A 115,343-nucleotide genomic window follows, 5' to 3' on the forward strand; every position below is an offset into this window, starting at 1 on the left:
CTGCGAACCGGGCAGCAACGGTCCCGTGTACGCCGTCGCCGCCCCCGTCACCGAGCCCACTTCCAACCGCCGCTCGACGATCGCCACATCGGACTCGACCGGCGACGTGAGCCGGTAAGGACGCGAGGCGAGCAGGCCCGGCCCCAACAGCCTGCGCAGTCGCGCCAGTTCGGCCCGCAACGTCACCGGCGGCACCGACTCGTCCTCGTACAGCGCGCACAGCAGCTCGTCCCCGGTCAGCCCCTCGGGATGCCGGGCCAGCAGCACCAGGATCTCGCTGTGCCGGCGGCTCAGCCTCATCTTGCGCCCGTGGACGCACAGTTGGGCCTCGTCCCGGCCCAGTGCGGTCAGTTCGGGTCCGTCGACGGAGGTCTGCTCCGGGGCCAGCAGCGCCAGTTGGGACTCGGCCGCCCGCGCCACCGCCTGCACGAAGCCCAGGCTGTGCGGATGCGCCAGCCCGTTCCCGCCCGTGATGTCCACGGCGCCGAGCACCCGCCCCGTGCGCGGATCGTGCACCGGAGCCGCCGCGCACGTCCACGGCTGCACCCGCCGGATGAAGTGCTCGGCCGCGAACACCTGCACCGGCCGGTCCACGGCGACCGCCGTACCCGGCGCGTTCGTCCCGACCGCGCTCTCCGACCAGCGCGCACCCGGCACGAAGTTCATCCGGCCCGCCTTCCGCCGGGTCGCCGGATCACCCTCGACCCACAGCAGCCGGCCCTGCGCGTCGCACACCGCCAGCAGATGCTCGCCGTCCGCGGCGAACGTGCCCACCAACTCCCGTATCAGCGGCATCACCCGCGCCAGCGGATGCTCCGCGCGATAGACACCCAGGTCACCGTCCGTCAGCTCCACGCTCGCCGTGCCCTCGGGACCGACGCCGGCCCGCGCGGAACGCCGCCAGGAGTCGGCCACCACCGACCGCACCGGCTGCGGCACCGTGCCCGCCACCGCGAACGTTTCGTGCGCCCGCCGCAGCACCCGCACCCGCTCGGCAGGGTCGGCCCCCGGCTCCAGGGCCACCCATGGATCGGTCAACTCGGCCTCCCCTGAAGTCGATACAAGCGGCGATACTGCGGAGATACGGCGACGACACGGCGCTGACACGACAGCGACACGGCACCGCAACGGATGCGGACATCGTTACTCCGCAGACGGATCCGGACAACCGTTTCGACCAGGGCCGACCCGAACGAACCGCATCGCGCACGCAACAGGCTCGGAACCGACCCGGATCCGCCTCCGCTCAGGCGGAATTGACCATCCTTATGTAACGCCTCCAATCCCAGTTCGGCCCCGGATCGGTGTGGTCGGTGCCCGGCACCTCGTAGTGTCCGATGATGTGCGCCCGGTCCTTGGGGAGCCCGTACTTCGTGCAGATCGCGGCCGTCAGCCTGGCCGACTGCTCGTACAACGCGTCGGTGAACCACGCGGGTTGATCCACCCAGCCCTCGTGCTCGATACCGATGCTGCGCGTGTTGTAGTCCCAGTTCCCCGCGTGCCAGGCGACATCGGCCTCCCGCACACACTGCGCCACATGCCCGTCGGCCGATCGTACGAGGTAGTGCGCGGACACCTTCTTCTTCGGATTCTGGAAGATGGACAGGGTTTTGGGATACGTCTCCTGCGTGACATGGATGATCACGTAGTCGAGGGGATAGGCGCTCGGGCGCTTGGACGCCGTGTAGTTGGACGTGCTCGCCGGCTGCCACTCGGCGGACGGATAGTCGACGGCCTGGGTCTGCGCGCCGGCCTGTGGGTCGGGAAGTAACGCATACGGTACGGCGGCCAGCGCGGCACCCTTGAGGATGCGCCGCCTGCTGGGAAGCGGTCTTGAGCGGTCCACTGCGGGTTGCCTTTCAGGGTGTTCAGGGTGTTCAGGGCGTTGGGGGCAGGGGTGTTCGGGGCGTTTCTGGGGTGAGCGGCGGGCTCACTGCTGGAGTGCCGCCGCGGTCTCACGCAGCCGCGCGTGCAGTCCGCGATGCGTCTCGCGCGCGGGCAGCCATTCCTTCCGGATCTTCGCCACGCAGGTGTAGTTGGTGTCGCACACGTTGGCCAACGGCGATTCGACCGCCTGGGTTGCGAATTGGTAGGCGTCCAGTTCGCTGAACCCGTAGTCGCGCACCAGCCAGCGCACCAGGTCGAGTTGGGAGATCCGGAACGCGTCCTCCAACGGGCGTGCCGAACCCGTCGAGATGATGTGCGTGTCCGACTCGATGCGGGGCCAGGGCGTGGCGACCCCTTTGAGCAGCTCCACGATCACCACGGTGTTCATCGCGCACTCGACGGCGACGCCGCAGGTCTCGCCCTCGCCCTGCCGTGCATGCCCGTCGCCGAGGCTGAGCAGCGCGCCCTCCACGTTCACCCCGAGGTAGCAGGTGACCCCGGCCCGCATCTCGGGCGTGTCCATGTTCCCGCCGTGCGCGTCTGGGACCAGCGCCGAACGCACCTCCAGGTTGGCGGGGGCCACGCCCACCGTGCCGTGCATCGGATCGAGGGGCAGCTCGACCTCGATGTCGCTGTCCCGCGCCCGGAACAACGCCGTACGCCGGGTCCGGTCCAACTGCCAGATCCAGACGGTCTCCGGAAGCGGCGGCTGTAGCGTCGCCGTGGTGTGGGTCGAGGTGAGCGCGCCGAAGAGCGGAACCGTGGTCGAGGCGGCCCAGTCCCGGGCGGGTTCGATGGACACGAAGTGCACGGCGACCGTGTCGCCCGGCTCCGCGCCCTCCACATGGAAGGGCCCGGTCTGCGGGTTGAGGAACGGGAACTCGCACACCTCGGACACCAGGTCCTTCTCGGACCGTACCCGTCCGGCGAAGCAGTCCTCCGTGTACAGGTCGAGGACCGTGCCGGGCGCGATGCGCGCCACGGGCGGGGCGCCGCCGAACGTCCAGGCGTACTCGCCCGGTTCGGGCCGCACCGTCAGGATCCGGGGGTCGTTCATGGCTGTACTGCTCCGTTCTGCGGATGACCGGTCGAGGCGGGTTCGTCGAGATGGACACGGGCGGTTTCGGCTATTCGCTCGGGGTGACGCCGTAGCAGGACGAGCAGGACTACGACCCCTGCCGCCATCCAGACGCCGACGACCGGTCCGGCGTAGGACACGGGCGTGGTCAGTTCGGTCACGAAGTCGAAGACCGGGATGCCTGCCGCGGTGAGGAGGGCGGGGACGAACGCGATGATCCCGAGGAGCGGGACCAGCAGGTGCCGTACCGGTTTGAGCAACTCGCGTCTGCGGCGCAGAAAGTAGCCCGCACAGGCCAGGTTCACGACGATGTAGACGCCGATGACGACGGTGACGATCACCGTGGCCAGGAGGAGGAACGCGGTCACCGGGTCGTAGCCGAAACCGAGGCCCAGTACGGCCCCCACCGCGACGACGGTCTGCACGGCGATGCCGGCGACGGGGGAGCGGTGGCGTGGGTGCAGTGTGGCCAGGACACGGGGGAGTACCCGGATACGGGCCAGGGCGAAGGCGGTGCGTGTCGAGACGGTGGCGCACGCGTTGGCGTTGGCGATCGTCGAGTTGACGACGGCCAGGAACACCAGCACCCAGAACAGTCCGAACGACGCGCGTGCCACCCCTTCCCAGGACGCGGCACCGGAGGCGCCGAATCCGCTGAAGCGGTCGGGCCCGAAGTACACCGTCATGGCGTAGGTCGTCAGCACGTAGAACAGGCCGATCCCGAGGGCCGCGCCGAGCACCGCGCGGTGCATCGTCCGGCGTGGGTCCCGCGTCTCCTCGGCGAGCGGTGCCGCGGCCTCGAACCCGGCGAACGCGAGGACCGTGTAGACCGAGCCGGCGAAGACCCCGCCTAGCCCCGAGTGGTCCTTGCCGGTGTGTGAAGTGCCGAACACCGAGAGCGTGTTGGCGCTGCCGGCCTTGCCGATCAGCCAGACGGCGAACACCAGGAAGACCAGGATCTCGAAGACCCCGAGGACCGTTCCGAAGCGCGCGGAGGCGCGCGCTCCGAACCAGCCCGCCGCCGCGATGATCGCGGCGCCCGCGAGCGCCCACGGCCACCACAGGTCCTCCGGATACGAGGCCCACTCCTGGTGCAGGGTGCCCGCCGTGGTGAACCCGAGTTGGAGGAGCAGCAGCGGTGGGACCAACGCCTCCACGAAGACGTATCCCCAGCCGACCAGGAAGCCGACGGCCGGATGCAGTCCCTGCGCCGCATAGGTGGCAACCGAACCGGCGGCGGGCAGCTCCCGCGCCAGCTCGGCCACGCAGGACGCGGTGAACAGACAGGCCACCAGCGCGATCAGCACGGACAGCGGCAGACTTCCGCCGGCGAAGGCCGCGCCCGACGGGATCGACGCGGCGACCGCGGCGGCCGGCGCCATCGCCGTGACGCTCTGGAAGAGAACCTCGCGCAGACCGACGGCATCCCGCCGCAGCACCCCCGCCCCCGCAGCCGTCTCCGGCCCTCGAACTGTCTCCCCCGACACGTGAATCCCCCCTTGTCCACCCGCATCCACACCCGCACCCGCGCACCGCCGTCACGACATGTCGGCTGTGCCTCGCGTGAATCACGGTACGGCGCTTGCGGGTTGGCCAGTAGGGCGTGCCGGGCTTCCGTGGACGATGGCGGAACTGTGGACAACCCGATCACTCGGACGGGTGAAGTCGGCCGTGTTTCAGGCCTGTTCGGCCAGGTTGTCCCCAGCCCGTTCGGCCACCGCCGCCGGGTCGTCGAGGACGGCCCGGACCACCGAGTGCGCGGCCCCCAGCAGCGGACCCTCGGGTCCCAGCCGCGAGACCGACACCGGACAGGCGGGCCCCGCCGTGCGTCGCGCCAACTCGGCCTCCAGGGACGGCAGTAGCCAGGGCGCGAGACCGGACAGCGCGCCGCCCAGCACCACCAGCTGCGGATCGAGCAGGTTGACCGCGCCGGTCAGCGCGATGCCGAACGCCGTACCGGCGTCGTACAGGGCACGTCGTACCGCCTCGTCGCCGTCGGCGGCGCGCGTCGCGAGCAGACCGACCCGGTCCGCGCCGGGCTCCAGACCGGCGGCGCGCAGCACCGCCTCCTCGCCCGCGTACTGTTCGAGGCAGCCACGCCCGCCGCACGCGCACTCCGGCCCGTCCGGACGTACCGGGACATGCCCCAACTCGCCCGCGAATCCCCGGGTTCCGCGCAGCAGCCCCCCGTCGACCACGACCGCGGCGCCGATGCCGATCTCGGCCGACACATGCAGGAAGTCGCGCGGAGTGGTCTGGCCCAGCCAGAGTTCGGCGAGCCCGCCGAAGTTGGCCTCGTTGTCCACAACCGGTGGGAGTTCGGCGGGCAGCAGGGCGCCGAGATCTATGTCGTGCCAGTCGAGGTTCGGTGCGCGCACGACCGTACGGCCGTCGCGGGCCACCAGACCGGGCACGGCGACCGCGAGCCCGGCCGGCCACAGACCCTCCGCGTCCGCCTCGGCGACGACCTGCCGTACCAGCGCGGTGAGTTCCGCGAGGACAGGCTCGGGGGCGCGGCCGCGGTTCACGCCGTGCCGTACGGCACGGGCCCGTATCTGGCCGCGCAGATCGACCGCGCAGGCCGCGAGATGGTCGACCCCGATCTCCGCGCCGATCCCGGCCGGACCGCGCCCGCTGACGGCGAGCGCCGATCCGGGCCGCCCCACCCGGCCGGGCCGCTCGGGGCCCAGCTCTTCGAGGAGCCCCGACCGGATCAGCTCGTCCACCAGCGTCGACACCGCCGCACGGGTCAGCCCGATGCGTGAGGCCACGCCGGCCCGCGAGAGCGGACCCTCGGCGCTCACCGTGTGCATCACGCGCGCGAGGTTGCGCCGGCGCATGCCCTGCTGGGTGTCGGGCAGGGCACGCCCGGACCCGGCGGGGTGCGCCTCGTGCAGCGGTGCGGTCATGCCTCCGTCAGTCCTCGGTCGGTGTGCGTCAACGGGCGTCCGGCCCCCGTTCGAGCAGCGGAGCCGCGTCGGAGAGTACCCCGGAGATCCTGGCCAGCGTCGCCTCGTCGCGCTCCACGGCTTCCAGCACCGGCCCGGCCGCCGTGTTCCAGCGCCGGGCCACCGCGGCCGGGTCCTCGCCGGTCAGCAGCCCCGCGGCCTGCGCGGCGGCACCGAGCGCGACCAGTTCCTTCGCCTCGGGCACCTGCACCGGACGCCCCGACAACCGCCGCACCGTCTCCTGCCAGGCCGTGCCCCGGGCGCCCCCGCCGATCAGCAGCAGCGGCGTGGTGCGGTCCGCTTCCTCGTCGAGGACCAGGTCGAGCGCGCCCAGCAGAGCGTGTACGGCACCGTCGTAGGCGGCCTGGAGGAGCTGGCCGCCGGTGGTGTCGTGACGCAGGCCGTGCAGCAGGCCGGAAGCGTTGGGGAGGTTCGGGGTGCGCTCGCCGTCCAGGTAGGGCAGCAGCGTGACCGAAGTGCCGGGTTCCACGGCTTCCCGGTCCAGGCCCAGCAGGGCGGCGACCCGGTCCACGGCGAGGGTGCAGTTCAGGGTGCAGGCCAGGGGCAGCCAGTCGCCGTGCGCGTCGGCGAAGCCCGCGACCGTGCCGGACGGGTCGGCGGGGCGGTGCTTCGACACCGCGTATACGGTGCCCGACGTGCCGAGGCTGAGCACGGGGACGCCAGGGCGCAGCCCGAGGCCCAGCGCGGCGGCGGCGTTGTCGCCGGTGCCGGGGGCGACCAGCGTGCCCTTGGAGAACGGCAGGTCGTGGCAGTCACGCACCGTCCCCGCCACCTCACCCGGCCGCACCACCCGGGGCAGCAGCGCCGGGTCGAGCCCGACGTGCCGGAGGATCTCCTCGTCGTACGACTCGGTCCCCGAGGCCCACCAGCCGGTGCCGGAGGCATCGCCCCGGTCGGTCGTGCCCTGCCCGGTGAGCCGCTCGGTGAGGTAGTCGTGGGGGAGACGTACGGCCGCCGTGGCGCGCACCGCATCCGGCTCGTGCTCGGCGAGCCAGGCCCACTTCGTGACCGTGAAGGAGGCGCCGGGCACGCTGCCGGTGCGCTCCGCCCAGGCCTTCGGGCCGCCCAGTTCCTCGATCAGACGGCTGGCCTGCGGCGCCGAACGAACGTCGTTCCACAGCAGCGCCGGGCGTACCGGCTCGCCCTGTGCGTCCAGGGTGACCAGGCCGTGCTGCTGGCCGCCGATCGACACGGCCGCCGCCTCGTGGGCCGCGTCCCCGCACTGGCGCAGGGCCTCGCACAGGGCGTCCCACCACTGGCGCGGATCGCTCTCCCGGCCCACCCCCGAGGAGACGGTGTGCGGCGCCTGGCCACTCGCGACGATCTGTCCGGTGGACACGTCGACGACCAGTGCCTTGGTGGACTGGGTGGACGAGTCCACGCCGACGACGAGCGGACCTTCGGCTGCTGACATCGGGTTTCTCCCTTGTGTGCGGCACGTGTCTCCGCCCGGAGACACATTGTCCCTTCCCAGGGACGCTCCGGCATACTAATTTGTAAAGCGCCATGACGAAATAGTCGCAGCGAAGCAACAAGGAGCCGCGTCATGAACTACCAGCCCACCCCCGAGGACAGGTTCACCTTCGGCCTTTGGACCGTCGGCTGGCAGGGAAGAGACCCGTTCGGCGACGCCACGCGCCGTGCCCTCGACCCCGTCGAGACGGTGCAGCGCCTGTCCGAGCTCGGCGCCCACGGTGTGACCTTCCACGACGACGACCTGATCCCCTTCGGGTCCTCGGACACCGAGCGCGAGGCGCACATCAAGCGCTTCCGCGAGGCCCTCGACGCGACCGGCATGAAGGTGCCGATGGCGACCACCAACCTCTTCACGCACCCCGTCTTCAAGGACGGCGCGTTCACCGCCAACGACCGCGACGTGCGCCGCTACGCCCTGCGCAAGACGATCCGCAACATCGACCTCGCGGTCGAACTGGGCGCCGAGACCTACGTCGCCTGGGGCGGCCGCGAGGGCGCCGAGTCCGGCGCGGCCAAGGACGTGCGCGTCGCTCTCGACCGCATGAAGGAGGCCTTCGACCTCCTCGGCGAGTACGTCACCGACCAGGGCTACAGCATCAAGTTCGCGATCGAGCCCAAGCCGAACGAGCCCCGCGGCGACATCCTCCTCCCCACCGTCGGCCACGCCCTGGCGTTCATCGAGCGCCTGGAGCGCCCGGAGCTCTACGGCGTCAACCCCGAGGTCGGCCACGAGCAGATGGCCGGGCTCAATTTCCCGCACGGCATCGCCCAGGCCCTGTGGGCGGGCAAGCTCTTCCACATCGACCTCAACGGCCAGTCCGGCATCAAGTACGACCAGGACCTGCGCTTCGGCAACGGCGACCTGCGTGCCGCCTTCTGGCTGGTCGACCTCCTGGAGAGCGCCGGTTACGCCGGCCCGAAGCACTTCGACTTCAAGCCGCCGCGCACCGAGGACCTCGACGGAGTGTGGGCGTCGGCGGCCGGCTGCATGCGCAACTACCTGATCCTCAAGGAGCGTTCGGCCGCGTTCCGCGCCGACCCGGTGGTCCAGGAGGCGCTGCGCGCCTCGCGTCTGGACGAACTGGCGCAGCAGACCGCGGCGGACGGCCTCAAGGCGCTGCTCGCGGACCGCTCGGCGTTCGAGGACTTCGACATCGAGGCGGCGGCCCAGCGCGGGATGGCCTTCGAGCAGCTCGACCAGCTCGCCATGGACCACCTCCTGGGAGCACGCGGCTGACCGCACGCACGCGTGCGTCACTCGCGAACGCGTTGACGTTCGTGAGTTCCCGTTCGTGACCGACCCCCGCGCGGAATGCTCCGGAATCATGCGATCCATGGCGTGAGTCCGTATCAACCACCGCGCGGGGGTCGCGCCATGACCTTCGCGCGGCGACTCTTGACGGTATGGCCATGCCGCCCGTACCGCCTCGACCGCCCGGGCCTCCGGGCGCCGCCCCGCCTCCGGGAGGCGGCTTCGGACCGCCTCCCGGGGACTTCGGACACCCGCCGGGAGAGGACTACGGGGACTACGGACCGCCTCCTCCCCGCAGGCGCCCCCGACCGCTGTTCATCCTGCTCGCCGTGATCGTCGCCGTGGGAGCGGTCGCCGTCATCGTGCTGATGGCCACCGGAGGACACGACTCACCGGACAAGAAGACGCCTGCGGAGAGTAGTTCGAGCACGAGCCGCAACCCGTCCCTCACCCTCCCGACGAAACTCCCCACCAGCCTGCCGACCAAGCTCCCGACCGCGCTGCCGTCGAACCTCCCCTCGGAACTGCCGAGCGAGGTTCCCAGCGACATCGAGTCCCTGCTCCCGTCCCTGTTCGGCTAGTTGGCCTTCGGCTGGTTGTCCGAGGAGCCGACGCACGCTCAGATGCCGTGCGGCAGCTTCAGGTACACCACGGTCGTCTCGATACCGCTGTCGACCAACCGTCCCTGCGCGTCGAACGCGCCCGCACCGTCCGTCATCCCGAAGTCGTTGTCATTCACGAGGGCCAGCGTGTCGTGATCCACGCGCGCGATGCCCTCGATCTTCTGCGGCACCCCGGAGACGGTCCCCAGGTCGACGACCAGCTTCTTGGCCAGCACCGGGACACCCGAGGCGGCCGGGTCGTCGAGCTGCTCCAGCGACGGTGACGTCGTGGCATCGTCGTAGCGACCGCCGAGGATGTTCGACTCGCGACCCAGCTGGACCAGTTGGAGGCGGGCCGCCTTGTCGGTGCGCTCTTCGACCAGGAGTCGGTCGTCGCCCACGGCGACCACCGAGGAGATCTTGAGTTCGGAGGTGGCGTCCTCGCTGGGATCGACCACGTTCACCGGGTCGAAGCGGTACGCGTACTCCGCCGTGACAGCCTTCCGCTTCGGCGAGAAACGCAGCAGACGGGTGTTGAGCGACGCGTCCCCGGCATCCCCGTCCGGCAGCGACAGAGGGCTCTGCAGGGCCATCACCAGGTCACCGCCGGGCAGTTGGGCGAGCCCCTCGAAGCCGCGGTTGATCTTCCGGTGCAGCAGGACGGCCGGCAGCGCCTCCACCACCGGGTAGTCGGCCCCCGTCAGATGCAGCCCCTTGGGCACGTACCGCGTCAGCACCTTCCCGCGCGCGGAGACATGCACCAGGGAGGGCCCGTACTCGTCGACGAGCCAGAAGGACCCGTCCCCGGCCCGCACGATGCCCTCCGTGTCCAGCCCGTTCGGGTTGTACGACAGCGCCGTCTGGGCGTTGTAGGAGTACGGCGCCTCGTCGCGTCCCTGCTGGTTCGACAGCCCGGTGACGGCCTTCCCGGAGGACGTGGTGATCGGGAGGGCGTCCAGGACCTTGACCGTGTCCCCGGAGACACGGATCTTCACGATCGCCGGGTCGAAACCGGGCACGGGGAACGTACGGCGCTTCGTCCCGCTCACCTTGATCTGACCGTTGGGCCCACGGTCGGTGATCGTCCAGTACTCGCCCTTGCGGCCGGCCGGATAGATGTCGCTGCCGATGCCGCCGAGGTCCACTCCCCGGTCGTTGTGCACCGTCCCCGGCAACAGTGCGTTGCTGAACGCGCCGAGCGGGATGTCGCCCAGCGTCGCCGTCCGCGTGACATGGGCGGCCTCGGCCTTCGCGGGGGCTCCGACGGCCGTACCGGCGGCCATGAGGGCGACCACCACGGCGAGCGGACCACCCACCGCGACGGGACGACGGACACGGCGCCGGACGAGGTCGTGCGGGGACATCGGGCCTCCTGAGGACAAGTTGGCTGACAGCGGCCAGAGTTGGGCGTCAGGAGGAACGGTGCTCGACGGTGAGATGAATCCGGGGTGTCGTCCGCCGGTCGGGCGGGCGTGGCATCGGGGCGGGTCGGCAGTAGTTCGATCGCGCCCTGTGAGGCTGTCGGTTACACAGGCCCGGTGACGGATCCCTACCCTCTCCGCCCGGACGCCGAGGACGAGTTCGAGGCCTGGGCCCGTATGGTCACTGACACCAGGCCCCTGCTGGCCGTGGCCTGACCCCGCCCAACCCGGCGGGGTCACAGCGCTAGTCGTCGAACTCGAAGCCCGAGGTCTCCGCACGGGCAATGATGTCGCGGACTGCCTCGGGGCTTGTGATGACGGATTCAACGACCGTCTTGAGCCGCTCGAGGTCCCTCGAACTCCCGACCGCGCAGAACATGCCGGCCTCGCTGTCGAAATCGAGGCGTTCGGCGATGTCCGGCCAGGCGAACTGCACGAGACCTTCCCAGAAGTACCCGTTCGGCTCGTGCCCGGCGGCAACTACCGCAGCATCGGCAGCCAGGCCACTGGCTTCCAATGTCAGCGAGTGCTTGCTGCCGAAGTCATGCAGGTTGACGGTCACGGCGCGATCTTTTCACGCCCGGTGCACGAGCTGACCGATCCCTCGAACCGCTCATCCGGGCCCTCACCGTTCCCGACTCCGGTGAACCTGTCCGGTCGCAGCACTAGTGGGCCGCGCCGAACCACTTGGGCAGGCGGCTGAACAGGTCCTCCTGGTCGTCGCCGACCCAGGCCACATGCCCGTCCGGTCGTAGAAGCACCGCGGGTGCGTCCAGTTCCTCGCTGACGTCGACTACGTAGTCGACGCGATCCGCCCAACCCGTAACCGAGAGGCGGCCGGTCTGGTCGAGCAGCAGTCCTCGGCCGGCGTGCATCAACTCGTAGAGGTGCCCTGTTTTCAGCTTCACGTCCCGGAGCCGGCGACCGAGCAGTTCATGTCCCTCGCCGAAGTCGTAGCGGATCCCGACCGCGGTGATCATTTCGGTCACGTACCGGTTCACCTCCTCGAAGTCCATGAGCGTCGAGAACAGTTCCCGTAGTGCGGTCGCACCCGGATCGGTCCCCAGAAGCGTGATCTGCGCGCGCGTGTTGGCGACAACTCGGGCGCCCACGGGGTGTCGTTCGGTGTGGTAGCTGTCCAACAACCCTTCCGGAGCCCAGCCGTTGACCTCCGCGGCCAACTTCCAGCCGAGATTGAACGCGTCCTGCACACCGAGGTTGAGCCCCTGCCCACCGGTCGGCGGATGGATGTGCGCCGCGTCGCCGGCCAGCAGGACCCGGCCGACCCGGTAGTGCTCGGCCTGCCGGGTGGTGTCGCCGAACCGGGACAGCCAGCGCGGCGAGTGCACGCCGAAGTCCGTGCCCGCGACGGCCCGTAGCTGCTGTTTAAAGTCGTCGAGGGTCGGCGCGGTCGCACGGTCCTCGGCAACGCCGTCGGCGGGCACGACGACGCGGTACACCCCGTTCTCGCCGGGGCTGACGCCGAACCGCAGTTGGGTCTTGCGGACTTCCTCGACAACGGCGGCAATGGTCGCCGGATTCTCCGCCACCTCCATCTCACCCAGCAGCGTCTCGACCGTCGCGGGCTCGCCGGGGAAACCGACACCCAGGAGCTTGCGCACCGTGCTGCGGCCGCCGTCGCATCCGACGACATAGCGCGAACGCAACCGCGTGCCGTCCGCCAACTCGACGGTCACCCCGTCCTCGGCCTGACTCAACCCGACCACTTCGCGGCCACGCCGGATCTCGATGCCGAGTTCGACGGCACGCTCGGCGAGCAGCCGCTCAGTGACCGGCTGCGGGGTGGCGACGCCGTACGCGTGAGCCGTGTCCGACCGGTCCGGCCAGGGCTTGACGATGCCCCCGAAGAGACCGCCCGTCCGGAACTTCTCACTGACCGCGAGGAACCGGTCGAGGAGGCCGCGCTGGTCCATGATCTCGACACTGCGCGCGTGCAGACCCTGCCCGCGGGACTCCCCGGTCGGCTCGGTCAACTTCTCCAGCACGACCACGTGTACGCCGTGCAGCCGCAACTCGCAGGCCAGCATCAAGCCGGTCGGCCCGCCGCCGACCACGATCACGTCAATCATCAGAACGCCCATCCAACGAGATTGGTTTCCGGCCTGCCGATCCGTGGACCTGTGCTCGCGACTCGTTCGTTTCCGCAGGTCCCGGCCTCGGTCGGCCATTTTGCGGGACGACCCGGGCCTTGCCGCAAGCCCCCCGCTGCGCTATACCTTGGGTATGGCAAGGAGTGGATGAGCTCCTTGCCATTTCCGTTTTCCGGCTACCTCTCCGCGAGCTCGACTTCCGGGGAACGGGCCGGCCGGGGTGTCGTCAACCCCCCTGTGCAGGCCCGGCTGACCCCCATAGGGACACGGTGGGTGCCGCCATGGTCGCGACCGGTCGCCCATTCGTACGTTTGCTCAGGTCAGCCCGTCACCTGAGAGAGCCGGAGACCGGACATGTCCCAGACCACCGCAGTCATCGGCGTGCATGATCCGAGGGATGCCGTCGCGGCGCCCCCAGGAAGCGAGTTCGCGCCCCTGCTGCGCACGGTCAAGGGCAGAGGCCTACTGGAGCGTCGATATGCCTGGTATGCGCGCTGTATCGCCGCCAACGCCCTCGCGTTGGGCGGCATCGTCACCGGCATCATCCTGATCGGCGACTCCTGGCTGACGCTGCTCCTGGCCCCGCTGCTCGCCGTGTTCGGCGCCCGCACGGCCTTCATAGGCCATGACGCGGGCCACTCCCAGATCGCCGGCGGCAAGGCCGTCAACCGCGTCATCGGCCTGATCCACGGCAACCTGCTCCTGGGGATGAGCTACTCCTGGTGGAACGACAAGCACAACCGCCACCACGCCAACCCCAACCACATCGACAAGGACCCGGACGTCGTCGCCGACGTCCTCGTCTTCACCGGCAAGCAGGCCAAGGACCGCTCAGGCTTCCGACGGTGGCTCACCCGCAACCAGGCGTGGCTGTTCTTCCCCCTCACCCTGCTCGAAGGCGTCGCCCTCAAGGTCCACGGTTTCCAGGATCTACGGCGCCAGCCCCGCCGTGAGCGAGCCGTCGAAGGCGCCCTTCTGGTGACCCATGTCGTGGCCTACGCGACGCTGCTGCTCATATCGATGTCCCCGGGGAAGGCCCTCGCGTTCGCCGCGCTGCACCAGGCCCTGTTCGGCCTGCACCTGGGCCTGGCCTTCGCGCCCAACCACAAGGGCATGGAGATGCCGGACCCGAACGGCGAACGGTGGGGCCATCTCCGGCGCCAGGTCCTCACCTCGCGGAACATCCGCGGCACCGTCCTGACCGACTGGTTCCTCGGCGGCCTCAACTACCAGATCGAACACCACCTCTTCCCGAGCATGCCGCGACCCAATCTGCGGCTCGCACAGCCCCTGGTGCGCGCCCACTGTCAGGATGTGGGTATCCCCTACGTGGAGACCGAGCTCGTCGACTCCTACCGGCAGGCCCTGCGCCACCTCCACGCGGTGGGGGAGCCGCTGCGAATGGAGTGAACGGAGTGACGGAGCAGCCGACGGCCCGGGTACCAGTAGGGGAAGCGCCTCAGGGATGTCTCAGGGTCGCGATCCGGAACTGTGCGGAGCGCGGACCCGTTTTCAGATCAGAGAGCGGCTGCGGCCGCGGAGGAGGCGACATATGTCGAAGAGCGCGAAGATCGCCGTAGGAGGTGTGGCGGTCGGACTGATCCTGTTGATCTGGCTGCCCTGGTGGGTCGCATTCCTGATCGTCGTAGGAGTGCCGACAGCCGCATATCTCACACTGGACCCCTCGCAGCGGCGCCGGCTGCGCCGCGTGGCAGGCAAGGAGATCGGCCGCTGACGCAGGGATCGCCGACTGCGTTCCGGGCCGGTGCACGGGAGCAGCGCAGAGCACTGCACCGTCCGCGGGACTGCCGATAACAGCCCTGTGGACGGTGCTCGGCCGAGCACCGTCCACAGACCGAGAAGGTTGTTGAGCATCGCGCGGTCCCGGGACGGTTACCGGCGGGCTCATGCCTGGCCGTGGACAGCGCACGGCTACGCGTGCGTGACCCGGACCCCGGATGCCCGGGTCCACGCCCAAGAGTTCAACTCGGCCGTACGGCCAGCTTGTCGAGTGCTTCCAGGAGACCGGGCAGCTCGGGGCCCCGGCCCACCGGCAGGACCTCGCCGGGCTCGTCGTCGAGCAGGACGAACGCTATGTCGTCGGTCCGGGCCACCAACGACCAGCCGGGGCCGTCGGCGCGCAGCGTGCGCGCGTCGCCCGGTGCGAAGGACGATCTGACGCGGCCGAGAGGCGGCGGGGTGTCGACGTACGCCCGGACCTCCGTCAGCACCCGACGGACACCGCTGTGGCCCGTCTTGGGGCCATCCTCGGTGCCGTCCGCCGGGGTCCCGTCCGACGCGTTGTCGTCCGACGGCGCTCCGTCCGTCCCGGACGCGGTGCCCGGGTCGGCGTCGTCAGGGTTGGCGTCCGAGGCGGCCTCGTCCGCCTTCGATGCGTCACCCGCCCCGTGCTGCGCCTCCTGAGCCTTCTGCGTCTCCTCCGTCGAGAAGGTCGAGTCGTCGATCTGCTCGCGCCACAGGGCCCATTGCAACGCGATCTCGTCGGCACCCAGCCGTCGCTGTGCCGGACCCCAGGTGGTGGTGTCCGGCGGAGTCAGCGGTGGCCGGTTCACGAGGTCGGGGTCCGGATCGTGCGGCGCGGGCACGTTGGGAGCCGAGACGGCGACCGCGAGCGGCCAGCCCGGCAGGGCGGCGACCACCGTGCGTTCGCTCGGCGACAGGTCGTACTCCATGCCGCAGTCCCAGGACGCGATGGCGACCGCGACCAGTGACACGTCGTCGATGACGACCGTCCACCGCGACCCGTCGCCGTCCTGGCCGAGAACCAGGCCGTACCCGTCGGCGAGCGGCGCCATACCGAGCGCCGCACAGGCCTCCGGGTAGTCGTCGCCCAGCACACTCGGGAACTTCGCAGGCGTCAGCAGCACCGCCGTGAGCACATAGAGCGCATCGTCCTCGGCGGCGACGGCCTCTTCATCCGTGTCGGCCATCCCAGCCTCCCCATCATTCGTCCAACCGCGCGCACCCTAGTGTGCGCGGAAGCCGCTTGTCACGACTCCCAAGTACACCCGGAGCTGCAGTTTTCCGGCTGGACAGGGCGAAATGACCGCCGGTAACCCGAACTGTCAGGCTGCGGGGAGCCCAAGAAGCGCACGAGCCACCGTCCTTGGCGACTCGTCACGCTCCCTCGCGAGCGCGACGACGGCCCGGCACGCCAGCTCGCTCACCCCGAAGGACAGCGCCTCCGGCGACACCCAGCCGGTCGCCTCGTCGATCCGGTCCTGGTCGTCCTCCGCGCGGGCCGCGACATAGACGGCGGCGGCCTCGAAGAGATTGGGCGGGCGTCGTTGCGGGGCGCTGTCGGCGCTGTCGGACTCCGCGCGCGTGGTCTTGAGAAATCTGGCGAAGGTCTTGCGGGGCCTGTCGAACATGCTGACCACCTTCCCCCTGCGTCGTTCTCTGTCGCTGACCGTTCATCTACTGCTACCCAACGTAGAGTTGGAGTTGCGGCGACAGAAGGGGGACGGTGCGGTGAAGCGCATCGGGCGCCCCGCGCGGAGACGGGTCAGTCGTCGAGTGAGTCCAACGTGGCCCGCAGTCACGTCAGTTCGGTCCGGCTCGTGGCCCGGGCGGTGGTGAGGATGCGACCTGGGGCAGCGGCAGCCCGGGGCGTGTGACCCGCGCGCGGGCTCAGCTCTCGCGCACGGCCAGCGCCAGGAAGCGGGTGTCCTCGTCGGCGTACGACGTCATGCGCCACCCCGAACCGGCCAGCAGCGGACGGAGATTGAGCTCCGCGCGCAGGTCGTCCGGCGTGATCTGCCGCCCCTGACGCGCCGCGAGCGCCGCCCGGCCGATCGGGTGGAACAGGGCGAGCATGCCGCTGGGGCGTACCACGCGTGCCAACTCCCGTAGATTCTCATCGGGTTGGGGCAGATGCGCGATCAGGCCGGCGGCGAACACGGCGTCGAGCGACTCCGACCGCAGCGGCAGCGCGGCGATGTCGGCGAGCAGCAGATGCCCGTCACGGCCCCGTCCTGCCCGTACGGCGGCCTCCAGCATGGCCGGGGTGAGATCGGCCCCGACCACCACTCCGGACCGCCCCACGGCCGTACGGAGGGGCGGCAGTGCGCGTCCCGTCCCGCAACCCGCGTCGAGCACCCGGTCCCCCGCGCGCAGCCCGAGTTCGGCGACCGCGGCGGCGTAGGCGGGGCCGTCGTCGGGAAAGCGGCTGTCCCAGTCGGCGGCGCGCGCACCGAAGAACTCCTGGACACGTGTGTGGTCGTCGCTCATGTTCCGCATGATCCCTCACCGACACGGATGACGCTTCGGCGCACACGTTCGAGCGTCACGCGGTCGTTCAGGTACCTCTCTGTGTCAGATTGCGACACCTTTCGAAATGCGCCCCCTTTGTGCACCCGTGCCCCTACTAGCGTCCCCTGGTCATGGGACACCTGGACCACGCCACCTTCGGCTGGCTGACCCCCGTGCTGTCATACGTGATGGCCTGCATGGGCTCCGCACTCGGGCTGCGCTGTACCGTCCGCGCGCTCGGCGCAACCGGCCGGTCGCGCCGCAACTGGCTCATCACCGCGGCCTCCGCGCTCGGCACCGGCATCTGGACCATGCACTTCGTGGCCATGCTCGGCTTCGGCGTCAGCGGCACCGACATCCGCTACGACGTACCACTGACCGTGCTCAGCCTCCTCGTCGCCATGGTCGTCGTCTGCGCGGGCGTCTTCGCGGTCGGCTACGGCCGCGACCGGGGCCGCGCGCTCTTCCTCGGCGGCCTCACCACCGGACTGGGCGTCGCGAGCATGCACTACCTGGGCATGGCGGCGATGCGGTTGCACGGAGGCGTGCACTACGACCCGATGCTCGTCGGGCTCTCCGTGCTCATCGCCGTCGTCGCGGCGACCGCGGCCCTGTGGGCGGCCCTCAACATCAAGTCGCCCGTCGCGGTCACCGCCGCCGCCCTCGTCATGGGAGCGGCCGTCAGCAGCATGCACTACACCGGCATGTTCGCGGTCCGCGTGCACGTCACCCCCTCAGGGGAGGTCCTGCCCGGCGCCACGGCGATGCAGTTCATCTTCCCCCTCGCCGTGGGCCTCGGGTCCTACCTGTTCCTGACCTCGGCGTTCGTCGCACTGTCGCCCACCACGGGAGAACGCGAGGCCACCGCCTCGGCCCAGCGGCCGGTGGAGAGCCTCGCCCGCTAGCCCGGCCCGCGCAGCACGCCCCTGAGAACCACTTCCGAGCGAGGAGGCCATGCGTACCCCCCGTAGGACCCCGAGAGCCGGCGTCGAGACGCCGCCCGTGCGCGGTCGTCGCGCGCATGCCGGACCACCCGCCGACGAACTCTTCGACGAGCCCCTGGACGCCCCGTCGGAGGACATACCCCCGCGCGCGGGACGATGGCGGATGCGACCCCGCACCGTCCGAGCCAAGATCGTCTGCCTCCTGATGGTGCCGGTCGTCTCCCTGCTCGCCCTGTGGGCGTACGCCACCGTCAGCACCGCCCAGGACGTCTCCCGGCTACGGCAGTTGCAGCGCGTGGACTCCGCGGTGCGCAGCCCCGTCGCGGCGGCCGTCGCGGCACTCCAGGCCGAACGGTCGGCCGCCGTACGCTACGCGACCGACCCCGACGCCGAGCAGAGCGGCGACCTGAAGAAGCTGGCGGCCGGCACGGACCGGGCGGTCGCCCGCTTGCGGCTCGGTGACGACAACACCGTCGCCGACGGCGAGGAACTGCCGGCCGGAGTCGCCCGACGCCTGGAGACCTTCGTCACCGGAGCCGAGCAACTGCGCTCACTGCGGGCCGACGTGCTCGGCCACCGCGCGGGATGGGACGAGACCTACGGGCAGTACACGAAGACCATCGCGACGGCCTTCGCCGTGGGCGGGGCGCTCACCGGAATCCAGGACGCCGACCTCGGATCCGACGCGCGCGTGCTCCTCGAGTTCTCCCGGGCCGGCGAATCGCTGTCCCAGGAGGACGTGATGCTCGCCGGCGCCCGTCTCGACGGCAGGCTCGACGGGGAGCGGCTGAGGCTGTTCACCGGCGCCGTCGACACCCGACGCACCCTCACCGACTCCGCCGTCGCGGATCTGAGCGGCTCCGAACGCGCCGCCTGGCAGCACCTCGCCGACACCAGCGCCTACGCCGCGGTCGGCACCGTCGAGGACAAGGTCCTGGCCGCCGCCCCGGGCACCCGGGCGATCGCCGTGGCTCCGGAGACCACCTGGAACAACGCGCACGCACGCGTGCAGGACGGTATGCGCACCATCGAGTCGGACGCGGGCAGCGGGGTCGCGGATCGCGCCGATCCGTTCACCCGCGGGCTGCTCACCTCCGCCGGTGCCGCGGTCCTGCTCGGCCTCGCCGCCGTCATCGCGTCGCTCGTCATCTCGGTGCGCATCGGACGCGGCCTCGTCATCGAACTCGTGAGCCTGCGCAACGACGCCCTCGGGATCGCCCGCCACAAACTCCCCGAGGCCATGCGGAGACTGCGTGCCGGGGAGGAGATCGACATCAGGGCGGAGGCCCCGCCCGGGTCGCCCGCGGAGGACGAGGTCGGACAGGTCGTCGAGGCCCTGAGCACCGTGCACCGCGCCGCCCTGCGGGCCGCCGTCGAACGCGCGGAACTCGCCAGCGGCATCTCCGGGGTCTTCGTCAACCTCGCCCGCCGCAGCCAGGTCCTGGTGCACCGTCAACTCAGCCTGCTGGACAGCATGGAGCGCCGCTCCGAGGACCCGAACGAACTGAGCGACCTGTTCCGCCTCGACCACCTCACCACGCGCATGCGACGGCACGCCGAGAGCCTGATCATCCTCTCCGGAGCGGCACCCGGCCGGGCCTGGCGCCAGCCCGTCTCCCTGACCAACGTCGTCCGTGCCGCCGTCTCCGAGGTCGAGGACTACGCACGCGTGGAGGTACGCCAACTCCCCGAGGCGTCCGTCGTCGGCGCGGCCGTAGCCGACCTCACACACCTGCTCGCCGAGATCGTGGAGAACGCGGCCCAGTTCTCGCCGCCGCACACACGCGTGCGGGTCACCGGCGAACCGGTCGGCAACGGCTACGCCGTAGAGGTCGAGGACCGGGGCCTCGGCATGGGCACGGAGACCCTGGGCGACGCCAACCGCCGCATCGAGCAGTCCGAGGCCCTCGACCTCTTCGACAGCGACCGGCTCGGCCTCTTCGTGGTCAGCAGGCTCGCCGCCCGCCACGGCATCAAGGTGCACCTGCGGACCTCGCCCTACGGCGGAACGACGGCGGTCGTCCTGCTGCCGACTGCACTGCTGCACGGCGGCGCGGCGGAACGTGCCCCGCGCGCGGCGGTCGAGGACGGCGAGCGGGCCGTGGAACGCGAATACGCGCGCGTGCCCACCGCGCCCCGGCACCAGGAGTCCGTCCCGGCCTCGGCCGACCGGCCCGCCCTGGCGGTCTCCGCGCGGGCCGCGGCGGAGCCGGCGAACGACACCCCGCCCCCCGGAGTCACCACCTTGCGACTGCACCGTCCCCCCGTGGACACCGAAGGGACCGACGAGAGCGACGACCTCCCACGCCGCGTACGACAGGCGAACCTCGCCCCCCAACTCCGCGAACAGCCCACCGCGGAACGGGAACAGGCGCCGTCCGCCCCGCGCGACGAGCACCGCACCCCGGAGGCCGTACGGGACCGGATGTCGGCCTACCGCGAAGGCTGGACGCGCGGCGGCGGCAGGCAACCGGGCCGTGGTGCCACCCCAGGCCCCACAACGGGCAGCGACAGCAGCGAAGGAGACCCCGCGTGATCCAGGACCCGAGCATGAGGGCCGCCCAGCGGTCCGGCGAACTCGACTGGCTGCTGGACGACCTGGTGCTGCGCGTGAGCGAAGTACGTCATGTCGTGGTGCTGTCCAACGACGGCCTCGCCGTCGGCGCGTCGACCGACCTCAAGCGCGAGGACGCGGAACACCTCGCCGCGGTCGCCTCCGGATTCCACAGCCTGGCCAAGGGCGCGGGGCGGCACTTCGGAGCCGGCGGAGTACGGCAGACCATGGTCGAGATGGACGACGGATTCCTGTTCGTGGCCGCGGCCGGAGACGGCTCCTGTCTCGCCGTACTCACCGCTGTCACGGCCGACATAGGCCTGGTGGCGTACGAGATGGCACGACTGGTCAAGCGCGTCGGCGAGCACCTCTACACGCCGCCGCGCGTCGGTGCGCGGCCGCCCGCAGCCGGATGAGGCGAGAGGGCGATCCGCTCCGATGACCGAGGACACGACCGGCGCCCAGCGCGAGCCGGGCAGCCAGTGGTACGACCAGGAAGCCGGGCCGCTGGTCCGCCCCTACGCGATGACGGGCGGACGTACCAAATCAGGCCCTACGGGAGTGCGTTTCGACTTGATCGCGCTCGTCACGCTGGACAAGGGAGCGCCCGGTCTCGACGACGACACCGGGCTCGGACCGGAACACCGGGCGCTCATCGACCTGTGCCGTACGGAAACGCAGTCCGTCGCCGAACTCGCCGCAGGAGCGAACCTCCTTCTGGGAGTGGTCCGGGTGCTCCTGGGCGACCTCCTGGAGCTCGGCTGCGTCACCGTCAGTCGCCCGGTGCCGCCCGCGCAGTTGCCCGACGAACGGATTCTGCGCGAGGTGATCGAAGGGCTACGGGCACTGTGACGAAACTTCAGAACCACTCGAACGCGTACGGCACCGCCTTGTGCACCCTTTCGCTCACCGAACGGGTGCGAAGCGGTCGCAACGGGCAAAAAGCGGTCCAACCCCCCAGGGTGAGGCCGCACTTGCCACGATGCACACGTACGGACGTCGAGCGTTGCCGGCACTCCCGAGAGAAGTGATCGATGGTCTCCGAGCACTCCGACGCCGAGGACGGCGAGACGACCGCCCTGGCGTTGAAGATCCTGGTCGCCGGCGGGTTCGGCGTGGGCAAGACCACCATGGTGGGCGCGGTCAGCGAGATCAGGCCGCTGCGCACCGAGGAACTGCTCAGCGAGGCCGGTCAGTTGGTGGACGACACCGGAGGCGTGGACCAGAAGGTCACGACGACCGTCGCCATGGACTTCGGCCGCATCACCATCAGGTCCGGCCTCTCCCTCTACCTGTTCGGCACACCGGGCCAGGACCGCTTCTGGTTCCTGTGGGACGAGCTGTCGCAGGGGGCCCTCGGGGCGGTCGTCCTCGCGGACACCCGGCGACTCGAGGACTGCTTCCCCGCGGTCGACTACTTCGAGCACCGGCACATCCCGTTCGTGGTGGCCGTCAACTGCTTCACGGGCGCCCGCAGTTACGGCGCTCGCGACGTCTCCCGCGCGCTGGACCTCGACCAGGGGACACCCGTCGTCCTCTGTGACGCCCGGGACCGCGACTCGGGGAAGGAGGTGCTGATCCGGCTCGTCGAGTACGCGGGGCGGATGCACACCGCCCGGATGCTCGACTCGGTGGGCTGACGGGGCATCTCACTCCGAAATGCCCTTCTGTGCCAGGACCTTCTCGACCGTGACGCGGACGAGGAGTTCGCCCGGCACCCCGTTGCGGGCGCCGAACTCCTCGGCGCGCTCCTCGCCCATGTACCGGGCCCCGATACGGGCGGCCCAGTACCGGAGCTCGACCGGATCCTCCGACAGGTGGGCGCGCCCCTGCAGCACCACGAAGTCGAACGGCGGGCGATCGTCGTCCACGCACAGGGCGACTCGCCCGTCACGGGCAAGATTGCGCCCTTTTACCGTTTCCTTCGCGGTGTTGAACACCACATCGTCCCCGTCCAGCAGGAACCAGATCGGCGCCACATGAGGGCTCCCATCGGCGCGGACGGTCGACAGCTTGCCGGTGCGCGTGCCGAGCGAGACGAACGCCCGCCACTCCTCGTCGGTCATCTTCTGTGCCATGCCCCTATCCTCCTTGCCCGGGCGACGGAGGTGGGGAAGGCTGACGGGAGATCCTCCGGCCAGGGGGAGAGGCGACACGGGGAGGCCGGAACATGGCGCAGAACCAGGGACTGAGCTGGCTGCTGGACGATCTGACCGAGCGTGTCGAGCACGTACGCCACGCCCTGGTCCTGTCCAACGACGGACTGGTGACGGGCGCGAGTACGGGACTGCGCCGCGAGGACGCCGAACACCTCGCCGCCGTCTCGTCCGGACTGCACAGCCTGGCCAAAGGGTCTGGACGCCACTTCGGCGCGGGCGGGGTGCGCCAGACGATGATCGAGTTCGACGACGCCGTCCTGTTCGTCACCGCCGCGGGCAGCGGCAGCTGTCTGTGCGTCCTCAGCGGCGCGGACGCGGACATCGGCCAGATCGCCTACGAGATGACACTCCTCGTCAACCGGGTCGGCGAGCACCTCGGCGTGGACGCCCGGCAGCCCGAGCGGACCCCCGTCACAGACCTCTGACCTGCTACTTCATCAGCCTTTGGGGAGTTATCCACAGGCTTGCCACGGGATCCGTCGAACCGGTTACGGTTTGTTCATCGCAAGCGCACACAGCGTGAGCATTGGACTCCGCGGGGGAGATCGACCATGGCAGGAAACACCATCACCAAACCGTCCGACCTCTCGTGCACGCCCAGCCGGGCGGCACGTGAACTGGGGCTCAAGCGCGGCGAGTTCGACCTCGCCGTCCATCTCGGACGTATCCGCACCGTGCCCGACGAAGGGGGCCGCGGCCGACGCGTCGCCCGCGCCGAGATCGACCGACTGCGCTCGGCGGACGGATTCCCCGACACCCTCCTGGAAAGCGTCAGGACGGTGGGCACCACGGGCGGCGCGGCCCTCATGGAGGTCACCTCCGCCAGGTTCACCCGCCTCGCCCGGCTGGGACTGGTGGTGCCGGTGAAGTTCTACCTCAACCGCTATCGGGCCGTGGTCTGGCTCTATCTCGCCGAAGAACTACGGCAGTTCGCGGCCGACAAGAACCACACCGCACTGCTGAACGGCCGCACGCCCGAGGGCATGAGGGACCAACTGCAAGAGGGCCTGGATCTACGGCCCCGCAACTGGCGCGGACGGCATCTCGGGTTCCTGCTCCGCCAGGCCGGCGACCCGTGGGAGCACGCCGGCGCCCTGGCCGCGCTGCTGGATACCGTCCAGGTAGCGGAGATCGTCCAGGACCCGTACGAGCGCGCCTACTTGAACCGGTTCTGGCCGGACCCGCCCGCCCACGGGGCTCCGGGCTCGCCCGCCGCCCACCTCGCCGAGCGGATCATGACGGCGGAGGACCCGGACGAGATCAGCTGGCTACGGGCGGATCTGACCCAGGTACTGGTCGAGGCGCGCAGCCACCGCCCCGCACCACGGCCGACAGCCGAACTGACTGCACTACGGCCGACAGCCGAACTGGCCGCACCACGGCCGATCGCTGAACCGGCCGCATCGCGAACGACCGTCCAACCGGTTGGACCACGGCCGATCCCCGAACCCGTCGGTCCACCGCCGTCCCTGAGCGAGCACCCGCCCGAGCAGGCGCCGGATCCCGCGCGGTCACGCGGCATGTTGGGCTGGCTGCGCCGCAGAAGCGCCTGAGCCGCAGCGCGCGTCCGCCGGCTACAGCGCTCTGAACAACCCTTCCTGGACGACCGAGACGAGCAGGCGTCCCTCCAGGTCGTAGATGCGCCCGCGGGCCAGACCGCGGCCGCCCGTCGCGATCGGGGACTCCTGGTCGTACAGGAACCACTCGTCCGCGCGGAACGGCCGGTGGAACCACATGGCGTGATCCAGCGACGCCATGTCGAAGTTCCGCGGTCCCCACAGCGGTTCGACGGGGATACGGACGGCGTCCAGGAGCGTCATGTCGCTGGCGTACGTCAGCGCGCAGGTGTGCACCAGCGGATCGTCGCCGAGCGGCCCGACCGCACGCATCCACACCGCGCTGCGCGGCTCGGCGTCCTTGATCTCCTCGGCACTCCAGCGCAGCCCGTCCGCGTACCGGATGTCGAAGGGCTGACGGCGCGCCATCCGCTCCAACTGCTCGGGCAGCACGCCCAGATGGGCCCGGACCTCCTCCGACACCGTCGGCAGGGACTCCGGGTCCGGGACCTCGCGGGCCGGCAGCTGGTGCTCGAAGGGACCTTGCTCAGGCTTGTGGAAGGAGGCGGTGAGATTGAAGATCGTGCGGCCCTGCTGCACACCGGTGACCCGACGGGTGGTGAACGACCGCCCGTCCCGCACCCGCTCGACCTGGTACACGATCGGCACGCCCGGCCGGCCAGGGCGCAGGAAGTACGCGTGCAGCGAGTGCACGGGCCGGTCGCCCTCCGTGGTGCGCCCCGCGGCGACCAGCGCCTGGCCCGCGACCTGCCCGCCGAATACCCGCTGCAGGGACTCGTGCGGGCTGCGGCCACGGAAGATGTTGACCTCGATCTGCTCCAGGTCGAGCAGGTCGACGAGCCGCTCTGCCGGGTTCGTCATGGGTGGGATTCTCCTGTGCTCACAGCTGGCCGACGTCGGTGACACGGACGACCGCACGGCCCTCCGTGTCGGAGGCCGCGAGATCGATCTCCGCGCTGATGCCCCAGTCATGATCGCCGTTCGGGTCGGCGAAAATCTGCCGAACGCGCCACAGGTTGTGCTGGGGCTCCTCCTCGATGAGCAGGAGCTTGGGCCCGCGCGCGTCGGGGCCGGTGCCGAGGTCCTCGTACTCGTCCCAGTACTTGTCCATCGCCTCGCCCCAGGCGTCCGCGTCCCAGCCGGACTCGGCGTCCAGCTCGCCCAGTTCGCCGACATGGTCGAGGGCGGCGAGTTCGACGCGGCGGAACATCGCGTTGCGCACCAGGACCCGGAAGGCGCGCGCGTTCGCGGTGACGGGTTTGACCTGGTCGGCCTTCTCCTGCGCCTCCTCGGCGGTCATCTCCGCCGGGTTGGCCAGCTGCTCCCACTCGTCCAGCAGGCTGGAGTCGACCTGGCGCACCATCTCGCCGAGCCAGGCGATCAGATCCTCCAGATCCTCGGACTTGAGGTCGTCCGGGACGGTGTGGTCGAGGGCCTTGAAGGCACCGGCGAGGTAGCGCAGCACGATGCCCTCGGTGCGGGCCAGCTCGTAGTACGAGGTCAACTCCGTGAAGGACATGGCCCGTTCGTACATGTCACGGATCACGGACTTCGGCGACAGCGGGTGGTCGCCGACCCACGGGTGGCTCGTGCGGTACGTGTTGTACGCGTGGAAGAGCAACTCCTCCAGCGGCTTGGGGTAACTGACGTCCTGGAGGCGCTCCATGCGGTCCTCGTACTCGACGCCGTCCGCCTTCATCGCCGCCACGGCCTCGCCGCGCGCCTTGTTCTGCTGGGCGGCGAGGATCTGCCGCGGGTCGTCCAGCGTGGACTCGACGACGGACACCATGTCCAGCGCGTACGACGGCGACTCGGGGTCCAGCAGCTCGAAGGCGGCGAGCGCGAAGGTCGACAGCGGCTGGTTGAGGGCGAAGTCCTGCTGCAGGTCGACCGTGAGGCGCACGATGCGGCCTTCGGCGTCCGGGGTGTCGAGCTTCTCGACGATGCCGCCGTCCAGGAGCGAGCGGTAGATGGCGATCGCGCGCCGGATGTGCCGCAACTGCTGCTTGCGCGGCTCGTGGTTGTCCTCCAGGAGATGCCGCATCGCGTCGAAGGCGTTGCCGGGGCGGGCGATCACCGACAGCAGCATCGTGTGCGTGACCCGGAAGCGGGACGTCAACGGCTCCGGCTCGGAGGTGATGAGCTTCTCGAAGGTGGTGTCCGACCAGCCGACGAAGCCCTCGGGTGCCTTCTTGCGGACGACCTTCCGGCGCTTCTTCGGGTCGTCGCCCGCCTTGGCGAGCGCCTTCTCGTTCTCGACGACGTGCTCGGGGGCCTGGGCGACCACGAGACCGGCCGTGTCGAAGCCGGCGCGTCCGGCGCGGCCCGCGATCTGGTGGAACTCACGGGCACGCAGTGTGCGCACCCGGATGCCGTCGTACTTGGCCAGCGCCGTGAACAGCACTGTACGGATGGGCACGTTGACGCCCACCCCGAGCGTGTCCGTACCGCAGATGACCTTCAGCAGACCCGCCTGCGCGAGCTTCTCCACCAGGCGCCGGTACTTGGGCAGCATGCCGGCGTGGTGCACACCGATGCCGTGCCGTACGTAACGGGAGAGATTGCGGCCGAACTTGGTGGTGAAGCGGAAGTTGCCGATCAGCTCGGCGATCTGGTCCTTCTCCTCGCGCGAGCACATGTTGATGCTCATCAGCGCCTGCGCCCGCTCCACGGCCTGCGCCTGGGTGAAGTGCACGATGTAGACCGGCGCCTGCCTGGTCTCCAGCAGTTCGGTCAGGGTCTCGGTGAGCGGGGTCAGCCTGTACTCGTAGGAAAGCGGCACCGGACGGGTCGCCGAGCGGACCACCGAAGTGGGGCGCCCGGTGCGGCGGGTGAGGTCCTTCTCGAACATCGCGACGTCGCCGAGCGTGGCCGACATCAGGATGAACTGCGCCTGCGGCAGCTCCAGGATCGGGATCTGCCAGGCCCAGCCGCGGTCCGCCTCCGCGTAGAAGTGGAACTCGTCCATGACGACCTGGCCGACGTCCGCGTGCTTGCCGTCCCGCAGTGCGATCGACGCGAGGACCTCGGCGGTGCAGCAGATGATCGGGGCGTCGGAGTTGACGGACGCGTCGCCGGTCAGCATGCCGACGTTCTCGGTGCCGAACATCTTGCACAGCTCGAAGAACTTCTCCGAGACCAGCGCCTTGATCGGGGCGGTGTAGAAGGTGACCTCGTCCCGGGCCAGTGCGGCGAAGTGCGCACCGGCAGCGATCATGCTCTTGCCGGACCCGGTGGGCGTCGACACGATCACGTTCGCACCGGAGACCACCTCGATCAGCGCCTCCTCCTGATGGGGGTAGAGCGTGAGACCGCGCTCCTTGGCCCACGACTCGAAGGCTTCGTAGAGGGCGTCGGGATCTGCGGTCGGCGGCAACTGGTCGATGAGGGTCACGACCCCATCTTGCCTGGCGCCGTGGCCGATGGGGGAATCGGCTGCGGAGACGAAGATCGCTACCGCTACGCTGTGTCGCCGACAGAGTGTCAGGGCGCCCGAGCAACTGACCGGCGGCGTAAGAGGAATGGGGCGGGGAACGGCCATGATGGGACCAGCACACTCACTGTCGGGAGCGGCGGCCTGGCTCGGCGTCGGAGCGGCGACCGCCGCGGCCGGGCATCCGATGCCCTGGCCGGTGATCCTGGTAGGCGCCCTGATCTGCGCCGGCGCAGCGCTCGCCCCGGACCTCGATCACAAGGCGGCGACCATCTCCCGGGCCTTCGGACCCGTTTCCCGGACTGTGTGCGAGGTCGTCGACAAGCTCTCGTACGCCGTCTACAAGGGGACCAGGAAGCAGGGCGACCCGCGCCGCTCCGGCGGGCACCGCACGCTCACCCACACCTGGCTCTGGGCGGTCCTGATCGGGGCGGGGAGTGCGGGCGTGGCGATCCTGGGCGGTCGCTGGGGAGTGCTGGCGATCCTCTTCGTGCACATGGTGCTGGCCATCGAGGGCCTGCTGTGGCGGGCGGCCCGCGGCTCCAGCAGCGACATCCTGGTGTGGCTGCTGGCGGCGACCAGCGCGTGGATCCTGGCCGGAGTGCTGGACAAGCCGGGCAACGGTTCGGACTGGCTGTTCACGGACCAGCACCAGTACCTGTGGCTGGGACTGCCGGTCGTGCTGGGCGCGCTGGTGCACGACATCGGGGACGCGCTGACCGTCTCCGGCTGCCCGATCCTGTGGCCGATCCCGTTGGGCCGCAAGCGCTGGTACCCGATCGGCCCGCCGAAGGTGATGCGGTTCCGCGCGGGCAGCTGGATCGAGCTCAAGGTACTGATGCCGGTGTTCATACTGCTCGGGGGAGTCGGCTGCGCGGCGGCGCTCAACGTGATCTGAGGCCCGGCCACGGCTCCGGCGCGGGCAGTGACTCACGCCCCGCCGGAAACCTGGCCCGCCTCGCCGCCGCCGTAGCGCCGCTCGAACTGGGCGATGCGGCCCTCCGTGTCCACCGTCCGCGCCTTGCCGGTGTAGAAGGGGTGGCTCTCCGAGGAGATCTCCACGTCCACGACCGGGTAGGTCTCGCCGTCGTCCCACTCGATGGTCCGGTCGCTGGTCGCGGTGGACCGGGTCAGGAAGGCGTATCCGGCGGCGCGGTCCCGGAAGACCACGGGGTGGTAGTCGGGCTGCTTGTCCTGCTGCATGACTGCTCCTCCTGCGGCGGTGGTGCGGTGGACGGCGAAGGGGCGGCGAGGTCAGCCGTACAGGGAGTCCTCGTCCTCGTCGACGATGTGCATCGCGGCCTCCTCGGCGGAGGCGGCGGCACCGTCGATGCCCACGTCCGTGGCGATCAGGCCGCTCTCCTCGTCCTCGTGCGCTCCTTCGTCGGGTGCCACGAGCCGACCGGAGCGGACGTCGCCGACCTCGATGTCCCGGAGTTCGCCGTCCGTGTCCTCGGAGTCGCCGAGGCCGTCGCCGTCGGACACGGCGAGATCCGGGACTTCCTCGGCGAGGCGCTGATCGAGCGTCTCACCGTGCTCGCGCCCAGCGGCCGTCACATCGTCGCGTTCCACCGCCCAGGGGCGGTCCGGCGGGGACCAACCGCGGTCGAGGGGGTCCTCGACGCCGTCGGCCACCAGGGTGTCCTCCGCGTCCAGCAGACCCGCGTCGTCCTGCACCTCGGATCCGTCGGGCTGGTAGACGTCGTCTCCCCATCCGTCGGCGCTGTTCACGGGTACCTCCAGGTGGTGGGGACCGGCCCGTTCTCACCGCGGTCGGCGGCGGGTCGCCGCTGTGCGGGGCACAGGCGGCGCCCGGCACGAACCACATGGTCCCCGGGCACTTCCCGAACCGGTGCCGCTCCCCAGCCTTCCACCCCTTTTCCCCACCGCGCAACGGCACAGCCTCGGCCGGGGCGGGCACATCCCCAGCCACATCCCTTCTCACCAGCCCCGGCACGCATCCGGTTCCGGCGCGACAGGGCGCCCCGAAAGGGGCGCGAGGCTGTGACATGTGCGGCTCCGCCGCGTGGGCGCGACCAGCCCCCACCGGCCCGCAGGTTCCCACCGGCCCGCAGGCCAGTCACGTCCATCCCCGACCACCGCCCCGCACCCCAGTCACCGCTCGACCGGCGGAGCTACCCGTGCCAGGACCGCCAGAGCGCCGCGTACGCCCCCTCCGCCGCCACCAGCTCGTCGTGGCTGCCCAGCTCGCTGATCCGCCCGTCCTCGACGACGGCGATGACGTCCGCGTCGTGGGCGGTGTGCAGACGGTGCGCGATCGCGACGACCGTGCGGCCGTCGAGGACACGGGCCAGGGACCGTTCGAGGTGCCGGGCCGCGCGCGGGTCGAGGAGCGAGGTCGCCTCGTCCAGGACCAGCGTGTGCGGGTCGGCCAGCACCAGCCGGGCCAGCGCGATCTGCTGGGCCTGGGCCGGGGTGAGCGCCAGCCCGCCCGAGCCGACCTCGGTGTCCAGGCCGTCGTCCAGCGCCCGCGCCCACCCGTCCGCGTCGACCGCGCCCAGCGCCGCCCACAGCTCGGCGTCCCCCGCGTCGGTCCGGGCGAGCAGGAGGTTGTCGCGCAGGGAGCCCACGAAGACGTGGTGCTCCTGGTTGACGAGGGCCACATGGGAGCGGACGTGCTCCGCGGTCATCCGGGACAGTTCGGCGCCGCCGAGGGTGATCCGGCCGTCCCGGGGCGCGTAGATACCGGCGAGCAGCCTGCCCAGGGTGGACTTGCCCGCGCCCGAGGGGCCGACCAGGGCCAGCCGGGTGCCGGGCGCGACCTCCAGGGACACCTTGCGGAGCACGTCGACGCCCTCGCGGTAGCCGAAGTGCACCCGGTCCGCGTGCACGTCCCGGCCCTCGGGGGACAGCGAGGCGTCCCCCGCGTCGGGCTCGATGTCGCGGACGCCGACCAGCCGGGCCAGCGAGACCTGGGCGACCTGGAGCTCGTCGTACCAGCGCAGGATCAGGTTGACCGGGTCGACGAGCATCTGCGCGATGAGGGCGCCCGTCGTCAGTTCGCCCACGTCGATCCAGCCCTGGAGGACGAACACCCCGCCGAGCATCAGGACCGAGCAGAGCACCGTGACATGGGTGACGTTGATGACCGGGAAGAGCACCGACCGCAGCCAGAGCGTGTAGTTCTCCCAGGCGGTCCACTCCTTGACGCGGCGTTCCGAGAGGGCGATGCGCCGGTCGCCGAGGCGGTGGGCCTCGACGGTGCGTCCGGCGTCCACGGTCTCGGCGAGGGCCGCGGCCACGGCGGCGTACCCGGCGGCCTCGGAGCGGTAGCCGGCCGGTGCGCGCTTGAAGTACCAGCGGCAGCCGATCACCAGCACCGGCACCGCGATCAGCACGGCGGGCGCCAGCGGCGGCACGGTGACGACGAGACCGCCGAGCAGCAGCACCGCCCACACCACACCGATCGCCAGTTGCGGCACGGCTTCCCGCATCGCGTTGGCGAGCCGGTCGATGTCGGTGGTGATGCGGGACAGGAGGTCGCCGGTGCCCGCCCGCTCCAGGACACCCGGGGGCAGCCCGACCGACCGTACGAGGAAGTCCTCGCGCAGGTCGGCCAGCATCCGCTCGCCGAGCATCGCGCCCCGCAGCCGCACCTGCCGGATGAACAGGGCCTGGACGGCGAGCGCGACCACGAACACCCCGATGATCAGGCCGAGATGGAGTTCCCGCGCTCCGTCCGACACCCGCTCGACGAGATCACCGAGCAGATAGGGGCCCACCATCGAGGCGACCACGGCGACCGTGTTCACGGCGACGAGAAGGAGGAAGGCACGGCGATGCCGGTGGAACAGTTCGGACACGTAGGCCCGTACGGTCGCGGGGGCGCCGACCGGCAGCGTGTTCGCCGTGGTCGGGGCCGCCGGGTCGTAGGCCGGGGGCGCCACGCCGATCATGCGCTCTCCTCGATTTCTTCCAGTGCGCTCCGCAGAGCGGCTTCGTCGTCCAGGGCACCTCGCAGGGAGGCATCGTCGTCGTCCGCGGCACCCCGGAGGGGACCCTCGTCGTGTTCCGCGGCACCTCGGAGCGGGGCCTCGCGGGATCCCAACTCGCTCCGCGGCACGGCCTGTTCAGCGCGCGACGCGGACTCCTCCTCCGTCTCGCGCGTCACCACGGCCCGGTACCGGGGCTCGCTGCGGAGCAGGTCACGGTGCGTGCCGACCGCCACGACCTCGCCCTCGTGCACCAGCACGACCCGGTCCGCGTGGTCGAGGAGCAGGGGCGAGGAGGTGAACACCACCGTGGTGCGGCCGGTCCTCAACTCCCGTACGCCGTCGGCGATCCGGGCCTCGGTGTGGGAGTCGACGGCGGAGGTCGGCTCGTCCAGGACGAGGACCTCCGGGTCCGTGATCAACGACCGCGCCAGGGCGAGCCGTTGGCGCTGGCCGCCGGAGAGGGAGCGTCCGCGTTCGGTGATGCGGGCGTCCATCGGGTCCTCGGTGTCGAGCGAGCCCTGCGTGAGCGCCACCAGTACGTCCCCGCACTGCGCGGCGGCCAGGGCCTCCTCCGCGCCGACCGCACCCGAGGAGGGCACGTCGAGCAGTTCGCGCAGCGAACCGGAGAGCAGCACCGGGTCCTTGTCCTGGACGAGGACGGCGGTGCGCGCCGAGTCCAGGGGGAGGTCGTCGAGCGGTACGCCGTCCAGGAGCACGGAGGTGCCCGCCTCGGCGGGGTGTCCACCGAGGCGCTCCGCCAGTCGCCCGGCCGCGTCGGGGTCGCCGCACACCACGGCGGTGAGCCGGCCGGAGGGCGCGAGCAGACCGGTGTCCGGGTCGTACAGATCCCCGGCGGGCACCTCGGCCGCGCGCGTCCCCCCGGTGTCGGTGACCCGCTCCAGGGACAGCACGCGTGCGGCGCGTTTGGCCGAGGGCCGGGAGAAGGAGTACGCCATGGCGATCTCCTCGAAGTGCCGCAGCGGGTAGGACATGATCATCACCGCGCTGTAGACGGTGACCAGTTCGCCGACGGTGATCCGGCCCTGGCGGGCCAGCTGCACGCCGTGCCAGACGATCGCGATCAGCAGCAGACCCGGCATCAGCACCTGGATCGCGGAGATGACCGCCCACATCCGGGCACTGCGCACGGCCGCGTGGCGGACCTCCTGGGAGGCGCGGCGGTAGCGGTCGAGGAACAGTTCCTCGCCGCCGATGCCGCGCAGCACCCGCAGTCCTGCGACGGTGTCGGAGGCGAGTTCGGTGGCGCGGCCCGCCTTCTCGCGCTGCACGTCGGCCCGCCGGGTGGCACGGGGCAGCAGCGGCAGCACGGAGACCGCCAGCACGGGCACACCCACGGCGACGACGACACCGAGCGCGGGCTCGTACACGAACAGCCCGACGCACGCGATGACGATCGTCAGCGCGGCGGCCAGGAAGCGCGACAGCGCCTCCACGAACCAGCCGATCTTCTCGACGTCACCGGTCGACACGGCCACGACCTCACCTGCCGCGACCCGCCGGGTCAGCGCCGAGCCGAGGTGGGCGGCCTGGCGGGCCAGCAGTTGCTGGACGCGCGCGGCGGCCGTGATCCAGTTGGTGACGGCGGCCCGGTGCAGGAAGGTGTCGCCCACGGCGATGCCCGCCCCGCACAGCACCAGCAGCCCGCCGGTCTGGGCCAGCCGGCTCCCGGAGCGGTCGACCACGGCCTGCACGGCGAACCCGACACAGAACGGCAGCGCGGAGACGGACACGAAGTGCAGCAGTCCCCAGGCCAGGGACTTGAGCTGGCCACCGAGCTGATTCCGGCCGAGCCACCACAGGAATCGGGGCCCCGAGCGCGCGTCGGGCACACCCGGGTCGGGATACGGAAGGTCTTGAATCTGCATGACGTCCCAGTGGCTCTTGTCAGACGGGAAAGGGGAGGGATGAAGCGCGGAGCGCGGCAGCACACCGCGAGCGGAGTACGGCAACAAACCGTGAAAGGTTCGCGTCGCAGCGTGGTCCGGAGCAAGCGGTTTTCCCTGCCAGGGGTCAGAACCGGCGTTCACCCATCAGGGGCGAGATGTCCGTGACCTCACACAATGCCACCGAATGCGATGTGACCATGGCCCGATGCAGAGTGGCGGCACACGACGTGCGACGGTCGCGATGGCGACTCTCGGTTCCCTCCTGGCGATGACGACCCTGTCCGCGTGCGGCAGCGCGCACACCGGACACCCCGGCGGCCGGGAAGGAAGACCCGGCGCACAGGCGACCCACCCGGAACCCGCCGTCGCCACCCCGGACCCGACCCGCATCCCGGACGTCGGCGACCGGCTCCAGCACGCCATCCCCACCGACACGAGCCAGGTCCTGACGGTCTACGGCGACGGCAAGGACTCCCCGAACTCGACCGCCGTCCTGTTCACCAAGAACGGCTCCACCTGGGACCGGGCCGCCAGTTGGCCCGCGCACAACGGCAAGCTGGGCTGGACCACCGACCACCACCTCGACGACAAGCGCAGCCCCATCGGCGTGTTCACGCTGACCGCCGCGGGCGGTGTGCTCGACGACCCGGGCACGGCACTCCCGTACTCCCAGGACGAGTCGTACGAGGCGCCGCGCGACTGGGACGAGTCGCACTGGCACGACTTCGACTACGTCATCGCCATCGACTACAACCGCGTCCCCGGCACCCCGCCCGACGACGCGGAGCAGCCGATGGGCGAGGACAAGGGTGGCGGGATCTGGCTGCACCTGGACCACGGCAGCGGTACGTCCGCCTGCGTCAGCCTCTCCAAAGAGGCGATGGAGTACCTGCTGCGCACACTCGACCCGGACCGGCATCCCGTGGTGCTGATGGGGGACAGGGCGGACCTCAAGGGGTAGAACACCGCCCATGAGAAGCCGGATAGTCATGTCCATGCTCGCCGGAGCGACCCTCCTGGCGAGCACCCTCCTCGGGACCAGTCCTGCCCAGGCGGCCGATACGAAAGGCCAAGTCGCCGACGTCCCCGCCGAGTTCGGCACCGACTGGCACGACCCCCTCACCGCCGCCCCGCCCATCGCCAAGCCCACGGCGAAGTCCTGCCAAGTCACCCTCGCCGACACCGAGTTCCGCGACTTCACCCCGTACCAGGGCACCTACACACCACCCAAAACCTGCGGCGACCACTGGAGCAAGGTCGTGCTGCGCCTCGACGGCACGGTCAAGGGACGGCAGTACGACCGACTCGGCTATCTGCACGTCGGCGGGGTCGAGATCCTCCGCACCTCCACGCCGGAACCCTCGCCGGACGGCATCGCCTGGTCCGTCGAGAAGGACGTCACCCGCTACAGCGCCACCTTCCGCAGCGCGCAGAACGTCGAGATGCTCATCGGCAACGTCGTCGACGACACCTACACCGGAGTCATCGGCGTCAAGGCCACACTGACGTTCTACGAGGGCAGACCCGTGGTGGAGCAGACCCCCGACCGCGTCCTCACCCTCGCCGCCGACTCCACCCTCACCACCCCGCGCAACACCGAACGCATCGTCGCCGAGGTCTACGCGACCGGATCCGGCGGCGGCTGCGAGGAGTTCTGGTATCTCGCCGTGCCCGACTCGGCGCCGTACTCCTGCCAGGCGGACAAGGGTCCCTACCGCGAGGTGCAGATCAAGGTCGACGGTCAACTCGCCGGAATCGCCGCCCCGTTCCCGAACGTGTGGACCGGCGGCTGGTCCGACCCCTTCCTCTGGTACGTCATTCCCGGCCCGCGTGCCTTCGACGTCAAGCCGATCGAATACGACCTCACACCCTTCGCCGGGCTGCTCAACGACGGCCGCCCGCACCACATCGACGTCTCCGTCGTGGGCGTGCCCGAGGGACAGAGCGGGTGGAGCGCGCCGGTGAACGTGCTCGTCTGGCAGGACGCGCAGCGCGCCCACGTCACCGGCAAGCTCACCCTCGACCGGGCCGGAGAGCTCGCCAACTCCTCGACGTACACGCCCGGTTCGGAGGAACGCGTGGACACCGCCGCGGGCCACCGGCTGACCACGGCCGGATACGTCGACACCTCGCACGGCCGGGTGCGGACCACCATCGACCGGACGCTCGCGAACACCTCCGTACACCGTTGGACCGACGGCGAGAACATGGACGGGCTCGACGCGACCTGGACGGACGACGAGTCGGTGACCGTCAACGGGCGTGGACCGGTCCGGACGACGGCCACGCATCGGACGTACACGATGAACGGCACGACGACGATCGGGACGGACGACCGGCTGCGTACCGTTCTCACGCTGGGCGACCGGGCGGCCGTAGTCGACACGCGGGACGGGCGGCGGACCGGGTGGTCGCGGCTCGACGACACCTACACCGGGGACGCGACCTACACGCTGAACGTGCCCCGTGACCAGCGGCACGCGGTCGGGACGTCGAGCGAGCGCTACCGGCTGTACGGCTCGGGCGGTTGCTACGACCGTTCGCTGAGCACCGCGCAGGGGGTGCTCACCGAGGACCGCAGCGGCTGCTGAGGCGTTGTGCGTGCGATGCGTCACTCAGGTGTGTGATTTACACGGCCGTCACACGGAGGTTTTCCGGACGATCAACAACGGCTTCAAAGTGTCCAGTCGGAAGCCGCTTTCCGTATCGCAGAAGTCGCCCCCCATCGATTTCCGCGAACGACCGTCCCCCCTCAAGGAGTGCCCGTGCCGCCGTCCGTCCCGCCTCTGCCGCGACGCGTCGCACGCATACTGCGTACCTCACTCTTCGCGCAGGTCGCCTGCGCGCTCGTCCTCGGAATCCTCGTCGGGAAGCTGTGGCCCGACGTGGCCACGGACCTCCAGCCCCTCGGTGACGGATTCACCCGGCTCATCAAGACGATCATCTCGCCGCTCGTGTTCTGTGTGGTCGTCGTCGGCATCGCCAAGGCCGGTGACCTCAAGGCCTTCGGCCGGATCGGCCTCAAGGCGCTGATCTGGTTCGAGGTCGCCAGCACCGCTGCGCTGATCATCGGCCTGGTCCTCGCCAACGTCGTCCAGCCCGGCTCCGGGATGCACGTCGACCCGGCCACGCTCAACACCTCGGCGGTGGACGCGAAGACGGGCGGCGCCGCGCTGCCCTCGACGACCGAGTTCATCGTCAACGCACTGCCCACCAGCTTCATCGGCGCCTTCGCCGAGAACTCCCTGCTCCAAGTCCTCATCCTGGCCTGCCTGGTGGGCGCCGCGCTGCTCCACCTCGGCCACACCAAGGTGCCGCAGGTCCTGCCCGCGATCGAGCAGGCGCAGGAGATCATCTTCGCGATCGTCGGCTTCGTCATGCGACTCGCCCCGCTCGCCGTCTTCGGCGCGATGGCCGTCCTGGTCGGCCAGTACGGGCTCGGCGTGATCAAGACCTACGCCAAGCTGATCATCCTCTGCTACGTCGCCGCCGCGCTCTTCGTCGCGTTGCTCGCCGTCGCCCTGCGGCTGGTCACCGGGCTCAGCCTGTGGAAGTTCCTCCGCTACATCCGCGAGGAGATGCTCCTCGCGCTCGGCACCGCCTCCACCGAGTCCGTCATGCCGCGCGTGATGCAGAAGCTGCGCAAGGCCGGCGCCCGGGACGACGCGGTCGGTCTGGTGCTGCCCACCGGCTACTCCTTCAACCTCGACGGCGCCTCGCTCTACCTCTCCATCGGCACCCTGTTCATCGCCCAGGCCGTCGGCGTCGACCTCAGCCTCGGCCAGCAGATCACCGTCGTCCTGGTCCTCATGCTCACCAGCAAGGGCATGGCCGGCATCCCTGGTTCGGCCTTCCTCGCCCTGTCCGCGACCGCCTCCTCGCTGGGCGCGATCCCGGCCGGCGCGGTCGCCCTGCTCCTCGGCGTGGACCGCATCATGGACTCGATGCGCGTCGTCACCAACCTCCTCGGCAACTGCGTCGCCGTCTTCGCGGTCTCCCGCTGGGAGGGCGCCCTGGACATCGAGCGAGCGAAGAAGGTCCTCGACGGCGAGATCACGGTCGTGGACGAAGACGAGAGCACCGGCGCGGACGAGATCACGGTCGCAGAAGAAGAGGCGGTGCAGGAAGAAGCCGTACAGGACGAACACGAAGAGGCGGAGATCCCCGCGCAGCGCGTCAAGGAGACTGCCCCCGAGGCCAGTTGAGGCTGAGTCGGTTCGTTATGGCGGGCTGCGGCTCCTGCTCCATCTCTACGGTGGGGGAGTCGCGGCCCGTTTCCGTGGTTACCCGAGGTCGACCGGGTAGGCCTGGTCGAAGTCGGCCGAGCGGCTCACCGCCTCCCATGCGGACGCCTGGGCGAGCTGGTCGCGCGAGTAGCTCTGCGCCATCTCGACGGCGACGACTCCCAGGAGGAGATGGGAGGGGATGTCCGGCTGCTTGACGATCCGGACCAGGATCTCCCCGGCCCGCTTCGGATCGCCCGCGGCGACCACGGGACCGTCGAAGAGGCGGATCATCGCGCCGACGGTCTCGTCGTACTCCGGCGCGACATCCGGTATCCGCATCGACGAACCGGCCCAGTCGGTCGCGAACCCGCCCGGTTCCACGACGAGATACCTGATCCCGAACGGCGCGGTCTCGGCCGCGAGCACACGCGTGAAGCCGTCGACCGCGAACTTCGCCGCCTGGTACGACCCGAGCCCGGGATTCCCGCCGACCCGGCCGCCGACGGACGAGAACTGTACGACCGTGCCCGCGCCCCGCGCCTTCAGGAACGGGAGCGCTGCCGTCGAGACGTTGTAGACGCCCCAGAAGTTCGTGTCGAACTGTCGGCGGAAGTCGTCCTCCGGTGTCGTCTCGACCGGGGAGAGGTTGGCGTATCCGGCGTTGTTCACGACCACGTCGATCCCGCCGAAGCGGTCGACTCCCGCATGTAGGGCCGCCGTCGCCGCCGCCCGGTCGGTGACGTCGAGCGCGACGGGGAGTACCTGGTCGCCGTACTTCTCCAGGAGGTCGTCCAGCTGCTCCGGTTTGCGTGCCGTCGCGACGACTCGGTCGCCGGCCTCCAGGGCCGCGACGGTGAGGTTGCGGCCGAAGCCGCGGGACGAACCGGTGATGAACCATGTCTGAGTCATGCAGCTAGCAAAACACTGTTTCGTTATTAGTGCAACCCCGTTGCGCTAAATTAATGCAACCAAGTTGCGCTACGCTCAGAGCCATGAGCACGCCCAGTCCCCAGCGCGCCCGCAGTGCGGCCGCCAAGCAGCAGCGTGAGAGGGCGATCCTCGACGCCGCCAGATCCCTCGGCGCCGAACGCAGCGTGCGCGAGGTCACGCTCACGGACATCGCCGCCACCGTGGGCATGCACAAGTCCGCGATGCTTCGGTACTTCGAGACCCGGGAGCAGATCTTCCTGGCGCTGACCGCCGAAGGGTGGGAGGACTGGTCGGCGGAGCTCCGTGCGCGGTTGAGTGAAGTCACGGTCGGAGATTCCGACGTGGTCGCTGCCGTCATCGCGCAGTCGCTCGTCGCGCGGCCGTTCTTCTGCGATCTGCTGGCTCAGGCGCCGTTGAACCTGGAGCGCAACGTCTCGCTCGACTCGGTGTACGAGTTCAAGACGGTCGTACTCGGCGAAGTCGCTTCGGTGGCAACCGAGTTGTGCCGGACGCTCGCGATCACCGAGGGTGCGGCCATCGATGTGATCGCCACGGCGACGAGCATGGCCGGGGCGCTGTTGCAGATGGCCGCCCCCGGTACCCGCCTCCGAACGCTCTATGAATCCCGTCCCGAGTTGGCGCATGCGCTGGTCGACGTCGAACCCCAACTGACCCGCATCCTGGCCGCGTTGCTGACAGGGATGCGCGCTGCCGCCACGCCAACACAGCCTTCCGCGCAGGCGGGAGTTGACGCAGCGCAGGCGTGAACCGAAGCCACTCAGGCGTGAAGCGGAGGCGGTTGGCCACGGCTCACGGCATCGGTGACTGGCCGCGCGTACTGGCGAAACGGCTGCGATAGTGCGTCGGTGTCGTGTCCAGGTGGCGGGCGAAGGCGCGGCGGAGGGTCTCGTCGGTGCCGAGTCCGCTGTGGTGCGCCGCGGAGGTGACGCTGTGGCCTTCGAGGAGGAGATGCCGGGCGCGGTCGAGACGGACCCGTTCGACCCAACGGGCGGGCGTGGTACCGAGTTCGGTGCGGAAGAGCCGCGTCAGGTGGCGGGGGCTGACCGCCACGGTCGCCGCCATGGCGGGCAGGCTGTGGTCGGCGGCCGGGTCGGCCAACACCGAGGCGATCAGCGACCGTAGCGGATCGGTGCGCGGCCGTGGGGTGGCGGTGGCGGTGGCGGCGGAGAACTGCGACTGCCCGCCCGGGCGTTGCATGAAGACGACCAACTCGCGCGCGATGTCCCTGGCCACGCCCGCTCCGTGGTCGTCCTCGACGAGGGCGAGCGCCAGGTCGATGCCGGCGCTGATGCCCGCCGAGGTGACGAAGTGGCCGTCGCGGATGTGGATGGCGTCCGGCTCGACACGCACTTGGGGGTAGTGCCGGGCGAGCGTCTCGGCATGCCGCCAGTGGGTCGTGGCCGACCGGCCGTCCAGCAGGCCGAGTTGGGCGAGGATGAAGGCGCCCGTGCAGACGGACGTGACCCGGGTGGCGTGGTCGATGAGAGTACGGGTCGCGGTCAACAGCTCTTCCTCGGGCGGCTGTTGGGCGAGCCGTTCGCCACCGGCGACCACCACCGTGTCGACCGGCCCGGCGTCGGCCGCGGTCACCGTGCTGGTCAGCGTAAGCCCGTTGGAGGCGGTCACCGTGCCGCCGTGAGGTGAGACGAGCACCAACTCGTAGGGGTGGCCGAGCCGGCCCGACTCGTGCAGCACCTCGGCGGGGCCGCTGACGTCGAGCATGGTCACGCCGTCGAAGACGAGGAATCCGACCCGGTGTGTCATGCCGGAAGCCACATCGCAAGCCACATCGCAAGCCACGTCTGAAGCCACGTCTGAAGCGAGGTCTGAAGTCGTGTCCGAATCTGTGGTTTTCCTGGCTGTGAGGACATGGCCCCAGCGTACGCCGCCGACGATCCTGGAGTCACAAGAGATCGAGTCACAAGAGATGAGATCGAGTCGCACGACATCGAGGAGAGGGAAGAACGATGAGCGAAGTGATCGCAGGCGTGGAGATCCCGGACACCGCCCTGGTGCGGGAGGCGACCGAGCTGGTGCGCGAGGCCGCGTCGCCGTTGCTGTTCGACCACTCCCGGCGGGTGTTCCTGTGGGGCGCCCTGCGCGGCCGGGAGCAGGGGCTCGGCTACGACCCCGAACTGCTCTACGTGGCCGCGATGTTCCACGACCTCGGGCTCACCGAGAAGTTCCGCCGCACCGACCAGCGCTTCGAGATCGACGGTGCGGACGAGGCCCGCCGGTTCCTGCACGCCCACGGCATCACCGGTGAGCAGGCCGACCGGGTCTGGGCGAGCATCGCCCTGCACACCACACAGGAGATCCCGCTGCACATGTCCGCCGAGATCGCCCTGGTCAACCGGGGTGTGTCGCTGGACGTCGTGGGCATCGGCTACGACGCGGTCTCCGACGAGCAGCGCGCGGCCGTCGTGGCGGCACACCCCCGACCGGACTTCAAGAACGGGATCCTCGCCGCCTTCACCGAGGGCATCAAGGACCGCCCCGAGACCACCTTCGGCAACATCAAGGCGGACGTGCTGGAGCACTTCGTACCGGGCTTCGTGCGCGGCGACTTCGTGGAGCGCATCAAGGCCTCGAACTGGCCGGAGTGATGCCCTTACCTGAAGGCGCCGGAGGAACCGGAGTGCCGCGAACCTGGTCTCCGGCGGCAGCCTCATGCGGGGCAGCGGGGCAGCGGGGCAGCAGGCTGGCAGGCCAGGGGGTCAGCGGGTCAGCAGGACCGCCCGTGCCCATGCCCCTCGTGCGCCCCATGGACGTCATGCCCTTCATGCCCCTCATGCGCACCAGGCACCCCGTCCACCAACGTGTCCAGCAACGCCCGCAACACCCCACGCTCCACATCCGTGAGCGGCGCGAGGATCTCGTCCGCCGCGCCCCGCCGCGCCCCGCGCAACTCGCTCAGTGCCTTGCGGCCGTCGTCCGTGATCTCGATCCGGATCACCCGCCGGTTCGACGGATCGGGCGCCCGCCGCACCTTGCCGCTGGCCTCCAGGCCGTCGACCAGCGTCGTCACGGCGCGCGGCACCACCTCGAGGCGCTCGGCGAGGTCGGCCATGCGCGGCGGGGAGTCGAAGTGCGCGAGGGTGCGCAGCAGCCGGGACTGGGCGGGGGTGATGCCGAGGTCGCGCTGCTCCAGGTGGCGCTTCTGGATGCGGTGCACCCGGCGGGTGAGCCGCAGCAGCTGCTCCGCGAGCAGGCCGTCGGAATCGGGGGTGGTCATACGGGAACAATATCAGGACCTGGTTCATTGTGAGTATAGGTAACAATGAGCTATGCTCCATCGAGTCTCATCGCTCCACGAGTTCTGAGCGCTCGACCAGTCCTGATCGCCTCACCATCCGTAGGAGACCATGCCCCGCGACGACATCAACTGGACACCGTCCCCAGGCACCTCGACCGACCAGCCTCGGCAGGTGCGCCGCATCCTCAAGCTCTTCAAGCCCTACCGCGCCCGACTCGCGGTCGTCGGCCTTCTGGTTGGTGCCGCGTCCCTGGTCACCGTGGCGACCCCGTTCCTGCTGAAGGAGACGCTGGACGTCGCCATCCCGCAGAACCGCACCGGCCTGCTGAGCCTGCTCGCGCTCGGCATGATCCTGAGCGCCGTCCTGACCAGCATCTTCGGCGTGCTGCAGACCCTGATCTCCACGACGGTCGGCCAGCGCGTCATGCACGACCTGCGCACGGCGGTCTACGGCCGGCTCCAGCGCATGTCGCTCGCCTTCTTCACCCGGACCCGCACCGGCGAGGTCCAGTCCCGCATAGCCAACGACATCGGCGGCATGCAGGCCACCGTCACCTCCACGGCCACCTCCCTGGTCTCGAACCTGACCAGCGTGGTCGCCACGATCATCGCGATGATCGCCCTGGACTGGCGGTTGACCGTCGTCTCGCTGCTGCTGCTCCCGGTCTTCGTGTGGATCAGCCGCCGCGTCGGCAACGAACGCAAGAAGATCGCCACCCAGCGCCAGAAGCAGATGGCCGAGATGGCCGCCACGGTCACCGAGTCGCTGTCCGTCAGCGGCATCCTGCTCGGCCGCACGATGGGCCGCTCCGACTCGCTCACCCGCTCCTTCTCCGAGGAGTCCGAGGGGCTGGTCGACCTCGAAGTCCGGTCGAACATGGCCGGGCGCTGGCGCATGTCCGTCATCTCGATCGTCATGGCAGCGATGCCCGCCGTCATCTACTGGACAGCCGGCATGACCCTCCACCTGGGTGGCCCGGACGCCTCGATCGGCACCATCGTCGCCTTCGTCTCGCTCCAGCAGGGCTTGTTCCGCCCGGCCGTCAGCCTCCTGTCGACCGGCGTCCAGATCCAGACCTCGCTGGCGCTCTTCGCGCGCATCTTCGAGTACCTCGACCTGCCGATCGACATCACCGAGCGCGAGAACCCGGTCCACCTCGACACCATCAAGGGCGAAGTCCGGTTCGAGGGCGTCGAGTTCCACTACGACGACAAGAGCGGCCCGATCCTCGACGGCATCGACATCACCGTCCCGTCAGGAAACAGCCTCGCGATCGTCGGCCCGACCGGCGCCGGAAAGTCGACCCTCGGCTATCTCGCGCCCCGGCTCTACGACGTGACGGGCGGCCGGGTCACCCTCGACGGGGTCGACGTCCGCGACCTGGACTTCGACACGCTCGCGCGTGCCGTCGGCGTCGTCTCCCAGGAGACGTACCTCTTCCACGCCTCGGTCGCCGAGAACCTCCGCTTCGCCAAGCCGGACGCCACCGACGAGGAGTTGCACACGGCGGCGCGCGCCGCGCAGATCCACGAGCACATCGCGGGCCTGGCCGACGGGTACGACACGATCGTCGGCGAGCGCGGCCACCGGTTCTCCGGCGGCGAGAAGCAGCGACTGGCCATCGCCCGCACCATCCTGCGCGACCCGCCGGTCCTCATCCTGGACGAGGCGACCAGTGCGCTGGACAACCGCACCGAGGCCGCCGTCCAGGACGCCATCGACGCCCTGTCGGCCAACCGCACCACGCTCACCATCGCCCACCGCCTCTCCACCATCCGGAGCGCCGACCAGATCGTGGTCCTCGACTCCGGGCAGATCGCGGAGCGGGGCACACACGAAGAACTGCTCGAACAGGACGGGCGGTACGCGGCCCTCGTACGCCGGGACGCCCAACTGGAACCGACAAGCTGAAGATATGCCGGGTTTGTGACGATATGCGGGTTACCGTGCCCGCATGCAGATGAACACTCCGCCACGGAGCACGATTCGACTGACCCGCAGGGGCCGGGTCGCCCTCATCGCGACGGGGGCCGTCGTGGCCGGCACCGCCGTGGCGGTGCCGCTGCTGAGCCTCGAGAGCGAGGGGGACACGCGCCCCACGTCACTGGTGATCCCGGAGGGCTGGCGCTCGGGCCAGATCTACGAAGCCGTGGACAAGGTCCTCGCGCTGCCGGTCGGCACCACCAAGAAGTCGATCGCGAAAGCCGGCCTGAAGCTGCCGAACGACGCGGAGGGCAATCCCGAGGGCTATCTCTTCCCGGCGACGTATCCGCTGGAGAAGAAGTCGACGCCCGCGTCGCTGCTGTCGTTCATGGTCAACACCGCGAACCAGAAGTTCAACGGCGCCCCGGTCGCCGCCGGCGCCCAGCGCAACGCGATGAACGTCTATCAGGCCGTCACCATCGCGAGCATCGTGCAGGCCGAGGCGGCGTCCAAGACCGACATGGGGAAGGTGGCCCGGGTCATCTTCAACCGCCTCGAACGCGGCATGCCGCTCCAGATGGACTCCACCATCAACTACGCGCTGAACCGCGCCACGTTGAAGACCACCGGCAGCGACACCCGGCTCGACAGCCCCTACAACTCCTACCAGCGCATGGGTCTGCCGCCCACCCCGATCGACAACCCGGGCGAGGAGGCGATGCGCGCCGCGATCAACCCGCCCCCGGGCGACTGGCTCTACTTCGTCACGGTCAAGCCCGGCGACACCCGCTTCGCGGCCACGTACGAGGAACACCAGCGCAACGTCGCCGAGTTCAACGCGGCCCAGAAGAACAGTGCGTCGCCCACGAAGTGATCGGCGCGGGACGACGTGGGGCGGCGCTCGGCATTTCGGCCGGCGCCGCCTGATGTGTCGCGGGGCTGTGCGGAGTTGATCGCGGACGGTCTGCGCGGTGGGCGGGGCGGCGCGGCGTCAGACCCATGTGCGCCTTTTGGGGTGGGTGGCCTGTGTTTCGTCGGCGGGTGCGGGGTCGCTGTGGCTGGTCGCGCAGTTCCTCGCGCCCCTCAAAAACACCTTTGGTCAGCCGGTGCTGTCCAGCTCTGCTCTGTTCGAAATGGCCCCGAACAGCCTCAGGCCGACACCGGCTCCCCGGCCAGCAACCGCCGGATGTCCCGCACCGCCGCCCGTCCCGCCCGGTTCGCGCCGATGGTGCTTGCCGATGGGCCGTAGCCGACGAGATGAACACGTGGATCGGCGACCGCGCGGGTTCCCTCGACGCGGATGCCGCCGCCCGGCTCGCGCAGCTTCAGTGGTGCCAGGTGGTCGATCGCGGCCCGGAATCCGGTTGCCCAGAGGATGACATCGGCGTCCACATGGCGGCCGTCGTTCCAGTCCACCCCGTCGGGTGTGATCCGGTCGAACATCGGCTGCCGGTCCAGGACTCCGTCCGCGATCGCCTGCCGGATCGCGTCGTTCAGCGGCAGTCCGGTCACGGACACGACGCTCTTCGGCGGCAGTCCCTGCCGTACCCGTTCCTCCACCAGCGCCACGGCCGCCCGTCCCACGTCCTCGCTGAAGGGCCCCTCGCGGAAAACCGGCGGACGCCGGGTCACCCACGTCGTGGAGGCCGCGTACGGCGCGAGCTCCATCAGATGCTGGGTGCCGGACGCGCCCCCGCCCACCACGACCACCCGCAGCCCGGCGAACTCCCCGGGCCCCGGATACTGCGCGGTGTGCAACTGCCGCCCCCGGAACGTCTCTTGACCCGGATAGCGCGGCCAGAACGGTCGGTCCCAGGTACCCGTCGCATTGATCAGCGCCCGCGTCGACCAGACACCGTCGGACGCATCGGACGCATCGGACGCATCGGACGCATCGGACGCATCGGACGTCTCGACGAGCAGCCGGCCGGCTGCGCCCTCCCGTACCGCCCGCACATCCACCGGCCGCCGCACCCGCAGGTCGAAGGCCCGCTCGTAGGCGGCGAAGTACTCGGCGATCACCTCGGCGGACGGGCGGGCCGGATCGGCGTCCGTGAGTTCCATGCCAGGCAGCGCGTGCATCCCGTGGACCTTGCCGTACGTCAGCGACGGCCACCGGAACTGCCAGGCCCCGCCCGGCGCGGGCGCGTGGTCCAGCACCACGAAGTCGCGCCCCGGCTCGAAACCGGTGCGCCGCAGGTGATAGGAGCCGGCCAGGCCTGCCTGCCCGGCGCCTATGACGACCACGTCGACCTCACGTGTGTTGTTCACATTTCTACGAACAGCGCCCGGGCCGTGGATCTTCCCGCACGCTCAGCGCCCGCTGCCCACCAGGAACGGAACACCCGCCCGAGCCGCCGTCTCGACCAGCCCACGCGCCGCGAGCTCGGGAATCACACCCTCGCCGAACCAGTACGCCTCCTCCAGATGCGGATACCCGGAGAGCACGAAGTGCTCGACGCCCAGCGAGTGGTACTCCTCGATCAGATCGGCGACCTCGGCATGACTGCCCACGAGCGCGGTGCCCGCGCCACCCCGGACGAGACCGACCCCCGCCCACAGATTCGGGTGGATCTCCAGCTCGTCCCGCGAACCGCCGTGCAGCGCCAGCATCCGCTGCTGGCCCACCGACTGGCTGCGCCCGAGCGCCGCCTGCGCGGCCGCGATCGTGTCCGCGTCGAGGTCGTCGAGCAGCCGGTTCGCCGTCGCCCACGCCTCGGCCGACGAGTCCCGCGAGATGGTGTGCAGCCGCACCCCGAACCGCACGTCCCGCCCCTCCCGCTCGGCGAGCCCGCGAATCCAGTCGATCTTCTCCTTGACCTGCGCCGGCGGTTCTCCCCAGGTGAGATACACGTCCGCATGCCGGGCGGCCACCGGACCGGCCGCCGCCGACGACCCGCCGAAGAACACCTGCGGCACCGGATCGGGCGGCAGCGCCGTCAGCCCGCCCTCGACCTGGTAGTGCACACCGTCGAAGTCGTACGGCTCTCCCCGCCACACCCCTCGTACGACGGACAGGAACTCGTCCGTACGGGCGTACCGCTGGTCGTGGCCGAGATGGTCGCCGAAGCGGCGCTGCTCGGCCGAGTCGCCGCCGGTGACGACATTGAGCAACAGCCGCCCCCGCGTGAGGCGTTGATAGGTCGCCGCCATCTGCGCGGCGAGCGTCGGCGAGATCACCCCGGGCCGGAACGCCACCAGGAACTTCAGCCGCTCGGTGTGCTGGGCCAGCGCCACGGTGGTCAGCCAGGCGTCCTCGCACCATGTGCCGGTCGGCGTCAGCACCGCCTCGAAGCCCAACTGCTCGGCCGCTTTGGCGATCTGGGCGAGGTACTCGATGTCCGGCGGACGCACCCCGCGGACCGTGCCCGCGCGGTTGGGTCCGTAGGCGTGCCGGTCGACGAGCGTACGGCCGTCGCCGCCCGTCGGCAGGAACCAGTGGAGACGGACGGTCATGTCACTTCTCCTTGTAGACGCGCGGCGCGGTCGTCGAGGCCGGCAGGCTGCCGTTGAAGCGGGTGTCGACGAACTCGGCGAAGTCGACCTTGCGCGGGATGAGCTTCAGGCTGGTGAAGGTGTCCGCGATCTGCTGCTCGGAGGCGATCAGCGGCTTGTCGACGGCCACCGAGATACGTGAGGCGTTCGTGCGCTTCACCGAGGCCAGTGCCACCGAGTACGGCAGCCCGGTGTCCTTCGCCCACACCTTGGCCCACGCCTCGGGGTGGTCGTAGACCCAGTCCTGTGCGCGCCGCAGCCGCTCCAGATAGTCCTTGATGGCCGCGGCCTTCTTGCTGTTCGCCAGCGCGGAGGGCGCCGCCACCTGGAAGTTGAGCCCGTTGACCAGCCCCTGACCGGTCGTCAGAATGCGGCCCTGCTCGGACTGGAGGACCTGCGAGGTGTACGGGTCCCAGACCGTCCACGCGTCCACCTTGCCGCTGGTGAACGCGGCCAGCGCGTCGGCCGGTTGGAGGTACTTGACCTTGACGTCGCTCAGGGTGAGCCCGGCCGCCTTGAGGGAGGCGATCAGCTGGAAGTGCGCGGACGAACCCTGCGCCACGGCTATGGACTTGCCCTTGAGCTGCTCGGGCGAGGTCAGCTTGGAGTCCTTCGGCACGAGGATGGCCTCGCCCTGGGAGTTGCCGTGCGAGGCGGCCACCACCCTGATCTTGGAGCCCGCGCCCGCAGCGAACACCGGCGGGGTGTTGCCGACGCCGCCGATGTCGACGGCCTTGGCGTTGACGGCCTCCAGGAGGGGCGGTCCGGAGGTGAACGTGGACCACTTGATCTTGTAGTCCAGGTTCTTGAGTTCACCGGCGGCCCGCAGCACCGCCTCCGAACCACCCTTCTGGTCACCGACGTTGAGCGTGAGGGAGCCCTTGCCGTCGGTACCGGTCGAGGTCTCGGCGGCCGAGTTCCCGCCGCAGGCGGTGAGCAGGAGGGCGATGGGGAGCAGCAGGGCGGCGGGAACGAGGCTTCGTCGCATGAGGGGGAGTCCGTTCTCGGTAACTGGTCTCGGTAACTGGGTTGATGCGTGGGGGAGTTCAGGCGGCTTCGGCGGCGGTGTCGACGCCGAGGCGTTCCAGGAGTCCGGCGCGCAGTTCCGCGAACCGGGGGTCGGTGATGTCGCGCGGCCGGTCGAGGTCGATGTGCTGCTCGTGCGCGATGACGCCGTCGTCCATCACCAGGACCCGGTCGGCGAGCAGCACGGCCTCCTCGACGTCGTGGGTCACCAACAGGACCGCGCAGCCCCGCCGTTGCCACAGCTCGCCCACCAACCGCTGGGCCTTGATGCGGGTGAGCGCGTCGAGCGCGCCGAACGGCTCGTCGAGCAGCAGCAGATCGGGCTCGCGCACCAGAGCACGGGCCAGCGAGGCGCGCTGCGCCTCACCGCCGGACAGCGTCTTGGGCCACGCGTCGGAGTGGTCCCCGAGTCCGACCTCCGCCAACGCCCGCTCGGCCACGGCCCGTTCGGGCTTGCCGGGCAGTCCGAGCAGGACGTTGCGCCACACCTTCTTCCACGGCATCAGCCGGGGCGCCTGGAACGCGACGGCCTTGCGGCGCGGTACGAGGACGGTGCCCTCGATGTCCCGGTCCAGCCCGGCGAGGATGCGCAGCAACGTGGACTTGCCACAGCCGCTACGGCCGAGCAGCGCCACGAACTCGCCCTGCTGTACATCGAGTTGGAGCTTGTCGATGACGGGACGGCCGTCGAAGGAGCGGGTCAGCCCCTCGACCCGTACCGCCTGCGTGCTCACCGGCGAAGGGGTCGCCGGTCGGGTGGTCACCGGCCCGTGAACGTCGGTCGCCATTGCAGCAGCAGCCTTTCGAGGGTACGGACGAGGAAGTCGGCCAGCAGACCGAGGAAGGCGTAGACGATCAGGCAGACCACGATCACGTCGGTCTGGAGGAAGTCCCGGGCCTGCACCATGAGGAAGCCGATGCCGGCGTCCGCGTTGATCTGCTCGGCGAAGACGAGCGCCAGCCAGGCGATGCCGAGGGAGTAGCGCAGTCCGGTCATCGCGTTGGGCAGCGCGCCCGGCAGCACCACATGCCGTACGAGCCCCCAGCGGGACAGCCCGAGGGACTCCCCGGCCTCGATCAACTGGCTGTCCACGCCCCGGATTCCGGCGTAGACGTTGAGGTAGAGCGGGAAGGTCACACCGAGCGTGATGATGGCGATCTTGGGAGCCTCGCCGATGCCGAACCAGATGATGAACAGCGGGATCAGCCCGACGAAGGGCACGGTCCGCAGCATCTGCACGGGAGCGTCGACCAGGTCCTCGCCGACCCTGAACAGGCCGGAGACCAGGGCGAGTCCGGTGCCGATGAGGGTACCGAGCAGCAGCCCGATCGCGACCCGCTGGAGCGAGGTGGTCATCGCCGAGGTCAGCGAACCACTGTCGATCAGATCCCAGCCGACGTGGGCGATCCGTCCGGGCGAGGCGAGCACGTCGGAGGTCAACACACCTGTGCTGCTGAGGAGTTGCCACAGCGCGAGCAGCACGAGCGGGCCGGTGGTGCGGCGCAGCCAGCGGGGGACGCGGGTGCGGCGCGAGGAGGTGGGGGCGAGAGGGACGAGATCGAGGGAGGAGCGATCGTCCGTATCGGCCTTCGTCGAGCCTGATATAGGAGAAATATCTGGCTCTGAAGAGTCGGGCGGGGCATGGCTGATGCTCATGGGTGCTCCACGGGTGGGGGAGAGCGTCCGGTGAGAAGGGGGGTACGCCTCAACGCCGCCATGTCACGACGGTGTGCACGGGCACGGCGGAGTGCGGGAAATGGAGAGGTGGGGCGGAAGGAGACGTCAGCAGCCGCGGCGACACGCGGCGGAGGCCACCCGCAGCAGGTCGATGTGACCGCGCGTGGTGAGCAGAACTGAACGCAACATGCGGCCGAAAATAGGTCAGATGGCGTGCCACGGTCAACGGTGTCTCGCGTACTGGACCCCTCGTATCACAGGCCGGGCGATCGACGGGGCGTGGAACCCGGCGGATGGGTCAGGATGGGAGGCATGTCAGCTGCCTTCACCACCCGAGTCCTGAACGTCGCCACCGGTTCCAGGGAACGGGTCATGGACCTGACCCGCGACTGCGAGGCCTTCCTCCGGGAGGTGGCGGCCGGCCGTGACGGCCTCCTCAACATCTTCGTCCCCCACGCCACCGCGGGCGTGGCGATCCTGGAGACGGGCGCCGGCAGCGACGACGACCTCCTCGCCGCCCTGCACACCCTCCTCCCCGCCGACGACCGCTGGCAGCACCGCCACGGCAGCCCCGGGCACGGCCGCGACCACGTCCTCCCGGCGTTCGTGCCGCCGCACGCGACGTTGCCGGTGGTGGGCGGGCGGCTGGAGTTGGGGACGTGGCAGTCGGTGTGTCTGGTCGATACGAACAGGGACAACCCTGAGCGAAAGGTGCGGCTCACCTTTCTCGCGGGGTCTTGATGCCGGCCCTGATCCTTGGCTGCCGCCCCGGCTGCCCGGCCGGTGACCGTTCCGGGCAGCCGTACCGCCTTGATCAGGTGGTGAAGCGGTGGGTGCCCGAGCCGACCCGGTAGACCGCGCAGCCCTCCTCCTGGCGCAGGTACGTCCCGTGCGTGCGGGTCACCGCGTCCGGGGTGGACGCGGGGATCCACACCTCCGCGGTCGTGTTGGGCGGCACCGCGCAGGTCAGCGTGAACCGGCCGGACCGCTGTCGCCAACGGGTGGAGACCGGGCCGTAGACCGAGGTGAACGTGGCGCGGGCGGTGGTGACGGCTCCGCCGGGGCGGGGGCGGATGACGATCTCGCGGTAGCCGGGCCGGCCCGCCGAGATACCGGCGATGTTCGTGTACATCCATTCCCCCACCGAGCCGTAGGCGTAGTGGTTGAAGGAGTTCATGCCCGCGTCCTGGAAGCTGCCGTCCGGTCGGATGGAGTCCCAGCGTTCCCACATCGTGGTGGAACCCCGGTCGATCTGGTAGCCCCAGCTGGGGAAGGAGCGCTGCTGAAGCAGGCGGTAGGCGACGTCGGTGTGGCCGGTGTCGGTCAGGACGGGCAGCAGCCGGGGAGTGCCGAGGAAACCTGTCGACAGATGCCAGTCCTTGGCCTCGATCAGCGCGACGAGCCGGTCGGCCGCGGCCTTCCGTGACGTGTCCGGCAGCAGGTTCATCGACAGCGCCAGGACGTAGGCCGTCTGCGTATCGCCCTTGATCCTGCCCTCGGAGGTGACGTAGGCGTTCTGGAAGGCCGTTCGTATCCGCTCGAAGAGATCGAGGTAGGGCGCGGTGTCCGTGCCGAGTTCCCCGGCCATGCGGGCCGCGAGGTCGGCGCTGTGCGCGAAGTACGCGGTGGCGATCACGTCCTTGGGGGTCTCGTCCCCGACGTTCAGCCAGTCGCCGTATCCCTGATCCGGGCGCAGCAGTCGGTCGCTGTGCTTCTCCAGGTACGTCAGCCAGGTCTGGACGGACGGCCAGGCGTCCGCGAGGACTTGGCGGTCGCCGTACGCCTGGTAGAGGGACCAGGGGACCGTGACCCCCGCGTCGCCCCAGCCGGCCGTGCCGTTGCCGACCGTGCCGACCATCGGTGCCACGTCCGTGAACGCGCCCTCCCCGGTCCGGGAGTCCCGGAGGTCGACGAGCCACTTGGACAGGAAGCGCGCCGACTCCATCGTGTACGCGGCCGTGGGCGCGAAGACGTTGATGTCTCCCGTCCAGCCCAGGCGCTCGTCGCGCGCTGGTGTGTCGGTCGGAACGGAGAGGAAGTTGCCGCGCTGGCCCCAAGTGATGTTGTGGTGCAGCTGGTTGAGCATCGGTACGTCGGTCTCGAAGTCGAGGGTGAAGGGGGCGGACGTATGCATGACGCGGCCGGTGACGGCTTTCGCCGAGGGCGCGCCGGGGAATCCGGTCACCTCGACGTACCGGAAACCGTGGAAGGTGAAGCGCGGCTCGTAGATCTCCTCCTTCCCGCCGCCCTTGAGGGTGTACGTGTCGGTCGCCGCCGCGGTCCGCAGGTTCGCGGTGTAGACGGTGCCGTCGGGGTTGAGCACCTCGGCGTGCCTGAGCCGGACGGCCGTCCCCGCGGCGCCCGACACGCGCAGCCGCACCGAGCCGACCATGTTCTGGCCCAGGTCCAACACGTAGACGCCGGGCTTGGGTTGAGTGACGCTCTTCGGTGTCAGCTCGCGCTCCACCCGCACCGGACCGTCCACCTGCGCGACGATCAGGTCGGGACCGATGTCGCCGACGCCACCCATGCCTCGTACGCCCAGCCAGCCTGTGTCGTCGAAGCCGGGCGAGGTCCAGCCGGGGGTCTCCTTGCGTGCGTCGTACGTCTCGCCGTTGAGCAGATCGGCGGCGACGATCGGCCCTGCGGCGGCCCGCCAGTCGGCGCCCGACACGATGCGCTCGCTCGTCCCGTCCGCGTACTCCACCTCCAACTGGGCCAGCAGCGCCGGGACTTGGCCGTACTGACCGGGCCCGAACATGCCCACGTTGCCGGCGTACCAGCCGGGTGCCAGATACGCCCCGATGGCATTGGCGCCGGACCGCAGGAGTTCGGTGACGTCGTACGTCTGGTACTGGACGCGGGTGCGGTAGTCCGTCCAGCCGGGGGCGAGTTGGTCGAGGCCCACCCGGCTGCCGTTGAGGTGGCTCTCGTACAGGCCGAGCGCCGTGGCGTACAGGCGTGCGCGGGCAACTTTCCTGCGCGGCAGCCGGAATTCGTGCCGCAGTTGGGTGACGGCGTACGACACCGGGACGACGCGTCCCCACGGTCCGCTGCCCCAGGCCGCTGCCACCCGGACCGATGGCCAGCCCGCGTCGTCGAAGCCCAACTCCCGCCATCCGGCGGCCGGTTCCTGGTCCGTGGCCTTCCAGGAGGCATCGGTGAACACCTTCTGCTCACCGGAGGCGGTCCGGACGACAAGCACCGCGACGAGCCCCGCCGGGCCTTCGGTCGCGTTGGTGGCGGCGACGGCGATAACGTTGTCGCCGGCCCGCACGCGCGCCAGTACGTCGATCACCGCCGGGCGTTTCCAGTCCTCGTTGTCCGTGTCGAGGTCGGTGTGGGCGACCTCGACCCCGTTCAGGGAGACGGCGTACACGTTGTCGGCGGTGATGGCGAGCGTGGCCGACGTGATTCCGTCGGGCAGTTGGGCGGTACGGCGGAACCAACGGGTGGCCGCAGGAACGCTGTTGGTCGGATCGCCCTCGGGGAACCAGATCCAGGAACCGCCCTCGAAGGACGGTGCGTCCACGAGGCCTGCCGGCGCGGAGATCCAGTCGGCGCTCCACTGCCCGGCGTCCATCAGTCCGGTCTCCCACCACGAGGGAGTGCTCCAGTCAGAGACCTGTCCGTCGCCGTCCCATACGCGTACGGACCAGTGATAGCGCGTCCGGGGCTTGAGTTCGGGACCTCCGTAGGACACGAGGACCGACTCGCCGGACGTGACCTTTCCGCTGTCCCAGACGTCCGGGCGGGACAGGCGCGACGCGGTGGTGGCAACGCGGATCTGATAGGCGCTCTGGCGCACACCGACTCTGTCGGAGGCCAACGGCCAGCTCAGCCGGGGCCGTTGTGCGTCGATCCCCAGCGGGTGTTGGACGTATTCCACGGTCGGCGCCGTGACGCGCAGTCCGTCGCGCAGCGTCTGTGTCTCCGCCTGCGTCTGTCTGGATGCCGGCGCGGCCATCGCCGGTACCGCCGGTACGCCGTCGATGGTCGCTGCCGCCACCGTGGCGACCGCGCCCGCGAGTATGTTCCTCCTGCTGATCACTACGACTCCTCACTCGCACGGAATGGGATGAATCGATTCAGATATGAGAGGCGTGGGTAACGTAGAGCCTGGTGATGCCGGGGTCAATCGTCGTGCAACTGTTTTCGTGACAGGGCTACTTCGCCATCACTCCGGGCGGAGCCGGTGCGCGAGGTGGATGCGAGGGCGTTGAACGGTTTCAATCAGGGCCCGCAACCCTTGTGCTGGGCAGGGCTCGGCACGTCGCGATCGGGGCTGCGCGGCGACGCTTCTTTCTCGGCGGCCGGGGGGTGCGGAGCTTCCGCGTCAGAGTTCTGCGCAGGCCGCCTTTCGCGCCCCGGTGGCGGGCTCTGCCTATTGGTGCGCTGTGTAGACCGTCGCGGTCATCGGTGCCGTCACGGGGCCGGTGCCGAGTTGGTCCGTCATCTTCTGTGTGACGGCGGCCTGGAGGGCCTGCGCGTCTTCGCGGGCCTGCACGGCGGCGCTCACCGGTGTGCCGGTGAGGAACCCGGTGGCGATGGAGGCTGCCGACTCCGCGACGCCTTCCAGCGTGATCTCCTCGGCGGTGGCAAGGGTCAGTCCGGCGGCCGTGAGGTCTGCGGCGACGACGGCCGGGTCGGAGTAGCCGTGGGGCACGTCCTTCAGGAACGGGGGTGCTCCGTCGGGCATGGACTGTTCCAGGGCGGTTTGGAAGGCGGCCCCGAATCCGTGCGAGGCCAGCGGGCCCCAGCTGTTGAACAAGAACCGTCCCTGCGGGGCCAGGACCCGGCGCACCTCGCTGTAGGCGGCGGGTCTGTCGGGGAAGAACATCACCCCGAACTGGCACACGACGAGGTCGAAGCTGTCGTCCTCGAAGGGCAGGTGTTGGGCGTCCGCCTGCCGCCATTCCGCACGGGGTTCCCGTGCCGATCCTGCGGTGACCATCGCTTCGTTGAGGTCGGTCGCCACCACCGAGGCCGTGGGTACCGCGGTGAGCAGGGCCGAGGTCAACGCCCCGGTTCCGGCGGCGAGTTCCAGGACCGTGCGGGGCCGTAGCGCTGCCGCCCTGGCGGCCAGGTCGACGGCGAAGGGCCGGAAGAAGACCGGCACCAGGTGGCGTTCGTAGGCCTCGGGCATGGACCGTGTCCAGCGCCGGTTCGCATCGTCTGTACTCACCCGACGGACATTAGCCCCGCGGGAGGCTCCAGGGCGGACCGCCGCAGCCACCGTGGCTTCGTGTCGGTGTCGACAGCGGCTCCCGTGAGCGCGGCGCGCTGAGCAGGTGTCTCATGCGGTGACGCCGACTCGCCTGCCCAGTGCGGGAGTTGTGAAGTCCGGTGGGGGATGCTGGAGGCTTCCGCACAGTGGTTCGGGCAGGCGTCGTCCCGTACGTCTGCCTCAAGGCACGACTTACTGGCACGACTTACACGCACGACTTACACGCACGACTTACAGGCACTACTTACAAGGGAAGATCCTTGCAGCAATCCTCGCGTAGAAGATCACCCCGGAAGGTGCTGGCCGGAATCCTGGCCGGCGGCGCCGTGGCCGCAGGCTGTTTCGCCGTTCTGCCGTCGACGGCGCAGGCCGCCCCGAGCCCGGGCGCCGACCGGCAGTCCTCCTTCGCCGACGCGGCCGAGGAGTTCGGCGTACCGCTGCCCGTGCTCCTGGCCGTGTCGTACCAGGAGTCGCAGTGGGACGACCACGACGGGCACTACAACACCTCGGGCGGATACGGCCCGATGAACCTGACGGACGTCACCGCCGCGATGGTGTCCGGGGGTTCGGCGGGCGCCGCCGGCCGCGGTGACCTCGCCGAGCTGACGTCGGACCCGGCCCTGCACACCCTCGACGCGGCGGCCGGCCTCACCGGCACCCCGGCGGCGAAGCTGCGCACCGACGACCGTGCGAACATCCGGGCCGGTGCCGCCCTGCTCGCTTCGTACCAGAAGGAGTTGACGGGCAAGAGCTCCACCGACCCGGCCGACTGGTACGGGGCGGTGGCCAAGTACAGCCAGTCGTCGGACAAGAAGGCCGCGCAGCTCTTCGCCGACCGCGTCTTCAAGACCGTGTCCTCGGGCGCCTCGCGGACGACGGCCGACGGACAGCACGTCAGCCTCGCGGCGCGGCGGGCGGTCCACCCCGAGACACGGCAGTTGTCCGAACTGAAGCTGAAGGCCGCGGTGACGGCCACCGACACAGAGTGCCCGGCCACCGTCGACTGCACCTTCCTCGCCGCGGCCGCCTCCAACGGACAGGTGGCCGGCCGCCCGGGCGACGGCGTGCAGATCAAGTACATCGTCCTGCACGACACCGAGTCGTCCTACGACGCCGCGATCAAGACGTTCCAGACGGCGGGCTCCGGCGACTCGGCGCACTACGTCATGCGGGCCTCGGACGCCGCCGTCACGCAGATGACGCACACCAAGGACATCGCGTTTCACGCCGGCAACTACTGGTTCAACATGCACTCGATCGGCATCGAGCACGAGGGCTACGCCGCGCACGGTGCCACCTGGTACTCGCAGGCGCAGTACCAGGCGACGGCCGATCTCGTGAAGTACCTCGCCGCGAAGTACGACATCCCGCTCGACCGCGAGCACATCATCGGCCACGACAACGTGCCCGGCCCGCAGGACAGTTACATCTCCGGCATGCACTGGGACCCCGGTCCCTACTGGGACTGGACGGCGTTCATGAACATGGTCGCCCCGACGAGGGCGGCCCACGCGCAGAGCGCCGGCCGCCATGTCCCGAGGGTGGGTTCGGCGGTCACCATCAGCCCCGAGTTCGCGACCAACCAGCAGACCGTCCAGGTCTGCCCGGCCGACGACCCCACGGGCGCCACCACCGCGTGCACCGGCACCACGGCACCCTCCAACTTCCTTCCCGTGCGCACCGCTCCGAGTGCCGACGCACCCCTCTTCGCCGACCCGGCCATCCACCCCGGCGCGAGCGCGGGCACCGACTCGATCCACGACTGGGGCAGCACCGTCCAGGCCGGCCAGCAGTTCGTGGTCGCCGATGTCGACGGCGACTGGACCGCCATCTGGTTCAGCGGCGCGAAGGTGTGGTTCCACAACCCCCACGGCGTCAACACCTGCGCCGCGCAGGGCGCCACGGTCCTCCACTCCGGCGACCAGGCCGCGACCCTCTACGGCTCCGGCTACCCGCAGGCGTCCGAGTACCCGTCCGGCCTGTCCCCGTCCACGCAGAAACCCCTGACCGTCTACGGCTTCCCGGCGGGCCAGGCCTACGTCGCCACCCAACCCCCGGTCAGCGCCGACGACTTCTTCGTCTCGGGCGACACCTACGTCACCGGGGCGGCCAAGTACTACACGATCCAGTACAACCACCGGGTCGTCCTGGTCGACGCCTCGCAGGTCTCCTGAACCGTCCGGTGCGGGCAGCCCACACGTCCTGCCCGCACCGGACGCCGCCGCCCCAACTGCGCGCGCCCCGCTACCCGGTGACCCCGGCACGGGCCAGACAACGCGCCAGGTCCGAGCGGGAACGTACGCCCAACTTGCGGTAGACGCGGGTGAGATGGGCCTCGATCGTCTTGCGGGAGAGGAAGAGCGACGCGGCCGCCTCCACATTGCTGAGACCTTCGCCGATGGCACGCGCCACCTGGAGCTCCTGCGGCGTGAGCAGGGCCACCGGAGGCGGTTCGTCCCCGTGGACGGCGGAGCGGTGTCCGGTCGCCGCGACCTCCGCCTCGGCCCGGACCGCCCACGGAACAGCGCCCAGCGCGGTGAACGTCCGCTGTGCGAGCAGCAGCGGCTCCCGTGCCGCGGACGGCCGCCGGAACCGGCGCAGCACCTCTCCCGCGACGAGCCGGGTCCGCGCCGCCTCGAAGGCCATCTCCTTGTCGGCATGGACGCGTTCCGCGACGGCCAGCCAGTCGGCGGCCTCCTCGGCGGACCCCGCGAGCATCACCCGGCATCGGGCGTGAGCGGCCGCCGGCCACGCCAGACCGGTCGCCGTGTCGCGCTCCCGCAGCCACTCCGCGACGGCCACGGCACTCTCCCGCGCCCCCGTGCGCAGACAGGCCTCGGCGAGGTCGGCCACCCACGGCATGAGGGTGGGATTGACCAGCCCCACCTCGTCGGCCAGCGCGAACGCGGCCTCCAGGTGCGTACGCGCCGCTTCGGCGTCACCGGCGGCGAAGGCGGACGTACCGAGCGCACCGCGGGCGAACAGGGCCAGGCCGCGCAGTCGGCTGCCGCACCACTGCTCGTACTGCGCCACCCGCTTCCGGCAGTCCGCGAAGTCGCCGTGCAGGGCGTCCAGCCGCGCGAGCTGGATCAGGGCGTAGCCCGTCATCGCCAGATGCCCGAACTCCTCCGCCCAGCGCAGCGCCTCGGTGGCGTCCGCGCGAGCCATCGGCCAGCGGGACCACATCTCCACCTGGCACCGCGCCAACAGGGCGTACGGCAGGAGGGCCGGGGCGTTGTCGCGTCGTACTTCCTCGATCACCGTGTCCAGCACGCGGCGGGCGAGGTCCCCGTCGCCGGTCCAGGACAGGCCCTGCGCGATCTCCATCGTCGTCTGACGTTCCTCGGGGCCAGTCAGGCCGCGCGTCTCGGCCAGCAGCGCGAGCAGAGTGGTACGGCCCGCGCTCACGTCGCCGCCCAGAACCTCCGCCCGGGCGTGCATGACGGCGGCCTGCCGACGAGGGGCGCCGCGCATGCCGTCCGCCAGCGCCTCGCAGCGTGCGGCGATGTCGCACGCGTCGCGTATCCGCCCGTCCATCGTCGCCGGCACCACCGCGGCCCCGTACAGCTGAGAGGCGCGTGCGCGGTCCACCGACTCCACCGTCCGGGCGGCGCCGACCAGCAGCTGGTGCGCGCGGCCCGGATCCCCGAGCCAGGTGCAGGCCTGGCCGCGCAGGAACTCGATGTCCGCGGTGAGCAACGGATCCTGACTGTGCGTCAGGGCCTGTTCGCACCACTCGGCGGCATCGCGCGTCGTACCGCCGTAGAACGCGTCGTGCGCGGCTTCGAAGAGCCGGCGGGCCGCGTCCGCGGGGTCCGGAGACAGTTCGGCGGCACGGCGCCAGGCGGGCGCGGCGGCCGCCAACGCCCCACGCTGGCGCGCCTGTCGGGCGTCGGACACCAGGCGGGCGGCGACCGACTCGTCCGGACCGGGCGCGGCGGCGGCCAGGTACCAGGTCTGCAGTTCGCCCGAGCTGAGGGTGGCCAGCCGCCGGTAGACCTCCAGCCGCCGGACCGTGGCGCACTGCCCCAGCACCACCGGCCGCAGCACGGGATGCCGCAGCTCGCAGGCGCCGTCCCGCATACGGACCAGCCCGGCCGCCTCGGCCGCGTCCAGATCGGCGGTCGTGAGTCCGTCGAACGCCAACACCCTTTGCAGCAGGGGCCATTGCGGGGCTCGGCCGGCGGCGACGTACACCAGCGCCTTCCGGCTGCGCGGCGGCAGCATGCGCAGCTGTCCGCGCCACGCCCGCTCCACCAGCGGCCCGGGCGCCTCCCACGAGTCGTCCCACGGCTCGGTCCCGCAGGCACGGGTCCGGGCGAGCGCCGCCGCGTACTCCACCAGGACCAGGGGGTTGCCGTTCGCCAGCCGCACGATCCGGTCCGCCGCCCGGTCCGCCCGGTCGAGCGCCTGCCGCCGCAGCAGCGTCCAGCACTCGTCGTCCGACAGCGGCCCCAGCGTGGTGTGCGGCACGCTCTCCTGGATCCCGTCCTCCTGCCGCCCCCGGCGTGCCGCCATGATCAGGGCCACTCGCTCCGTGGCCAGCCGCCGGGCCACGAACTGCAGGACCTGGCGCGAGGAAGGATCGGCCCAGTGCAGGTCGTCGACGAGGACCAGCAGCGGCCACGACTCCCCGGCGGCGGCCAGCACGCCGAGCGCGCCCGCGCACACCGCGTACGGGTTCGACTCGGCCACGTCCGTGAGCGCGAGACAGCCCTCGACGGCACTGCGCTGGGCCGGCGGCAGCTCACCGAACTGACGGCGGAGCGGCAGCAGCACATCGGCGAGCACCGCGTACGGCAGGACGGCCTCCGACTCCACTCCGCGGGCCCAGAGCACCCGGGCACCCTGGCAGCGGGCGGCCGCGTGGCGCAGCACCATGCTCTTGCCGATCCCCGGCTCACCGCTCAGCAGCAGGGCGCCGCCCCGCCGGGGCAGGGCGTCCACCAAGCCGTCCACCAGGTCTCGTTCGGCGCGCCGGCCGACGAGGGCGGCGGGTCCAGGTACGGACGTCACCTCGTCGGGCGCGGCGGGAGCCACGACGCAGTACGCCCCGTGCCCACCCGAGTCCTCCGGTACGTGGACCGGATCGTATGTCGCGCCGCCCGGCGGCACGCTGGTCATCGCTGTTTCTTCCATGACGCCCCCGTACAGCTGCCGCTCCATTGCGGCGTTCCGTCATGCCTCCAGGGTGCCCCCGGGAGGGTGATCGGCGTCAGGGGTCGGGACGGTCCTACGACGGTCTCCGTACGGTGAGGTTCGCGCGGTGGGTCCATGACGCGTAGGCCCGGCCGGGTGTGTCCGGGGCCGCCGACCCGACAGGTGGCGTAGGTGTTCCGGCGGGGGAGCCGCTCACAACGCGGGAGGGCATGTCCCGGGCGGAGGCAGGGAGTTCCCCGAAGCCGTGCTGCGGGCGTTCGGGAATGCTCGCGTGCTCCTAGACCTGAAGGGGGCACGGGATGGCCGAGCAGGGACAGTTCCGGCGAGTGATCACGAACCTCACGCACGGCGGACACGCGATCCTCGACACCGCGGACAACGCGGAGACGACCGCGAAGACCGAGGAAAGCCTGAGCATGCGCAGCACGGTGGTCCAGGAGTCCACCGGCGTGGCGGCGCACGTGGGTACCACCGCCTTCGACTACTTGTTCCCCGACCTCGCGGAAGAGTTCCCGGACCGGCACCTGCCGGACGACGACGTCTCCAAGGTCGTCGCGGCCCTGCTCGCACTGGGCTCGGCGATGGTGGAGACCGCGGACGAGGTGGCTGCCCCGCAGTTCAACTCGCCGATCCCGCCGGTCTACACCTACTGGGGCCAGTTCACCGACCACGATCTGACGGCCGCGACCGACCGTGACCTGGTGATCAGCATCACCGATCCGAACCTCCGGCCCGTGCGGCCGCAAGACGTGGTCGAGAAGCTGGAGAACCTGCGCATCCCGGCGCTGAACCTCGACTCGGTCTACGGCGACGGACCGTTCGCGGCACCGGTGGCGGGCAAGGACGCCGTCCCCTACGACGGCGTCAAGTTCCGGCTGGGCCTGCTCAGCCCGGTGCCCGTCACCGTGGGCGCGCTGATCCCCCCGGTCGCCGACACCCAACGGGACCTGCCGCGCAAGGCCGACCGCACCCCGCTCGTCGGCGACACCCGCAACGACGAGAACCTCGTGGTGGCCCAACTGCACGTGGCGTTCCTGCGGTTCCACAACGCGGCGGTCGACTGGGTGCGCGACAACGAGCCCGAGTTCGAGTCGGACGCCGAGGTCTTCCGCCGGGCCCGGGACCTCACCCGGTGGACCTACCAGTGGTTGTGCGTGCACGACTATCTGCGCACCGTGGCCCGCCCCGATGTCGTCGACCTCGTGGACACCGCGGAGGGGAACCTGCTCGACCTGGACCGGCGCGGCACCTACATGCCGGTCGAGTTCTCGGTGGCGGCCTTCCGCTTCGGTCACAGCATGGTGCGCGGCGGCTACGACTGGAACCGCAACTTCGGCCGCCCGGGCGACCGGGCCCCCGCCTCCAGCCTGATCCAGCTCTTCCAGTTCACCGGCAAGGGCGGCTTCGTCGGCACCCTGACGACACTCCCGTCGAACTGGCCGGCGGAGTGGGACCGGATGGTCGACAAGAACAGCCAGTTCGCCAACCGCTTCGCGCGACTCATCGACACCAGGATCGCGCCACCGCTCGCCGACCTGCTCAACGAGGGCAACGACCCGAACCAGGCCGACCAGATCAGGAAACTGCTCAAGCAACTCGCCCAGCGCAACCTCCTGCGCGGCTACGTCCTCGCCGCTCCCACCGGACAGGCTGTGGCCGAGGCGCTCGACGTCGAACCCCTCACCCGCGCGGAACTCGAACAGGGCACCAGCGACGCGGTCAAGGACGCCCTGGAGGCGGCCGGCCTGTTCGACAGGACCCCCCTCTGGTTCTACGTGCTGAAGGAGGCCGAAGTACGCGAGCAGGGCCGGCGGCTCGGCGAGGTCGGCAGCCGCATCGTCGCCGAGACCATCATCGGCCAGATCCGCAAGGACCCCGGTTCGTACGTCAACCGGACGAGCTGGAGCCCCGCGCAGGGCGTCCTGCTCCCGAACGGCCGGCCGGTGCGCACGATCGCGGACTTCCTCCGGTTCGCCGGCGTCCTCTGACCCGCCGACACCCCTCCGGGCCGCACCCCCGCGCCCCCGCCGATCCGTGTCGGCGGGGGCACGTGTGCACTGTAGGGAGTTCCCCGAAGCGCCGTGCTCCCCGCGCGCCGGACCATGCGCGCATGGACCTACGACAGCAGCAGCGGAACATGGTGGAGCGCTACCGGGAGACGGTGGACCAGCGCGAGAACATCCGGCGACGGCAGCTGGAGACCGGCACGCCCTTCGCGGGCGGCAGCACGGAACAACTGCGCGCCCGCGCCGAGCGGTTGGTGAGCAAACGCGAGGTCGACCCGGGGGAACTGGCGCCGGTGCCGTCCGACGAAGGGCCGGTGCGTCCCGCTGTCGTCCTTGAGCGGATCCTCGGCGCCGCGAACGAGCTGCAGAGCGTCAACTTCCTTGCCCGCGGCGCACGTGCGGCCCGCGCGGTCGCCCGCGTCTCCATCATCCAGGGCGGAGAGCGGGCCGGGTTCGGCACCGGTTTCCTCGTGGGGGAGCGGCTGCTGCTCACCAACAACCATGTGCTGCCCGACGTGGCGACGGCGACGGGGTCCTTCGCGGACTTCGACTTCGAGTCCGACGCCGACGGTGTGCCCAAACCGGTCGACTCCTACGACCTGGCCCCGGACGTCCTGTTCGTCACGGACCCCGCGCTCGACTACACGCTCGTCGCGGTCGCGGCCGGCCCCGACGGGAAGCGGCCGGGCGCGGTGCACGGCTGGCTGAAGCTCATCGCCCAACAGGGGAAGATCGTCATCGGCGAGCCGGTGAACATCGTCGGCCACCCCGCCGCGCGGCTGAAGGAGGTCGCGGTCCGCGCCAACGAACTGCTCAACCAGCTGCCGCAGTTCCTGCACTACCGCACGGACACCGAGCCCGGAAACTCCGGCTCGCCCGTGTTCAACGACCAGTGGGAGGTCGTCGCGCTGCACCACGCGGGCGTACCCGACCCCGGCGGCGCGGGCTGGATCGCCAACGAGGGGGCCCGGGTCAGCGCCATCCTGCGGCACCTCGCCGCGGCCCCGCTGCCACCGGAACAGCAGGCACTGCTCGCCGAGTTGGGCCCACAGGCGGCGCCGGCCGGGGCGGCGCCCGTCGTAGTCATGCCGATCGAGAACCGCCCTCCAGGAGCTCAAGAACGGCGGGGCGTCACCGGGCGGATCGCCGCCGGCCGACGGCGCGTGGTGTTCCTGCACGGCCGCGGTCAGCAGGGCCACAACCCCGCCCAACTGCGCGCCGGTTGGTGCCGGGGTCTGGCCGTCGGGCTGGCGGCCGCGGGCCTTCCCCCACTGGACGACGCCGACGTCTGGTTCCCCTTCTACGGCGACGCGTTGGCCGCCGCGACGGCCACCCGTGAGAGTGCCGACCTCGATACGGCGACGACCACGGCCGAGGCGTACGTGCCGGCCGACTCCGGCGCCCGCACGGTGTACGCCGCGCTGATCGCCGAATCCGCCGAGGCCGCCGGGATGCCCGAGCCGGAGCAACAGCCCGCGGCCGCGCGGGAGTCGGGCCTGCTCGGCGGGGCGGTCGCCGCACTGCAACGGCCGTTGTCCTGGATCGCGGCGCGCAGCGGGCTCGACGACGTCGTCATCGCGGCGGTGTTCCGCGACGTCGCGGCCTACCTCGGCGACAAGTCGGTACGCGACGCCGTGCTGGAGGCGGTGCTGGCCGGGCTGCCCGAGGACGGCGAGACCGTGCTGGTCAGCCACAGCCTCGGTACCGTCGTCGCGCTCGACCTGTGCACCGTGCTGCCCGACGGGATCTCGGTACCCCTGTTGGTGACGGCCGGCAGCCCGCTCGGACTGGACGCCGTGTACAAGCGACTGCTCGCCCGCGGACCGGTCAGGCCCGCTCAGGTGGACGGGTGGACCAACGCGTGGGCGGCGGGGGACGCCGTCGCCATCGGCTGCCCGCTCGGCGACACCTGGCCGCGGGTTCACGACGTGCTCTGCGCCAATCGGAAGGACTCGGCGCACGACATCGCGCAGTACCTGTCGCACGCCCCGATCGCGGCCGAGATCGGCCGCGCCTGGCCGACCGTCGGCTGAGGGTGCGCTTCCAGGGATCATCTCCGTGGCCTCGGACGATCCGGTCGGGGTCTCTGGAAGGATCCCCACCATGAGCGACAATCCCCTGCGCCAAGTCACCGTCGACCGCACCGCCCCCGGCCGCTTCACCGCGACCAACACCCGTGGCGGCACGATCGAATTCGGTACCGCCGTCGGCGGCGGTACCGAGTTCACCCCCGTCGAGCTGCTGCTCGCCGCGATCGGCGGCTGCACCGCGGCCGACGTCGACGTGGCCACCACGCGGCACGCGGAGCCGGACGGGTTCACCGTCACCGTGACCGGAAACAAGGTCAGCGACGACCTCGGCAACCGGATGACCGACCTGGCGGTCACCTTCGCCGTGACCTTCCCAGAGGGGGAGGCCGGGGACCGGGCCCGCGCGATCCTGCCCCGGGCGGTCACCGTTTCGCACGACCGGCTGTGCACGGTCAGCCGCACGGTGGAGACCGGCACGCCCGTCACCGCGACGATCAAGGACGCCTGACCGCACGCCGTTGTCCGCGAGGTTCGCCGCGATGTTCTCTGCGAGCAGGTGACAAGGGTGCGGCCGTGAGCTGCGTTCTTGTGAGCACCGCCTGATCCCGTGGCCCGACCGTCCTACGGTCCGGCCATGAACACGAGTCGCAGCAAAGGAAGTTCGCGGCGCGGAGCCGCGGGCACAGGACGTACGTGGCGCGGTGCCGCGCTCGCGGTGTTGTTGACCGCGGGCGCGCTCACCGCCGCCGCTCCGCAGGCCCAGGGCGACGGTGCGCGCACCGAGACCCCGGTGGCGTCGACGCACCCCGCCGACGGTGTAGTCGAGTCGTTGGTGCGGGTCAAAGTGCCGTTACCGCAGTCGTTCGGCGCCCGTCCGGCAACGTGCGACTGGCTGTCGTATCTGCGCTACCGCGCCGCCGACGGCCCGAGCGCGTCGGCCGACGCCGACCGGATCCTCGTGGCGCAGCCGGGCATCCTGGAGGGCGCAGGTGCCTTCGACAGCGTCGCCCGCGACAGCGTCGCCCAAGCCGCCGCGCGGGGACGGCACATCGAGTTCTGGGCCCTGGACCGGCGCTCCAACTGCCTTGAGGATCCCACCGGTATCGCCTCCGGCGACCAGCACACGGCCGTCGACTACTACTACCGGGGCAAGGCCGTCGGCGGCCGGACCTTCGCCGGGTTCGTCGGCAACGACCAGCTCGGCTGGATGGCCAAGCTCGGCATCGAACAGACCGTGCGCGACGAATACGACCTGCTCGTCGCCGAGTTGCCCGACCAGGGGCTGCGCAAGAGCAAGGTGCTGTGCGGCGGGCACTCGCTCGGCGGCGTCATCACCGGGTACTTCGCGGCGGCCGACTTCGACGGCAACCCCGCGACCACGGCGGACGCCGGGCAGAACCAGTGCGCCGGGTACTTCGCCCTCGACACGACGATCTCCACCGACCTGTCGGACCTGAATGGCAGCATCCCGGACGACACCAACCTGCCTGACATCGGGCTGGGTTACGGCGTCGTACAGGCAGGGCTCGACAGCGGCGTGCTGTCCCGGTCGCTGTCCGCGCCCGTGCTGCTCAACCCCGAGACGATGACCCTGCTCGCCATCGCCGGCCTGGGCGCCGTACAGAACCCGAATGGCGAGGCGGACCTGCCGTCCTACCTCCCCTCCAACGTCAACATCGAGGCCACGAACCGCTTCCTGTTCTCCAAGGACGCGGCCACGTTCCTCACCGGCTCACCGGCGGTGAAGGACTTCCGGCTCACCAACGACGCCGTGCTCGGGTCACTCATGGACGACAACTCCGTACCCCTCGCGTTCCTGCAGAGCAGCGTCGGCTTCTTCGACGGTGGGCCGATCACTGACAAGAACTTCCCCGTCGCCAACGGGAGTTCGGACCAGTCGCAGCTCGTCGGTGTCGAGTACAAGGCGATTCCCGCGCAACCCCACGGGCCGCTCTACACCTGGCGCGATTACGACCGTGTCGGCGCCGCCGACGACCCCGGGTACCGGTCGGCCGACGGCACCCCGTTCACCAACGCCTCCAAGGAGGTCACCGACATCCACGAGCTGGCCCGCAGCATGGGGGAGCAGCCGCTGGACTTCACCGAGCAGTACTTCCCGACCAAGCTGGTCACCGACATCGAGCTGGCCACCTCGCCGCAGGTGAAGCGACTCATCGTGCACCCGGGCGGGTTGACGGCCAACCCGACGCTCACCGTCCTCGCCGGCGACGGGCTCCTCGCGGGTCACGTCCCGGCCGACCTGCACCCCGTGATCGCCCCCGGCTATCAGCACCTCGACGTACTGACCGCGGCACCCGTCCAGAACGACGGCCGCCCCGAGGTCGTCTCCAGCAGCCTCGCGGCATTCGCTGCATCACCCAAGTAATCGCCCAAGTAGCCGTTCCCGCACGGCCGTTCCAGAACGCGACGAGGACCGGGAGGATCAACTCCCGGTCCTCATCGGTGCGTTGCTACGGCTCAGACCTTGCCCGCGGCGAACGTGGCCGCCGCGGCGGCGTCGGAGGTGTAGCCGAGGTGGGCGAGGACGTCGGTTCCGCCGTTCTGGCAGATGGGGTCACCGTTGGCACAGAAGTCGATGGTGCGGCTCTGGTAGGTGCCGGTGACGCTCTTGCCGAGGGCCCGGATCGGATTGCCGAACAGCAGCACGGCGGCGACCTTCGGCTCCACCGCGGCGGGGATGGTCGCCACGATCGGGCTGCCGACCACCGCGCCGTCGCTGCTGATTCCGATGGAGTTGTCGACGACGTTCGCGCCCTGCGAATAGCCGACGAGAATGAAACGCTGATTGGGGCAGGCCGCCGCTTGTGCCTTGACGTGGTTCACCACATCGGCGTTTCCCGTCGCGGCGGACGTCAGGGAAAGGTCGGCGGGATAGTTCACCGCGTAGCTGGAAAGGCTCTTGCCGGTGATTTTCTGCTGGAGCGCGGAGAACACCGGGTCGCCGACGATCAGGCCGAGTGTGCCCGGCTCGAAGGTGCCGCGCGCCGCCACGACGTCGAGGTCCGAGCAGGTGGCGGCCGATGCGGCGGGTGCGGAGAAAGCGGTGAGCCCGGCCCCGCCGACCAGCGAGAGTGCGGCCAGGCATAAGCGAATACGCATGGGAATCCTTTGAGGGTGGGGCGCCTGCGGCGCCTGTGGAAAGGACTGCCCCGAAGGTATTCGCGTTCCCGTACCCGGTGTTATGGACGGGAATTCAGAAACTCTCTCTGTTTTTGTCGCCCCGTGAGTCGCGGTCGCCACCTCGTGAGTCGCGGTCACCCTCCCGCAAATCCGCTGCACGCAGCGCGAGGATCAGGTCCAGACGAGTTCCGGGATCGTGCAGGGACGCGCCGAAGAGTTTCTCCAGCTGACGCAGGCGATAGCGGACCGTCTGCGGGTGGATGTGGAGCCGGGCGGCGACATCGGGCACGTTGCTGCCGCTGAGCAGCCAGGCGAGCAACGTCTCGGCCAGCCGCGGGCGTTGACCCTCCGACGCGGCGTCGAGCGGCGCCAGGGCCCGTAACTCCAGCTGGGCCAGCAGCGGTTCGTCGCTGTGCAGCAACAGCGTCGACAGATGGTCGGCGCACAGCACCACGCCCTGCCGGGGCAGCACCCCGCGGCCCATCAGCCCCAGCGCCCGCGTGGCCCAGTGCAGGGACCGCGCGGCCTCCACGACCGGGACCGTGGGACCGATCGCCGCCGGACGGCCGCCCAGGCCGAGGACGAACGACCGCCCGCCGAACCGGCCGTAGCCCTCCGGGTCCGGCACCAGCACGCGCGGCGGCCGTGACTCCATGTCGGCCAGCGCGCCCGGCATCGCCGGCGGCCGGTCCTCCGCACGCGGGTCCGCGGGGCCCGCCAGCGCGATGACGGCGACCTGCGAAGGCACCCGCCACCGCGCGCCGTGCGCCAGGTCCTGCAACGCCTCCGGCGACACCGGCCCCTCGCCCAAAAGGAGTTCGAGCAGCCGTCTGCGCCGCCGCTCCACCTCGTCCGTGCTGCGCGACTGCGCCTCCGCGTACCCGGCGGCGGCCGCCTCCGCGACCTCGTGCACGGTCCGGAACGCCAGCTCCCCGAGCGCGGCCACCACCGCCGAGTCCAGGCCGAGTTCCTCCGCCGTACGGCCCATCAGCCGCCAGGCGTGGAGCCCGCCCACGCGGATCGCCGACTGAAGCGCCTCCAGGCTGCGGCCCTCCAGGGCCTCACCGCGCCCGAGTTCCGCGTAGTACGCCGCCGCCATCGCGGCGTTCTGGCCGTGCGGGTCCGCGATGTGGTCGACGAACAGCGTGAGCGCCTGCACCACGCCGGACCTGAGGTTCTCGCGGTACGTCCCGTCGGCCGGCCGCGCGTACTCGGGGACATGTCTGCGGACCACCTCCTCCACCTCGTCGGAGACGGCGCCGAGTTGGGCGCGCAACAGTTCGGCCAGGTCGGGCGGAACCGATGCGGTTCCGGGCTCGGTGGGTACTCCGCGCGGGGTGGGGACAGCCACGACGGACACTCCTTTCCCCCGGAGGCGGCTCGCCCACGGACTGTTGCCCGTGGGACGAGGGGGACGTCCCGTGTTGGACGGCCGTCCCCTGCGCTCCGTTCCGTGCCCCGGCTGCACCGACATCACTCCGGCAGCCCCAGCGCACCGGCGAGCATCGGCCACGAGGTGGTGAACTCCCCTTTCCAGTAGGCCCAGCTGTGTCCTCCCCCCGAGTAGAAGTGCGCGGTGACCGGAATGCCGAGCAGGGCCAGAATGCCGGTGAAACTGTGCGCGGAGGGCCACAGCAGACTCTCCAGCGCCTCGGGCAGCCAGTCGCCCGAACCCCCGGCCACACCACTGCCGTTGGACACGTACAAGGGTGTCCCGCGCAGTCCGCCGGCCTGGGCGCGCGGATTGGCGGCCCGCCAAGTCAGCAGGTCCAGCAGGGGGTTGCCCCAGAGGGTGCGGGGTGCCAGGTTCTCGCGGGCCACGATGGCGTCCACGAGCGAGGGCATCCCGGGGGCCGTGGTGTCGAGGATGCCGCTGTAGGACGCGGCGGCGGTGAACGCGCCCGGGTGCCGGGCCGCGTGCGCCATCGCGCCGTAGCCTCCGGTGGACACGCCGGCGACGGCCCGCACCCCGGACGCCCGGTAGTCGCGGGCCAACAGCGCCGGAACCTCCTGGAGTTGGAAGGTCTCGTAGTCGGGCCCGTCGTGCCACGCGCTGGGGATGCCGGTGGGCCCCGCGTCCGGCATCGCCACGATCAGGTCCCGGCCCTCGGTGAACGCCTCGATGTCCGTCTCCCGCGTCCACGACGTGTAGTCGTCGTGCGCCCCGTGCAGCAGATACAGCACGGGATACGTCCGACCGGGCTGCGCGTCGAAGTCCGACGGCAGGATCAGCCGCACCGGCGCGCTGCGGCCCAGCGCGGGCGAGGACACGGACACGTCGAAGGTGCGCGCCGAGATCTGCGTCGCGGCCCGAGCACGTCCGACGGCGGCCGTGGCACCGAACAGAACGGCCAGTCCCGTGGCCGCCGTTGCTCTCGTGACGGCTCGTCGGGAGATTCCGGTGGGGTGGTGGTGCTGCATGGCGGCTCCTCAGTCCGGTTCGGCGGGTCCGCCGGGGGTGGCGAGCGCCCGCCGCAGATGGGCGGCGATCTCGTCGACGTACGGCGGGTCGAGCAAGGACAGGTGATGCCCCGTCACCGGTACGACCGTCAGGCGCGGGCACACCTCGTCCCAGCCGAGCGCGTCGTCGTCCCGTTCGTACGCCGGGTCACGCACGGTGTGCGGAGCCGGTTCGGTGGCCCGGTACAGCACCACCCGCCCCTCGTACCGGCCCGGTTGATGCGCCTCGCCGATCCTCAGGTCGAGGTAGGAGGCACGCTGGTGCTCCAACGCGGCGGGCGGCACCCGCACGGCCCCGCGCAGGGTGCGCAGCACGCGGTCGATGCGCTCGTGGTCGTCGTCCAGCGCCACGAGTTCGTCGTAGGGCAGGGGGAGTTGGACGCCGTAGGTGTCGGCGATGTGCTGCGCGAAGCCCGTGAGATGCGCGCGGATGCGGTCGGCGGGTGCGCGGTCGGGCTGGGGGAGGGGCCGTACGGAGTCGATGAGCACGACGAGTTCGACATCCCGCCCGGCGGCGGTGAGTTGGCGTGCCGTCTCCTGGGCGACGAATCCGCCGAAGGACCAGCCGGCAAGCGCACAGGGCCCGTCGGGATGGGCGGCGGTGATCGCCTCGACGTAGCGGCGGGCCTTCTCGGACACGGTGGGGGCGTCCTCGATCCGGTCCAGTCCGTGCACCGCCCGTTCCTCACCGAGGCGTTCGGCGAGGGCGCGGTAGACGTCGGTGGTTCCGCCGGCGGCGTGGAAGAGGAAGAGCGGAGGGAGAGGGGACGGCGTGCCGGTCAACTGACCGATCCGGTCCGCCAGTTCGGCGACCGTGGCGGCGTCGAACAGATCGCGCAGGTGCAGCTCGACGCCGAAGTCGCCTTCCAGGGCGGTACGGATACGGACGGCCATGAGGGAGTCCAGGCCGAGGTCGGTCAGCGCCGTGGTGGAGGTGATGCGGGCCGCCGGGTGGCCGGTGACGGTGGCGATGTGGTGGCCGAGGCGGGCGGTGATCGGGTCTTCGGCGGCCGGGGCGGGCTCGGCCCACCGGTGTGTGGCGGTCGTGGTTACGGGAGTTCGGCCGTCGGTCCACCAGTACCGGACGTGCCGCCAGCGCGGTGCCGGGAGGTCGATGACCCGGCCGCGCGGCAGCGGCAGGTCCAGTCCCGCCGCGTACAGGGCCCCCAACTCCGAGAGGAACGCGGCGGATCCGTCCGCGTCGCGGCGCAGCGTGCCCACGGTGAGCGCGCCGGGCACGTTGTCGGCGATCGACCTGGCCAGGACCGGATGCGGCGAGATCTCCACGAAGGCGGTGTGGCCGTCCGCCGCGGCGGCGGCGAGGGCACGGTCCAGGCGCACCGGCCGACGCAGGTTGGCGGCCCAGTGGCCCGCGTCGAACGCGCAGGCGCCGCGCGGGTCGTCGAGGACGGTGGAGTAGACGGGGATGCGGGGCGGTCGGCCACCGATGTCCACGAGGGCCTCGGCCAGTTCCGGCAACAGCGGGTCCACCTGGGGCGAATGCCCGGCACCGACGACCCGCATGACCCGGGCGGCCCGCCCTCGCTCCTCCAGCCGGCGCACCAGCCGGGCGACCGCCATCTCGTCACCTGCGACGACCTTCTGCCGGGGCGAGGAGTGGACGGCTACCTGAACCCCGGGGAAGTCCCGTTCCAGGGAGCGCAGTTCACCGTCTTCCAGGTCCACGACGGCCATCGCGCCCCCGTGCAGCCGCCCCAGCAGCCGCGCCCGTACGGCGACGACCCGGGCCGCGTCCGCCACGTCCAGCGCGCCCGCGCAGACGGCGGCGGCCACCTCGCCCAGAGAGTGGCCGATCACGGCGACCGGTTCGACGCCGTACGAGCGCCACAGCTCGGCGAGTGCCAACTGGAGTCCGAACAGGACGGGTTGGGAGATGTCGAGTCGGTCGAGATCCCCGGCGGCGGCCAGGTGCTCGTGGAGGGAGAAGCCGAACACGTCGGAGACCTGTGCGTCGAGCTTCTCCACGGCGGCGGCGAAAGCCGGTTCCTCCAGAAGCAGTTGGCGCCCCATGCCGGTCCACTGGCTGCCGTACCCGGAGAACACCCATACCGGACCGCGCCCGACGAGTTCACGGTCACCGGTCACCACGCGCGCATCCGGGCCGCCACCCTCCGCCAACGCGCCCAGCGCATCGGCCAGTTCGCCCCTGTCGCGCGCTACGACCGCGGCGCGCACGGGACCGCGCCCGACCCGTCCCGCGAGCGTGCGCGCCACGTCGGCGGGGCGGGCGGCGCTGCCCTCGGGCGTACGGAGCCACGTGGCGAGGCGGGACGCGGTGTCCCGGACCCGCTCGGTGCCGACGTCGGAGAGGAGATGGAGACGGGCGGCTGGCTCGTCGACCGGGAGGACGGCGGGCAGCCATTCCTCCAGTACGGCATGGGCGTTGGTGCCGCCGAACCCGAAGCCGGAGACGCCGGCGGTGGCCGTACCGCCGTAACGGGGCCATGGTTCGGGCTCGTTGACGACACGGAGCCGTGCGTCGTCGAGGGTGTTGCCGTGCAGCGAGGGTGGGACCAGGTCGTGGTGGAGGGCGAGGACCGTCTTCACCAGGCCGGTGATGCCGGCCGCGGACTCCAGGTGCCCGAGGTTCCCCTTCACCGAGCCGAGCAGCAACGGCTGTTCGGGGTCACGTCCCGTGCCCAGCACCGTGCCGAGCGCGCCCGCCTCGATGGGGTCGCCGAGCGGGGTGCCGGTGCCGTGCGCCTCGACGTAGTCGATGTGGGCCGGGGTGAACCCGGCCTGCGTGTACGCGGTCGTCAACAGGGCTTGCTGGGCTGCCGGGTTGGGGGCGAGGAGACCGTTGGAACGGCCGTCGGAGTTGACGGCGGTGGCGCGGATGACCGCGAGGACCCGGTCGCCGTCCCGTTCCGCGTCGGACAGCCGCTTCAGCAGCACCGCCGCGCACCCCTCGCCGCGTCCGATGCCGTCGGCCGCCGTGGAGAAGGGCTTGCAGCGGCCGTCCGGGGCGAGGGCGCCCGCCCGCTCGAAGGCGACGCCGACGACGGGGGAGAGGAGGACGTTGACTCCGGCGGCGATCGCGGTGTCGGTCTCGCCGGTGCGGAGGCTGACGCAGGCCTGGTGCACGGCGACGAGGGAGGACGAACAGGCCGTGTCCACGGCCATGTTGGGCCCGCGGGTGTCCAGGACGTAGGCCAGTCGGCCCGCCGTCACGCTGAGCGCCGCGCCCGCCGGGGCCCATGGGTCGACGGCGTTCGCGTCGGCGCCGGTGAGCTGTCCGTACTCCGGGGCCGAGACGCCGACGTAGATGCCGGTGGCCGTGCCCGCGAGGGCGGTGGCGGGGACGGCGGCGTGGTCGAGGGTCTCGCGGACGACCTCCAGGAGGATGCGCTGCTGGGGATCCATCACCGCGGCCTCGCGCGGAGTGATGCGGAAGAAGTCGGCGTCGAACCCGGCTACGTCGTCCAAGTAACCCCCGTACAGGGGGGTTTCGGGCGGCGGGAACGCCGTGAAGTCGGCCGATCTGTCCTCGGGTACGCGTCTGATCGCGTCGACGCCGTCGATGAGCAGTTGCCAGTAGTCGGCCGGACCGCGCACCCCGCCCGGCAGTCGGCAGCCGACGCCGATGACCGCCACGGGCTCGCCCGGAGCCGGTGCAACAGGGGCCTCCCGCGCGGCAGTTCGCGTGGCCGTACCGCACACCCGGTCCACCAGCGCGTCCACGGTCGGCGCCTCCCACAGCAGGGTCGCCGGCAATTCGTGGCCCGTCAGCGAGGACAACTCGCCCGCCAGCACGACCGCCTCCCGCGAGGACATGCCGAGATCGGCCAGGGGGCGGTCCAACGGGACTTCGTCGACCGGGGTGTTGCTCCACTCGGCGACCCGTTCCGCGATGCGACGGCGCAGCAGCGTTCTCGTGTCGGCGGCCGTCATACCGCGGTCTCCGCCGCGTAGGCGCCCTCCAGATAGCGGGTGCGGGTCAGGGACCGGGACACCTTGCCGCTGGAGGTGCGGGGCACGGTGCCCGGTGCGACGAGGACGACATCGGCGAGCCGCAGCCCGTGCCGGGCGGAGACGGCCGCGCGTACGGCACGTGTCAGGGCCGGCACGTCGATGCCGGCGAGGCTGGTGGTACGCGCGTGTTCGGCGACGACCACCACCTGTTCACCCGCGCCGCCCGGCACGCCGAACGCGGCGAGCCGGTCGCGTCGTACGGCCTGATGCGCGTCCTGGGCGGTGGCCTCCACGTCCTGCGGGTAGTGGTTGCGGCCGTCGACGACGATGAGGTCCTTGAGCCGGCCGGTGACGATCAACTGTCCCTCCAGGACGGTCCCGAGGTCGCCGGTGCGCAGCCAACTGCCCGGTGCGTCCTCACCGAGCGCGGCGCCGAAGACGCGCTCGGTCTGCGCCGAGTTGTTCCAGTAGCCGCGCCCCACGTTGGGCCCCTGCACCCAGATCTCCCCGACCTCCCCCTCGGCCAGCACGGCGTGGGCGACCGGATCGACGATGCGCACCCGCTGCCCGACCGGCGTTCCGCAGCCCGCCAGTAGCACGGCCCGGGGGTCGTCGGGCCGTGCGGGCAGAGCCTTCCCGGCGGCGAGCGCGTCCCGGTCGAGGGCGAACCGGCCGAGCGGGCTGCCGGGCCGGGCGGCGCTGACGAAGACGGTGGCCTCGGCGAGCCCGTACGACGGACAGTGGACCTCCGCCGTGAGCCCCTGCGCGGCGAACGCGGCCTGGAAACGGTCGGCGGTGCCGGGCCGGACGGGTTCGCTGCCGTTGATCAGCGCGGCGACCCCGTCCAGCCGCAGCCCCTCCTTCTGCGCCCCGGTGACGGCGGAGGCGCAGTAGTCGTAGGCGAAGTTGGGCGCGGCACTCAGCGCCAGCGGATGTGTGGCCAACAGCCTTAGCCAGCGCGCCGGTTCGCGCAGGAACGCGGCCGGGTCCATGAGCACCGACAGCAGACCCCGCACGACCGGGGCCGCGACGCTCAGCACCAGCCCCATGTCGTGGTAGAGCGGCAACCAGCCCACACAGGTCATCGGGTGCGCGTCGGCACCGTAAGCGGCAAGCGCCTGGCGGGCGTTGGCGACGACGTTCGCGTGCGTGATCTCCACGCCGGCCGGAGCGCGCGTGGAGCCGGAGGTGTACTGGAGATAGGCGGTCGCGGCCGGATCCGGCACCGGCGCCTGCCAGTTGAGGGCCGCGGTGTCCGGGACCCGGTCCGCCGCGAGGACCGGCACATGGGCACGCTCGCAGAAGTCCGTCACCTCCGGCAGGGCGCGGCCGGTGGTCAGCACGACCGCCGGACGCGCGTCGCCCAACACCCCGACCAGCCGGTCGCCCTGCCCCGGCAGACCGGGCGGATACAGCGGTACGGCCACCATCCCGGCCGTCAGCGCCGCCAGGAAACCGGTGACGTAGTCCGTACCCTGCGGACACAACAGGGCGACCCGTGACCCGGGTTCGGCCTGGCCGGCGAGCCGGGCGGCCAGTGCCCGTACCCGCAGATCCAGGCGCTGCCAGGTCAGCGTGCGGTGCACGCCACGGGAGTTGGGGGCGGGGTGGTCGACGAACGTGAACGCCCGGCGGTCCGGGGTGAGTTCGGCCCAGTGCCGCACGTACTCGGGCAGAGTCCGGTACGCGGGCGCGAGCGGGGGGCGGCGGCTGTCCATCGGGCGTGACTCCTCACATCGCGGAACAACGCGGTGTCGGCTGGAGAGGGTGAACAGGGCGGTCAGAGCGGGATGTTGCCGTGCCGGCGCTCCGGCATCGGGGCGCGCTTGCCGCGCAGTGCGCGCAGGGCGCGGCCGACGTGGGCGCGCGTGTCGCGCGGGGCGATCACGTCGTCGACGTACCCGCGCTCGGCGGCGAGATACGGCGTCCCGTGCGTGGCCTCGTACGCGGCGACCAGGCCGGCCCGCAGCGCCTCGGGGTCGGCGGCGGCGGCGAGTTCGCGCCGGTGCAGCACGCCCACGGCGCCCTCCGCGCCCATGACGGCGATACGGGCGGTGGGCCAGGCGAGGTTGAGATCGGCGCCGAGGTGCTTGGAACCCATCACCGCGTACCCGCCGCCGTACGCCTTGCGCACCACCACGGTGACCTTCGGGACGGTCGCCTCGGCGTACGCGTAGAGGAGTTTGGCGCCGCGCCGGATGATGCCGCCGCGCTCCTGGCGGACGCCGGAGAGATAGCCGGGGACGTCGGCGAAGGTCAGCAGCGGGATGCCGAACGCGTCGCAGAACCGCACGAACCGCGCCGCCTTCTCGGACGCGTCGATGTCGAGAACACCGGCCGAGTGCAGCGGCTGATTGGCGACGACCCCGACACTCGCCCCCTCGACCCGGGCCAGCGCGCAGATGATGTTCGGCGCGAACAGCTCCTGGACGTGCAGGAGTTCACCGTCGTCGACGACCGCGTGCAGGATGTCCCGCATGTCGTAGGCCTGCCCGAGCCGGTCGGGCACGATCGCGTCGAGCGGCGCCCCGTCGGCGACGGCTCCGGGCGCGTACTCCGGTGGCCGCTCAAGGTTGTTGGCGGGAAGGTACGACAGCAGGTCGCGTACGGTGTCGAGCGCGTCCTCCTCGTCGACGGCCAGGAAGTGGGCGTTGCCGTTCACGGAGTTGCTGGTGCGGGCGCCGCCCAGCTCCTCGGCGGTGGTGCGTTCGCCGGTGACCGCCTCGATGACGTCGGGCCCGGTGACGAACATGTGCGAGGCACCGTCCACCATCACGGTGAAGTCGGTGATCGCGGGGGAGTACGCGGCACCGCCCGCACACGGGCCCAGGACGACGGAGATCTGCGGGATCACCCCGGACGCCTTCACGTTCCGGCGCACCAACTCGGCGTAGAGAGCGAGCGAGTTGACGCCCTCCTGGATGCGGGCGCCGCCGGAGTCGTTCAGGCCGACGACCGGGCAGCCGGTCTTCAGGGCGAGTTCCATCAGGGCCACGGTCTTCTCGCCGAAGGCTTCGCCCATGCTGCCGCCGAAGACCGTGGCGTCCTGCGCGAACACGCAGACCGGCCGTCCGTCCACCGTGCCGTACCCGGTCACGACCCCGTCGCCGTAAGGGCGTTGGGCGCCGTCCCCGATCGCTCTGGCCCGCACGAACCCGCCCGTCTCCGCGAACGAGCCCGTGTCCAGCAGCCGTTCGATGCGTTCCCGCGCGCCGAGAGCGCCCTGTCTTCTCGGTGCGGCGGTCACCACTGCCTGTGCCCGACGGTGTTCCAGGTCGGCGATGCGCGCGGCGGTGCGGTCCGCCGTATCTGTCACTGACGTCAGGGATGTTGTCGCCTCTAGCGTCACAGCCACCTCCGAAGTGGTTCTCGAATATGGCAGCGATTCGGGAGCGGACCGAGGGATCGCCGTTCTGTTTGCGGGAGTTGAGTCCCGGGCGACGGAGGTTCGTCCTGAGGTGACAAGGGAGCGACGGTCGCCCGCCCCGGCACATAGGCGGCTGCGGTCCAGACCATTAGTGTGGGCATGTCACTGGCAACGTTTCCATCCCGTCTTACGCGCCCCCACCGGTGTGACCACAGGAGGACCCCGCATGAGATCGTCGATGAGACGGCCGCTGAACGCGGCCGACGGAACCGAGAACCGCGTACTGCGCCCGCTGGCCCTCGTGTTGACCGCGCTCCTGCTCGGCGTCGCCGCACTCCTCGGAGCCCCACAGTCCGCGCGGGCCGCGGCGGGCACGGTGTCCGCGTACCCGGTCCCGTCCATCTACCCGGCGTCCACCGACTACAAGGTGACGGTCAACGGAACGTCCGTACCCGTCACCAAGTACACCGGGTACGACATCGCCCAACTCGCCCTGGGGACAGGCACGGCCACCGTCTCGGTGACCAAGCTCAACAACACGGACATCGGCGCGTACAGCATCAGCCCGCAGAAGCTGGGCATCACCGGGACCGTCAGCGGCCCGACGCTCACCTTCACCGTCCAGAACGACGAGTACCTGATCGTCAAGCTCGACGGCCGCCCCAACCTGGTCATCGCCGCCGACCCGGCCGAGACCACCCGCCCGGCGACCAGCGGCACAGGCATCTTCAACGTGCAGAGCGCGCCCTACTCGGCCCAGCCGAACACCGGCGCCTACACCACAACCGCCTTTCAGAACGCCCTCAACGACGCCGCCGCGTACGGCTCCGCGAACGGCACCCAGGGCATCGTGTACGTCCCGGCCGGCGTCTACACCCTCGGCAACCTCTACCTGCGCAGCAACCTCGCGTTCTACCTCGCCCCCGGCGCGGTCCTCCGCTACACGGGCGAGGCCAGCCACTATGTGGTGACCGGACACAAGACCTCACAGGGCCGCGACCTCACCTGGTTCATCTCCACCCGGTACTCCTCGACGAACATCAAGATCTACGGCCGCGGCATCATCGACGGCAACGGCCAGGCCGCGCTCGCACCCTCCAACCTCGGCGTGAACCTCCTCGCCCCGATCTACACGACCGGCTTCACGGTCGACGGCATCACCTTCCGGGAGTCCAGCAGTTGGGCGGTCATCCCGCTGCGCTCCTCGGACCTGACCTTCCGCGACATCAAGATGTTCAACAGGTTCGACATGGGCGAGAACGACGGCATCGACGTCATGGAGTCCACGAACGTCACCGTCGACCACGCGATCGGCATCGGCCTCGACGACCCGTTCAGCACCAAGACCTGGCCCGACGCCGCCGACATCTACAAGAGCGTCCCCGGCACCGCCCGCCCGCTGGACAACGTCACCTTCAACGACCTTGTCTCCTGGACCTATTGCTACGGCGTCAAGGTCGGCCAGGGCGTCTACGAGTCGCAGAACAAGGTCACCTTCCAGCACGTCGTCGTCTACGACGCGGCCGTGGGCATCGGCGTCCACCACAAGTACGGCACGGCGAGCGCGACGAACCTCAAGTTCGACGACATCGACATCGAACGCCTCAGCTTCAAGAACGACGACAACCGGACCTGGCTGGCCATGCAGACCGGCAGCACGGCGGGCACCGGCCCCATCACCGGCGTCACGATCTCCAACGTCCGCGTCCGCAACGCCGGTACGACCGCCGCACGCATCAACGGCCTTCCCGGCGCACCCATTTCGGGCGTGGCCCTGAACCACATCGTGATGCCCGGAAGCACGACCGGCGCGACCACCCTGGGCCAGCTCAACCTCACCAACCTGTCGGACTATGGCAGCCTGACCATCACTCCCTGAGCCCAGACAGCCAGGGGCGTCGCTCCCCAGCGTCCGGCCCGGTCGTGGACGAGGGTCTCCGGGCCGGACCCCCAGCGGCGAGGTGCGGTGGTGGCGAGCCAGTGCGGGGCACGCAGTCCACGTCCACGGTGAACAACCTGTTGTCCTGGGCCAGTCGGAAGGCGAGCGTGTTCACACCCATTCGCCGGGTCCGCTCCCCACTCCGTCCGGACGTGTCGGCACCACACCGCTGCACCCGCACCTACTTCGGGGCGCTCGACAAGGCCGGTCAGACGAGCGTCGCGGAACAGTTGGCGTCCCGGGCCGAGCGGCGGGCCGGGACCCGATACGTATCCTGAGGGCGGTCCCGGCCCCCGGTACGCGATGGAAGGTTGGTCTTCAACTCACGTGAGCAGTCGTCCCCCGCACCGCCAGAGCACCAGGCCCACGATGCGCGACGTCGCGGAGCGGGCGGGAGTCGCCGTCGTCACCGTCTCCCGCGTCGTCAACGGCATCGGCGCGGTCCGCGAGGAGACGGCCGAGCGCGTGAACGCGGCGATCACCGCGATCGGTTACCAGCGCAACGAGATCGCCCGCTCGCTGCGCCCCGGCCAGAACTCCATGACCATCGGGCTGTTGCTGGGCGACCTCACCAACCCGTTCTACGCCTCCCTCGCCAAGGCAGCCGTGGAAGTCGCCAACGAGGCGGGCTACGCGGTCCTGTTGAGCACCGCCGACGAGGACCCCGAGGTCGAGCGCCGGGCCGTGGGTGAGCTGATCGGCCGCCGGGTCGCCGGGCTCATCATCGTCCCCGACCAGGGCGACCACGCCTTCCTCAACGAGATCAACGGCCACGACCACGTGCCGATCGTCTTCGTGGACCGGCCGGCCACCGGCGCCGAGGCCGATGTCGTCCTGGTCGACAACGAGGACGGCGGACACAAGGCCACCCAGCACCTCGTCGACCAGGGCCACCGCCGTATCGCGATCCTCGTCGCGCCCTCGTACTACAGCACCGGCCGCCGACTGCGCGGCTACCGCAAGGCGTTGCGCCGCAGCGGCATCGAGCCCGACAACAACCTGGTCGTCACCCTGCGCCGCGGCACGACGGAGGAAGCCGAGTGCGCCACCCGCGCCCTGCTCACCTCCGCGAACCCGCCCACCGCGGTCTTCTCCACCACGGGCTTCCTCACCGAGGGCGTGCTGCGGGCCTGCCGTGACCTTCAAGTCTCCGTAGCCGTCGTGGGGTTCGACGACTTCAAGCTCGCCGACATGCTCCCCACCCCGGTCACCGTCGTCACCTCCGACACCGAGGAACTCGGCCGCCGCGCCGCCCACATCCTGCTGGACCGCATCGACGGCGACGACAGCCCCTCCCACCGGACCGTCCTCCCGGTGCAGCTGATCGCACGCGGGACCGGGGAGATCGGACACCCGTAACGTCAGTACAGCGTCAGCCACTTGGCGCGCGGCCAGGCGAGCACGGCGTAGATCTGCGCGAGACCGGCCTGCTGGATCGCCTGGGTGCCACCGGCCGTGTCGAAGTGCACTAGGCCGGTGGCGGGATCGCGCATCGTGTCCCACACCTGGTCGGCGTAGTCGGCCATCGCCCGGTGGTAGGTGTCCTTCCCGGTCACCGACTCCAGGAGCAGCAGGTTCTTGAAGAAGATCGAGTTGAAGAACACGGGCTGCGTGAACAGCCGCCCCTGCGTGACGTAGTAGGCGTACGCGGCGGCGGCAACTCGCTCAGCCTGGCGCAGATAGGCGCGGTCCCGGGTGACCTCGTACAACAGGACGGCGACGCCGACCGGCACGCCCTGGTTGTAGGACCAGATGGTCTTCTCGATCGTCCCCTGCAAGTCAAGGTGGTCCCAGTACAGGCCGCTTGGGCTCTGGAGATGCGTGTTCGTCCAGTCGTAGAAGCGCTTCGCCCCGTCGAGGTAGTCGGCCTCGCCGGTGATCTGGTGCAGACGCAGGGCGAGTTGGGCGCCGGGCATGTTCGAGACGGTGTTGCGGTCGTGGCTCCAGTCGGCCTGCGTCCAGAAGACCCCGCCCGGCGCGGCATGACTGCCGTCGGTGTCCCAACCGGACGTGACCAGGGCGGAGATCTCCTTCGCGCGGGCCAGTGCGGCGGTGTCCCCGGTCTGCAGATACCGCTGGACCTTCGCCAGCCCGACCCATTCGTTGTCGTCGTAGAACATGTCCCCGCCCGCGCCGTACGGCGCGACCGGGTAGGAGGCGTAGCCGGGCAGCTTGGTCGTCCCGCCGCCCGCGTTCCAGAAGTGCTCCTGCGCCGCCGCCCGCCGGGTCAGCTCCGGTTCGAACTCCGGGTCCATGACGGTGAGATCGAGCGCGGCGATGTGCACCTGCGAGAAGGGCCATTCGTACGAGTACGGGTTGTCGCCGGCCGCCGCCGGAATCTGCTCGCGGACCAGCCCAGAGCCGTCGGTCGCGTCGAAGTGTCTTCTCAGCGCGGCGTACACGGACGTGGCGCGGGACAACGCCCGTGCGGAGCTTGGGCGTTCGGCCGCGACCGCGGGTGTGGCGACCGTCGCCGTCAGGGCGGCCAGGCCGGAACCGATCATCACTCGCCGGGAAGGACGCACGGACATGGGGCCTCCAAGGTCCAAGGACGCGGGCAACAGGGCCTTCGGGTGATGGAAACGTTGTCATCGACTCAGGAGGTCGTCAACGCATCTGACAGCACGGGCAGTTCACCCCCGGGGCATTCTGGTCCGGACCATTGACGATGTAGCTCCGCTGATGGAACCTTCACGATGGTTACGTTTCCACATGTGAGTTCGTCCGGCCCCACACGGCGAAGCAGGAGACCTCGACATGACTGTCCCGTCACCCTTCAAGAGACGTCTGAGCGTCGCCCTCACGATGGTGCTGCTGCTGGCCCTCGTCCCGGCCCTGCTGGTGCTGCGCGCCGCGCCGCCCGCGCTGGCCCTCGACAACGGCCTCGCCAGGACGCCCCCGATGGGCTGGAACGACTGGAACGCCTTCGGCTGCAACGTGACCGAGCAACTCGTCGAGCAGACCGCCGACTACCTCGTCTCCTCCGGGCTGAAGGACGCCGGGTACCAGTACGTCAACATCGACGACTGCTGGATGACCTCGGCCCGCAACTCCGCGGGCCAACTCGTCCCCGATCCGGTCAAGTTCCCGAACGGCATCAGCGGAACCGCCGCCTACGTGCACGGCAAGGGCCTCAAGCTCGGCATCTACGAGAGCGCCGGCACCGCCACCTGCGCCGGCTACCCCGGCAGCCTCGGCCATGAGCAGACGGACGCCAACAGCTTCGCCGCGTGGGGCGTCGACTACCTCAAGTACGACAACTGCAACCATCAGAACGTGCCCGACCAGCAGCGCTACACCGCGATGCGCGACGCGCTGGCCAACACCGGCCGTCCGATCGTCTACAGCCTCTGCAACTGGGGCCTCGCCGACGTGTGGACCTGGGGCGCTGGCGTCGGCAACAGCTGGCGCACCACCGACGACATCAACGTCAACTTCTCGACGGTGGTGTCCATTTACAAGGCCAACGTCAAACTCGCCGCGTACGCCAAGCCGGGTGCCTGGAACGACCCCGACATGCTGGAGGTCGGCAACGGCATGTCGTTCACCGAGGACCGCTCCCACTTCAGCCTCTGGTCGGAGATGGCCGCACCGCTGATCGCCGGCACCGACCTGCGCAAGGCCACCGCCGCCACGCTCTCCCTCTACGGCAACAAGGACGTCATCGCCGTGGACCAGGACTCCCTGGGCAAGCAGGGCACCGAGATCTCCAACTCGGGTGGCCTGCACGTCCTTTCCAAGCCCCTCGCCAACGGCGACGTCTCGGTGGTCCTCTTCAACGAGAACTCCGCCGCCGCCACCATCACCACCTCCGCGACGGCGGCCGGCCTCCCCTCGGCGTCCTCGTACAAGCTCAACAACCTCTGGTCGCACGTGATTAGCAGCACCAGCGGCAGCATCTCGGCGAGCGTCCCCGGCCACGGCTCGGTCATGTACCGGGTTTCCGCCGGCAGCGGCACCAGCGTCGGCACCACCCACCCGCTGATCGGCGCCTCCTCCAACCGCTGCCTCGACGCCTACAACGGCGAGACCACCCCCGGCACCAAGACAGAGATCTGGGACTGCGGCGGCGGCACCAACCAGGCCGTGACCATCACCGCCGCCGGTGAACTCCGGCTCTACGGCGGCACCCAGTGCCTGGACGCCTACAACAACCAGACCGGCAACGGCACCAAGGTGCAGCTCTACACCTGCAACGGCGGCGCCAACCAGAAGTGGAGCCTCAACCCCAACGGCACGATCACCGGTACCCAGTCGGGCCTCTGCCTCGATGTCACCGGCGGCGACCAGCCCGCCGGCAACGTCAACGGCATCGCGCTGGAACTCTGGAGCTGCAACGGCGGCGCCAACCAGCAGTGGCGCCTGGGCTGACCGCTCGTATCCCCCCACACCCATGGAGCCGGCATGAACTCAACAGCCAGACGTATCAGGAGAGTCGGGACCGGTCTGATCGCCGCCCTGGCCCTGTTCATGCCGGTGTCCACCGGCGTCGCGACCGCCGCCGCGCAGGCGTCGATCTGCAACAAGTACTGCGACGCCCGCGACCCGGCCCTCTCCCCGGGTGACCGTCAGCCGGTGAGCGCGAGCATCTACTCCCGCGGCATCGCCCTGCACTTCGACGACACCGACGCGATGGGCTGGGCCTCCATCGCCAACGGCAGCCCCGGCGACGAGGTCTGGCTCGACCGCTCCTTCGACGGCGGCCGCACCTGGACCTCCGGCAGCAAACTCGGCGACACCACCATCCCCGCGGGGCAAGGCGGTTGGCGCACTCTGATGTACAACGTCGACGACTGGAACGCCCTCGGCGTCGGCGCCCTGCGCGCCTGCGGCAAGGCGGGCGACCGGGCCGAGATCGCCTGTACGGCGTGGGCCCGCACGACGTGGAACGCGGGCAGCCGCCCAACTGCCGCCGCCACCGCGCTGATGCAGTCGTACAACCTCGGCACCGGCCTCTTCGACACCACCGGCTGGTGGAACTCCGCCAACGCCCTGACCGCCCTCATCGACAACGTCCGCGTCACCGGAATGGGCAGCTACAAGTACGCCATCGCCACCACCTACGACCGCAACCTCTCCGCGCAGGGCGGCAACTTCACCAACGACTACATCGACGACACGGGCTGGTGGGGGCTGGCCTGGGTCGACGCCTACGACCTCACCGGAGACAGCCGCTACCTCAACACCGCCCGCGCGGACGCCGACTACATGGCGCGGTACTGGGACAACACCTGTGGCGGCGGGGTGTGGTGGAGCACCGCCAAGACCTACAAGAACGCCATCGCCAACTCCCTCTACCTGGAGCTGAACGCCGCCCTGCACAACCGCGTCGCGGGCGACACGACGTATCTCGGCCGGGCCAACGCCGAGTGGTCGTGGTTCAAGGGCACCGGCATGATCAACGGCTCCCATCTGGTCAACGACGGCATCAACCTGGCGACTTGTGGCAACAACGGCGACACGACGTGGTCGTACAACCAAGGCGTGCTGCTCGGCGGTCTGTCGGAGCTGTACCGGGCGACCGGCGACTCCGGGTTGCTCACCACGGGACGCCAGATCGGTGACGCCTCGACCACGTCGACGGCCCTCAACTCCGGTGGGATCCTGCGGGAACCGTGCGAGACGAGCGGCTGCGGTGGGGACGGGCCGTCCTTCAAGGGCGCGTACGTCCGGGGTCTGAGTGCCTTCAACTCCCGCCTGTCCGACCGCCCTTACACCGCCTACATCAAACGCCAGGCCGACGCGGCGTACGCGAACGACCGCAACTCCCTCGACGCGTACGGGCTGCACTGGGCCGGACCGCTGGACTCCACCGACGCGGCCCGGCAGCAGAGCGCGCTCGACCTGATGAACGCGGCGAACTGACGCACCGTCACCCCTCCCCGGTGAGGAGTCGTCTCGGATTGGCGATGCGAAAGGCGTAGGCCGCCGCCCCGCCCAACCCGTATCCCGGGTGGCGGGGCGGCTCCGCGTAGGGCCGGTCCGAGCCCTGGACCACGGCGTCCACGCCCAGCGCGCGCACGATCGCGTCGACGGCGGTCGGGCCGTAGGACGACGTCTCGACGAACACGCCCGGGTCGCCCTCCTGTTGCTGTCCGCCCCGGGCCGCCAGCCGCTCGCCGTGGAGTGGGGCGAGTCCGGCCAGCAGGGCGAAGCACACGCGGAGGCGTGGATGGCGGGGGCGGCCGAAGGCGCGGAAGGCGTACCAACTGGCGTGCATCTGCTGGACGTACGGGACCATCGCGGGCCACCAGGCGGGGTCCGCCGAGGAGCCCACCGCGGGTCCCGGGTGGACGAAGAGCGGGAGGTCGCGTTCTTCGAGCAGGTCGAGGAGCGGGGCACAGCGGTCGTAACCCGCCGCGTCGGCAAGGGAGTTGGCGGGGAGCTGGAGCCCGGCGAAGCCCCGGGCGAGGTCCTTGGCGGTCGCGTCCGCGTCGATGTCCCGGACACAGGCCGCTGCCCACGCCCCGAACGGCTCGGGCAGCGCCGCCGCGCCGTCGTGATAGGCGTCGAGCAGAGGCCGTGCCTCGGCCTCGGGCAACCACTCCACGCCGATCGGGGCGGACAGCGAGACGAGCACCCGGTCGAGACCGTCGGCGGCGGCGGCTTCCGCGCGCCGGGCGATGTCATGGTCGGCGGGCGCTATCTCGAAGGGCGGCTCACCGTCCAGGAACAGCGTCCAGCCGTCCAGGAACGGCGGTTCGCGGCGGGCGCGCAGAGCCGTCACCAGCGAAGGGGTCCACAGATGCTGGTGTACGTCGACGTTGGTCATGTCGCTTCTCCCGCCAAGGCGTTCAGTGTGCTGCGGACGTCGTCGGACCCCAGGATGTCGCGGCTCACCGTCTCCACGTCCACCCCGTGCGGCCGGTCGTCGTTCAGGGTGGGCACGACCTTCCGGATCGCGCGGTGCAGGAACCCCGGCCCCCGGCCCAGCGCGGCCGGCGTCGCCAGATCCACCGCCTGCGCGGCCACCACGGCCTCCACGGCGAGCAGTTGGCGCAGCCGCGTGAGCATCGTCGTCAACCGCCGCGCGCCGAGCGCCGCGTTGGTCGAGTCGTCCTCCACGGAGTCCGCGCCCTGCCGGGGATCGACGCACACCGGCACGGACAGCATCCGTATCTCGGCGACGAGCGCCTGCGCCGTCTTCACCAGCGGCGCGAACCCCGAACGCTCCGGACCGTACGGCGAGAGGTTCGCGGGAAGCCCGCTGACGGCAGGGTCGAGCAGCCGTCGCATCCGCTCGGCGGAGACGGCTGCGGTTTGGGTCAGGGCGAGCGCGAGGGTGTCGAGGGCGAGGGCCAGGGCGGGGGTGTGGAAGTTCCCGGACGAGATGATCTCGCTTGTGCTGCCCGGCACTTCCGGGTTGTCGTCGGCGCCCGTCAGCACCACCGGATTGTCCCCGCACCCGTTCAACTCCGGCGCCAGCGCCGCATCGGCGAACTCCAGCGCCGCATATCCCGCGCCATGTACCTGCGCGGCGCAGCGCAGGCTGACCGGGTCCTGGACCCGGCGGGCGTTGCGAGGGTCGGTCAACTCGCCGCCCGCCAGCAGGGCGAGCAACTCGCCGGCCGCGCGGGACTGTCCGGGCGCGGGGCGCAGCGCCAGCACCCGGGCGTCGAGCGGGCTCGTGTTGGCGCGGAAGCCCTCGTAGGTCAGTGCCGTGACCGCCTGTGCCAGGGCGAGCAGCGCGCCCGCCTCGTGCAGGGCCAGGGCGCCGACGCCGGCCGCCAACGGGCTTGCGCTGCACAGGACATGGCCGTCCTTCGGGCCCAGTCGGGCGGGGGTGAGACCGGCTCGGCGCAGGGCCGTGGCGCCGTCCAGCAGCTCGCCGTTCCACTCCGCGCCGCCCTCGCCGATGACGACCAGACCGACATGCGCCATCTGGCACAGGTCGGACGCGCCGATCGACCCCACCTCGGGGATCACCGGGTGCACCCGGGCGTTGAGCAGGTCGACGAGCAGCCGTACGATTTCCGGCCGCACTCCGCTGCCGCCGCCCGCGAGGCCGTTGAGCCGGGCGAGGAGGGCCGCCCGTACGACGGGGACCGGCAGCGGATCGCCGACCGCGTTCGCCCGGCCGCGGACCGTGCGGACGCTGAGCGCGCCGAGTTCCGCGCGGGGGAGGGCGTAGGAGGAGCGGGCGCCCAGGCCGGTCGTCAGGCCGTACGTCGGGATCTGGCGGTCGACCACGTCGTCCACGACCGCCCGCTCGCGTGCCAGACGCGGCAACACCCCGTCCGCCAGGGCGACTTGGGCACCATGGCGGGCGACGGCGACGACATCGCCGTGGGACAGCGTCCGTCCGTCTGCGACGACCCCGGTCACCAATGGTTTCTCCCCATGTCCTGTCATGTGTGAACCTAGCGCCTGGGCCTGTGATGATCGAGTGGTGGGGAGCAGGGGGCGGGCGTACCGTCGAACGGTGAGCATGTAGTGGACGGAGTCGTTCACTGATCTCCCGTGAGTGCGAACCACCATGAGCAGCAGCCCTCAGCAAGCCTCCGCAGCCCAGACCACCACCCGGGAAGCCGGCGGTGGCGGAAGCACCATGGCGCTGCTGGTCATCGCGTCCTGCCAACTCATGGTGGTACTCGACATAACGATTGTGAACATCGCGCTCCCGCACATCCAGAGCTCGCTGGGGTTCTCCACGACCAGCCTCGCCTGGGTCGTCAACGCGTACACCCTCACCTTCGGCGGGCTGCTGCTGCTCGGTGGCCGGGCCGGGGACATCCTCGGGCGGCGGCGGGTGTTCGTGTTCGGCGTGCTGCTCTTCGTACTCGCCTCCCTGTTGGGCGGGTTGTCGCAGAACTCCGGTCAACTCCTCGCCGCACGCGCCCTCCAGGGCGTCGGCGGTGCCATCGCCTCGCCGACCTCGCTCGCCCTGATCAGCACGACGTTCCGCGAAGGCCCGGAACGCAACCGGGCGTTCGGGGTCTTCGCCGGTGTCTCGGCCGGCGGCGGCGCGATCGGACTGCTGATGGGCGGGATCCTCGTCGAGTGGCTGAACTGGCGGTGGGTGCTCTTCGTCAACGTCCCGATCGGACTGCTCATCGTCCTCGCCACCCCGCGCTGGATCAAGGAGTCCGAACGTCACCCGGGCCGCTTCGACATCACCGGCGCGCTGACCTCCACCGTGGGCATGGTGTTGCTGGTCTACGGCTTCATCCGGGCCGCGCAGGAGGGCTGGAGCGACGGGCTCACCCTGGCCTCGTTCGGCGCGGCCGTGGTCGTCCTCGCCCTGTTCGTGCTGGTCGAGCGGCGCTCCCGGCAGCCGATCACCCCGCTGCACATGTTCCGCGACCGCAACCGGGCCGGGACGTACGGCATCATGCTCTGCCTCGCCGCCGCGATCTTCGGGATGTTCTTCTTCCTCACGCTCTTCGTGCAGGACGTGCTGGGCTTCAGCCCGCTCGCGGCCGGCTTCGCCTTCCTGCCGGTCAGCGCCGTCATCGCGGTCGGCGCGGGCCTGGCCTCACGGTTCCTGCCGACCTACGGCCCCAAGCCGTTCATGGTGGTGGGCGCGATCCTCGCGGCGGGGGGCCTGTCCTGGCTGACGCTGACGGACGTCCATTCCACCTACCTGGGCAGTGTGCTCGGCCCGATGCTGGTGTTCAGCATGGGCATGGGCATGGAGTTCGTCTCGCTGACCCTGATGGCGCTCTCCGACGTGCCCGTCCAGGAGACCGGCGCGGCCTCCGGACTCCTCAACGTCACGCAGCAGGTGGGCGGTTCGCTCGGACTGTCCATCCTGGTCACGATGTTCGGCACGGCCAGCCGCAACGAGGCGAAGGACCAGATCCCCGCGTTCCTCGCCCAGGCGACCCCGGCCGAACGCCTCCGCTTCCAGCGCACTGGCCAACTCCCGGGCACCTGGGGCGATCAGGTCCTCACCGCGGGGGCCTCGGCCGCGTTCGTTACGGCCGCGATCTTCACGGTCGTCGCCGCGCTGATCGCCGTCGTCGTGATCCAGGTCCGCCCGTCCGACCTCGAACGCCTCAAGGGCGGTACGGGAGTTGGACCGGTCTGAGCGTCAACGTCCGTGAAATCACTGTCCCTTTGAAATCACTGGCCCTTGGGGATCTGCTGCTCGAACCACACGACCTTGCCCGTGCTCAGCCGCGTCGCCCCCCAGCGCTGGGCGAGCCGGTCGACCAGGAACAGGCCCCGGCCGCCCTCGTCTCCCGGCGCGGCCTGTCGCATTCGGGGCACCTGGGGCGAGTCGTCGGTCACCTCGCAGCGCAGCACGTCGGTGCGCAGCAGCCGTAGCGAGATGGGGCGGGAGGCGTACCGCACGGCGTTCGTGACGACCTCGCTGACCAGGAGCTCCGTGGTGTCGAGCAGGGCGTCCAGGCCCCAGCGGCGCAGCACCCTGCGGGTCAGCCGGCGGGCCTGGCCCGCGGTGAGCGGATGGGGGTCGAGGTGCCAGTAGCCGACGCTGTCCGGCGGGAAGCCCTCGAAGCGGGCGGTGAGCAGGGCGATGTCGTCGTCGCGGGGGCCCGGCGCCAGTGCGGTGAGGATGCGGTCGCACAGCCGCTCCAGCGAGGAGAGGCGGTGTCGGTGCGGGGTCGACTGGAGGTGGGTGCGCAGGGACTCGACGCCGGTCCCCACGTCCGTGTCGCGGGACTCGACCAGGCCGTCGGTGTACAGGACCAGGGTCGTGCCGGTGGGCGCGGGCATCTCCACGGACTCGAAGACGACCCCGCCGACGCCGATGGGCGCGCCCGGCGGGACCTGAAGGACCTCGGCATGGCCGTTCGGGCGCAGCAGCACGGCGGGCGGATGGCCGGCGTTGGCCATGAGCAGGCGGTGCGAGATCGGGTCGTAGATCGCGTACAGGCAGGTCGCGATGTGGTCGCTGCCGAGCCGCTGGGCCTGTTCGTCGAGGTGGTGGAGGACCTCGTGCGGGGGCAGGTCGAGGCCGGCGAGGGTCTGCACGATGGTGCGCAGCTGGCCCATGATCGCGGCGGAGGTCATGGAGTGGCCCATGACGTCGCCGACGATCAGCGCGACCCGGCTGCCGGGCAGCGGGATCGCGTCGTACCAGTCGCCGCCGACCTGCGCGGTCTTCGAGGCGGGCAGATAGCGGCTGGCCAGCTGGATGCCGGTCGGCTCGGGCAGCGAGGACGGGAGCATGGTGTGCTGGAGCGTGTCCGCGACGGAGGCCTCGTGGCCGTACATCACCGCCTTCTGGACGCCGATCGCGGTGTGGGTGGCGAGCTGGGAGGCGACGAGCAGGTCGTCGGTCGTGAACGCGGAGCGGTCGGGGCGGCGCAGCAGGACGACGGTGCCCATGACGTGGTGGCGGCCGTGCAGCGGGGCGATGATCAGTCGGCGGCCCGGCGGAAGGGTGCCGTGCGCGCTCGCCGCGGGGCCGAGCAGTTCGGCCACCGCGGGGTGGATGCCCGGGGCGTCGCCGAAGGCGGGCCGACCGGCCAGGAGCAGCTTCGCGAGCCGGCCGGCGAACGCAGGCTGCACCCGCTCGGCCACGCTCGCGTACTCGGCGTGCGGCATCAGCAGCGCGGACCTGGCCTCCGGCGCCCGGTCGATGCTGTGCAGGCGCAGGACGACGGGCGCGGCCGACTTCTCGTCCCCGACGGGCAGCGGATCGTGCAGGTGGATCACGATCGCGTCGGCGAAGGCGGGCACCGCCGCCCACCGCAGCTCCCGCAGCGTCTCGTCCAGGTCCATCCCGCGGGCGATCCGCCGGGTGGCCACGTCGAGGTACTGGAGCCGGTCCATCTGCTGCACGGGCGTCCGGCCGAGCGGTACCACGGGCGCAGGGCCGCTCGACGAACCGCCTCGCCGGGCGGTTCCGGCGGGGCCTTCGCGGGGGCTGGGTTGCTCCGTCACACATCCGTCCCGTCACTGGTGCGGCAGCGGCCGCAGTGTCGGTCCTACGACCTCAGTCGCGCCGTCGGCAGCAGAGGAAGACCTGCTCCTCGGGCGGGACGTCGGCGGTCGCCGGTGCATAGGTGTAGGAGTTCTCCTTCACGATCTCGAAGCCGGCGGTGTCGAGGATCTTGTGCAGGTCTTCGAGGAGATAGCCGGAGACCCTGATCGTGTTGCCGAGGAAGGGGATCTCGAAGTCGTCCACATGGGCCTCCACCATCGACAGGGCGAGCAGACCGCCCGGAACCAACAGGTGGTGGATCGTGCGCAGGGCGAGCGGGATCTCCGCGCGCGGCAGCATCAGCAGGGAGAAGAACGCGGCGACGCCGTCGAAACGGCCCAGGTCACGGGATCCGCCCGGGCGCAGGTCGGCGAGGTCCAGCTGATGGAACGTGGCCGTGGGGACGTGCTCCCGGGCCAGCGCCACCATCCGGGCGGAGAAGTCCACGCCGACGACCTCGAGACCCGCGTCGGCCAGCTGCCGGGCGGTCGGCACACCCGTGCCGGAGCCGAGGTCCAGGACGCGGGCGCCCGGATCGAGGGACTCGATCAGCCAGTCACCGGCGCCGACCTGGCCCTCCTTGTGCGGGAAGGCCTCGTCGTACCGGTCCCCGATGGCATCGAAGGCCTCGGCCTGACCGGTGCGGTCGAGCCGAAGGCTGTCGTAGTCGGACCCGTCGTTCGTTCCACTCACTGAAGTGGCCTTTCGTCCGCGCATAGAGGATTGTCCCACAAGTCTGTGAAGTGAGGTTTCAGCGGAAAAAGAACGTGAGGGGCGCCCTGGGGCACCCCTCACGGAACGTCGAGGGCGAGGAAAGCGAACGGACTGGATTCAAGGAGTGTGAGAAGGAAGCCCGCTCATGGCCTCGCCGCGGCTGACGTTAGCAGTCAGGCGGGGATCAAGTCGCGCAGATTTTCGGAAGTCACGATCCGCGAGCCCGCGGGCAGCTCGTCCGGGCGGCGCAGACCGATGAAGGTGACCGGACCGTCCGGCACGGTCTCGCCGTCCCACAGCGTCACCGTGGTGCCCGCCCCGCTCATCAGACCGACGAGATGCCGGACCGTGAGCTGCTCACGCTCGACGATGCCGCGCAGCAGGTTGGCCACCGTCACCCGGTTCTCCTCCACCCGGTTCGCGGACGGGCTGCCCTTGAGGTACAGATGCAGCCACTTCGCCCGCCAGCTGCCGTCCTCGCCGCGCAGGAACACCAGCGGCAGCGCGACCCGGCCCGCACCGCGCAGCTCCGACTTCATCCGCACGGTACGCGGCTCGAACGGCCGCCCCTGCTGCTCGTCCTCGCGCAGCATGAACCCGAAGAACGACTCCTCGACCTCCTCGAAGCCCTCGCCCGCGAAGATGTTGACCTGCGGCACGACGAACGCCCCGCGCACGGCGCCCAGCCGCAGGTTGATGAACTCCGAGGCCCCGTCCGGCGCTTCGACGATGTCACCGGAGTGCTCGCCCTCGACCTCGGTGAGCGAGGTGTACGACAGCCACGTGTTCGTCGAGTAGTCGGCGTTGAGCATCAGCGCCGACAGGTCGAAGTCGGTGCGCCGCTCGGTCTCCTTCCAGTACACGAAGAACCGCAGCAACTCGCCCTCGACCGCCGACAAGGACCCACGCGGCAGCACGCCGAGCCCGGCCGCCGTCGCCTTCCCGCTCAACGGCAGTGCCACGTCCAGCACGTCCGGATCGATCAACAGCCGCTCAGGACAGGGCAGTCGACGCCGCGTCTCGTCGTCGAGCGCGGCAATCAGCCGCTCCCGCTCCACCGGTCCTACGACCGACCGCTCGTCGTCGGTCACCCAGGCCCGGCCGCGCCGGTTCACGAAGATCCGCAACTCCCCGGTATCCCGGGCCCGGTTGTGCAGATGCTCGCGCACCGACAGCACGACCCGGCCCGACACCTCCGGCGCGACCTGCTCGGCGGCGGCCACCACGGCGTCCCGCTCCTCCTGCGTGAGCGCCGTGCGCAGCAGCCGGTCCAGCGCGCGGAACAGCTTGCCGGGCGCGGACTTCAGCAGCCTCACCGCGCCCAACAGGTCGCTCTCCGCGAGGAGTTCCTCGACCCGGCCGTCGAACGAGGGCGCCTTCAGCTCTCCTCGGGCGACCGCGAACACCTCGCCGGCATGCGGCCACTGCGGGTACTCGTGCGGGTGCAGCCGCTCACCGAGCCGCTTCCACGCCTCGCGGTGCACGGCCACGTCGGCCAGCTTGGCGGGAGACGCGGCGATCACGGAGTCGAGCGCCGCGAGCAGTGCCCGCCGTACCGGACGGGACGGCGAACGGAAGCGGGTCGGCTCCACCAGCGTCACATCACCGTCCGACAGGGCGCAGGCCAGCCGCAGCACGTCGGTGACGGTGTCCAGCAGCAGCTCCGAACCCGCCTTCAGGCGGGCCTGGTTGACGAGCGCGCGGTTCTCCCGGACCGGGATCGCCTCGGGCTGCGGCCCGTCGACGCACCGCTCGGCCAGCGCCCGCAGATCGCCCTGGTGCTCCTCGCTCAGGGGTGTGGTGCTGCCGGCCAGCGCCAGGTAGAGGGCGGTAAGTTCGTCGGCCAGGTCACCGCCCGGGTGCAGCACCGTGAGCCGGTCGCCCGCCGCCGCGATCAACTCGTCCTGCGCGGCGAGCAGTTCGGCGTACGTGTGCTGGTACCTGCCGTAGGTCGGCAGGCTGAGCAGGTTCACCACGCCGGTCCGCACCTGCTTGAGCGTCGAGGCCGGGGTCTTCTCGTCGCGGAGCGCGTCGGCGATGCACGACATCCAGAAGTCCAGGGTGTCGGGCACGTTGGCCGGGAAGTCGATGAAATAGGCGTTGTGCTGGACGTGATCGCCGACCAGCTCGCGGACGGTCCGCAGGGTGCGCCCGGCGATGCGGACGACGGTCTCCTCGGGCAGCCCCGACAGCCGTTCCAGCAGGTCCGCGGAGAGCTTGAAGCCCACGGAGAGCAGCACGGCGTCGAACTGCCGTGCGGCGATGGCGCCTTCACCCACGGAACCGGTGGCTTCACCTGAGGGACCCGTGGGGAGGGGGACGCGGAACGTGTGCCGGATGACCAGCGGTTCGAGTCGGTCGATCATTCCGGCATGCTCCCAGAACCGAACAAGCGGGCGCATTCGGGTTTCTCGCGGCCCCGGCTCTCGCGGCCCCTGTGCTTGTGGTCCCGGGTGTCAGGTCAGCCAGTCGTACGCCCCCCGCGCGCTGAACTCCGCCTGCCCGCCCCGCAGCAGCAGCCCCGCCGTGGCGAACTCGGGGGCGTCGGCCTGCGCGGCCACGTACGGGATCGCGATGCAGCGCATCCCGGCCGCGTGTGCCGCCGCCGCGCCCGGAGCAGCGTCCTCCAGGACCACGCAGTCGGCCGGAGCCGCCCCGAGCCGACGCGCGGCCTCCAGGAAGACGTCCGGCGCGGGCTTGCCCCGCGCCACCTCGTCCGCCGAGACGACGGTCCGCAGCGACGCGTCGAGCCCGGTGCCCGCCAGGATCGCCTCGATGGCCTCCGGCGACGAGCCCGACGCCACCGCCATCGGCACCCCCTCGGCCGTCAGCAGCTCCACGAACTTCCGCATCTCCGGGTAGACGGGCGTGGCGGCCCGGGCCAGCGCCAGATAGCGGCGGTTCGTCTCCGCGAGCAGCTCCTCCACCGGTGCCTTCAGGCCGTAGCGCTCCTTCAGGAGGACGAGGGTCTCCTGGGTGCTGATGCCGACGTGGCGCTCGTGCTGCGCCCATGTGAAGTCCGGGACGCCGTGCTCGGCGAGGGTCTGCCGGGTGGCTTCGTAGTAGTTCGGCTCGCTGTCCACGAGGGTTCCGTCGAGATCGAAGATGACCGAGAGGCCGCCGAGGTTGCTCATGGGTTCAGGATGCCAAGGGTCAGGTGCCCGCCGCGCGGCCGATCGACTCCACCAGCGGCAGCAGGCGGTGCGGGACGCGCTCGCGCAACACCATCTCGGTGCGGGTGCGGACGACCCCCGGCAGGCTGATCAGCTGCTGGATCACGTCCTCCAGGTGGCCGTTGTCCCGCGCCACGACCCGGGTGAGCAGATCCCCGCCACCGGTGATCGAGAACGCCTCGACGATCTCCGGCACGCCGGCCAGCGCGTCCCCGACCTCGTCGAGATGCCCCTGCGTGACCTCGATGTGCACGAACGCGAGCACCGGGTGCCCGAGCGCGGCGGGGGAGAGGGAAGGGCCCGTACCGGTGATCACCCCGTCCCGCTCCAGCCGGTCGAGCCGCGCCTGGAGCGTGCCGCGCGCGACGCCGAGCAGGCGGGCGTACTCGCGCACGCTGGTACGGGGCTGCTCCAGGAGGAGTCTGAGGATGCGGGTGTCGAGTTCGTCCACGCTCATGACGTGGGACTGTACCAATGGCCCTGCGCATTGCCATCGGGCCAATGGCCCATCTGATCGCGTGCCACTTGAGCCACTCGCCCCGATGGTGCTCTCATGGGCATGTCGATGGCGCTGCGGACCTCCGCGGCGCCTTTTTCATGCCGGTGTCCGGCCGGTGTCCAGGGGTAGTCGCAGGGGGCGGGAAGCAGTGCTGAAAAGGGTGTTCGTGGCTCCGGACCCGGGGCGTGTGCGGCTGCGGTTCGCCGGTCGGGCCGTGCTCGGCATCGGTCTCGCGGTCGTCGTGTGCGGGCTGACCGGACAGTCCCTCGCGGGCGCCGTCACCGGCGGTCTCGCCGCGCTGCTCGCCCTGTTCACGGTGACGGACGCCACGGTGCGCGGGCAGGTCGTCACCACCGCGCTGCTGCCCTGCGTGGGCCTGCCGGTGCTCGCCGCCGCGGCCGAACTGCACGACCACCCCGTCGCCCGGGACCTCACCTTCCTCGCCGTGGTCGGCGCCGGCGTCTACGCCCGCCGCTGGGGACCGCGCGGCCACAGCCTCGGTGTCTTCGCGTTCATGACCTTCTTCGTGGCGCAGTTCCTGCACGCGACCACCGACCAACTGCCCAAGCTGTACGCCGCGGTTGTCCTCTCCGTGCTCACCGCGGCGACGGTCCGCTTCGGCTTCTGTTGCTACGAGCGGCGCCTGCCCCCGGCCGCCGTACCCGCCCCAACTGCCGGTCGTGGTCTGGCCCGTGTGACCACGAGGCAGGCGGTCCAGGCGACCGCCGGTGCCGGATTCGCGCTCGTGGTGGGCCAGTTGGTGTCCGGGCAGCGCTGGTACTGGGCCGTCGGCGCCACCTGGTGGATCTTCGTGAACACCGCCTCACGCGGCGAGACCGTGGTCCGCGGCTTCCGCCGCGTCCTCGGCACGGTCCTCGGCATCGCCCTGGGCCTGCTCGTCGCCGTCCCCGTCCACGGCGCCCCCGTCCCCACCGCGCTCCTGGTCGCCGCATGCGTCTTCGGCATCTTCTACTCGGCCGCCGTCTCCTACACCTGGATGATGCTCTCGGTGACCTTGATGGCCGAGCTGCTCTACGGCCTGCTCGGCGTGCTGAACCCCGGCCTGCTGGCACTGCGGTTCGCGGAGACCGGCGTCGGCGCGCTCGGTGCCGTACTGGCCGTCCTCCTCGTACTGCCGGTGACCACCCACACCACCACGGACGCCTGGATCCAACGCGCCCTGCGCTGCGTCCACGCCTGCACCGCCGAGGCCGCCGCCCGCCTCGCCGGTTCCGCGACGGCCGACCCCGCCGGACGGGTCGCCGAACTCGAGCAACTCCTGGGCCGGGTACGGCTGTCCGTCGCGCCCCTCGTGCATCCGCTGAACCCGATGCTCGGCCGCAAGCGCCGCGCCCGGCGGGTGCTCACCCTGCTCGACGACTGCGCCCGCGAGATCCGTGGCCTCGTCGCGGTGGCCGCCGACCCGGAGGCATCCCACGACGCCCGCCTCGCCGCCGCCTGCTGGCGCGTGGAGACCGCGGTCGAGGCGCTCACCGACGGCGACGCCTCGCGGCTCACGGCCACGTCGGCTCGGACACCTGTCGAGCCCGCACTGGCCCACCTCCACGGCCTGGAACGCGCCCTCGCCGAACTCGCTGAGCCGCTGCGCGCACGGTCCGGTTCACGGCTGGTCGGAGCGTGAGCCGGTACGGGAGCGAGACCGGTACGGCGGGGCGGAGAAAGCTCCGGGATTTGGTCTAGACCGGTCATGATCGGCTGCTACCGTCACCCCGGACGGCACTGACCGAGAGGGGACAGCGGTGGCAGACGGCGACAGGCGGGGCCGGAGGGCCTTCATCGGGTCGTTCACGGCGGCGGGCGGCCCGGGTGTCGTCACGGCGGCCGTGGACGCGGACAGCGGTGCGCTGACCGTCCTGAGCGGCGTCGACGGCGTTCCCGACCCCTCGTATCTCGCTCTGGCACCCGACGGGGACACGCTCTACGCCGTCAGCGAGACGGCCGAGGGCGCGGTGGCCGCGTACCGCGTCAACGGCGACAAGCTTGAGCCGCTCGGTCCACCGGTGCGCGTCGGCGGCGCGGGACCGACGTACCTGAGCCTGTTCGCGGGGCACGTCCTGACCGCCGACTACGGCTCCGGCAGCGTCACCGCCGTGCCGGTCCGCCCGGACGGCACGCTGGCGAGCCGCCCCTCCGGACAGCTCCGGCACACCGGCTCCGGCCCGCACGAACAGCGCCAGCAGGGTCCGCACGCCCACCAGATCCAGCCCGACCCGAGCGGCCGTTGGGCGGTCAGCGTCGACCTCGGCACCGACTCGGTGCGGGTGTGCGCGCTGGAGGACGGCCGCCCCGTACTGCACCGCGAGATCGCGCTCCGGCCCGGCTCGGGCCCCCGCCACCTGGCCTTCCACCCCGACGGCACCCGCGCCTACGTCCTCAACGAACTCACGCCGACCGTCACCGTCTGCCGTTGGGACGCCGAGAGCGGCGCACTGAAGCCGCTGACCGAGGTGTCGGTCCTGCCCGGCCCGCCGGACGGCGACGCCGCCTACCCCTCCGGCATCGTGACCTCGCCGGACGGCCGCTTCGTCTGGACGGCGACGCGCGGCGAGGACGTGCTGTCCGTGCTCGCCGTCGAGGGCGAGGGGCTGCGGCTGGTCGGCACGGTCCCCTGCGAGGGCCACTGGCCGCGCGCGCTCACCGAGGCCGGCGGCCACCTGTACGTGGCGAACGAGCGCTCCGGCGACGTGACTTGGTTCACCGTCGACCCCGCCACGGGCGTCCCGCGCCGCGGCGGCTCGATCAAGGTGACCGCCGCGTCCTGCGTGATCTTCGACTGACCCCGCTGTCGTCGCCACGGCATGCCGAAGGGCCCACTCCCGCGTGAGGAGGGGCCCTTTCGGCGCTACGGCGTTACGCGTGCGGGGTGGGTCAGCGAACCGGAGCGCCCTGCGGCTGCGGCGGGGCGATGCCCAGCGCCATCGTGTACTTGGCGAGCGCGAGCTTGCCGATCGCCGGATACGGACCGAGCGCCTCGGCGGCGGCGCAGCCCGCCTCGGCGGCGGCGCCCTGCAACAGGCCCGGGTCGATCTCGGGGCCGATCAGGTACGGCGCCAGCGCCAGCTGCTGCGAGCCCGAGGCACGCAGCTGCTCCGCGATCGCCGCGATCGAACCCTCCTGGTCCAGAGCCGCCGCCATCACCGGCACGGCGAGCCGCGCGGCGAGCAGCATGCCGGTGATCCCGGCCGCCTGCACGGCCTCCTCGCCGCCCACGGACGCGAGGATGATGCCGTCCGCGGCGGTCGCCACGGTGAACAGCCGGGCGCGGTCGGCACGGGCCAGACCCGCCTCGGACAGCCGCACGTGCAGCGCCTCGGCGAGCAACGGGTGCGGGCCGAGCACGTCGGTCAGGTCGGCCGCGACACGGCTGTCCATGACGGCCTGGCGGACCTGACGCAGCAGCGCACCGTCCGGACCGGCGAGCAGCGGCACGACGACGGCCACCGGCCCGTCGGGCTCCTTGACGTCGGCGCCGGCGGCCCTGGCCTGCTCGAAGCGGGCGGTGCGCTCCTCGGCGGCGTGCGCGAGCACGGACGTCAGGGTGGGGAACTCGGAGTCGTCCCCGTCGAGATAACCGATGCGGCCGTCGAGACCGGGCAGCTCGGAGCGTGCGATGCTCACGACCTCCTCGGCGAGGCTGCGCGTGGCGGCGCTGGGCGTGCCCGGCACGGCCAGAACCAGCGCGGGCGCGCCCTCGGGAGCCGCCAGCTGCTCGGGTCGGCGGTGCCGCCCGGGCTGGCGAGGTCGCGGCATTCGTACTGGCAGGCCGGACGCGGGCCCAGTGGGGGAGCTCATGGCGAGGCATGTTACTGGCTTCCTGGGCTCCCCTGTTCGGGGAGGGTGCAGGTGAGCGGTATCCGTCCTGTTTTGTCTGATGAGTTACGTACGGATCAGAAGTGGGCACCTTGTCCCTTTGTACTCACCACGGACAACATCGCGTCGTCACACGGCAGAACGAGCGCGCCCGCAGCGAGATCCCGCGCGATCCGCACGGCACCGTCCAGCGGATCACCCTCCGCCGGAACCGGCCTCGCGTGCGGCAGCCGCTTCGCCAACTCCTCGTGCAGCGGTACGAGGAGAGGGTCACCCAACTTGAACAGGCCACCGGTGAGCGCGACTTGAGGCTCGCCGGTGACCGGACAGACCGCGACGGCGGACTCGGCCATGTGCCGGGCCGCGGTACGCAGGATGCCGGCCGCCACCGGATCGACCGGCGCGCACTCGGCGACGCGGGGCGCGAAAGCCGCGAGTACGGCGGGCCGGTCCGACCGCGGATACAACTGCCCCGGCAAGCCCGCCATCGCCCCGAACTGCTCCTCGGCACAACTCAACAGAGCTCCGGAACCACCGTCCCGCCCGTCGTACGCCCGCAGCGCCGCCTCCAGCCCCGCCCGCCCGATCCAGGCACCGCCACCGCAGTCGCCGAGCAGATGCCCCCAGCCGTCCGCCCGCCGCCACCCGGTGAGATCGGTGCCGATCGCGATGAGCCCGGTCCCGGCGGCGACCACGGCACCGGGCCGAACCCCGAGAGCGCCCACGTATGCGGTGACGGCATCAGCGACGAGCGCGACCGTCCGCACCCCGAACTCCCGAGCCAGCGCCCCCGGCAACTCGGCCCGCAATCCGTCCCCGAGAGTGGCGAGCCCGGCGGCCCCGATCACCGCCGTACCCAACTCGCCCACCGAGGCCTTTTCGGCCAACGCCCGCACCATGGGCGCCAGTCGCTCCATGAAATGCCCGGCGTCGATACCGCGGGCACCGGTCCGGACGGGTTCCCCGGAGGAGAGCGGGCCGGATCTCCGGCCACCACCGACCTCACCCACGACGACACGGAGCCCGGAGCCTCCGGAGTCCACGGCCAGGAACCCCGGAACCGTCACGGCAGACGCCAGTCGACCGGTTGTCCCCCCTGCCGGACCAGCAGGTCGTTGGCGCGGCTGAAGGGGCGGGAGCCGAAGAAGCCGCGGTCGGCCGACATCGGGGACGGGTGCGAGGACTCCACCGACGGCAGGTCGCCGAGGAGGGGGCGGAGGTTGCGGGCGTCACGGCCCCACAGGATCGACACCAGCGGCTTGCCGCGTGCGGCCAGCGCCCGTATCGCCTGCTCGGTGACCTCTTCCCAGCCCTTGCCGCGATGGGCGGCCGGACTGCGCGGGGCCGTGGTGAGCGCCCTGTTGAGCAGCAGCACCCCCTGCTGGCTCCACGGGGTCAGATCGCCGTTGGACGGCTGGGGCAGCCCCAGGTCCGTGTTCAGCTCCCGGTAGATGTTCAGGAGGCTCGGCGGCAGCGGACGTACCTCGGGAGCCACCGAGAACGACAGCCCCACCGCGTGCCCCGGGGTCGGATACGGGTCCTGTCCGACGATCAGGACGCGGACGTCGTCGAAGGGCTGCTGGAAGGCTCGGAGGACATTCGGTCCGGCCGGTAGATAGGTGCGACCGGCGGCGATCTCCGCGCGCAGGAAGTCCCCCATCTCGGCGACGCGTCCGGCCACGGGTTCCAGGGCTTTCGCCCAGCCCGGTTCGACGATCTCATGCAACGGTCGTGGTGCCACGGGCGTCACCCTACTGCCGTACAGGGCCCGGCGATCAACCGGTGCTCGAAGCCCGACCGAGAACGACCGAACCGTGGACGCGCGTGAACGAAGCCTCGCCGCAACGGAGTTCGCGCCCTCACCCGACGACCGCCGCGCGCACGCACAGCACATCGGGGAGATGCGACGCCAACTGCCGCCAGCTGTCCCCGTCGTCGTCCGACGCGAACACCTCGCCGTTGCGATTCCCGAAGTACACGCCCGCCGGGTCCGCGCCGTCCGTGCACATCGCGTCGCGCAGCACCGTGCCGTAGTGGTCCTCGGACGGCAGACCCGCCGACAGCGGCTCCCAGCTCCGGCCCGCGTCCGCCGTACGGAAGACCCGGCACCGGTGCTCGGCCGGCACGCGGTCCGCGTCGGCGTTGATCGGGAACACGTAGGCCGTGTCGCCGCGATGGGGGTGGGCCACGGCCGCGAAGCCGAACGTGGACGGCAGGCCGTCGCCGATGTCCGTCCAGTGCGCGCCCGCGTCGTCGCTGCGGTACACACCCCAGTGGTTCTGGAGATACAGCCGGTCCGGGTTCGCCGCGTCCTGGGCGACCTTGTGCACGCACTGCCCGAACTCCGGGTTCGGATCCGGCAGGAACACCGCGGAGACACCGGAGTTGGACGGCTCCCAGCTCTCGCCGCCGTCGCCCGTACGGAACACCCCGGCCGTCGAGACGGCGACCGTGACGGCGCTCGGATCGCGCTCGTCGGTGAGGACGGTGTGCAGGCCCTCTCCGCCGCCGCCCGGCACCCACCGCGAGCGGGTGGGGTGCTCCCAGAGGGGGCGGACGAGCTCGAAGCTCTCGCCGCGGTCCTCGGAGCGGAACAGCGCGGCCGGCTCCGTGCCCGCGTACACCACGTCGGGTTCGGCCGCCGCCGGGTGCAGCTGCCACACCCGCTCCAGCGAAGCCCCCGTGTCCTTCGGGAACTTGACCGCCGGCTGCTTCGGCTCGGCCCAGGTGCGGCCCAGGTCGTCGGAGTGGAACACGGACGGCCCCCAGTGAGAGCTGTCACCACCGGCCAGCAGTCTCGGTGTGGGGCCGCGGGTGTCGACGGCGACCGAATACAGCGCCTGCGCGTTGAAGTACGGACTCTTGTCGAACTCCCAGGCGCCACCCCGCCTGCGCCCGATGAACAGGCCTTTTCGCGTGCCCACCGCGAGCAGAACCTCAGTCATGCCGATCACCTCCGCTGGGTTTTTGGCGACTTTGCCCCCATCACCGCCCAGTCTGCACCCCACCACTGACAGTCACCCCTGGAATCGGCATCACCGCAGGTCAGAGTGCAGATACCGACCGGTGGAGGCGGATCTGCGGGTGCCTCTCGCGAAGTGCCTGCCGAAGCCCGGACAGCCATGGGAACGTCGAGTCGGGGTATTCGTCGTGAGCATCGAGCTGACGTCTCCCGTATGGGAGGGCGGTTCGGCATGTCAGTGCGTTCATGAGGAGGATGCCTTCGATGGCGTTCCGAGGTCCGAAGGTGTGGCTGTGGCGGTGGCGGCGGAATCCGCTCAAGCGCCGTGCCGATGCGGTGGAGTCGTGGATCGTGCTCGGCGCCTGGCTGATCACCGTCCTGGCCGGTGTGCTCGCCGGTCTGACGGCGACGCGGTCCGTCGAACACGAGCTGGCCCAGGAACGCGTCGACTGGAAGCCCGTGGTGGCCCTGGTGACCCAGGACCCGCCCGGCCCCGCCCCGGCGAACTCCGGCAGAACCAGCGGCGAACCGGTCTGGGCGAAGGTCCGCTGGACGGCCGCGGACGGCTCCTCGCACACCGGCCAGATACGGGTACCCTCCGGCAGCGCCATAGGCACTCCGGTGACCGTCTGGACCGACCCGCAGGGTCACCTGGTCACCAAGCCCGCCACCGCCTCACAGGCCCAGCTGCGGGCCGTACTGATCGGCACCCTCCTGGGCGTGGGCGCGGCGGCCGTCCCCTTCGTCAGCGCCCGAGCCCTGCGCGGCCGTCTGGAACGCCGACGCATGGACCAGTGGGACGAGGAGTGGGCCCGCTTCGGCCCGCTGTGGGGCCGCAAGACGGGCTGAACGCCAGGCATGGCATCGAGCGCCCCTGACCTGCGGATCTCGCATGCCGGGGGCCTTCGTCGCGCCCGTTCCGCAGAGCCGGCCGACCTCATCCCGCGCTCACCTCCCGGCACACCGCCAGCAGCCGCTCGTCCTCCAGGACATCCTGGCCGCCGTACCCGCCCGACCGCGCCAAATGCCGTCGCGGAGCGGCGAGTTCGGCCTCCACCAGGTCGTGCAGCGGCGCCCCGGCAGCCCCCATGTCGACCAGACACGCGGCGACGACACCCCGCACACCCGGACGCTCGCCCCAGGCCGAACGCAGCACCGGCAGCACCCCGTCCACCTCCCCGGTGACCCGCCACAACGCGCCCGCGCCCACCGCCCGTTCCCACACGCACCCCGCCTCGACCATCCGCGCCAACCCGGGTACCGCATCCCGCGCGGACGACCCCAGCCGCGCCAGCACCTCCGCGGCAGCCCGGCGCCGATGCGCGTCCGCTCCGGCCAACTCCCGCACCAACACAGGCAGTACGGCCGAGGCATCCCCCTCCACCGACCACAGAGCACCCGCGGCGACACCGGCGCACTCGGACTCCAACAGACCCCGCAGGACCGGTACGACGCCCTCCGTACCTCCCCCGAACACATCGAGGGCCCGCACCGCCGACTCCACGATCCGGTGCCTCAGCCGCACCCCGTCCGCAACCCCGCGCACCAGCCTCAACACCTCCGGCACCGCCTCCCGATCGGCGAGCGCGGTCAGCGCCGCCAGCAGCGGCACGGCACGGTCGTACGTCTCGGGCGAGTCGAGAGGCATCTGGCCGAGCCGGTGCCGCAGCGCCGGGGCGAGCGGTGCGGCGGACCGGCCCAGGTGGACGATCACGCGTCCCAGGTCGTCGGGTACGACCGGCTGCGCGAGGACCTGGGCCAGCACCGGTGTCGCCCGTGGATCGCCGCTGCGGGCAAGGGACTTGAGGGCACCGCCCAGGGTCGGCGCCCGACGCTCCCAGCGGTGCACCCACAGGTCGGGGTGTGCGGTCACCAGCGCGTGGAGGTGGTCGGCGGCGGGCGCGGCCAGATGGAAGAGTTCGCCCAGGACCGACACCGCCGCGTCGCACAACCGGTCCGACACCGCCGCGCCCGCCAACGGACGGGCCCCAGCGCCGAGTTGCTCGCCGATCAGCGCGACGGGCACCGTGTAGTCGGCCCGCCACTCGCGGAACAACCCCGCCGCCATCCATACCGCGTTGCACCGGTCGGCCGGGTCCGTGCTGGTCAACTGCCCTTCCAGCAGGGCGATCCGGTCGCTCACCCGTCCGCCGAGCGCGGTGTGCAGCGTACGCAGCAGCAACGCGCCCTCCTCGTCCGAGGGCCGCAGTCGCCGTAACCGCCCGGCGAGCGAGTCCGGATCCGAGGTGCCTTCCTCGGGCGGCGTCGAACGGCCCGACCGGCGCTGCTCGGACCGCTCACCGAGCAGCTCGACGACGGTCGGGACCAGGTCGGCGGGGAGCAGATGGGGTGCGCAGCCCGCGAGTTGGCCGAGCGCGGCGAGCCGTAGACCGGGGTCGTACGGGGGAGTGCCGAGCGTCAGCAGGGTGTCCAGCGCGTCGCAGGCGTGGGCCGGGTGCCGGCGTACGAACAGGCCGAGGCCCTCGGTGAGGGCGAGCAGGACCCGGTCGTCCCGCTCCACCGTGATCCGCTGCCGCAACAGGCCCAGCACGCGCGCGGGTTGGTCGAGGAACCGGACGAGCGCTTCCGCCGCCGCGCGGCGCACGCCGGAGTCTCGGTCCCCGACGAGGGTGGCGAAGAGTTCTGCTCCCGCGCGGACGGCGGCTCCCGCCGGCCCGCATCCGTCACCCCCTTCCACAGCCGCCTCCGGCGCGTGTCCCTGTCCGATGCTGACCAGAAGTTCCACCAACTCGCCCCGGTCCGCGACCTCTTCGCAAGCGGCGAGTGCGAGCAGAAACGGAACGCAGGCGAGCGTCGAGTCGTACACGATCCCCTGGTGGTGCACCGCGCCGTACATCCCGTCGAGCGCGCCCGCCCGCTCGGCGGGGTCGGTGGAGGCCAGTCCCCGGAGGAGTCCGGGCACGTCCTCGGCACTGCCGTACGCGTGGCGCAGTGAGGCCCAGTCGACCTCGTCGATCCCCGTGAACACGTTGTCCTCCCCAGGCGCGGTGCCAGCTGATCGCGAGTCTGCACCACGCCACTGACAACGAAGCGGAATCGGGAGGTGACCGAGGGTCAGTCTCCTTCGGGCAGGGCACGGGCGAGGATCGTGTCGAGGTCGGCGGAGTCGGGGAGGGTGCCGAAGGCGTGCCCCCAGTCGCCGCCGAGCCGGGTCGCGCAGAAGGCGTCGGCGACCGCGGCCGGGGCGTGCCGTACCAGGAGGGAGGCCTGGAGGGTCAGCGCCATCTGTTCGACGAGACGCCGGGCTCCCGTCTCGGTGGTCTCGCGCAACCTGTTCTTCAACCGGCTCACAGCCGCGTCCACGCGGGCGTCCGCGCCCTGCGCCAGGGCGAGTTCGGCGAACAGCGCGTCCGCCGTACCGGGGTCGCGGGTCAACGCCCGTAGTACGTCAAGGGCGTTGACGTTCCCCGAGCCCTCCCAGATGGAGAGGAGCGGCGCCTCGCGGTAGTGGCGGGGCATGCCCGAGTCCTCGACGTAGCCGTTGCCGCCGAGGCATTCCAGGGCCTCCGCCGTGAAGGCCGGGCCGCGCTTGGTGACCCAGTACTTCCCGACGGCGGTGGCGATCCGGCGGAACGCCGACTCGGCGCCGTCCCCGCGAACCGCGCGGTCGGCCGCGCCCGCCAGCCGCAGGGTGAGCGTGGTGGCGGCCTCCGACTCCAGGGCCAGATCGGCCAACACGTTGCGCATCAGCGGCTGTTCGAGGAGCCGGGCGCCGAACGCGGACCGGTACCGCACATGGTGGCCCGCCTCGACGAGCGTCTTGCGCATCAGCGTCGCCGACATCATCACGCAGTCCAGGCGCGTGCAGTTGACCATCTCGATGATGGTCTTGACGCCGCGTCCCTCGGGGCCGACCAGCCAGGCGACGGTCCCGTCGAACTCGGGCTCCGAGGACGCGTTGGAGCGGTTGCCCAGCTTGTCCTTCAGCCGCTGGATACGGAACGTGTTGCGGCTGCCGTCGGGCAGTATGCGCGGTACCAGGAAGCACGACAGTCCGCCCGGGGCCTGGGCCAGGACGAGGAACACGTCGCACATCGGCGCCGACGTGAACCACTTGTGCCCGCGCAGCGTGTACACGCCGGGCTCGGCGGTGGGGGTGGCCGCCGTGGTGTTCGTCCGGACGTCGGAGCCGCCCTGCTTCTCCGTCATCCCCATCCCGGCCAGCAGCCCGCGCTTCTCGGTCGGGACGCGCAGGGCCGGGTCGTACACCCGGCTGGTGAGCAACGGCTCGTAGACCGCGGCCAGTTCGGGCGTGGCGCGCAGCGCGGGGACGGCCGCGTACGTCATCGACGTCGGGCAGCCGTGCCCGGCATCGGTGTGTCCCCACACCAACCCCCGTGCGGTACGGGCCACATGGGCGCCGGGGCGCTCGTCCGCCCACGGCGCGCCGGCCAGCCCCTCGGCCACGGCGACGCCCATCAGCCGGTGCCAGCTCGGGTGGAACTCGACCTCGTCGATCCGATTCCCGTAGCGGTCGTGCGTGCGCAGCTCCGGCTCGTGCCGGTTCGCCTGCTCACCCCACTCCTGCGCCTCCTCGCTGCCCGCCGCCCGACCGAGCCGCCGCACGTCCTCCTCGGCCCAGTCGGCACCCTCCCGGCGCAGCCCCTCCAGCAGGGCCGCGTCCTCGGAGGCGTCGTACGGGGTCAGCTGCGGGGGCTGGTTGGTGACGTCGTGCGTGGCGTTCCGCGGCTGCGGCGGTATGTGCGCGAGTGTCTGGGCCATGGGTGGAGTGTTGCACTATCCCTACGGTCGCATCAATGATGTAACACGAGAATCGCCACGTAGAGTACGAGGCCATGCGGATGAACGTGTCAAAAGGGCCCGGCGAGGTGGACCTGCGCCCGCTGTCCGCGCGGTCGGTCGTCCTCAGCCTGCTGCTGGGCACGCATCCGCCCGAACTGCCCGTGCGGGATCTGCTGCGCGCCGTCGAACCGCTGGGTGTCGCCGGTTCCACGCTGCGGGCCGCGCTCAGCCGGATGGTGACCGCCGGAGACCTGCGGACCACGGACGCGGTCTACCGGCTCAGCGACCGCCTGCTGGAACGCCAGCGCCGCCAGGACGCCGCCGTACACCCCGAGACCCGCCCCTGGGACGGCGACTGGGAGATGACCGTCGTCACCGCGACCGGCCGCGGCCCCGCCGAACGCGCCGACCTGCGCGGCGAGTTGACCGCCCTGCGACTCGCGGAACTCCGCGAGGGAGTCTGGCTCCGCCCGGCCAATCTCCTACGGCCCCGACCGGACGAACTCGGCGCGGTGGCCCGGCACTTCACCACCCGCCCCGAGGAACCCGCCCGCCAACTGGCCGCGACGCTCTGGCCACTTGACGCCTGGGCGAAGACGGCCGAGGCGCTGCTCGACCGGATCACCGCCACCGCGGACCACCCGGCCGACCGCTTCACCGTACTGGCCGCCGCCGTACGGCACTTGCTCACCGACCCCGTTCTGCCTCCCGAACTCCTGCCCGCCGACTGGCCGGGCCCCGCCCTGCGCGCCGAATACACGCGCCACCGGCGGGAGTTGATCGCCAACACGCTGGGGAACGCGGCGTAGGCCGCTTCATCAGGCCGCTCCATCAGGTCGGTTCGACCCTCTGTTAGCGTGCGCGGATGGAAGATCTGGGACTCGCGGACTGGCCGCCCGAACCGATCGGAACCGGACGGCTCGTGCTCCGCGGGTCCGAGGTGCGGGACCGTGCCACGTTCGTTGAACTGCTCGCCTCACCAGAGGTGCACACCTACCTCGGCGGTCCCCACCCGCGCGATGAGCTGGAACGCAAGACGCCCGAGGTGCCGGAGCACCGGCCCGGGAGCCTCGTCGTCGATCTCGACGGGTCGATGATCGGCCTGATCCTGCTCAGGAGAGCGGCCGGGCACAGTCGCCCGGCCGCCGACGGGAAGGTCGATCTCGGCTACCTGTTCCTGCCGCGGGCGTGGGGATTCGGGTACGCCGCCGAGGCGTGCGCCGCGGCACTCGGCTGGCTCGACGGCGTCCTTCCCGGCGAGCCGGTGGTACTCACCACCCAGACCGCCAACGCCCGTTCGATGCGCCTCGCGGCGAAGCTGGGGTTCACCGAGGTGGAGCGGTTCGAGGCCTGGGACGCCGAGCAGTGGCTCGGCATCCGGTCAACGGCCGTGCTGCCGGGCTGAGTTCGTGCCGGAGCGGCCGTGCGAAGCGTCGTGCGGGGACGCTTCGTACGGCCGCCGTCACCGTGGCGGGCTCACTTGTACGTGATGTCCGAGGACGCGTACTTGCAGTAAGTGCCGTCCGCATGGACTTGAGCTGCGGTGGGATCTTCTTATGGGGCTGTGACCAGGACCAGAGCGCGTGTCTTGATGTTTCCCGATGTTCCAGTGTCTTTCGCTTGGGACCCCCCTGCGAGTTCCCTCGCCGGACTTCCACCCCCTGAGAACTCCCTGGCATTGTCCTCGCGCGAGGGCTCTGAGCTGGAAAAATAGCAGTGCCCCGTGTCTTCTGGCGACGTAGGGGGACTTCCGATGCGCCTGTTTTCCGGGCAGGGATATGAGGAGGTCGCCCTGCTGCGAGTGGGCTGCATCCGCTGGCGGCATGACGGGGCCACGATCGCGGGTACTCGAACCGGGCCCTGGCCCGCGACGCGGTGATGAACCGGATCGACGCCCACAACACGGCCTGGCTCCAGCGGGTCATCGTCGAAAACGGCTGGCCGGCCTCTGCTGGCGGGCGAGGAAGCCGACAACAAGGAGCATCGCCGGGTCCTCGCGCGGGTCGAGCAGGTCGAGCACGCGATCGGCCGTCTGAAGCAGTACAAGATCCTTCGTGACTGCCGGCAGCACGGCGACGGCCTGCACCACGCAGTCCAGGCCGTCGCGCACATGCACAACCTCGCTCTGACCGCGTGATCAGCACAGCCGTAAGCGGGCCCTGAACTGCAATCTCACGGCCTTCTGCAACGCGCTTTAGCTCGGGCACCAGCCGTGAAGTGAGGGTTGTGGCCCTGCTAGCGTGCCGCCGTGCCTTCGGAGATATCCCAGCTCGTTGACGAGCTTGTCGCGCAGATGAGGTCTGGTTCGGCTCGTGGCTACCGGCAGGCTCTGTCGCGGTTGGGAGACACCGCGCGTGCGGGAGGTCCCGCGGGTTTGACCGCTGCGGTCGAGGCCCTTGCGCCGTGGCTGCCGGGCTTGGCGGGCGACTTCACCAAGACGGCCGTCCTGGCGGGGGCGTGCGTCGAGTGGGGCGGTTCACCAATGGCGCTGGCCGACGTGCTGCCACAGCGCGCGGCGGAGGCGATGATGCTCAACGGTCTGGTCCCGGGGTGCTGGGCCGAAGCGGCTCCCGGGCGGCCGCTGCCGGAGCAGGTGAGCGCCAGTACGAAGCAGCTGGTGCAGGCTCTTGTCACCCTGGCCAGACCGAAAGGGCATCCAGACAAAGGGGACATGACCCGGATCGCCATGTCCTGGTTCGATATGGAGGACTGGCTCATGGCGCTGATCACCGTCTTGGGGCACGGTTCCTTCCGGGCGGTGGTGCCCGCTGAGGTCAAGGCCGAGCTGCGGGAGTATGCCGCAGCGGTCGCCGACCGGTCGCAGCGCGCTGCCTGGGTCAGAGACTTGGCTGCCGTCCTGGACGACGAGCCTTTGGTCGTCCTCAACCCCCGTGTGCGTAGGGGGTATGCCCTCACGATGAGCGGTGTCGGGGACAACTTTCAGCTGCACACCCTGCTTGCGGACCGGCTCATCGGCGACTCCGACCAAGGCATGGTTCCAGGGGTGCGCCCCGACCGCTCGTGGGTCGAGGCAGCGACGGATGCCGACCCGTACCTGGGCCCCGATAATCCGGCGCTCCGCCGTTTCCGCCTTTTCGACGGCCATGGCGCCTACGTCTACCCGGAAGGGGTGCCCGCCGACATCAAACCGCTCGATGGAACCCGCGTGCTGGTACTGCACCCACCGAACGGAGACTATGGCATGGGCGTCGGCCGGGTCTTCCAGAATATGATCCCCACCCTCAACCTTGATCGGGTCCTGGGACCGGACGAGGCGGAGTTCTGGCTCACCCGCATCACCCCCGCCGTCGAGAACGACCTCATGGCTAACTAATAGATCCGCTCTGGGGCTGTCGTCGAAACGCGAGGAGCTCACCGTGGGCCGCGGCGAGGGCAGCTTGCAACTGGGCGACTTCTTCTCGGTGTTTGCGGCGCTCGGTGGCGAGTTGCTGAGTGAGGCGGTGGACCAGGGTGCTGGCGGCTGCCTCGGCGTCGGGTTGGTGGGCGTCGGCAGCAGCGTCACCGTCATGAGCGAACAACCCCGGACAGCGGCCACCCAGCGGGCCCAAAGCCGGTACTTTGCCGCCCGTCAGCGACACCAGCGGCACTCATCAGCAACCCCGGATGTCACCTCATCAGCCTGCAGCTGGGCGGGGACCCGAACGACTACCGCAACCTGTGGGTGGAGCCCGCCGACCCCGGCCACAAGAAGGGCTCCGGGGTCAACAACGCGAAGGACCCGGTGGAGACGAAACTGCACACCGCGGTCTGCAAGGGCACCGTCACCCTCGCCACCGCGCAGAAGGCGATCGTCACCGACTGGACCACCGCCCTCAGCCGCCTCGGGCTTGGCTGAGACACGGCGTACAGCAGTTGGCTCGGCACCGACGCCTCGATCGGCACCGCTGGCGATGCGCTCATGGAATCCCAGACGTGCCTCTCCTCTGCACGATGGAGTTGATCAGGCTGCGCATGCCCTGACACAACCACTACCGCGGAAGGGCGCGGGCGACGGCGACTACTCCCCGGACGTGTCGATTCAGGCCGTGGGTGTCTGGTGGTGTGTGGTTGTTGCCCTGTGGCTTCAGTGATCGGTGTCGTCGGTCTTTTCCTCGGCCGGGGGCGCAGCTGTCGGCTCCGGTGCGGTGGGGGCGGTGTAGTAGACGGAGGCGCCCTGCTTGGTGCGCTGGGCCTGGCTCTTGGCTACGAGGCCCTCGGTGGTGACGCGGACGACCTTGGTCTTGATGCCGCGCTCGGGGTGGGCCTGGCTGAGTGTGGTGGAGATTTCCGCGGCGGAGCGCGGCTCGTTCTGCTCGGTGAGGTAGCGGCGGATGAGTTCCACCAGGGTGGGCCGGGCCGTCGTCATCGCGGCCTTGGGCGTGGCAGGTTTCGGGGCCGTCGGTTCCTGCGCGGGTGCGGTTTTCCTCGTCCGTTGCTTACGGCGGGGTGCGGCCTCGGTCTTCCGCTGGGGAGAGGGTGCTGCGTAGTTCTCGGCTGTGGCCGACGGCTCGTCCGGTTCGTGCGTGACTCCGAGTGCCTGCTGCATGTTCACCAGCACGCTGTGGTCCTGCTGCAGGGCGGTCAGCTGTTGTTGCAGGGCGGCGATTTCGGCGCCGATGCGTTCCTGTTCCTTGAGGTTGGTCTCGAGGTCGCCGGCCACCTGGGCGATGTACTGGGATGTCAGTCCCGTGGCGACAGTTGTGCTCTCGGACATGGTGCTGGCCTTTCTTCGGTGTGCGGAGGTGATTCAAACGAACAGCCTTGGAACCGGTCGGCGCACTCTGTGTGCTGTAACGGCGGTGCGGATTTGCAACTGCTGGAAAGTGTCTTGGTGTGTAGAGATACTACGGACAGGCGGAATCAGTTGTTCCTCTCAAGTGGCGTCCGCTGTCCGGCGCGGACGTCAGCGTTACGCCGTCTGGCTTCTTTGAGGCCCAGTCCCAGGGCGGGTTCGTGTGCAGGCGTTGGGGCGGCTGCCGCGCTGTCTCGTCAGTTTCCCGGTTGTGATGTCAGGTTGTCAGGGTGTCTGTTGTCACCTGCCGGTCGACGAGTTCCCCGTCTGTTGGGGGAGTGCCCATGCAGGCGGTGAGGGTGTTCGCGACCCGATGCCTGCCGCCACGCAACAACTACGCCGCAGATTTACAGAGTTGGTTTTGAATTCCTACCTCGTGGGCGTCACACCAACAGACCACCGGCTCCTCCTCCACGAGTACGGCACCTGGCGGCTTCTTCCCAGGATCCATCGACCCCGGGACAGTAGATCCCAGACCTACTCGACCTTCCAGTACGCGAAGACCAGGATCAAAGCCGCCGAGTCCTTCCTCACCTGGCTCGCGCAGCGCGACACACCACTCGCGACAGCCAACCAGACGGACGTCGACGAGTTCATCACCCAGAACCCGCAACTTCTCGGCGCCATGGAACCATTCCTCCGATGGACGACGCGGACCCGCAAGAGCCGAGAGCTCATCTGCCACAAAGAGCGCAGTGACCAGCTAGGAGTTGTCCGCCCGATCATGTGACCTGCTGCTTGCTGGCTCGTTGTCTCAGGCATGGGGCGGGGTGACTTGACGGATGCCGAGTGGGAACGGCTGCGTCCGTTCCTGCCGGTCAGTAACGGCCGTTGTGGCCGATGGCGGGATCATCGGCAGGTGATCGACGGGATTCTGCACCGAGTTAGGACCGGAGTGCAGTGGCGGGATCTTCCCGAGCGGTTCGGCCCCTGGAAGACCGTCTACGAACGCCACCGGCTGTGGTCGGCCGACGGCACGTGGGAACGTCTGCTGCAGCAGGCCCAGGCCGCCGCCGACGCCGCTGGCGAGATCGACTGGGACGTCGCGGTCGACTCCACCATCGTGCGGGCTCACCAGCACGCGGCTGGTGCCCGCATCGATCCGCCACCGGCACCCGTGTCAAAGGGGGCCGAAGCAGCAGAACACCAGGGCGAAACGCCCTGGCGAAGCCTTCTTTCCCGCCTGGTGGAGGTGGTGCAGGAGGTGAGGGCCTGGGCCGTTCGCGGGGCGGGTTCACCAGCAAGCTCCACCTGAGCGCCGACTGCCGCTGCCGCCCGCTATCCCTGGTCGTCACTGCGGGGCAGCGGGCAGATTGCACTCAGTTCCAGACAGTGCTGGCAAAGATCCGCGTTCCGCGGGTCGGTCCGGGCCAGCCTCGCACGAAGCCCGACAGCATCACGGCCGACAAGGGCTACAGCAACGGCCCGTGCCGCGAGTACCTGAGGCGCCGGGACATCCGGCACACGATCCCGGAGAAGAGCGACAGCCAGGCCGCCCGCCTGCGCAAAGGTTCACGCGGTGGGCGGCCACCCGGCTTCGATGAAGAGCGTTACAAGAAACGCAACACGGTGGAACGGGCGATCAACCGACTCAAGCAGTCGCGAGCGGTGGCCACGCGGTACGACTGTGAGGATGTTGGGGTGCCGCCTCGGGCGGTGGTCTGGCCCGCGATACGACTGGCCCTCGTGCCTTGCGTTTGATCTGCCGACTGCTGTCTGAGGCGGTGCGTGCTGCCACCGAAACGGTGGGCGTGTCCCGATAGGGGCCTTCGCGACAGGCACCGTCACAGTCCTGACCGCCACACCGTTCCGGCGTCGGCCACCGGTGTTCCCGAGGCGATCAGGAGACAGACGACCGTGCCCAGCATGACTCGGCAAACCCATCCGCGTCACGACACAGCCGATCAGCAGGAACAAGTCCTGCTCGGCGTCGACACGCACAAAGACGTCCACGTGGCTGCGGTCATCACCAGCACCGGAGTCCTGCTGGACACTCGAGGGTTCCCCACGACCCGGGAGGGCTATCGCCAGCTCCTGTCCTGGGCTCGTGCCTTTGGCCAGTTACAGCAGGCCGGGGTCGAGTGCACCGGCTCCTGCGGAGCCGCGCTGACCCGCTATCTGCTCCATGAAGGCATCACGGTCACCGAAGTCAACCAACCCGACAAGGCCGCCCGCCGCCGGCACGGCAAGTCCGACGACATCGATGCGGCAGCCGCCGCCCGGGCAGTGCTCTCCGGCCGGGCCACGGCCACCGCCAAAACGACCGACGGCCCGGTCGAGGCGATCCGACTGTTCAAAATGGGTGCAGCTCCTTTCGAGGGACAAGCTCAGCTGGGCATTTGCCGGTTCGGCTCGACTGCCGGTCGTGGAGATCCTTTCGGGACCAGCAGGTCACGCCCACGCGCCGGATCGAGATCGACAGCGCCGAGGGTGCCGGTCACCGCGTGACCCGCTGTCGTGGTCGACTCGATCACTCGGGCGTACCTCAAGCCGCAGCTCACGCAGGTAGGGCCGTCCCTCCAAAGGAGCCACACCCGTTCAAAATGGCCAAGACCTCCGCGGTCAAGTCCCGTTCCATGGCTATCAACCAGCTCAAAGCCATCCTCGTGGCGGCGGAGCCGGCACTGCGTGAGTCCCTGGCCGGACTCAGCAACCCCAAACTCATCCGCCGCTGTTCGCAGTTAAGGCCCGCGCCCGGCGCCGGCCCGCAGGCGGCATCCCGCCACACGCTCCGGTTGCTGGCCCGGCGGGTCCTGCACCTCACCGAGGAGATCAACGACCTCACAACCCGGATCAGCACCGCGATCGATGCCTGCGCACCCAAGCTCCTGGGCCTCTACGGCGTCGGCCCGGATACGGCCGCGGCCTTGCTGACAGCAGCCGGCGACAACTCCGACCGCCTGGCCACCGAGGCATCGTTTGCCGCCCTCTGCGGTGCCAGCCCCGTGGAAGCATCGTCCGGAAAGACCCAACGCCGCAGGCTCAACCGCGGCGGCGACCGCCAGGCCAATTCAGCGCTCTACACCATCGTCATCGCCCGCCTGCGCTGGGACACCCGCACCCGCTCCTACGTGGAACGACGAGTCACCGAGGGCAAGACACGACGCGAAGCCATCCGATGCCTCAAACGCTACGTCGCCCGCGAGATCTACCAAGCCCTACTCACATCGCGGAGGCGATCTCCCGCACCAGCCCCCGCCGGTTGACATCCATAGGGGCATCAAACGCGGATACGTTTTCCTTGGCACCGTCACCGTAGCGTCGCTTGCAATTTGGCTCCGGTCCTGATAACTGCGAG

General features: G+C 70.6%; 93 protein-coding genes and 3 pseudogenes (1 of these 96 running past the window's edge). 44 read left to right on the top strand and 52 right to left on the bottom strand.

Annotated features, from left to right (window positions below):
* The 6 genes from OG714_RS44725 to xylB all read right to left on the bottom strand — a co-directional run.
* Positions 1 to 1,038 carry the 5' portion of a GAF domain-containing protein gene (locus tag OG714_RS44725; RefSeq protein WP_406129780.1) on the bottom strand. The gene continues 240 nt to the left of window position 1, outside the view, so the window shows 1,038 of its 1,278 coding nt (coding positions 1-1,038); the start codon lies at positions 1,036 to 1,038; its stop codon lies off the left edge, out of view.
* A 208-nt stretch (positions 1,039 to 1,246) separates the two neighbouring features.
* Entirely contained in the window at positions 1,247 to 1,846 is a 600-nt protein-coding gene (locus OG714_RS44730) for an N-acetylmuramoyl-L-alanine amidase (RefSeq protein ID WP_406129782.1), read from the bottom strand.
* 84 nt (positions 1,847 to 1,930) lie between these two features.
* Complete coding sequence (locus OG714_RS44735) at positions 1,931 to 2,944, bottom strand: acetamidase/formamidase family protein (RefSeq protein ID WP_406129784.1); 1,014 nt, start codon at positions 2,942 to 2,944, stop codon at positions 1,931 to 1,933.
* The gene (locus tag OG714_RS44740) at positions 2,941 to 4,452 is read right to left on the bottom strand and encodes an APC family permease (protein WP_406129786.1); all 1,512 of its coding nucleotides are present in this window, start codon (positions 4,450 to 4,452) and stop codon (positions 2,941 to 2,943) included. Before OG714_RS44740 ends, OG714_RS44735 begins: the two co-directional genes overlap by 4 nt.
* Positions 4,453 to 4,641: 189 nt before the next feature.
* On the bottom strand, positions 4,642 to 5,874 hold the full coding sequence (locus OG714_RS44745) for an ROK family protein (protein WP_406129788.1): 1,233 nt from the start codon (positions 5,872 to 5,874) through the stop codon (positions 4,642 to 4,644).
* A 28-nt stretch (positions 5,875 to 5,902) separates the two neighbouring features.
* Positions 5,903 to 7,348: a xylulokinase gene (gene xylB, locus OG714_RS44750; RefSeq protein ID WP_406129790.1), complete on the bottom strand. Its 1,446-nt coding sequence runs from the start codon at positions 7,346 to 7,348 to the stop codon at positions 5,903 to 5,905.
* 132 nt (positions 7,349 to 7,480) lie between these two features.
* On the opposite strand from xylB, the gene xylA reads away from it, so the two are divergent.
* Positions 7,481 to 8,647 carry a xylose isomerase gene (gene xylA, locus OG714_RS44755; RefSeq protein ID WP_406129791.1) on the top strand — a complete coding sequence of 389 codons (1,167 nt, stop codon included), beginning with the start codon at positions 7,481 to 7,483 and terminating at the stop codon, positions 8,645 to 8,647.
* Positions 8,648 to 8,991: 344 nt separating this feature from the next.
* The gene (locus tag OG714_RS44760) at positions 8,992 to 9,243 is read left to right on the top strand and encodes a hypothetical protein (RefSeq protein WP_406129793.1); all 252 of its coding nucleotides are present in this window, start codon (positions 8,992 to 8,994) and stop codon (positions 9,241 to 9,243) included.
* Between the two features lie 38 nt (positions 9,244 to 9,281).
* On the opposite strand, the gene OG714_RS44765 is transcribed toward OG714_RS44760, so the two are convergent.
* The 3 genes from OG714_RS44765 to rox all read right to left on the bottom strand — a co-directional run bounded on the left by OG714_RS44765 (position 9,282) and on the right by rox (position 12,775).
* On the bottom strand, positions 9,282 to 10,628 hold the full coding sequence (locus OG714_RS44765) for an esterase-like activity of phytase family protein (RefSeq protein WP_406129795.1): 1,347 nt from the start codon (positions 10,626 to 10,628) through the stop codon (positions 9,282 to 9,284).
* Positions 10,629 to 10,929: 301 nt separating this feature from the next.
* Entirely contained in the window at positions 10,930 to 11,247 is a 318-nt protein-coding gene (locus OG714_RS44770) for an Imm51 family immunity protein (protein WP_406129796.1), read from the bottom strand.
* A 103-nt stretch (positions 11,248 to 11,350) separates the two neighbouring features.
* Entirely contained in the window at positions 11,351 to 12,775 is a 1,425-nt protein-coding gene (rox, locus tag OG714_RS44775; protein WP_406132160.1) for a rifampin monooxygenase, read from the bottom strand.
* A 375-nt stretch (positions 12,776 to 13,150) separates the two neighbouring features.
* On the opposite strand from rox, the gene OG714_RS44780 reads away from it, so the two are divergent.
* Together OG714_RS44780 and OG714_RS44785 are read left to right on the top strand one after the other, a co-directional pair.
* The gene (locus OG714_RS44780; RefSeq protein ID WP_406129798.1) at positions 13,151 to 14,206 is read left to right on the top strand and encodes a fatty acid desaturase family protein; all 1,056 of its coding nucleotides are present in this window, start codon (positions 13,151 to 13,153) and stop codon (positions 14,204 to 14,206) included.
* Positions 14,207 to 14,348: 142 nt separating this feature from the next.
* On the top strand, positions 14,349 to 14,531 hold the full coding sequence (locus OG714_RS44785; protein ID WP_019062690.1) for a hypothetical protein: 183 nt from the start codon (positions 14,349 to 14,351) through the stop codon (positions 14,529 to 14,531).
* A 247-nt stretch (positions 14,532 to 14,778) separates the two neighbouring features.
* On the opposite strand, the gene OG714_RS44790 is transcribed toward OG714_RS44785, so the two are convergent.
* The 3 genes from OG714_RS44790 to OG714_RS44800 form a co-directional block, all read right to left on the bottom strand.
* Complete coding sequence (locus OG714_RS44790; RefSeq protein WP_406129800.1) at positions 14,779 to 15,747, bottom strand: hypothetical protein; 969 nt, start codon at positions 15,745 to 15,747, stop codon at positions 14,779 to 14,781.
* A 135-nt stretch (positions 15,748 to 15,882) separates the two neighbouring features.
* The gene (locus OG714_RS44795) at positions 15,883 to 16,188 is read right to left on the bottom strand and encodes a hypothetical protein (RefSeq protein WP_406129801.1); all 306 of its coding nucleotides are present in this window, start codon (positions 16,186 to 16,188) and stop codon (positions 15,883 to 15,885) included.
* 259 nt (positions 16,189 to 16,447) lie between these two features.
* Positions 16,448 to 17,056, bottom strand: coding sequence for a class I SAM-dependent methyltransferase (locus OG714_RS44800; protein WP_406129803.1), 609 nt, complete (start codon positions 17,054 to 17,056; stop codon positions 16,448 to 16,450).
* Positions 17,057 to 17,199: 143 nt separating this feature from the next.
* Here OG714_RS44800 and OG714_RS44805 point away from each other — a divergent pair, with 143 nt between their 5' ends.
* The 5 genes from OG714_RS44805 (at position 17,200) to OG714_RS44825 (ending at position 22,206) form a co-directional block, all read left to right on the top strand.
* Positions 17,200 to 17,973: an MHYT domain-containing protein gene (locus OG714_RS44805; protein WP_406129805.1), complete on the top strand. Its 774-nt coding sequence runs from the start codon at positions 17,200 to 17,202 to the stop codon at positions 17,971 to 17,973.
* 49 nt (positions 17,974 to 18,022) lie between these two features.
* The gene (locus OG714_RS44810; protein WP_406129806.1) at positions 18,023 to 20,548 is read left to right on the top strand and encodes a nitrate- and nitrite sensing domain-containing protein; all 2,526 of its coding nucleotides are present in this window, start codon (positions 18,023 to 18,025) and stop codon (positions 20,546 to 20,548) included.
* Positions 20,545 to 20,982 (top strand): roadblock/LC7 domain-containing protein, encoded by a 438-nt coding sequence (locus OG714_RS44815; RefSeq protein WP_019062684.1) that lies wholly within the window; start codon positions 20,545 to 20,547, stop codon positions 20,980 to 20,982. Before OG714_RS44810 ends, OG714_RS44815 begins: the two co-directional genes overlap by 4 nt.
* Positions 20,983 to 21,004: 22 nt before the next feature.
* Positions 21,005 to 21,418, top strand: a complete 414-nt coding sequence (locus OG714_RS44820) for a DUF742 domain-containing protein (RefSeq protein ID WP_406129808.1) — start codon at positions 21,005 to 21,007, stop codon at positions 21,416 to 21,418.
* A 182-nt stretch (positions 21,419 to 21,600) separates the two neighbouring features.
* On the top strand, positions 21,601 to 22,206 hold the full coding sequence (locus tag OG714_RS44825) for an ATP/GTP-binding protein (RefSeq protein ID WP_200676982.1): 606 nt from the start codon (positions 21,601 to 21,603) through the stop codon (positions 22,204 to 22,206).
* A 9-nt stretch (positions 22,207 to 22,215) separates the two neighbouring features.
* Here the strand turns inward: OG714_RS44825 and OG714_RS44830 are convergent, their stop codons facing one another.
* Entirely contained in the window at positions 22,216 to 22,644 is a 429-nt protein-coding gene (locus OG714_RS44830; protein ID WP_406129810.1) for a PPOX class F420-dependent oxidoreductase, read from the bottom strand.
* A 92-nt stretch (positions 22,645 to 22,736) separates the two neighbouring features.
* Between OG714_RS44830 and OG714_RS44835 the strand changes: the two genes are divergently transcribed.
* A complete protein-coding gene (locus OG714_RS44835) occupies positions 22,737 to 23,150 on the top strand; it encodes a roadblock/LC7 domain-containing protein (RefSeq protein WP_019062680.1) in 414 nt (137 codons plus the stop codon).
* A 126-nt stretch (positions 23,151 to 23,276) separates the two neighbouring features.
* Positions 23,277 to 24,278, top strand: a complete 1,002-nt coding sequence (locus OG714_RS44840; protein ID WP_406129811.1) for a DUF6397 family protein — start codon at positions 23,277 to 23,279, stop codon at positions 24,276 to 24,278.
* 21 nt (positions 24,279 to 24,299) lie between these two features.
* On the opposite strand, the gene OG714_RS44845 is transcribed toward OG714_RS44840, so the two are convergent.
* Both OG714_RS44845 and OG714_RS44850 read right to left on the bottom strand, forming a co-directional pair.
* Positions 24,300 to 25,163, bottom strand: a complete 864-nt coding sequence (locus OG714_RS44845; RefSeq protein WP_327405782.1) for an acyl-CoA thioesterase II — start codon at positions 25,161 to 25,163, stop codon at positions 24,300 to 24,302.
* Positions 25,164 to 25,182: 19 nt separating this feature from the next.
* The gene (locus OG714_RS44850; protein ID WP_406129813.1) at positions 25,183 to 27,696 is read right to left on the bottom strand and encodes a DUF3516 domain-containing protein; all 2,514 of its coding nucleotides are present in this window, start codon (positions 27,694 to 27,696) and stop codon (positions 25,183 to 25,185) included.
* Between the two features lie 145 nt (positions 27,697 to 27,841).
* Here OG714_RS44850 and OG714_RS44855 point away from each other — a divergent pair, with 145 nt between their 5' ends.
* Positions 27,842 to 28,633 carry a metal-dependent hydrolase gene (locus tag OG714_RS44855; RefSeq protein WP_033278306.1) on the top strand — a complete coding sequence of 264 codons (792 nt, stop codon included), beginning with the start codon at positions 27,842 to 27,844 and terminating at the stop codon, positions 28,631 to 28,633.
* Positions 28,634 to 28,665: 32 nt separating this feature from the next.
* Here OG714_RS44855 and OG714_RS44860 read toward each other — a convergent pair whose 3' ends face one another.
* The 4 genes from OG714_RS44860 to OG714_RS44875 all read right to left on the bottom strand — a co-directional run bounded on the left by OG714_RS44860 (position 28,666) and on the right by OG714_RS44875 (position 33,577).
* On the bottom strand, positions 28,666 to 28,938 hold the full coding sequence (locus OG714_RS44860; RefSeq protein ID WP_406129815.1) for a type B 50S ribosomal protein L31: 273 nt from the start codon (positions 28,936 to 28,938) through the stop codon (positions 28,666 to 28,668).
* Between the two features lie 51 nt (positions 28,939 to 28,989).
* Positions 28,990 to 29,466 (bottom strand): DUF5709 domain-containing protein, encoded by a 477-nt coding sequence (locus OG714_RS44865; RefSeq protein WP_406129817.1) that lies wholly within the window; start codon positions 29,464 to 29,466, stop codon positions 28,990 to 28,992.
* A 404-nt stretch (positions 29,467 to 29,870) separates the two neighbouring features.
* On the bottom strand, positions 29,871 to 31,652 hold the full coding sequence (locus tag OG714_RS44870; RefSeq protein WP_406129818.1) for an ABC transporter ATP-binding protein: 1,782 nt from the start codon (positions 31,650 to 31,652) through the stop codon (positions 29,871 to 29,873).
* The gene (locus tag OG714_RS44875) at positions 31,649 to 33,577 is read right to left on the bottom strand and encodes an ABC transporter ATP-binding protein (RefSeq protein ID WP_406129820.1); all 1,929 of its coding nucleotides are present in this window, start codon (positions 33,575 to 33,577) and stop codon (positions 31,649 to 31,651) included. The genes OG714_RS44870 and OG714_RS44875 overlap by 4 nt, the downstream gene beginning before the upstream one ends.
* A gap of 226 nt (positions 33,578 to 33,803) precedes the next feature.
* Between OG714_RS44875 and OG714_RS44880 the strand changes: the two genes are divergently transcribed.
* The 3 genes from OG714_RS44880 to OG714_RS44890 all read left to right on the top strand — a co-directional run bounded on the left by OG714_RS44880 (position 33,804) and on the right by OG714_RS44890 (position 37,803).
* Positions 33,804 to 34,559: a L,D-transpeptidase family protein gene (locus OG714_RS44880; RefSeq protein WP_406129822.1), complete on the top strand. Its 756-nt coding sequence runs from the start codon at positions 33,804 to 33,806 to the stop codon at positions 34,557 to 34,559.
* 10 nt (positions 34,560 to 34,569) lie between these two features.
* Positions 34,570 to 36,189, top strand: a complete 1,620-nt coding sequence (locus OG714_RS44885; RefSeq protein WP_406129824.1) for a peptide-N4-asparagine amidase — start codon at positions 34,570 to 34,572, stop codon at positions 36,187 to 36,189.
* Positions 36,190 to 36,363: 174 nt separating this feature from the next.
* A complete protein-coding gene (locus tag OG714_RS44890; protein ID WP_406129826.1) occupies positions 36,364 to 37,803 on the top strand; it encodes a cation:dicarboxylate symporter family transporter in 1,440 nt (479 codons plus the stop codon).
* 78 nt (positions 37,804 to 37,881) lie between these two features.
* Here OG714_RS44890 and OG714_RS44895 read toward each other — a convergent pair whose 3' ends face one another.
* Entirely contained in the window at positions 37,882 to 38,733 is an 852-nt protein-coding gene (locus OG714_RS44895; protein WP_406129828.1) for an SDR family NAD(P)-dependent oxidoreductase, read from the bottom strand.
* Positions 38,734 to 38,816: 83 nt separating this feature from the next.
* On the opposite strand from OG714_RS44895, the gene OG714_RS44900 reads away from it, so the two are divergent.
* On the top strand, positions 38,817 to 39,521 hold the full coding sequence (locus OG714_RS44900) for a TetR family transcriptional regulator (protein WP_406129830.1): 705 nt from the start codon (positions 38,817 to 38,819) through the stop codon (positions 39,519 to 39,521).
* Positions 39,522 to 39,564: 43 nt separating this feature from the next.
* Here OG714_RS44900 and OG714_RS44905 read toward each other — a convergent pair whose 3' ends face one another.
* The gene (locus tag OG714_RS44905; protein ID WP_406129832.1) at positions 39,565 to 40,539 is read right to left on the bottom strand and encodes a GlxA family transcriptional regulator; all 975 of its coding nucleotides are present in this window, start codon (positions 40,537 to 40,539) and stop codon (positions 39,565 to 39,567) included.
* Between the two features lie 203 nt (positions 40,540 to 40,742).
* Between OG714_RS44905 and OG714_RS44910 the strand changes: the two genes are divergently transcribed.
* The gene (locus OG714_RS44910) at positions 40,743 to 41,381 is read left to right on the top strand and encodes an HD domain-containing protein (RefSeq protein WP_406129834.1); all 639 of its coding nucleotides are present in this window, start codon (positions 40,743 to 40,745) and stop codon (positions 41,379 to 41,381) included.
* Positions 41,382 to 41,500: 119 nt separating this feature from the next.
* Here OG714_RS44910 and OG714_RS44915 read toward each other — a convergent pair whose 3' ends face one another.
* The gene (locus OG714_RS44915; protein ID WP_406129836.1) at positions 41,501 to 42,010 is read right to left on the bottom strand and encodes a MarR family winged helix-turn-helix transcriptional regulator; all 510 of its coding nucleotides are present in this window, start codon (positions 42,008 to 42,010) and stop codon (positions 41,501 to 41,503) included.
* Between the two features lie 130 nt (positions 42,011 to 42,140).
* On the opposite strand from OG714_RS44915, the gene OG714_RS44920 reads away from it, so the two are divergent.
* Positions 42,141 to 43,943 carry an ABC transporter ATP-binding protein gene (locus OG714_RS44920; protein WP_406129838.1) on the top strand — a complete coding sequence of 601 codons (1,803 nt, stop codon included), beginning with the start codon at positions 42,141 to 42,143 and terminating at the stop codon, positions 43,941 to 43,943.
* Positions 43,944 to 43,986: 43 nt separating this feature from the next.
* Entirely contained in the window at positions 43,987 to 44,829 is an 843-nt protein-coding gene (mltG, locus tag OG714_RS44925; protein WP_406129840.1) for an endolytic transglycosylase MltG, read from the top strand.
* 275 nt (positions 44,830 to 45,104) lie between these two features.
* On the opposite strand, the gene OG714_RS44930 is transcribed toward mltG, so the two are convergent.
* The 6 genes from OG714_RS44930 to OG714_RS44955 form a co-directional block, all read right to left on the bottom strand.
* The gene (locus OG714_RS44930; protein WP_406129841.1) at positions 45,105 to 46,226 is read right to left on the bottom strand and encodes an NAD(P)-binding domain-containing protein; all 1,122 of its coding nucleotides are present in this window, start codon (positions 46,224 to 46,226) and stop codon (positions 45,105 to 45,107) included.
* A gap of 42 nt (positions 46,227 to 46,268) precedes the next feature.
* On the bottom strand, positions 46,269 to 47,411 hold the full coding sequence (locus OG714_RS44935; protein ID WP_406129843.1) for an LLM class flavin-dependent oxidoreductase: 1,143 nt from the start codon (positions 47,409 to 47,411) through the stop codon (positions 46,269 to 46,271).
* A 1-nt stretch (position 47,412) separates the two neighbouring features.
* Positions 47,413 to 48,438, bottom strand: a complete 1,026-nt coding sequence (locus OG714_RS44940) for an ABC transporter substrate-binding protein (RefSeq protein WP_406129845.1) — start codon at positions 48,436 to 48,438, stop codon at positions 47,413 to 47,415.
* A gap of 58 nt (positions 48,439 to 48,496) precedes the next feature.
* On the bottom strand, positions 48,497 to 49,264 hold the full coding sequence (locus OG714_RS44945) for an ABC transporter ATP-binding protein (protein ID WP_406129847.1): 768 nt from the start codon (positions 49,262 to 49,264) through the stop codon (positions 48,497 to 48,499).
* Entirely contained in the window at positions 49,237 to 50,133 is an 897-nt protein-coding gene (locus tag OG714_RS44950) for an ABC transporter permease (protein ID WP_406129849.1), read from the bottom strand. The genes OG714_RS44945 and OG714_RS44950 overlap by 28 nt, the downstream gene beginning before the upstream one ends.
* Positions 50,134 to 50,259: 126 nt before the next feature.
* Positions 50,260 to 50,343 (bottom strand): putative leader peptide, encoded by an 84-nt coding sequence (locus OG714_RS44955; protein WP_350495123.1) that lies wholly within the window; start codon positions 50,341 to 50,343, stop codon positions 50,260 to 50,262.
* 123 nt (positions 50,344 to 50,466) lie between these two features.
* On the opposite strand from OG714_RS44955, the gene OG714_RS44960 reads away from it, so the two are divergent.
* A complete protein-coding gene (locus OG714_RS44960; protein ID WP_366498615.1) occupies positions 50,467 to 50,895 on the top strand; it encodes a secondary thiamine-phosphate synthase enzyme YjbQ in 429 nt (142 codons plus the stop codon).
* A 73-nt stretch (positions 50,896 to 50,968) separates the two neighbouring features.
* Here the strand turns inward: OG714_RS44960 and OG714_RS44965 are convergent, their stop codons facing one another.
* Positions 50,969 to 54,205, bottom strand: a complete 3,237-nt coding sequence (locus OG714_RS44965) for an alpha-L-rhamnosidase (RefSeq protein WP_406129851.1) — start codon at positions 54,203 to 54,205, stop codon at positions 50,969 to 50,971.
* Positions 54,206 to 54,538: 333 nt separating this feature from the next.
* The gene (locus tag OG714_RS44970) at positions 54,539 to 55,300 is read right to left on the bottom strand and encodes a class I SAM-dependent methyltransferase (RefSeq protein WP_406132161.1); all 762 of its coding nucleotides are present in this window, start codon (positions 55,298 to 55,300) and stop codon (positions 54,539 to 54,541) included.
* A 341-nt stretch (positions 55,301 to 55,641) separates the two neighbouring features.
* On the opposite strand from OG714_RS44970, the gene OG714_RS44975 reads away from it, so the two are divergent.
* Positions 55,642 to 57,555 carry an N-acetylmuramoyl-L-alanine amidase gene (locus OG714_RS44975; protein ID WP_406129852.1) on the top strand — a complete coding sequence of 638 codons (1,914 nt, stop codon included), beginning with the start codon at positions 55,642 to 55,644 and terminating at the stop codon, positions 57,553 to 57,555.
* 70 nt (positions 57,556 to 57,625) lie between these two features.
* Here OG714_RS44975 and OG714_RS44980 read toward each other — a convergent pair whose 3' ends face one another.
* On the bottom strand, positions 57,626 to 60,505 hold the full coding sequence (locus OG714_RS44980; RefSeq protein ID WP_406129854.1) for an AAA family ATPase: 2,880 nt from the start codon (positions 60,503 to 60,505) through the stop codon (positions 57,626 to 57,628).
* A 335-nt stretch (positions 60,506 to 60,840) separates the two neighbouring features.
* Here OG714_RS44980 and OG714_RS44985 point away from each other — a divergent pair, with 335 nt between their 5' ends.
* From OG714_RS44985 to OG714_RS45000, 4 genes are all read left to right on the top strand, one after another.
* Positions 60,841 to 62,529, top strand: coding sequence for a peroxidase family protein (locus OG714_RS44985; RefSeq protein ID WP_406129856.1), 1,689 nt, complete (start codon positions 60,841 to 60,843; stop codon positions 62,527 to 62,529).
* Positions 62,530 to 62,651: 122 nt separating this feature from the next.
* Positions 62,652 to 64,580, top strand: coding sequence for a trypsin-like serine peptidase (locus tag OG714_RS44990; RefSeq protein ID WP_406129858.1), 1,929 nt, complete (start codon positions 62,652 to 62,654; stop codon positions 64,578 to 64,580).
* 70 nt (positions 64,581 to 64,650) lie between these two features.
* Positions 64,651 to 65,085, top strand: coding sequence for an OsmC family protein (locus tag OG714_RS44995; RefSeq protein ID WP_406129860.1), 435 nt, complete (start codon positions 64,651 to 64,653; stop codon positions 65,083 to 65,085).
* A gap of 207 nt (positions 65,086 to 65,292) precedes the next feature.
* Positions 65,293 to 66,963, top strand: a complete 1,671-nt coding sequence (locus OG714_RS45000) for a hypothetical protein (protein WP_406132162.1) — start codon at positions 65,293 to 65,295, stop codon at positions 66,961 to 66,963.
* A 92-nt stretch (positions 66,964 to 67,055) separates the two neighbouring features.
* Here the strand turns inward: OG714_RS45000 and OG714_RS45005 are convergent, their stop codons facing one another.
* The 6 genes from OG714_RS45005 to OG714_RS45030 all read right to left on the bottom strand — a co-directional run bounded on the left by OG714_RS45005 (position 67,056) and on the right by OG714_RS45030 (position 77,427).
* Positions 67,056 to 67,697 (bottom strand): cutinase family protein, encoded by a 642-nt coding sequence (locus tag OG714_RS45005; protein WP_406129862.1) that lies wholly within the window; start codon positions 67,695 to 67,697, stop codon positions 67,056 to 67,058.
* Positions 67,698 to 67,791: 94 nt separating this feature from the next.
* A complete protein-coding gene (locus OG714_RS45010; protein WP_406129863.1) occupies positions 67,792 to 69,069 on the bottom strand; it encodes a PucR family transcriptional regulator in 1,278 nt (425 codons plus the stop codon).
* 122 nt (positions 69,070 to 69,191) lie between these two features.
* Complete coding sequence (locus OG714_RS45015) at positions 69,192 to 70,139, bottom strand: alpha/beta hydrolase (RefSeq protein WP_406129865.1); 948 nt, start codon at positions 70,137 to 70,139, stop codon at positions 69,192 to 69,194.
* A 9-nt stretch (positions 70,140 to 70,148) separates the two neighbouring features.
* The gene (locus tag OG714_RS45020; RefSeq protein WP_406129866.1) at positions 70,149 to 74,090 is read right to left on the bottom strand and encodes an acyltransferase domain-containing protein; all 3,942 of its coding nucleotides are present in this window, start codon (positions 74,088 to 74,090) and stop codon (positions 70,149 to 70,151) included.
* Positions 74,087 to 75,829 carry a fatty acyl-AMP ligase gene (locus OG714_RS45025; protein ID WP_406129868.1) on the bottom strand — a complete coding sequence of 581 codons (1,743 nt, stop codon included), beginning with the start codon at positions 75,827 to 75,829 and terminating at the stop codon, positions 74,087 to 74,089. The genes OG714_RS45020 and OG714_RS45025 overlap by 4 nt, the downstream gene beginning before the upstream one ends.
* Before the next feature lie 62 nt (positions 75,830 to 75,891).
* Positions 75,892 to 77,427, bottom strand: coding sequence for an acyl-CoA carboxylase subunit beta (locus OG714_RS45030; RefSeq protein WP_406129870.1), 1,536 nt, complete (start codon positions 77,425 to 77,427; stop codon positions 75,892 to 75,894).
* A 277-nt stretch (positions 77,428 to 77,704) separates the two neighbouring features.
* On the opposite strand from OG714_RS45030, the gene OG714_RS45035 reads away from it, so the two are divergent.
* The 3 genes from OG714_RS45035 to OG714_RS45045 all read left to right on the top strand — a co-directional run bounded on the left by OG714_RS45035 (position 77,705) and on the right by OG714_RS45045 (position 80,776).
* Positions 77,705 to 79,357 (top strand): glycosyl hydrolase family 28 protein, encoded by a 1,653-nt coding sequence (locus tag OG714_RS45035; protein WP_406129872.1) that lies wholly within the window; start codon positions 77,705 to 77,707, stop codon positions 79,355 to 79,357.
* 212 nt (positions 79,358 to 79,569) lie between these two features.
* Positions 79,570 to 79,695 carry a hypothetical protein gene (locus OG714_RS45040; protein WP_406129873.1) on the top strand — a complete coding sequence of 42 codons (126 nt, stop codon included), beginning with the start codon at positions 79,570 to 79,572 and terminating at the stop codon, positions 79,693 to 79,695.
* A gap of 49 nt (positions 79,696 to 79,744) precedes the next feature.
* Positions 79,745 to 80,776, top strand: coding sequence for a LacI family DNA-binding transcriptional regulator (locus OG714_RS45045; RefSeq protein WP_406129875.1), 1,032 nt, complete (start codon positions 79,745 to 79,747; stop codon positions 80,774 to 80,776).
* A gap of 2 nt (positions 80,777 to 80,778) precedes the next feature.
* On the opposite strand, the gene OG714_RS45050 is transcribed toward OG714_RS45045, so the two are convergent.
* Entirely contained in the window at positions 80,779 to 81,948 is a 1,170-nt protein-coding gene (locus OG714_RS45050) for a glycoside hydrolase family 76 protein (protein WP_406129876.1), read from the bottom strand.
* Between the two features lie 226 nt (positions 81,949 to 82,174).
* Between OG714_RS45050 and OG714_RS45055 the strand changes: the two genes are divergently transcribed.
* Complete coding sequence (locus tag OG714_RS45055; protein WP_406129878.1) at positions 82,175 to 83,788, top strand: glycoside hydrolase family 27 protein; 1,614 nt, start codon at positions 82,175 to 82,177, stop codon at positions 83,786 to 83,788.
* Positions 83,789 to 83,821: 33 nt separating this feature from the next.
* Entirely contained in the window at positions 83,822 to 85,282 is a 1,461-nt protein-coding gene (locus OG714_RS45060; protein WP_406129880.1) for a glycoside hydrolase family 76 protein, read from the top strand.
* A gap of 7 nt (positions 85,283 to 85,289) precedes the next feature.
* Here the strand turns inward: OG714_RS45060 and OG714_RS45065 are convergent, their stop codons facing one another.
* On the bottom strand, positions 85,290 to 86,189 hold the full coding sequence (locus OG714_RS45065) for an amidohydrolase (protein ID WP_406129882.1): 900 nt from the start codon (positions 86,187 to 86,189) through the stop codon (positions 85,290 to 85,292).
* Positions 86,186 to 87,742, bottom strand: a complete 1,557-nt coding sequence (locus OG714_RS45070; protein WP_406129884.1) for an aromatic amino acid lyase — start codon at positions 87,740 to 87,742, stop codon at positions 86,186 to 86,188. The genes OG714_RS45065 and OG714_RS45070 overlap by 4 nt, the downstream gene beginning before the upstream one ends.
* A 223-nt stretch (positions 87,743 to 87,965) precedes the next feature.
* Between OG714_RS45070 and OG714_RS45075 the strand changes: the two genes are divergently transcribed.
* On the top strand, positions 87,966 to 89,447 hold the full coding sequence (locus OG714_RS45075; protein ID WP_406132163.1) for an MFS transporter: 1,482 nt from the start codon (positions 87,966 to 87,968) through the stop codon (positions 89,445 to 89,447).
* A gap of 35 nt (positions 89,448 to 89,482) precedes the next feature.
* On the opposite strand, the gene OG714_RS45080 is transcribed toward OG714_RS45075, so the two are convergent.
* The 5 genes from OG714_RS45080 to OG714_RS45100 form a co-directional block, all read right to left on the bottom strand.
* Positions 89,483 to 91,159 carry a SpoIIE family protein phosphatase gene (locus OG714_RS45080; RefSeq protein WP_406132165.1) on the bottom strand — a complete coding sequence of 559 codons (1,677 nt, stop codon included), beginning with the start codon at positions 91,157 to 91,159 and terminating at the stop codon, positions 89,483 to 89,485.
* A gap of 163 nt (positions 91,160 to 91,322) precedes the next feature.
* Positions 91,323 to 92,003 (bottom strand): class I SAM-dependent DNA methyltransferase, encoded by a 681-nt coding sequence (locus OG714_RS45085; protein ID WP_406129886.1) that lies wholly within the window; start codon positions 92,001 to 92,003, stop codon positions 91,323 to 91,325.
* Between the two features lie 194 nt (positions 92,004 to 92,197).
* Positions 92,198 to 94,390 (bottom strand): hypothetical protein, encoded by a 2,193-nt coding sequence (locus OG714_RS45090; RefSeq protein ID WP_406129887.1) that lies wholly within the window; start codon positions 94,388 to 94,390, stop codon positions 92,198 to 92,200.
* Positions 94,391 to 94,480: 90 nt separating this feature from the next.
* Complete coding sequence (locus OG714_RS45095; RefSeq protein ID WP_406129889.1) at positions 94,481 to 95,158, bottom strand: HAD family hydrolase; 678 nt, start codon at positions 95,156 to 95,158, stop codon at positions 94,481 to 94,483.
* Between the two features lie 19 nt (positions 95,159 to 95,177).
* Complete coding sequence (locus OG714_RS45100; RefSeq protein WP_406129891.1) at positions 95,178 to 95,654, bottom strand: Lrp/AsnC family transcriptional regulator; 477 nt, start codon at positions 95,652 to 95,654, stop codon at positions 95,178 to 95,180.
* Between the two features lie 190 nt (positions 95,655 to 95,844).
* Between OG714_RS45100 and OG714_RS45105 the strand changes: the two genes are divergently transcribed.
* Complete coding sequence (locus OG714_RS45105; protein WP_406129893.1) at positions 95,845 to 97,338, top strand: FUSC family protein; 1,494 nt, start codon at positions 95,845 to 95,847, stop codon at positions 97,336 to 97,338.
* A 118-nt stretch (positions 97,339 to 97,456) separates the two neighbouring features.
* The gene (locus OG714_RS45110) at positions 97,457 to 98,494 is read left to right on the top strand and encodes a lactonase family protein (RefSeq protein ID WP_406129895.1); all 1,038 of its coding nucleotides are present in this window, start codon (positions 97,457 to 97,459) and stop codon (positions 98,492 to 98,494) included.
* 91 nt (positions 98,495 to 98,585) lie between these two features.
* Here the strand turns inward: OG714_RS45110 and OG714_RS45115 are convergent, their stop codons facing one another.
* The 4 genes from OG714_RS45115 to OG714_RS45130 form a co-directional block, all read right to left on the bottom strand.
* Positions 98,586 to 99,509 carry a sirohydrochlorin chelatase gene (locus OG714_RS45115; protein ID WP_406129897.1) on the bottom strand — a complete coding sequence of 308 codons (924 nt, stop codon included), beginning with the start codon at positions 99,507 to 99,509 and terminating at the stop codon, positions 98,586 to 98,588.
* A 95-nt stretch (positions 99,510 to 99,604) separates the two neighbouring features.
* Positions 99,605 to 100,594, bottom strand: a complete 990-nt coding sequence (locus OG714_RS45120; RefSeq protein WP_406129899.1) for an N-acetylglucosamine kinase — start codon at positions 100,592 to 100,594, stop codon at positions 99,605 to 99,607.
* Positions 100,591 to 101,268 carry a uracil-DNA glycosylase gene (locus OG714_RS45125; RefSeq protein ID WP_026178657.1) on the bottom strand — a complete coding sequence of 226 codons (678 nt, stop codon included), beginning with the start codon at positions 101,266 to 101,268 and terminating at the stop codon, positions 100,591 to 100,593. The genes OG714_RS45120 and OG714_RS45125 overlap by 4 nt, the downstream gene beginning before the upstream one ends.
* Positions 101,269 to 101,386: 118 nt before the next feature.
* On the bottom strand, positions 101,387 to 102,538 hold the full coding sequence (locus OG714_RS45130) for a WD40/YVTN/BNR-like repeat-containing protein (RefSeq protein WP_406129900.1): 1,152 nt from the start codon (positions 102,536 to 102,538) through the stop codon (positions 101,387 to 101,389).
* Positions 102,539 to 102,753: 215 nt separating this feature from the next.
* Here OG714_RS45130 and OG714_RS45135 point away from each other — a divergent pair, with 215 nt between their 5' ends.
* On the top strand, positions 102,754 to 103,338 hold the full coding sequence (locus OG714_RS45135; protein WP_406129902.1) for a hypothetical protein: 585 nt from the start codon (positions 102,754 to 102,756) through the stop codon (positions 103,336 to 103,338).
* An 88-nt stretch (positions 103,339 to 103,426) separates the two neighbouring features.
* Here the strand turns inward: OG714_RS45135 and OG714_RS45140 are convergent, their stop codons facing one another.
* Positions 103,427 to 105,478: a HEAT repeat domain-containing protein gene (locus tag OG714_RS45140; protein ID WP_406129904.1), complete on the bottom strand. Its 2,052-nt coding sequence runs from the start codon at positions 105,476 to 105,478 to the stop codon at positions 103,427 to 103,429.
* Between the two features lie 86 nt (positions 105,479 to 105,564).
* Positions 105,565 to 107,232: an acyl-CoA dehydrogenase family protein gene (locus OG714_RS45145; RefSeq protein ID WP_406129906.1), complete on the bottom strand. Its 1,668-nt coding sequence runs from the start codon at positions 107,230 to 107,232 to the stop codon at positions 105,565 to 105,567.
* A 74-nt stretch (positions 107,233 to 107,306) separates the two neighbouring features.
* Between OG714_RS45145 and OG714_RS45150 the strand changes: the two genes are divergently transcribed.
* The 5 genes and pseudogenes from OG714_RS45150 to OG714_RS45170 form a co-directional block, all read left to right on the top strand.
* A complete protein-coding gene (locus tag OG714_RS45150) occupies positions 107,307 to 108,062 on the top strand; it encodes a PaaX family transcriptional regulator C-terminal domain-containing protein (RefSeq protein ID WP_406129908.1) in 756 nt (251 codons plus the stop codon).
* Between the two features lie 56 nt (positions 108,063 to 108,118).
* The gene (locus tag OG714_RS45155; RefSeq protein ID WP_406129910.1) at positions 108,119 to 108,658 is read left to right on the top strand and encodes a GNAT family N-acetyltransferase; all 540 of its coding nucleotides are present in this window, start codon (positions 108,119 to 108,121) and stop codon (positions 108,656 to 108,658) included.
* A 525-nt stretch (positions 108,659 to 109,183) separates the two neighbouring features.
* A pseudogene (locus OG714_RS45160) lies at positions 109,184 to 109,390 on the top strand (IS5/IS1182 family transposase); the annotation flags it as partial.
* 237 nt (positions 109,391 to 109,627) lie between these two features.
* A complete protein-coding gene (locus tag OG714_RS45165; protein WP_406129911.1) occupies positions 109,628 to 110,587 on the top strand; it encodes a hypothetical protein in 960 nt (319 codons plus the stop codon).
* 294 nt (positions 110,588 to 110,881) lie between these two features.
* Positions 110,882 to 111,109: pseudogene (locus OG714_RS45170) on the top strand (hypothetical protein); the annotation flags it as partial.
* Between the two features lie 228 nt (positions 111,110 to 111,337).
* Here OG714_RS45170 and OG714_RS45175 read toward each other — a convergent pair.
* A complete protein-coding gene (locus OG714_RS45175; protein WP_406129913.1) occupies positions 111,338 to 111,967 on the bottom strand; it encodes a hypothetical protein in 630 nt (209 codons plus the stop codon).
* Positions 111,968 to 112,406: 439 nt separating this feature from the next.
* Between OG714_RS45175 and OG714_RS45180 the strand changes: the two genes are divergently transcribed.
* From OG714_RS45180 to OG714_RS45200, 5 genes and pseudogenes are all read left to right on the top strand, one after another.
* Positions 112,407 to 112,775 (top strand): hypothetical protein, encoded by a 369-nt coding sequence (locus tag OG714_RS45180; RefSeq protein ID WP_406129915.1) that lies wholly within the window; start codon positions 112,407 to 112,409, stop codon positions 112,773 to 112,775.
* A gap of 30 nt (positions 112,776 to 112,805) precedes the next feature.
* Positions 112,806 to 112,976, top strand: a pseudogene (locus OG714_RS45185) (transposase); the annotation flags it as partial.
* Between the two features lie 47 nt (positions 112,977 to 113,023).
* Positions 113,024 to 113,746: an IS5 family transposase gene (locus tag OG714_RS45190; RefSeq protein WP_406129917.1), complete on the top strand. Its 723-nt coding sequence runs from the start codon at positions 113,024 to 113,026 to the stop codon at positions 113,744 to 113,746.
* A 165-nt stretch (positions 113,747 to 113,911) separates the two neighbouring features.
* Entirely contained in the window at positions 113,912 to 114,493 is a 582-nt protein-coding gene (locus tag OG714_RS45195; protein WP_406132166.1) for a transposase, read from the top strand.
* 95 nt (positions 114,494 to 114,588) lie between these two features.
* Positions 114,589 to 115,251, top strand: a complete 663-nt coding sequence (locus tag OG714_RS45200) for a transposase (RefSeq protein WP_406129919.1) — start codon at positions 114,589 to 114,591, stop codon at positions 115,249 to 115,251.
* The last annotated feature ends 92 nt before the right edge of the window (positions 115,252 to 115,343 follow it).

The organism is Streptomyces sp. NBC_00989 (assembly GCF_045162655.1).
Taxonomy (GTDB): Bacteria; Actinomycetota; Actinomycetes; order Streptomycetales; family Streptomycetaceae; genus Streptomyces.

Coding starts and splice junctions, on each gene's coding strand:
- OG714_RS44800 (WP_406129803.1), bottom strand. CDS start 17,056: ATGCGGAACATGAGCGACGACCACACACGTGTCCAGGAGTTCTTCGGT.
- OG714_RS44885 (WP_406129824.1), top strand. CDS start 34,570: ATGAGAAGCCGGATAGTCATGTCCATGCTCGCCGGAGCGACCCTCCTG.
- OG714_RS44905 (WP_406129832.1), bottom strand. CDS start 40,539: ATGACACACCGGGTCGGATTCCTCGTCTTCGACGGCGTGACCATGCTC.
- OG714_RS45025 (WP_406129868.1), bottom strand. CDS start 75,829: ATGGACAGCCGCCGCCCCCCGCTCGCGCCCGCGTACCGGACTCTGCCC.
- OG714_RS45150 (WP_406129908.1), top strand. CDS start 107,307: ATGCGGATGAACGTGTCAAAAGGGCCCGGCGAGGTGGACCTGCGCCCG.
- OG714_RS44940 (WP_406129845.1), bottom strand. CDS start 48,438: ATGCGACGAAGCCTCGTTCCCGCCGCCCTGCTGCTCCCCATCGCCCTC.
- OG714_RS44795 (WP_406129801.1), bottom strand. CDS start 16,188: ATGTTCGACAGGCCCCGCAAGACCTTCGCCAGATTTCTCAAGACCACG.
- OG714_RS45135 (WP_406129902.1), top strand. CDS start 102,754: ATGGCGTTCCGAGGTCCGAAGGTGTGGCTGTGGCGGTGGCGGCGGAAT.
- OG714_RS44790 (WP_406129800.1), bottom strand. CDS start 15,747: ATGGCCGACACGGATGAAGAGGCCGTCGCCGCCGAGGACGATGCGCTC.
- OG714_RS45060 (WP_406129880.1), top strand. CDS start 83,822: ATGAACTCAACAGCCAGACGTATCAGGAGAGTCGGGACCGGTCTGATC.
- OG714_RS45020 (WP_406129866.1), bottom strand. CDS start 74,090: ATGACGGCCGCCGACACGAGAACGCTGCTGCGCCGTCGCATCGCGGAA.
- OG714_RS44950 (WP_406129849.1), bottom strand. CDS start 50,133: ATGAGCATCAGCCATGCCCCGCCCGACTCTTCAGAGCCAGATATTTCT.
- OG714_RS45115 (WP_406129897.1), bottom strand. CDS start 99,509: ATGAGCTCCCCCACTGGGCCCGCGTCCGGCCTGCCAGTACGAATGCCG.
- OG714_RS44880 (WP_406129822.1), top strand. CDS start 33,804: ATGCAGAGTGGCGGCACACGACGTGCGACGGTCGCGATGGCGACTCTC.
- OG714_RS44970 (WP_406132161.1), bottom strand. CDS start 55,300: ATGCCCGAGGCCTACGAACGCCACCTGGTGCCGGTCTTCTTCCGGCCC.
- OG714_RS44765 (WP_406129795.1), bottom strand. CDS start 10,628: ATGTCCCCGCACGACCTCGTCCGGCGCCGTGTCCGTCGTCCCGTCGCG.
- OG714_RS45065 (WP_406129882.1), bottom strand. CDS start 86,189: ATGACCAACGTCGACGTACACCAGCATCTGTGGACCCCTTCGCTGGTG.
- OG714_RS44980 (WP_406129854.1), bottom strand. CDS start 60,505: ATGACCAGCGTGCCGCCGGGCGGCGCGACATACGATCCGGTCCACGTA.
- OG714_RS44910 (WP_406129834.1), top strand. CDS start 40,743: ATGAGCGAAGTGATCGCAGGCGTGGAGATCCCGGACACCGCCCTGGTG.
- OG714_RS44990 (WP_406129858.1), top strand. CDS start 62,652: ATGGACCTACGACAGCAGCAGCGGAACATGGTGGAGCGCTACCGGGAG.
- OG714_RS45200 (WP_406129919.1), top strand. CDS start 114,589: ATGGCCAAGACCTCCGCGGTCAAGTCCCGTTCCATGGCTATCAACCAG.
- OG714_RS45035 (WP_406129872.1), top strand. CDS start 77,705: ATGAGATCGTCGATGAGACGGCCGCTGAACGCGGCCGACGGAACCGAG.
- mltG (WP_406129840.1), top strand. CDS start 43,987: ATGCAGATGAACACTCCGCCACGGAGCACGATTCGACTGACCCGCAGG.
- OG714_RS44825 (WP_200676982.1), top strand. CDS start 21,601: ATGGTCTCCGAGCACTCCGACGCCGAGGACGGCGAGACGACCGCCCTG.
- OG714_RS44805 (WP_406129805.1), top strand. CDS start 17,200: ATGGGACACCTGGACCACGCCACCTTCGGCTGGCTGACCCCCGTGCTG.
- OG714_RS44920 (WP_406129838.1), top strand. CDS start 42,141: ATGCCCCGCGACGACATCAACTGGACACCGTCCCCAGGCACCTCGACC.
- OG714_RS45100 (WP_406129891.1), bottom strand. CDS start 95,654: ATGAGCGTGGACGAACTCGACACCCGCATCCTCAGACTCCTCCTGGAG.
- OG714_RS44935 (WP_406129843.1), bottom strand. CDS start 47,411: ATGACCGTCCGTCTCCACTGGTTCCTGCCGACGGGCGGCGACGGCCGT.
- rox (WP_406132160.1), bottom strand. CDS start 12,775: ATGATTGACGTGATCGTGGTCGGCGGCGGGCCGACCGGCTTGATGCTG.
- xylB (WP_406129790.1), bottom strand. CDS start 7,348: ATGTCAGCAGCCGAAGGTCCGCTCGTCGTCGGCGTGGACTCGTCCACC.
- OG714_RS44845 (WP_327405782.1), bottom strand. CDS start 25,163: ATGACGAACCCGGCAGAGCGGCTCGTCGACCTGCTCGACCTGGAGCAG.
- OG714_RS45145 (WP_406129906.1), bottom strand. CDS start 107,232: ATGGCCCAGACACTCGCGCACATACCGCCGCAGCCGCGGAACGCCACG.
- OG714_RS45080 (WP_406132165.1), bottom strand. CDS start 91,159: ATGGACCGGCTCCAGTACCTCGACGTGGCCACCCGGCGGATCGCCCGC.
- OG714_RS45015 (WP_406129865.1), bottom strand. CDS start 70,139: ATGCAGCACCACCACCCCACCGGAATCTCCCGACGAGCCGTCACGAGA.
- OG714_RS45075 (WP_406132163.1), top strand. CDS start 87,966: ATGGCGCTGCTGGTCATCGCGTCCTGCCAACTCATGGTGGTACTCGAC.
- OG714_RS44840 (WP_406129811.1), top strand. CDS start 23,277: ATGGCAGGAAACACCATCACCAAACCGTCCGACCTCTCGTGCACGCCC.
- OG714_RS45055 (WP_406129878.1), top strand. CDS start 82,175: ATGACTGTCCCGTCACCCTTCAAGAGACGTCTGAGCGTCGCCCTCACG.
- OG714_RS44830 (WP_406129810.1), bottom strand. CDS start 22,644: ATGGCACAGAAGATGACCGACGAGGAGTGGCGGGCGTTCGTCTCGCTC.
- OG714_RS44995 (WP_406129860.1), top strand. CDS start 64,651: ATGAGCGACAATCCCCTGCGCCAAGTCACCGTCGACCGCACCGCCCCC.
- OG714_RS44780 (WP_406129798.1), top strand. CDS start 13,151: ATGTCCCAGACCACCGCAGTCATCGGCGTGCATGATCCGAGGGATGCC.
- OG714_RS44945 (WP_406129847.1), bottom strand. CDS start 49,264: ATGGCGACCGACGTTCACGGGCCGGTGACCACCCGACCGGCGACCCCT.
- OG714_RS44860 (WP_406129815.1), bottom strand. CDS start 28,938: ATGCAGCAGGACAAGCAGCCCGACTACCACCCCGTGGTCTTCCGGGAC.
- OG714_RS45050 (WP_406129876.1), bottom strand. CDS start 81,948: ATGTCCGTGCGTCCTTCCCGGCGAGTGATGATCGGTTCCGGCCTGGCC.
- OG714_RS44785 (WP_019062690.1), top strand. CDS start 14,349: ATGTCGAAGAGCGCGAAGATCGCCGTAGGAGGTGTGGCGGTCGGACTG.
- OG714_RS44745 (WP_406129788.1), bottom strand. CDS start 5,874: ATGACCGCACCGCTGCACGAGGCGCACCCCGCCGGGTCCGGGCGTGCC.
- OG714_RS44915 (WP_406129836.1), bottom strand. CDS start 42,010: ATGACCACCCCCGATTCCGACGGCCTGCTCGCGGAGCAGCTGCTGCGG.
- OG714_RS44875 (WP_406129820.1), bottom strand. CDS start 33,577: ATGCAGATTCAAGACCTTCCGTATCCCGACCCGGGTGTGCCCGACGCG.
- OG714_RS45175 (WP_406129913.1), bottom strand. CDS start 111,967: ATGTCCGAGAGCACAACTGTCGCCACGGGACTGACATCCCAGTACATC.
- OG714_RS44820 (WP_406129808.1), top strand. CDS start 21,005: ATGACCGAGGACACGACCGGCGCCCAGCGCGAGCCGGGCAGCCAGTGG.
- OG714_RS44900 (WP_406129830.1), top strand. CDS start 38,817: ATGAGCACGCCCAGTCCCCAGCGCGCCCGCAGTGCGGCCGCCAAGCAG.
- OG714_RS44735 (WP_406129784.1), bottom strand. CDS start 2,944: ATGAACGACCCCCGGATCCTGACGGTGCGGCCCGAACCGGGCGAGTAC.
- OG714_RS44955 (WP_350495123.1), bottom strand. CDS start 50,343: ATGTTGCGTTCAGTTCTGCTCACCACGCGCGGTCACATCGACCTGCTG.
- OG714_RS45005 (WP_406129862.1), bottom strand. CDS start 67,697: ATGCGTATTCGCTTATGCCTGGCCGCACTCTCGCTGGTCGGCGGGGCC.
- OG714_RS45195 (WP_406132166.1), top strand. CDS start 113,912: ATGACTCGGCAAACCCATCCGCGTCACGACACAGCCGATCAGCAGGAA.
- OG714_RS44810 (WP_406129806.1), top strand. CDS start 18,023: ATGCGTACCCCCCGTAGGACCCCGAGAGCCGGCGTCGAGACGCCGCCC.
- OG714_RS45095 (WP_406129889.1), bottom strand. CDS start 95,158: ATGAGCAACCTCGGCGGCCTCTCGGTCATCTTCGATCTCGACGGAACC.
- xylA (WP_406129791.1), top strand. CDS start 7,481: ATGAACTACCAGCCCACCCCCGAGGACAGGTTCACCTTCGGCCTTTGG.
- OG714_RS44985 (WP_406129856.1), top strand. CDS start 60,841: ATGGCCGAGCAGGGACAGTTCCGGCGAGTGATCACGAACCTCACGCAC.
- OG714_RS44855 (WP_033278306.1), top strand. CDS start 27,842: ATGATGGGACCAGCACACTCACTGTCGGGAGCGGCGGCCTGGCTCGGC.
- OG714_RS44895 (WP_406129828.1), bottom strand. CDS start 38,733: ATGACTCAGACATGGTTCATCACCGGTTCGTCCCGCGGCTTCGGCCGC.
- OG714_RS45090 (WP_406129887.1), bottom strand. CDS start 94,390: ATGATCGACCGACTCGAACCGCTGGTCATCCGGCACACGTTCCGCGTC.
- OG714_RS45155 (WP_406129910.1), top strand. CDS start 108,119: ATGGAAGATCTGGGACTCGCGGACTGGCCGCCCGAACCGATCGGAACC.
- OG714_RS44835 (WP_019062680.1), top strand. CDS start 22,737: ATGGCGCAGAACCAGGGACTGAGCTGGCTGCTGGACGATCTGACCGAG.
- OG714_RS44870 (WP_406129818.1), bottom strand. CDS start 31,652: ATGATCGGCGTGGCGCCCCCGGCCTACGACCCGGCGGCCCCGACCACG.
- OG714_RS44960 (WP_366498615.1), top strand. CDS start 50,467: ATGTCAGCTGCCTTCACCACCCGAGTCCTGAACGTCGCCACCGGTTCC.